The 115343-nt window shown below is 57.3% G+C and carries 92 protein-coding genes, 1 tRNA gene, 1 other RNA gene and 1 riboswitch (2 of these 95 running past the window's edge); of the genes, 61 read left to right on the forward strand and 33 right to left on the reverse strand.

Going from position 1 to position 115343, the window contains the following annotated elements:
* From HKD32_RS00255 to HKD32_RS00280, 6 genes are all read left to right on the forward strand, one after another.
* On the forward strand, window positions 1–298 hold the 3' end of the coding sequence (locus HKD32_RS00255; protein ID WP_194257314.1) for a PAS domain-containing protein. Its footprint begins 3335 nt before the window's first position; the window shows 298 of its 3633 coding nt (coding positions 3336–3633); its start codon lies off the left edge, out of view; it ends in the stop codon at window positions 296–298.
* 60 nt (window positions 299–358) lie between these two features.
* Window positions 359–1198, forward strand: coding sequence for an aldo/keto reductase (locus HKD32_RS00260; protein WP_061930289.1), 840 nt, complete (start codon window positions 359–361; stop codon window positions 1196–1198).
* A gap of 93 nt (window positions 1199–1291) precedes the next feature.
* On the forward strand, window positions 1292–1765 hold the full coding sequence (locus HKD32_RS00265; protein ID WP_010503848.1) for a flavin reductase family protein: 474 nt from the start codon (window positions 1292–1294) through the stop codon (window positions 1763–1765).
* Between the two features lie 409 nt (window positions 1766–2174).
* Window positions 2175–2447 carry a hypothetical protein gene (locus HKD32_RS00270; protein ID WP_061930285.1) on the forward strand — a complete coding sequence of 91 codons (273 nt, stop codon included), beginning with the start codon at window positions 2175–2177 and terminating at the stop codon, window positions 2445–2447.
* Entirely contained in the window at window positions 2444–2752 is a 309-nt protein-coding gene (locus HKD32_RS00275) for a hypothetical protein (RefSeq protein ID WP_234781749.1), read from the forward strand. The genes HKD32_RS00270 and HKD32_RS00275 overlap by 4 nt, the downstream gene beginning before the upstream one ends.
* The gene (locus HKD32_RS00280; protein WP_194257315.1) at window positions 2749–4290 is read left to right on the forward strand and encodes a PepSY-associated TM helix domain-containing protein; all 1542 of its coding nucleotides are present in this window, start codon (window positions 2749–2751) and stop codon (window positions 4288–4290) included. The genes HKD32_RS00275 and HKD32_RS00280 overlap by 4 nt, the downstream gene beginning before the upstream one ends.
* Here HKD32_RS00280 and HKD32_RS00285 read toward each other — a convergent pair.
* Together HKD32_RS00285 and queF are read right to left on the reverse strand one after the other, a co-directional pair.
* Window positions 4280–5095 (reverse strand): aminoglycoside N(3)-acetyltransferase, encoded by an 816-nt coding sequence (locus HKD32_RS00285; protein WP_061930282.1) that lies wholly within the window; start codon window positions 5093–5095, stop codon window positions 4280–4282. The two genes, HKD32_RS00280 and HKD32_RS00285, sit on opposite strands and share 11 nt — an antisense overlap.
* Window positions 5096–5098: 3 nt before the next feature.
* Window positions 5099–5587, reverse strand: coding sequence for a preQ(1) synthase (gene queF, locus HKD32_RS00290; RefSeq protein WP_061930279.1), 489 nt, complete (start codon window positions 5585–5587; stop codon window positions 5099–5101).
* A gap of 171 nt (window positions 5588–5758) precedes the next feature.
* On the opposite strand from queF, the gene typA reads away from it, so the two are divergent.
* Window positions 5759–7579, forward strand: a complete 1821-nt coding sequence (gene typA / locus HKD32_RS00295; protein WP_023944660.1) for a translational GTPase TypA — start codon at window positions 5759–5761, stop codon at window positions 7577–7579.
* A 270-nt stretch (window positions 7580–7849) separates the two neighbouring features.
* Entirely contained in the window at window positions 7850–8155 is a 306-nt protein-coding gene (locus tag HKD32_RS00300; protein ID WP_175266183.1) for a hypothetical protein, read from the forward strand.
* A 294-nt stretch (window positions 8156–8449) separates the two neighbouring features.
* Here HKD32_RS00300 and HKD32_RS00305 read toward each other — a convergent pair whose 3' ends face one another.
* Together HKD32_RS00305 and HKD32_RS00310 are read right to left on the reverse strand one after the other, a co-directional pair.
* A complete protein-coding gene (locus HKD32_RS00305; protein ID WP_061930277.1) occupies window positions 8450–9703 on the reverse strand; it encodes a D-amino acid dehydrogenase in 1254 nt (417 codons plus the stop codon).
* A gap of 96 nt (window positions 9704–9799) precedes the next feature.
* Window positions 9800–10822: an NAD(P)/FAD-dependent oxidoreductase gene (locus tag HKD32_RS00310; protein WP_194257316.1), complete on the reverse strand. Its 1023-nt coding sequence runs from the start codon at window positions 10820–10822 to the stop codon at window positions 9800–9802.
* Between the two features lie 46 nt (window positions 10823–10868).
* Between HKD32_RS00310 and HKD32_RS00315 the strand changes: the two genes are divergently transcribed.
* Complete coding sequence (locus HKD32_RS00315) at window positions 10869–11945, forward strand: glycosyltransferase family 4 protein (RefSeq protein ID WP_194257317.1); 1077 nt, start codon at window positions 10869–10871, stop codon at window positions 11943–11945.
* Here HKD32_RS00315 and HKD32_RS00320 read toward each other — a convergent pair.
* On the reverse strand, window positions 11942–17179 hold the full coding sequence (locus HKD32_RS00320) for a Hint domain-containing protein (protein ID WP_194257318.1): 5238 nt from the start codon (window positions 17177–17179) through the stop codon (window positions 11942–11944). The genes HKD32_RS00315 and HKD32_RS00320 overlap by 4 nt on opposite strands.
* 243 nt (window positions 17180–17422) lie before the next feature.
* Between HKD32_RS00320 and tsaE the strand changes: the two genes are divergently transcribed.
* From tsaE to HKD32_RS00350, 6 genes are all read left to right on the forward strand, one after another.
* On the forward strand, window positions 17423–17872 hold the full coding sequence (tsaE, locus tag HKD32_RS00325; RefSeq protein ID WP_194257319.1) for a tRNA (adenosine(37)-N6)-threonylcarbamoyltransferase complex ATPase subunit type 1 TsaE: 450 nt from the start codon (window positions 17423–17425) through the stop codon (window positions 17870–17872).
* Window positions 17869–20904, forward strand: coding sequence for a double-strand break repair protein AddB (gene addB, locus HKD32_RS00330; RefSeq protein ID WP_194257320.1), 3036 nt, complete (start codon window positions 17869–17871; stop codon window positions 20902–20904). Before tsaE ends, addB begins: the two co-directional genes overlap by 4 nt.
* Window positions 20901–24458 (forward strand): double-strand break repair helicase AddA, encoded by a 3558-nt coding sequence (addA, locus tag HKD32_RS00335; RefSeq protein ID WP_061930259.1) that lies wholly within the window; start codon window positions 20901–20903, stop codon window positions 24456–24458. Before addB ends, addA begins: the two co-directional genes overlap by 4 nt.
* Before the next feature lie 83 nt (window positions 24459–24541).
* Entirely contained in the window at window positions 24542–24868 is a 327-nt protein-coding gene (trxA, locus tag HKD32_RS00340) for a thioredoxin TrxA (protein WP_010503828.1), read from the forward strand.
* 86 nt (window positions 24869–24954) lie between these two features.
* Window positions 24955–26160: a ribonuclease D gene (gene rnd, locus HKD32_RS00345; RefSeq protein ID WP_061930257.1), complete on the forward strand. Its 1206-nt coding sequence runs from the start codon at window positions 24955–24957 to the stop codon at window positions 26158–26160.
* Window positions 26161–26293: 133 nt separating this feature from the next.
* Window positions 26294–26938 carry a GcrA family cell cycle regulator gene (locus HKD32_RS00350; RefSeq protein WP_194257321.1) on the forward strand — a complete coding sequence of 215 codons (645 nt, stop codon included), beginning with the start codon at window positions 26294–26296 and terminating at the stop codon, window positions 26936–26938.
* A 37-nt stretch (window positions 26939–26975) separates the two neighbouring features.
* Here the strand turns inward: HKD32_RS00350 and HKD32_RS00355 are convergent, their stop codons facing one another.
* From HKD32_RS00355 to HKD32_RS00380, 6 genes are all read right to left on the reverse strand, one after another.
* Complete coding sequence (locus HKD32_RS00355) at window positions 26976–27212, reverse strand: energy transducer TonB (RefSeq protein WP_061930251.1); 237 nt, start codon at window positions 27210–27212, stop codon at window positions 26976–26978.
* An 8-nt stretch (window positions 27213–27220) separates the two neighbouring features.
* Window positions 27221–27376 (reverse strand): hypothetical protein, encoded by a 156-nt coding sequence (locus tag HKD32_RS00360; protein ID WP_167347211.1) that lies wholly within the window; start codon window positions 27374–27376, stop codon window positions 27221–27223.
* Between the two features lie 171 nt (window positions 27377–27547).
* Window positions 27548–29179 (reverse strand): efflux transporter outer membrane subunit, encoded by a 1632-nt coding sequence (locus HKD32_RS00365; RefSeq protein WP_026017603.1) that lies wholly within the window; start codon window positions 29177–29179, stop codon window positions 27548–27550.
* Entirely contained in the window at window positions 29179–30357 is a 1179-nt protein-coding gene (locus tag HKD32_RS00370; RefSeq protein ID WP_010503820.1) for an efflux RND transporter periplasmic adaptor subunit, read from the reverse strand. Before HKD32_RS00370 ends, HKD32_RS00365 begins: the two co-directional genes overlap by 1 nt.
* Window positions 30357–33530, reverse strand: coding sequence for an efflux RND transporter permease subunit (locus HKD32_RS00375; RefSeq protein WP_023944673.1), 3174 nt, complete (start codon window positions 33528–33530; stop codon window positions 30357–30359). The genes HKD32_RS00370 and HKD32_RS00375 overlap by 1 nt, the downstream gene beginning before the upstream one ends.
* Before the next feature lie 300 nt (window positions 33531–33830).
* On the reverse strand, window positions 33831–34514 hold the full coding sequence (locus tag HKD32_RS00380; protein ID WP_023944674.1) for a bactofilin family protein: 684 nt from the start codon (window positions 34512–34514) through the stop codon (window positions 33831–33833).
* A gap of 293 nt (window positions 34515–34807) precedes the next feature.
* Between HKD32_RS00380 and HKD32_RS00385 the strand changes: the two genes are divergently transcribed.
* Window positions 34808–35788, forward strand: a complete 981-nt coding sequence (locus tag HKD32_RS00385) for an adenosine kinase (RefSeq protein ID WP_061930248.1) — start codon at window positions 34808–34810, stop codon at window positions 35786–35788.
* 52 nt (window positions 35789–35840) lie between these two features.
* Here HKD32_RS00385 and HKD32_RS00390 read toward each other — a convergent pair whose 3' ends face one another.
* The 5 genes from HKD32_RS00390 to HKD32_RS00410 form a co-directional block, all read right to left on the reverse strand.
* Complete coding sequence (locus HKD32_RS00390; RefSeq protein ID WP_061930245.1) at window positions 35841–36653, reverse strand: c-type cytochrome; 813 nt, start codon at window positions 36651–36653, stop codon at window positions 35841–35843.
* 100 nt (window positions 36654–36753) lie between these two features.
* The gene (hpnK, locus tag HKD32_RS00395; protein ID WP_061930242.1) at window positions 36754–37578 is read right to left on the reverse strand and encodes a hopanoid biosynthesis-associated protein HpnK; all 825 of its coding nucleotides are present in this window, start codon (window positions 37576–37578) and stop codon (window positions 36754–36756) included.
* Between the two features lie 97 nt (window positions 37579–37675).
* Window positions 37676–39100, reverse strand: a complete 1425-nt coding sequence (gene hpnJ, locus HKD32_RS00400) for a hopanoid biosynthesis associated radical SAM protein HpnJ (protein ID WP_048843446.1) — start codon at window positions 39098–39100, stop codon at window positions 37676–37678.
* Entirely contained in the window at window positions 39097–40311 is a 1215-nt protein-coding gene (gene hpnI / locus HKD32_RS00405) for a bacteriohopanetetrol glucosamine biosynthesis glycosyltransferase HpnI (protein WP_194257322.1), read from the reverse strand. The genes hpnJ and hpnI overlap by 4 nt, the downstream gene beginning before the upstream one ends.
* 58 nt (window positions 40312–40369) lie before the next feature.
* On the reverse strand, window positions 40370–41023 hold the full coding sequence (locus tag HKD32_RS00410) for an ABC transporter substrate-binding protein (RefSeq protein WP_194257323.1): 654 nt from the start codon (window positions 41021–41023) through the stop codon (window positions 40370–40372).
* A gap of 303 nt (window positions 41024–41326) precedes the next feature.
* On the opposite strand from HKD32_RS00410, the gene hpnH reads away from it, so the two are divergent.
* Entirely contained in the window at window positions 41327–42523 is a 1197-nt protein-coding gene (gene hpnH, locus HKD32_RS00415) for an adenosyl-hopene transferase HpnH (RefSeq protein WP_010503805.1), read from the forward strand.
* Window positions 42524–42666: 143 nt separating this feature from the next.
* On the forward strand, window positions 42667–43959 hold the full coding sequence (locus tag HKD32_RS00420; protein WP_023944681.1) for a hemolysin family protein: 1293 nt from the start codon (window positions 42667–42669) through the stop codon (window positions 43957–43959).
* Window positions 43960–43969: 10 nt separating this feature from the next.
* Here HKD32_RS00420 and HKD32_RS00425 read toward each other — a convergent pair whose 3' ends face one another.
* Genes HKD32_RS00425 through HKD32_RS00435 form a run of 3 tightly spaced genes read right to left on the reverse strand, consistent with a single transcriptional unit; the run spans window position 43970 to window position 45800 of the window.
* Entirely contained in the window at window positions 43970–44374 is a 405-nt protein-coding gene (locus HKD32_RS00425; protein ID WP_194257324.1) for a flagellar protein FlgN, read from the reverse strand.
* Window positions 44371–44670, reverse strand: a complete 300-nt coding sequence (locus tag HKD32_RS00430; protein ID WP_023944683.1) for a rod-binding protein — start codon at window positions 44668–44670, stop codon at window positions 44371–44373. The genes HKD32_RS00425 and HKD32_RS00430 overlap by 4 nt, the downstream gene beginning before the upstream one ends.
* Complete coding sequence (locus HKD32_RS00435; RefSeq protein WP_010503801.1) at window positions 44670–45800, reverse strand: flagellar basal body P-ring protein FlgI; 1131 nt, start codon at window positions 45798–45800, stop codon at window positions 44670–44672. Before HKD32_RS00435 ends, HKD32_RS00430 begins: the two co-directional genes overlap by 1 nt.
* A 230-nt stretch (window positions 45801–46030) precedes the next feature.
* Here HKD32_RS00435 and dksA point away from each other — a divergent pair, with 230 nt between their 5' ends.
* Window positions 46031–46444, forward strand: a complete 414-nt coding sequence (dksA, locus tag HKD32_RS00440) for an RNA polymerase-binding protein DksA (protein ID WP_026017597.1) — start codon at window positions 46031–46033, stop codon at window positions 46442–46444.
* 54 nt (window positions 46445–46498) lie between these two features.
* Window positions 46499–46573: transfer RNA gene (locus HKD32_RS00445), tRNA-Thr, on the forward strand.
* Between the two features lie 73 nt (window positions 46574–46646).
* Here HKD32_RS00445 and HKD32_RS00450 read toward each other — a convergent pair.
* Complete coding sequence (locus tag HKD32_RS00450) at window positions 46647–47300, reverse strand: TetR/AcrR family transcriptional regulator (protein ID WP_061930227.1); 654 nt, start codon at window positions 47298–47300, stop codon at window positions 46647–46649.
* 439 nt (window positions 47301–47739) lie between these two features.
* Between HKD32_RS00450 and HKD32_RS00455 the strand changes: the two genes are divergently transcribed.
* The 14 genes from HKD32_RS00455 to HKD32_RS00520 all read left to right on the forward strand — a co-directional run bounded on the left by HKD32_RS00455 (window position 47740) and on the right by HKD32_RS00520 (window position 64466).
* Entirely contained in the window at window positions 47740–49236 is a 1497-nt protein-coding gene (locus tag HKD32_RS00455; RefSeq protein ID WP_194257325.1) for an aldehyde dehydrogenase family protein, read from the forward strand.
* A gap of 1 nt (window position 49237) precedes the next feature.
* A complete protein-coding gene (locus tag HKD32_RS00460) occupies window positions 49238–50830 on the forward strand; it encodes a GMC family oxidoreductase (RefSeq protein ID WP_194257326.1) in 1593 nt (530 codons plus the stop codon).
* Window positions 50831–50917: 87 nt separating this feature from the next.
* The gene (locus tag HKD32_RS00465) at window positions 50918–52489 is read left to right on the forward strand and encodes an acyl CoA:acetate/3-ketoacid CoA transferase (RefSeq protein ID WP_061930219.1); all 1572 of its coding nucleotides are present in this window, start codon (window positions 50918–50920) and stop codon (window positions 52487–52489) included.
* Between the two features lie 44 nt (window positions 52490–52533).
* On the forward strand, window positions 52534–53793 hold the full coding sequence (locus HKD32_RS00470) for a glycerate kinase type-2 family protein (protein ID WP_061930216.1): 1260 nt from the start codon (window positions 52534–52536) through the stop codon (window positions 53791–53793).
* 160 nt (window positions 53794–53953) lie between these two features.
* Window positions 53954–55096: an acyl-CoA dehydrogenase family protein gene (locus HKD32_RS00475; RefSeq protein ID WP_061930213.1), complete on the forward strand. Its 1143-nt coding sequence runs from the start codon at window positions 53954–53956 to the stop codon at window positions 55094–55096.
* Window positions 55093–55860, forward strand: coding sequence for a 3-ketoacyl-ACP reductase (locus HKD32_RS00480; protein ID WP_061930210.1), 768 nt, complete (start codon window positions 55093–55095; stop codon window positions 55858–55860). The genes HKD32_RS00475 and HKD32_RS00480 overlap by 4 nt, the downstream gene beginning before the upstream one ends.
* A gap of 9 nt (window positions 55861–55869) precedes the next feature.
* On the forward strand, window positions 55870–57018 hold the full coding sequence (locus HKD32_RS00485) for a dihydrodipicolinate synthase family protein (RefSeq protein WP_194257327.1): 1149 nt from the start codon (window positions 55870–55872) through the stop codon (window positions 57016–57018).
* A 2-nt stretch (window positions 57019–57020) separates the two neighbouring features.
* Window positions 57021–57878 carry a sugar phosphate isomerase/epimerase family protein gene (locus tag HKD32_RS00490; RefSeq protein WP_194257328.1) on the forward strand — a complete coding sequence of 286 codons (858 nt, stop codon included), beginning with the start codon at window positions 57021–57023 and terminating at the stop codon, window positions 57876–57878.
* Window positions 57879–57894: 16 nt separating this feature from the next.
* Entirely contained in the window at window positions 57895–58656 is a 762-nt protein-coding gene (locus HKD32_RS00495) for an electron transfer flavoprotein subunit beta/FixA family protein (protein WP_061930202.1), read from the forward strand.
* On the forward strand, window positions 58656–59582 hold the full coding sequence (locus HKD32_RS00500; RefSeq protein ID WP_061930199.1) for an electron transfer flavoprotein subunit alpha/FixB family protein: 927 nt from the start codon (window positions 58656–58658) through the stop codon (window positions 59580–59582). Before HKD32_RS00495 ends, HKD32_RS00500 begins: the two co-directional genes overlap by 1 nt.
* Before the next feature lie 34 nt (window positions 59583–59616).
* Window positions 59617–61269 (forward strand): electron transfer flavoprotein-ubiquinone oxidoreductase, encoded by a 1653-nt coding sequence (locus HKD32_RS00505; RefSeq protein ID WP_061930196.1) that lies wholly within the window; start codon window positions 59617–59619, stop codon window positions 61267–61269.
* 124 nt (window positions 61270–61393) lie between these two features.
* Window positions 61394–62791, forward strand: a complete 1398-nt coding sequence (locus HKD32_RS00510) for a sugar porter family MFS transporter (RefSeq protein WP_062019069.1) — start codon at window positions 61394–61396, stop codon at window positions 62789–62791.
* Window positions 62792–62908: 117 nt separating this feature from the next.
* Window positions 62909–63928: a type I glyceraldehyde-3-phosphate dehydrogenase gene (gene gap / locus HKD32_RS00515; RefSeq protein ID WP_194257329.1), complete on the forward strand. Its 1020-nt coding sequence runs from the start codon at window positions 62909–62911 to the stop codon at window positions 63926–63928.
* Between the two features lie 73 nt (window positions 63929–64001).
* The gene (locus HKD32_RS00520) at window positions 64002–64466 is read left to right on the forward strand and encodes a DUF3465 domain-containing protein (RefSeq protein WP_194257330.1); all 465 of its coding nucleotides are present in this window, start codon (window positions 64002–64004) and stop codon (window positions 64464–64466) included.
* Between the two features lie 50 nt (window positions 64467–64516).
* On the opposite strand, the gene clpA is transcribed toward HKD32_RS00520, so the two are convergent.
* Together clpA and clpS are read right to left on the reverse strand one after the other, a co-directional pair.
* Window positions 64517–66826, reverse strand: coding sequence for an ATP-dependent Clp protease ATP-binding subunit ClpA (gene clpA, locus HKD32_RS00525; protein WP_194257331.1), 2310 nt, complete (start codon window positions 66824–66826; stop codon window positions 64517–64519).
* Between the two features lie 126 nt (window positions 66827–66952).
* On the reverse strand, window positions 66953–67381 hold the full coding sequence (gene clpS / locus HKD32_RS00530) for an ATP-dependent Clp protease adapter ClpS (protein WP_010503767.1): 429 nt from the start codon (window positions 67379–67381) through the stop codon (window positions 66953–66955).
* Window positions 67382–67629: 248 nt separating this feature from the next.
* Between clpS and HKD32_RS00535 the strand changes: the two genes are divergently transcribed.
* From HKD32_RS00535 to HKD32_RS00570, 8 genes are all read left to right on the forward strand, one after another.
* On the forward strand, window positions 67630–68685 hold the full coding sequence (locus HKD32_RS00535; protein WP_061932902.1) for a D-alanyl-D-alanine carboxypeptidase family protein: 1056 nt from the start codon (window positions 67630–67632) through the stop codon (window positions 68683–68685).
* Between the two features lie 86 nt (window positions 68686–68771).
* Window positions 68772–69575, forward strand: a complete 804-nt coding sequence (gene map / locus HKD32_RS00540) for a type I methionyl aminopeptidase (protein WP_061932900.1) — start codon at window positions 68772–68774, stop codon at window positions 69573–69575.
* The gene (gene ggt, locus HKD32_RS00545) at window positions 69572–71371 is read left to right on the forward strand and encodes a gamma-glutamyltransferase (RefSeq protein WP_061932898.1); all 1800 of its coding nucleotides are present in this window, start codon (window positions 69572–69574) and stop codon (window positions 71369–71371) included. The genes map and ggt overlap by 4 nt, the downstream gene beginning before the upstream one ends.
* Window positions 71372–71416: 45 nt before the next feature.
* An RNA gene (ffs, locus tag HKD32_RS00550) (signal recognition particle sRNA small type) lies at window positions 71417–71513 on the forward strand.
* A gap of 100 nt (window positions 71514–71613) precedes the next feature.
* On the forward strand, window positions 71614–73611 hold the full coding sequence (locus tag HKD32_RS00555) for a DNA polymerase III subunit gamma/tau (RefSeq protein WP_194257332.1): 1998 nt from the start codon (window positions 71614–71616) through the stop codon (window positions 73609–73611).
* Window positions 73608–73931 carry a YbaB/EbfC family nucleoid-associated protein gene (locus tag HKD32_RS00560; protein WP_010500689.1) on the forward strand — a complete coding sequence of 108 codons (324 nt, stop codon included), beginning with the start codon at window positions 73608–73610 and terminating at the stop codon, window positions 73929–73931. The genes HKD32_RS00555 and HKD32_RS00560 overlap by 4 nt, the downstream gene beginning before the upstream one ends.
* A gap of 28 nt (window positions 73932–73959) precedes the next feature.
* Window positions 73960–74553, forward strand: coding sequence for a recombination mediator RecR (gene recR, locus HKD32_RS00565; RefSeq protein WP_167347222.1), 594 nt, complete (start codon window positions 73960–73962; stop codon window positions 74551–74553).
* Window positions 74550–75293 carry an SDR family oxidoreductase gene (locus HKD32_RS00570; RefSeq protein ID WP_194257333.1) on the forward strand — a complete coding sequence of 248 codons (744 nt, stop codon included), beginning with the start codon at window positions 74550–74552 and terminating at the stop codon, window positions 75291–75293. The genes recR and HKD32_RS00570 overlap by 4 nt, the downstream gene beginning before the upstream one ends.
* 2 nt (window positions 75294–75295) lie before the next feature.
* Here HKD32_RS00570 and HKD32_RS00575 read toward each other — a convergent pair whose 3' ends face one another.
* Together HKD32_RS00575 and HKD32_RS00580 are read right to left on the reverse strand one after the other, a co-directional pair.
* Window positions 75296–75895 carry a chorismate--pyruvate lyase family protein gene (locus tag HKD32_RS00575; RefSeq protein ID WP_228118672.1) on the reverse strand — a complete coding sequence of 200 codons (600 nt, stop codon included), beginning with the start codon at window positions 75893–75895 and terminating at the stop codon, window positions 75296–75298.
* Window positions 75837–76169, reverse strand: a complete 333-nt coding sequence (locus HKD32_RS00580; protein ID WP_010500698.1) for an FYDLN acid domain-containing protein — start codon at window positions 76167–76169, stop codon at window positions 75837–75839. The genes HKD32_RS00575 and HKD32_RS00580 overlap by 59 nt, the downstream gene beginning before the upstream one ends.
* Before the next feature lie 150 nt (window positions 76170–76319).
* Here HKD32_RS00580 and aroA point away from each other — a divergent pair, with 150 nt between their 5' ends.
* The 8 genes from aroA to HKD32_RS15410 all read left to right on the forward strand — a co-directional run bounded on the left by aroA (window position 76320) and on the right by HKD32_RS15410 (window position 88788).
* Window positions 76320–77645, forward strand: a complete 1326-nt coding sequence (gene aroA, locus HKD32_RS00585) for a 3-phosphoshikimate 1-carboxyvinyltransferase (RefSeq protein ID WP_194257334.1) — start codon at window positions 76320–76322, stop codon at window positions 77643–77645.
* Window positions 77642–78280, forward strand: coding sequence for a (d)CMP kinase (cmk, locus tag HKD32_RS00590; RefSeq protein ID WP_194257335.1), 639 nt, complete (start codon window positions 77642–77644; stop codon window positions 78278–78280). Before aroA ends, cmk begins: the two co-directional genes overlap by 4 nt.
* 252 nt (window positions 78281–78532) lie before the next feature.
* The gene (gene rpsA, locus HKD32_RS00595) at window positions 78533–80242 is read left to right on the forward strand and encodes a 30S ribosomal protein S1 (RefSeq protein WP_010500704.1); all 1710 of its coding nucleotides are present in this window, start codon (window positions 78533–78535) and stop codon (window positions 80240–80242) included.
* Between the two features lie 235 nt (window positions 80243–80477).
* A complete protein-coding gene (locus HKD32_RS00600; protein WP_194257511.1) occupies window positions 80478–83828 on the forward strand; it encodes a glycosyltransferase in 3351 nt (1116 codons plus the stop codon).
* 19 nt (window positions 83829–83847) lie between these two features.
* A complete protein-coding gene (locus HKD32_RS00605) occupies window positions 83848–86829 on the forward strand; it encodes a glycosyltransferase (RefSeq protein ID WP_194257336.1) in 2982 nt (993 codons plus the stop codon).
* A 48-nt stretch (window positions 86830–86877) separates the two neighbouring features.
* Window positions 86878–87897, forward strand: coding sequence for a CgeB family protein (locus HKD32_RS00610; RefSeq protein WP_061932884.1), 1020 nt, complete (start codon window positions 86878–86880; stop codon window positions 87895–87897).
* A gap of 76 nt (window positions 87898–87973) precedes the next feature.
* Window positions 87974–88303: a hypothetical protein gene (locus HKD32_RS00615; RefSeq protein ID WP_061932882.1), complete on the forward strand. Its 330-nt coding sequence runs from the start codon at window positions 87974–87976 to the stop codon at window positions 88301–88303.
* A gap of 359 nt (window positions 88304–88662) precedes the next feature.
* Entirely contained in the window at window positions 88663–88788 is a 126-nt protein-coding gene (locus tag HKD32_RS15410) for a hypothetical protein (RefSeq protein WP_268761859.1), read from the forward strand.
* Between the two features lie 100 nt (window positions 88789–88888).
* Here HKD32_RS15410 and HKD32_RS00620 read toward each other — a convergent pair whose 3' ends face one another.
* Entirely contained in the window at window positions 88889–91588 is a 2700-nt protein-coding gene (locus HKD32_RS00620) for a M16 family metallopeptidase (RefSeq protein WP_061932878.1), read from the reverse strand.
* A 145-nt stretch (window positions 91589–91733) separates the two neighbouring features.
* On the opposite strand from HKD32_RS00620, the gene HKD32_RS00625 reads away from it, so the two are divergent.
* Window positions 91734–92267 carry a hypothetical protein gene (locus tag HKD32_RS00625; RefSeq protein WP_061932876.1) on the forward strand — a complete coding sequence of 178 codons (534 nt, stop codon included), beginning with the start codon at window positions 91734–91736 and terminating at the stop codon, window positions 92265–92267.
* 12 nt (window positions 92268–92279) lie between these two features.
* On the forward strand, window positions 92280–93308 hold the full coding sequence (locus HKD32_RS00630; RefSeq protein WP_061932932.1) for a glycosyltransferase: 1029 nt from the start codon (window positions 92280–92282) through the stop codon (window positions 93306–93308).
* A gap of 6 nt (window positions 93309–93314) precedes the next feature.
* On the opposite strand, the gene HKD32_RS00635 is transcribed toward HKD32_RS00630, so the two are convergent.
* Window positions 93315–93908, reverse strand: a complete 594-nt coding sequence (locus HKD32_RS00635) for a DUF4339 domain-containing protein (protein WP_061932874.1) — start codon at window positions 93906–93908, stop codon at window positions 93315–93317.
* Between the two features lie 113 nt (window positions 93909–94021).
* On the opposite strand from HKD32_RS00635, the gene HKD32_RS00640 reads away from it, so the two are divergent.
* The 3 genes from HKD32_RS00640 to HKD32_RS00650 all read left to right on the forward strand — a co-directional run bounded on the left by HKD32_RS00640 (window position 94022) and on the right by HKD32_RS00650 (window position 96703).
* Complete coding sequence (locus tag HKD32_RS00640; RefSeq protein ID WP_061932872.1) at window positions 94022–94429, forward strand: MliC family protein; 408 nt, start codon at window positions 94022–94024, stop codon at window positions 94427–94429.
* A 79-nt stretch (window positions 94430–94508) separates the two neighbouring features.
* Window positions 94509–95564 (forward strand): adenosine deaminase, encoded by a 1056-nt coding sequence (gene add, locus HKD32_RS00645; protein WP_194257337.1) that lies wholly within the window; start codon window positions 94509–94511, stop codon window positions 95562–95564.
* Window positions 95565–95776: 212 nt separating this feature from the next.
* Complete coding sequence (locus tag HKD32_RS00650) at window positions 95777–96703, forward strand: lysophospholipid acyltransferase family protein (RefSeq protein ID WP_061932868.1); 927 nt, start codon at window positions 95777–95779, stop codon at window positions 96701–96703.
* 38 nt (window positions 96704–96741) lie between these two features.
* On the opposite strand, the gene HKD32_RS00655 is transcribed toward HKD32_RS00650, so the two are convergent.
* From HKD32_RS00655 to HKD32_RS00665, 3 genes are all read right to left on the reverse strand, one after another.
* Window positions 96742–97920, reverse strand: coding sequence for a nucleoside hydrolase (locus HKD32_RS00655; protein WP_061932865.1), 1179 nt, complete (start codon window positions 97918–97920; stop codon window positions 96742–96744).
* A 139-nt stretch (window positions 97921–98059) separates the two neighbouring features.
* A complete protein-coding gene (locus HKD32_RS00660; protein WP_061932863.1) occupies window positions 98060–99151 on the reverse strand; it encodes a glycosyltransferase family 61 protein in 1092 nt (363 codons plus the stop codon).
* 83 nt (window positions 99152–99234) lie between these two features.
* The gene (locus HKD32_RS00665; protein WP_061932861.1) at window positions 99235–99711 is read right to left on the reverse strand and encodes an Lrp/AsnC family transcriptional regulator; all 477 of its coding nucleotides are present in this window, start codon (window positions 99709–99711) and stop codon (window positions 99235–99237) included.
* A gap of 143 nt (window positions 99712–99854) precedes the next feature.
* Here HKD32_RS00665 and HKD32_RS00670 point away from each other — a divergent pair, with 143 nt between their 5' ends.
* Window positions 99855–100871, forward strand: a complete 1017-nt coding sequence (locus tag HKD32_RS00670; RefSeq protein WP_061932859.1) for a 1-aminocyclopropane-1-carboxylate deaminase — start codon at window positions 99855–99857, stop codon at window positions 100869–100871.
* A 69-nt stretch (window positions 100872–100940) separates the two neighbouring features.
* On the opposite strand, the gene HKD32_RS00675 is transcribed toward HKD32_RS00670, so the two are convergent.
* The 3 genes from HKD32_RS00675 to HKD32_RS00685 are packed head-to-tail and all read right to left on the reverse strand — an operon-like array spanning window position 100941 to window position 105083.
* Entirely contained in the window at window positions 100941–103253 is a 2313-nt protein-coding gene (locus tag HKD32_RS00675) for a xanthine dehydrogenase family protein molybdopterin-binding subunit (RefSeq protein ID WP_194257338.1), read from the reverse strand.
* On the reverse strand, window positions 103246–103722 hold the full coding sequence (locus HKD32_RS00680; RefSeq protein WP_061932855.1) for a (2Fe-2S)-binding protein: 477 nt from the start codon (window positions 103720–103722) through the stop codon (window positions 103246–103248). The genes HKD32_RS00675 and HKD32_RS00680 overlap by 8 nt, the downstream gene beginning before the upstream one ends.
* A 26-nt stretch (window positions 103723–103748) precedes the next feature.
* Window positions 103749–105083 carry a c-type cytochrome gene (locus tag HKD32_RS00685; protein ID WP_061932853.1) on the reverse strand — a complete coding sequence of 445 codons (1335 nt, stop codon included), beginning with the start codon at window positions 105081–105083 and terminating at the stop codon, window positions 103749–103751.
* A gap of 427 nt (window positions 105084–105510) precedes the next feature.
* Between HKD32_RS00685 and HKD32_RS00690 the strand changes: the two genes are divergently transcribed.
* From HKD32_RS00690 to HKD32_RS00710, 5 genes are all read left to right on the forward strand, one after another.
* Window positions 105511–106533 carry a FecCD family ABC transporter permease gene (locus HKD32_RS00690; RefSeq protein WP_061932851.1) on the forward strand — a complete coding sequence of 341 codons (1023 nt, stop codon included), beginning with the start codon at window positions 105511–105513 and terminating at the stop codon, window positions 106531–106533.
* Window positions 106530–107312 (forward strand): ABC transporter ATP-binding protein, encoded by a 783-nt coding sequence (locus HKD32_RS00695; RefSeq protein WP_061932849.1) that lies wholly within the window; start codon window positions 106530–106532, stop codon window positions 107310–107312. The genes HKD32_RS00690 and HKD32_RS00695 overlap by 4 nt, the downstream gene beginning before the upstream one ends.
* Window positions 107309–108265, forward strand: a complete 957-nt coding sequence (locus tag HKD32_RS00700) for an ABC transporter substrate-binding protein (RefSeq protein ID WP_194257339.1) — start codon at window positions 107309–107311, stop codon at window positions 108263–108265. Before HKD32_RS00695 ends, HKD32_RS00700 begins: the two co-directional genes overlap by 4 nt.
* An 84-nt stretch (window positions 108266–108349) precedes the next feature.
* Window positions 108350–110497 carry a beta-N-acetylhexosaminidase gene (locus HKD32_RS00705; protein WP_194257340.1) on the forward strand — a complete coding sequence of 716 codons (2148 nt, stop codon included), beginning with the start codon at window positions 108350–108352 and terminating at the stop codon, window positions 110495–110497.
* 134 nt (window positions 110498–110631) lie between these two features.
* Window positions 110632–112701, forward strand: a complete 2070-nt coding sequence (locus tag HKD32_RS00710) for a M13 family metallopeptidase (protein ID WP_194257341.1) — start codon at window positions 110632–110634, stop codon at window positions 112699–112701.
* A gap of 43 nt (window positions 112702–112744) precedes the next feature.
* On the opposite strand, the gene metE is transcribed toward HKD32_RS00710, so the two are convergent.
* The gene (gene metE / locus HKD32_RS00715; RefSeq protein WP_194257342.1) at window positions 112745–115057 is read right to left on the reverse strand and encodes a 5-methyltetrahydropteroyltriglutamate--homocysteine S-methyltransferase; all 2313 of its coding nucleotides are present in this window, start codon (window positions 115055–115057) and stop codon (window positions 112745–112747) included.
* Between the two features lie 116 nt (window positions 115058–115173).
* Window positions 115174–115343: riboswitch (cobalamin riboswitch) on the reverse strand (it continues 34 nt past the right edge of the window).

Below are 115343 nucleotides of genomic sequence, written 5' to 3' on the forward strand. Positions count from 1 at the left end.
GAGGATTTTGACGGCTGAGGATGCAATTTCCGCGATGGAACTTGCGGACCGTCTTCCTGCTCTCCGTCCGGATGCGCTGATTACGGATATTGGCATGCCAGGTGGACTGAATGGTCGGCAGCTTGCGGCCAGAATGAGGGAGAAATTTCCGGGTCTGAAAGTTCTGTTCATTACCGGATACGCCGAGCAAAATATTCTGGATGAAGGGCTTTTGGAACCTGGGTGTGCGTTACTGGTCAAACCGTTCAGTACGGATGCGTTGCTTCGCAAGCTCCATCATCTGCTCGAACAGGTCTGAACCGGGGTCGACGAAAAGGCGTTTTGGTCAAAAGCACAGATACTCGGCAAGGAGTTTTTCATGATTGATCCGGTTGCTTACATGGATAATCAGACGCGTATTACCCTCAACGACGGATGCATTATTCCGCAGCTCGGTCTTGGGGTTTGGAAAACACCTCCTGAAGAGACGGCTCATGTTGTTCGTGAGGCGATAAAGCTTGGATATCACTCTGTTGATACAGCCCGGCTCTATCAGAATGAGGCGGGTGTTGGCGAAGGCCTTGCTGGTTCGCCGGATGTTTTTGTCACCACAAAAGTCTGGAATGACGAACAAGGGTATGACAGCACGATCCGTGCTTACGAGGAAAGTTGCCGCCTGCTAAAACGGCCAGTTCTCGATATGTATCTGATTCACTGGCCTATGCCGGAACAGGGACAGTACGTCGAGACCTGGAAAGCACTTGTTGACCTGCAGAAAGATGGACGCGTCAAATCCATTGGCGTATCGAATTTCGAACCTGAGCATCTGGAGCGGATCATGGATGCCACAGGTGTGGTGCCGGCGGTCAATCAGATTGAGCTTCATCCATTCTTTCAGCAGGAAAAGGTTCGGGCCTTTAACGAACAGCATAACATCCGCACGGAGGCATGGCGTCCGCTCGGGAAGGGGCAGCTTCTGGACAATGCGACCATTGGTGCGATTGCCCGTCACGTTGGGCGAACGCCGGCGCAGGTCATTATTCGCTGGCACTTGCAGAGCGGATTTATCGTGATTCCGAAATCGGCAAACCTGAAGCGTCTGGCTGAAAATCTGGATGTTTTCGATTTTTCTCTTGATGATGCTGATATGGCTGCCATTACGGCGCTGGATAGGGAAGACGGGCGTATGGGCGCCCATCCCATGACGGCACGCTTCTGAGACGGGATGTTTCCGCTGGGGTTCTGGTGAGGGTCGGAGTTCTCCTGTAAGGGTGCCGGGATCAAAGATTCCGACGATGGCAGGAGAGTTGTCATGACGACACTGAATGAGCAGGACTTTCGCCGGGCCATGTCCCATTTTGCAACAGGTGTCGCTGTTGTGACGGCCAAGGGAAGCGAAGGGGAGCAGGGTGCGACCATCAGCGCCCTGACGTCAGTTTCCCTTGACCCGCTGTTGCTTCTGATCTGCCTGCATCGTGGCAGCTCGACCTATAAGGCGATTGCCGAGGCTGGTCGTTTCGGCCTGAGCATCCTGAACAACAGCCACAAGGATGTGGCCATGCTTTTTGCCAGCCGCACGGCCGACAAATTCGGCTCCGATGTTGTGGTACGTGCGGAAGACGGTACGGCCTTCATTGAGGGCGCATTGGTGCAGATGCATTGTGAGCTTGTCGAGACGTTCCAGGGGGGGACGCATGCGCTCTTTATGGCGCGCCCTACCAGCATCACAGTCCGGGATGAAGCGCCGTTGCTGTATTTTCAGGGACAATTGGGAATCGAGGCGTAATCGTGCGCCTCGTTTAAGGGCTTTTTGCCTTTCGCTAGTGGCTTGAAAAAGTGAAGGGAATCAAAGGGGATTTCTTTTACTTTTTTGTTGAGAATAATTATCATTAATGTTATGTCGCAGCTCGATTTTCGGAGAAGCTGTGGTGCGGGTCAGATCGTATCTTATTTCCCGTAGAAAGGTGTTTCCGGGGCTGTCTTGTGAACTGGTTGATGTCAGACGCGTAGAGCGAGGCTGCCTGTCGAGGCTTTGGCATATTCCCCAAAGCCATGGGAAATCTGGTTTGTATTTTGGACAGACGGGTTGTCTGACAGCCCCATCAGTGGCCGTTCCGTTGCAGCCTGTCTGTGATCCGACCTTTGTGTCCGGAAATCGGGGCAGGTCGTTTCCTTCTGTTATGAGTCACTGACTCGTGGCGTTTGAATTGCTGTCTGTAGCCCTGACGGCCCTGGCGGCCGGACTGTTCTATCTGTCCGCGCCATCCCAGTGTTTGTTGCGCCACCCTCTTTCAGCGGGACAAGGAGTGTTGCCGGGAGGAGGATGTCTTCTTCTGGCTGTCGCGGTCATGGCTCAGGAACTGCATGTTCTGGCAGCATGTCTGGCCGTGGGGGCGCTTCTGATGCTGAGTAGTATGCTCGTGCCATTCCTGGTCGCGGTTTTCAGAACACAGGGGCGTCTCTTGTGAAGACTGACGTTCAGCAGAAGCCTTTGGACGGCTCAGGCTGGTTTGGAAAAGTGATGGCAGGGCTTGTTCTGGGGGCCGCACTGGCTTGCGGTTTGCTCGGGGTCCTGGGTCTGCTCTTTCACGCGGATGCCCAGTTTAAAACCGTCACATCGCAGCTTCTGCGCTGGTTTCCGGGGCCAGTCTGGGGGCTTCTGGTGGCGTTTTCATTCCTGTTCCGCTCCTCTCGGCAGGCATGGCTTGTTCTGGCTCTGCTGAACGGAAGCGTGTGGGCGCTGTTCTTTTTTTTGCATGGCCTCATGGCATGAAGATACGTGGCGATATCATCCGGCTTTACCGGAACGTCCATAGCTGGGCGGGCATCATGGCCGGCCTGTTTCTGTTCATTGCGTTCTATGCTGGTGGCATGACGATGTTTGAACTGCCGCTAGAAAACTGGGCATCCCAAACATCAAAACTTCCTGCTCCCGTTCCTGTCCAAAGCCTGTCTGAGCTGGTGCAGAAGGCGCAGGCTTCTGACCCGTCCATGGCGACTGCTTACACGCTGGTGCTGCATCCCGACGCTGCCAGCCCCTCCAGTCTCATGTGGACGACATCTTCTGAAAAGGAGCACGGTCCGGCACGGACCATTTATGCGGGACTTGCTTCGGATGGTCGCCTTGTTACCCGGACGCGCACGCCTTCCCAGGCTCTGTATTTTCTCAATATCCTCCATCAGCGTATTGGTCTGCCCCTGAACCGGGAATATGGACGGCTCGTCATGGGTATTGTGGCGCTTCTGTATGCAGTGGCCCTGGTGTCTGGCACGATTGTTCTGCTGCCCTCTCTGGTCCGTAATCTTTTCGCTCTGCGAATGACTGAGACTCTGCGTCGGGTCTGGCTCGATTTTCACACGCTTCTTGGGGTTTGCTCGCTCCCGTTTCATATCGTGATGGCAGCTTCCGCTGCGGGGTTTGCGTTTCAGCAGCCGATTATGGCGCTGGAAAAAACCCTGTTCCTTCCCGCTGCGGTTCATCAGTCGGCGAAAGGTCGTGTCCACTCCGATCATGGCTCACAGCTTCCGCTGGAGCCGACGGCCATTGTGGAGGCTTTTAACAGGCAGGCTCCGGATCTTGAGGCTGATGCGCTGGTTTATTCCAGCCGGGGAGGAAAACTTTCCCTAAGAGTTATGGTGCAGAGCAAGGCACAGATCGTGCGTCGGCCGGAGGGAGGATACGCAGATATGAATCCTTACACCGGTCGTCTGATCGCAACGGATTTTCTTCCCAACCATCAGACATCCGCATTCCAGGCCCTGACGTTGATTTACGCGCTGCATTTCGGGACTTACGGAGGGTGGCTGGTCCGCTGGACTTACGCTGTTCTGGGTTTTGGAGGTGCGTTTCTGTTTTATTCTGGAAACCAACTCTGGCTTTCAGCGCGTCGACGGCGAGAGCGTTCTGAAGGGCTGACTGCAGACAGTTTCGGAACACGGTGTCTGTCAGTGCTGACTGCGGGCTGCATGATCGGGTGTGTCAGCGGGATCTCTGCCGTGCTGGCCGCTACGCCTTTCCTTCCCGAAGGTGGCCATTACCAGACTGTGGAAGCTCTGTTTTATGCAGTGCTTCTGGTCTGTCTTCTGGTCGCGATGTGTTTGGGCGGTACGCGCAGTATCGGGTCGCTACTGTGTCTTGCAGGTCTTCTGACACTTCTGATCCCGATCACAGACATGGCGCGTTCCCTGACGTCTGGATCAGTGCTGCATCCGGGTCTGGAGAGTGTGACGCTGCTCTATGGTATTGCCCTGATGGTTCTTGCGCTTAAAAAGCGGCCGCGTCAGATCATGGGGGCCGCCCTTACGGTGTAAGAGCGCGTTCACGCCATGACTGTACGGCGATGCTGACAGCCTGATCGATTGGAAAGAGGCGAGCAGACGCGGCCCCGACATGGCCATGGCGCAGCATTGGGTGTCCGTCCAGTTTTGCGCCCAGAGCCGGGAAGCGGTCTACATCTGTGTGCGGCATCCGGAAACGGACCCATCTGCGTTCCCCCTCCACCAGAATGGCCGTTGCGTCCTCGAAAGTCGGTCCTTGTGGATCGGCCAGACGTTCTGCCAGATGAAGTGCCGTGCAGGTTTCCCAGCCTGTCCCGATCATCAGAACGGATGCGCCAACCTGTTTCAGGGCAGCGAGAGGGGATATGACGCCAAATGGATCTTCAAGGGGCTGGCTGGAGAGGATTTCTGCTGCAAGGGGGCCGTGAGCGCTGAAAGAAACCTGCGGATGCAGGCTCCGGCGTGTGCCCGGCCAGGTGCGGAACATTTCTGCCACAGTCCCCACGCCGCGTGTGGGCGTGAGGCGAGGATCGAACGCTGGCATGCTTGCCCGGATAGTGTCCCACCAGGTCTGAGGGACCGATGGCTCGCACCATCCGGCAGGGTCACTGAGTTCCGAGGATTGGGCTGGCATGACAATCGTGCCCTCCGGCCCTACAGCCTGAAATAGGGCTTCGATCACGGTTCTGGCCCCGCCACACACCCAGCCGATCCGGCTCATGGCGGTATGGACCAGAACAGTCATGCCGGGCTCAAGGCCCAGTCGTCTGAAATCGACCGTAAGGCGTGCCTGAGTGACAGGACCGCCCGACCGGGCAATGGCAGCCGCTTCTGTCATGCCTCAGCCGCGACCCCGGTAGCCCGGAACATCCTGGGACGGAATCCACACGCCTGCGGGTGGCTCGCCCGTCTGCCAGAACACGTCGATTGGGATGCCGCCACGTGGATACCAGTAGGCGCCAATCCGCAGCCACTCCGGATCAAGCAGTTCCACCAGACGCTCTGCGATGGCGACTGAGCAGTCTTCGTGGAACGCACCATGATTGCGGAAGCTGGTGAGGTACAGCTTGAGGGATTTGCTCTCCACGATCCATTTGCTCGGGATGTAGTCGATCACGATGTGTGCGAAGTCCGGCTGGCCTGTGACCGGGCAGAGAGACGTGAATTCCGGTGCCGTGAAACGAACAACATATTTGCGGCCCTGATGCGGGGAGGGGACGCGTTCCAGAACGGCTTCTTCAGGGCAGCTCGCAGCCGGCGTATTGCGGCCAAGCTGGCTCAGGGCATCGGTTCCCGGGGCGGATGGCCCGGTTGGTGTCGTGTTGGACATGATGGAGTCTACTCGCGAAAAGACAGTGTTTTCTGATGATTTGGACCAGCTTCCGTCCATGCTCAAGTCGTGATTTATGCGAAAAGACTGCGACAGAGTTTGCATATTCGCGGGATTCGGTGCAGAAGACGGCGCAAATTCTTATCTTCGATGCACCGTCTGGAAGACCACATGGAAATCCGTAACATCGCCATCATCGCGCACGTCGATCATGGCAAAACCACGCTGGTTGACGCGCTCCTCAAGCAGTCCGGCTCTTTCCGCGAGAACCAGCACGTTGCTGATCGCGCGATGGACAGCAATGACCTCGAACGCGAGCGTGGTATCACCATTCTCGCCAAGTGCACGTCCGTTGTCTGGAAAGAGACGCGCATCAACATCATCGACACCCCGGGCCATGCTGACTTCGGTGGCGAAGTCGAGCGTATCCTGAGCATGGTGGATGGCGCGATCATCCTCGTTGACGCCGCTGAAGGTGCGCTGCCGCAGACGAAGTTCGTTCTGGGCAAGGCTCTGGCCCGCGGTATCCGTCCGATCGTGGTCGTGAACAAGATCGACCGTAGCGATGCGCGTCCGGACGAAGTGCACGAAGAAATCTTCGATCTGTTTGCCTCCCTCGGCGCTGACGAGCACCAGCTCGACTTCCCGATGCTGTATGCTTCTGGCCGTCAGGGCTGGGCAGATCTGGAACTGGACGGACCGAAGAAGGACCTGTCCCCGCTGTTCGATCTGGTTCTGCGCCACGTCCCGACGCCAAACGTCGACAAGGATGCGCCTTTCGGCATGGTTGCCACCATTCTCGAGAGCGACAACTTCCTTGGCCGTATCCTGACGGGTCGTATCGACCAGGGTCGTGCGAAGGTGAACATGCCGGTGCGCGTGCTGCGTCCGGACGGAACGGTTGTTGAAACCGGTCGTCTGACGAAGCTGCTGTCCTTCCGTGGTCTGGACCGCGTGCCGGTTGAGGAAGCCGAAGCCGGTGACATCGTGGCCGTGGCCGGTCTGTCCGAAGCGACGATTCCTGACACGATTGCTGATCCGTCCATCAGCGAGCCGCTGCCGTCCCGCCCGGTTGATCCGCCGACCCTGTCCATGACCTTCCGTATCAACGATGGTCCGCTGGGTGGCCGTGAAGGCAAGAAGGTGACGTCCCGTCAGATCCGTGACCGTCTCTTCAAGGAAACCGAAGGCAACGTGGCCATTAAGGTTACGGAAAGCCCGGAAAGCGAAGCCTTTGAAGTTGCCGGCCGTGGCGAACTTCAGCTTGGCGTTCTGATTGAAACGATGCGTCGTGAAGGCTTCGAGCTGACGATCGGTCGTCCGCGCGTTCTGTTCCGCGAGAACCCGGAGACGGGCGAGCGTGAAGAGCCGTTCGAAGAAGTTCTGGTTGACGTGGACGAGCCGTATTCCGGCGTTGTCGTTGAGAAGATGTCCCTGCGTAAGGGCGTGATGCAGGACATGCGTCCGTCCGGTGGTGGCAAGGTTCGTCTGACGTTCCTGATCCCGTCCCGTGGTCTGATCGGTTATCATGGCGAGTTCCTGACCGACACGCGCGGCACGGGCCTCATGAACCGTCTGTTCGATGGTTATCACCCATATGTTGGCACGATCGAAGGTCGCCGTAACGGCTCCCTGATCTCTGCTGAAGATGGTCAGACGACGCAGTACGCCCTGTTCTCTCTGCAGGATCGTGGCACGATGTTCGTGGACGCTGGCGAGAAGATTTACACAGGCATGATCCTGGGTGAGCATTCCCGCGAGAACGATCTGGACATCAATGCTGTCCGTGAAAAGAAGCTGACCAACATGCGTGCCTCCGGCAAGGATGAAGCTCTGCTTCTGACGCCGCCGCGTCGCATGAGCCTTGAGCAGGCCATCGCCTACATTGAAGACGATGAACTGGTTGAAGTGACGCCGTCCGCCATTCGTATCCGTAAGCGTTACCTGGATCCGAACGAGCGTAAGCGTGCCTCCAAGAGCCGCGAAGCCTGATCTTTCTTTTCAGGAAAAGCATAAAGAGCGCGTATCGGGTTTCCGGTGCGCGTTTTTTTTGTTCGAGAGTCGTAGGAAAGAAGTCAGGAAGTCCTGATCGAGACTTTGGCGGAATTGAGGCGTCTTTACGAAGACAAGCCGCTATCACCCTGAAATTTCAAAAAGTTAATGCGCGACGAATACGTTGTCTGGTGCTAGTTTCGAAGCATGGCCACTTCGGTTTTTCTGATACGTGGTCCGTTTTTCAGTTTTCTGGAGCTTCGTTCTCAGATGCGCCTTTTCAACCGTTCCCTTATCGCTGCCGTTTCCGCTTTGGCCCTGACGGCTGCGCCGGCTTTCGCTGACCCTGCTGCTCCAGCAGAAACCACCACGGCCCCGACGGCTGCAGCTCCTGCTGCAGCGCCAGCCGCTCCGGAAGCTGCTGCTCCGGCTGCTCCTGCCGCCACGGATGCTGCAACGGCTACGGACACGACGAGCAAGAAGAAGCACCACCACAAGAAGAAGCATCACAAGAAGCACAAGAAGGCTGCTGCTGAGACGTCTGCTCCGACGGATGCTGAAGCACCGTCCAACTGATTTTCAGGATGAGCCCCACTTTGGTGGGGTGAGTGTGATGGAAACGGGGTCGGCTTTCGAGCTGGCCCCGTTTTTTTTTGTTTTTGGACTACAAGGCGACTGTTTTTCCGGCAGAACTCTGTGGCAGAGAGTGCATTGTCAGGGCGGAGGGTTTCGCATCAGGGTGTGCGAGCCGCTAAATAGCGATCTGCCTGACTGTCAGAGCTGCACTGCGGCTCAACGTTTGGACGCAGGTAATCCAAGAAAATTTCCTCCCGGCGAAGGCGTGAACGCCCCTGCCGAGAGACAGGAAACTTACAGATAACGGTCGAGAGACAGGTCCAGTGATGGGATCGCTGTCTGGCGGCCAGAAATCTGGTCTGCGATGATCTGTCCTGAACCTGCCGTCATCGTCCAGCCAAGAGTTCCGTGACCTGTGTTGAGCCACAGGTTGTCATAGCGCGGTGCTGGGCCAACGATGGGTGTGCCGTCGGGGGTGCAAGGGCGCAGGCCTGTCCAGTAGCGTGCAGCAGAGAGGTCGCCGCCGCCGTACATCTCGTTGAAGGACAGTTCCAGCGTTTCACGACGGTCCGGGCTAAGACGCAGGCTAAAGCCTGTCAGTTCAGCCGTGCCGCCAATGCGGATACGGTCCCCGAGGCGCGTGATGGCAACCTTGTAGGTTTCGTCATTGACCGTCGAAACCGGTGCACGGCTCTCGTCCGTAATCGGCATGGTGAGGGAGTAGCCCTTCACCGGATAGATCGGCAGACGCAACTCAAGCGGCTTCATCAGGCGAGGCGAGTAGCTTCCCAGTGCGAGAACATATGCGTCCGCCTTGAGGCGGCCTGCGCTCGTGCGGATGCTCAGAATGGAATCGCTGGTGGCCTCAATGGCTTCGATGTTCGTGCCAAGGCGGAATTTTACGCCTTTCTGCTCGGCCATGGCGGCGAGGCGGCGTGTGAAGAGATGGGCATCACCGGTCTGGTCGCCCGGAAGACGCAGGCCGCCGCGCAGGCGATGGCGGGCATGGGCCAGGCCTGGCTCATGAGAGATGATTTCATCGACGTTCAGAAGCTGATGGTCGATGCCGCTTTCGGCCAGAAGACGCATGTCTTCGGCTGCATGCTCGACTTGCGCGTCTGTCCGGAAAAGCTGAATCAGACCTTTCTGGTCGCCGTCATACGTAATGCCGGTTTCGTCGCGCAGGGCGTCGATCTTGTCGCGGGCATATTCCGCAATCCGGAGCATACGGCTCTTGTTGATATCGTAGGCTTTTTCCGAACAGTTCGCGAGCAGTTCGCCCATGAAGCGGAACATGGCGGTATCAAAGCGCGGGCGAATAACAAGCGGGCTATGCTTGCTCACCATCCATTTGGCAGCCTTGAACGGCAGACCCGGCATGGCCCACGGTGTTGAATATCCGGGGGAGACCTGACCAGCATTGGCGAAGGATGTTTCGAGTCCTACGCCAGGCTGCCGGTCAATGACTTCAACCTCATGGCCTTCCTGAGCGAGGTACCATGCGGTTGTGACGCCGATGACACCGGCGCCCATGACGATGATTTTCATGACAGTTCTGCTGCTTTCCGATTGGTAGAAAACCGTTTTTTCGATTTGGTACCGATCAGATCAGCACCAGCGGAAACGGTTGTCTACCCCCGGTTTTCAGCCCGGAACGCCCTTGCTGGTGGAATATTCGAAGTGCAGGGCTGTATCCGGATGAACTATGGCGTGGATGGCATGAACTGCCATCGCGCCTTCCGAAAATCCCTGAAGAATTAATTTAAGCTTGCCGGGATATGTGGCCACGTCGCCGATGGCGAAAATGCCCGGTGTGCTGCTCTCCAGTGTGGCTGGCGTGACAGGTACCGTGTTGCGGTGCGTATCCAGTCCCCAAAGAGCGATCGGGCCAAGATCGGTGGACAGACCATAGAACGGCAGGAGCGTATCGGTTTCCAGATGGCGGGAGTCGCCAGCGAGTGTGGTGACCTCAACGGCGGAAAGCTGCCCGTCTGTACCGTGCAGGGCATGAAGCTGGTAGGGGACGACCTTCTCGATGCGTCCGGCGGCAATCTGCTCTTCGATGCGGGACAGCGTTTCCGGCGCGCCGCGGAAGCGGTCACGGCGATGCAGAAGATAGATCTTCTCGGCCACTTCGGAGAGGGACAGAGCCCAGTCGAGCGCGGAATCGCCACCACCGGCGACAACGATTGTCTTGCCCGCGAAATCAGCACGCTTCTTGACGTAATACTGAACGGCACCCGTCTGCTCGTAGGCTTCCAGTCCATCCAGCGGCGGACGGTTCGGGCCGAACGCCCCCGCGCCGGCTGCGATGATGACAGCCTTGGCTTTTACCGTGTCGCCACGCGCTGTTGTCAGCGTGAAATCTCCACGATGGCCCGTCAGGGTTTCCACGCGGGAGCCGAGCAAACGCGGAACGTCGAACGGGGCAATCTGCTTGTCCAGAGCGTCGATCAGTGCGCCACCCTCAATGGAAGGGTGAGCCGGAATGTCGTAGATCGGCTTTTCCGGATAAAGGGCCGCACATTGGCCGCCAATGCTGTCGAGTGCGTCAATCAGAACGCAGCTCAGTTTGAGCATTCCGCATTCAAAAGCTGCGAAGAGGGCGGTTGGACCGGCGCCAACAATTGCGACGTCGGTGGAGAGGGTTTGAGGTGAAATCGTCATCTCTGTTTCTTAGGCGTTTTGAGTTGAATGGGGTAGACCATCCCGCATGCGGTGCGCCTTTGTCATCCAACATATTAATGCAACAGGCGGAACCGAGCGCTCTGCCTGTGCGGTGATGAACGGACTTGTTCAGCGGGATGTGACGGTTCATCTGCTGGAACTTGTGGGAAACGGCCCACCCGTTTTTCCGCTGGATGACAGAATTCCCGTAAAATCCCTGTTTGAAAAGCCGGTAAAAATTTTCAATTCCTGGCCCCGAATTGTTGAGAGACTGGTGGGCTATCTGAAGCGTAACCGCATCGACACACTGGTTGTCGTGGAAGCCACACATGCTCTGTATGGCGTAGCAGCAGCCCGTCTGGCCGGATGTCGCTGCATCGTCTGGGAGCACTTCAATTTCAACATTACGCTCGGGCGTCGCAAACGGGTCTGGGGGCGGCAGATCGCGGCCAGATGGGCTGATGATGTTGTTGTTCTGACGGCTCGGGACAGGGCACTTTGGCAGGCAGGACGGGCCGTTCGGGCGTCTCTGGTCGTCTTCCCCAACATGGCACCTCCTGTCTGGCGAACGCCTTATGATGAGACCTCCCGAACTGTTCTGACGGTAGGCCGACTGACACCACAGAAGGGGTACGACCTGTTGTTGGCGGCATGGGCGAAGGTGGAAGCAGATGCCCGCAGTGCAGGCTGGTCTCTGCTGATCCGTGGGGATGGCCCTGAGCGGGATTTTTTGCTTCAGGCCACTCAGGGATTGTCGCGCGTGACGCTGGCTCCGGCCACGCATCAGATTGAAGCGGAGTATCGGCGGGCTGGACTGTATGTTTGTTCTTCCCGCTATGAAGGGCTTCCCATGGTTCTGCTGGAAGCAGCGTCGGCCGGGCTACCGGTTGTGTCTTTCGATTGTGAAACCGGGCCGGCGGAGATCGTGGAAGACGGCATGAGTGGAGTTCTGGTTCAGCCGGGTGATCTTCACGCGTTGGCCGAAGCGCTTCTGTCTCTGATGGGGCAGACAGAAAAACGGCGGACCATGTCTGCCATGGCCCGCCGCAAAGCATTAGAGTTTCAGGAAGAGACAGTCATGGCCCGATGGATGGACCTGCTGTCTCCCCCGCGGGGTGTTTAGCCTGCCTCGCGAAGGGCAGCCTTCTGGTCCAGCGCGTTGTTCAGTGCTGCCATCACGGCCTTTTCGGAGAATATTGCCTGTGTGTAGGCCCGTCCCACGTTTGTAACGTCCGACAGGTCTTCGGCGGTGTGCAGCGCGACGATCTGGCGAGCCAGATCTTCTGCTGTCGTTTGTACGAGCGGCTGAAGGCTCTTCGGAAGGCTCAGGCCTTCGGCTGCAACGGGTGTCATGATGCAGGGAACACCTGCGGACAGGCTTTCCAGAACCTTACCCTTGATTCCTGCACCGAAACGCAGCGGTGCAACGCTCAGGCGTGCCTGACCGAGAACGCTACCCAGATCCTGCACATGCCCCAGAACGCGGACACGGTCACTGGCCAGTGCGTGGATGCTGTCCGGCATGTCTGCGCCTACGAGGGTGCAGGTGATGGTCGGGTCCATGGCCCAGACGGCTGGCATAATGTCCTGAACCAGCCAGCGGGCGGCATCACCGTTCGGAGCATGGGCGTAATTGCCGGCGAACAGCACGCCATTGCGGTTTGTGGTCTCGGAAGTGGCCTGCGACACAGCCCAGGGCACGATATGCACATTCGCCTGAGGCAGATCCTTGCGAAGCTGTGCGGCTTCGGTCTGGGAATGCGTCAGCACGGCATCGGCCTGAAGAGCGGCACGATATTCCGCGATCCGAACCTGATTGGCCTTGGCCATCAGTTCGGGCCGTCCCTGAATGGCGGCCTGACGGGCCAGACGCAGGAAGTGCAGATCCGCCACGCTATACAGCACGCGGGCCTTGCTTTGGTTGCGACGGACAAGCGCCATGTAGCGCGTGGCGACGTCTTCCCGGTGCAGATACACAACGTCGAAGCTGTCTTTCTGGCGGGAGAGTGCATCCTCGACGGATGCGAAGACCGGTGCGCCCTGAACAGTCACGGTCGGGAGCGTTTCCAGACGTGTGGTCAGGGTCATCTGGTCTGCCGCAATGAAGCAGACGTCGTATCCCAGACCTTCCAGTGCAGCCATGTGAGACAGAATGGCCTGCGATCCTGCATCCCGCTTTGCATCCGGACGCAGGCTGTCGATCACCAGAGCGCGTTTGCGCTGTGGTGCGCTGACAGTTTTCATGCCACGGCGACGGCGTGTGGCGTTGAGCGCCTGATCCGTCAGGCCGTTGATGGCCTGCGCCCGGGACTGGCGGAGTTTCTCGACCTGACCCAGCAGGAAGGACAGAACCTGATCGCCAGCCTGTTCGTCCGCGGCTGCTTCGACAGCGCGGGCGACGGTCTGCTCCATATCCGCGTCGAACATGCCGACGGCTTCCAGAACCTGCGGCGCGCCGAGGAGGGCGCCATCGCTTTCACGACGCACTTCCAGAACATGGCGTGTCAGGGGGGAGAGGCCACCTGGCAGGATGACATCAAACCCGCAGAGCAAAGGACGGCCCGTTTTTGCGACATCCGGGCGCCGACCATTGGCCAGAACGGAGGCCAGAACCACACCGTTATCCACGATCTGAAGCGTTACGGGGTCTTCAGAAGCCGTTGGGTTCGTGACCCAGCCGGAGATACGATTGCGGGTGGCGATGTCGATGCAGCCGTCCAGAGGTTCGACCGGAGCAGTTGCTACGATGGCCAGTGGGGCTTTCTGTTCCTTCTGGTCCATCATCCAGGGCGTGTTGCCGAGGGCAGCACCATCCGTGACGCGGCGGATTTCGAGGACATGACGCACCAGTGGCGATAATCCACCCGGAATGTCAAACCGGAAGCCACAGGCTGCGCCAACATCCGGGCGAGCCTTGTCCGCCAGGATTTCGCCCAGAACGACCCCGTTGTCGACAATCTGAAGACGGACAGGCTTCACGCTTCCCGAAACGCGTGCCCAGCCTTCGATACGGCTATGGGTTGCGACGTCCACATAGCCTTCCAGATCGTTCATTGCCGTGCGGGCGTCAGAAGACAGGGCGTTCAGACGGCTACGGATGGCGGCCAGCAGCGCGCCTTCCTCAACGCGCGGGGCGCAATACTGAGCCGGAACCGGCTCTGCATTCGGGTAGAGCACGCTGTAGTCGGCGGCGTTGTGGAACATGCCGCGCGAGCTGTCGTCCACGAAGGTTTCAGACTCTGCGCCGTTCGCGAAAATGACGTCGTGGCTTTCCAGTTCAATGTGGAAGTACGCGACTTCATCCATGCGCTCGGCCTGCACGATGCTGGTGCCGTTCACGAGCGACAGAGCCGGGATCAGCACGCCGTCCAGATACATGGCATGGAGCGGGGAGACGGACAGGTCCTGTTCAGGAAGGTCCCTGCCGAGCGATCTCTTACGGAAGGTGACTGGCAGGATATCGCGGTTGCCATTGGCGAACGTGCCGGAATAGCTGCGGTGGCCGATCCAGTGGATGGGGCGCAGGCCGTTCGAGCGCGTCTGGATCAGGTCACCAACTTCAAGCTGTTCGACCGGAATATCACCGCGTTCCGTGCGGATCAGTGTGCCGCGGCAGTAGCAGGGTGTGCCTTCTGCCAGAAGGAGCGTGCCGCCGGTGCTGTCAGATTGAAGCGTGAAGAAGTCGGCGGCGTAATCGCTGTCGAGGGCAATCGTATAAGTGTCGGTGCCGTTGGAGATTTCCAGCGTGGAGGGATCGGTCAGGGTTGCCGTCGCGCTGTTGGACCAGGCAAGTTCCGGGAGGTCCACTTTTGCGCCGCTGGCGAGGCGGATGTTCTGGGTCGTACTGCCGGCATAAAGCGCAAGCTGGCTTCCATCTCCAACGCTGATGTTCGAAGCCGTACTGCCGCTGTGGACGGCTGCGGTCTGGCTGTTTGTCAGAGCGACGTCAGACAGGGCAGCACCATTTGTGGCGCTGTAATCCGTCATTTCCAGCAGGGTCAGGGACGGATCATGATCGGATTCTGCGTCAAGCTGCCCCGTATTGATATGGAGCGTCTGAAACTGGCCTGCATTGGCAAATCCGTCCGTGCCGATCGTGTGATCGAGGGACTGGGCGTTGCCTTCATAGATGTAGGTGTAGCGGTTGCTCGCGTCTTCCTTGGTTTCCATGTCGGTCAGGCCGGCGTTGGCATAGACCTTGTTGGCGTCGCTCCACGCTACGTCGTTGAAGTCACCAAGGATACCGATCTTCGCTGTCGGATCGCTGGAAAGCTGGTTCTGAACGTAGTTGGTAATGTACTGGGCCTGAGCGATACGGTTGTTAACCGTGCTGGTCGTGCCGCCATGGTTCACGGGTGGTTGGGTCGCGCCGTAGAGTTCCGAGCTTCCGGCCTGTGAGGACAGGTGCACGTTGATGAGCGTGACGTCCTTGCCGTTGAACTCGAACGTTCCAACCAGTGGCAGACGGGTGTTTTTGAACGTTCCGCTCAGTTCTTCGCTGCCGATCGTGGTGACGGGTTCCTTCAGCGTGACGCGGTCTGCGTTGTAGAGGAACACGCTGCGGATGTTGCCGCCGGACACACCGCCCTGCGTACCGTTCGCCGGATCGACCTGTGCCCAGGAATAGGTTGGACCGCCTGCGTCGGCGATGGCCTTGACCAGAGCGGCAAGATTCTGTTCTGCGCTGACGGTGCCGTCATTCGTGGTGCCGCTGTCGTCCTGGATTTCCTGAATGGCCAGAACGTCAGGATTGTCGAGATTTTGCACGATGATCTTGGCGACCTGTGCCAGACGGTCCGCGTTGGCCGGATCAAGGGCGTTAAAATTCTCGATGTTGTAGTCACTGACGAGAAGGTTCTGCTCGTCTTTGTGGAAGCTCGTGACCGGCTTTTCCGTCTCGGTGTGAATAACCGTGACCTGTGTGGTTGGGATCAGTTCATAGACGCCATTGTAGTAGGTCAGGACGCCTGTGATGTCCCCGAGCTTGTCTCCGACTTCAGCGCTGATGGCCGAACCAGGTGTGACGCCGCTGTCATAGTAGATCTCGACGCGTTGGGTATTGATGCTGCTTTCGGTGCTCTGGAGTGCACCGGTTGGTGTCAGGAGGCCATTGCCGTTGTCTGGCACGACCCAGGTGGCGTTGGACGCTGTGGCACCGGTCGCTACGACATCATGCAGCGTGATGACCTGCCCGATGAGGCTACGGTAGAAGTCCAGAGCGTTGGTGTCAGGGTTGATGGTGGCTGTGCTCTTGTTGAGGTCAATCGCCTGTTCAAGATCGCCAAGATAGGAGGCCGCGGGAACGGTCAGACCGCCTTGGCCAATCACGGTTGGGGAAATTGCCGTGTAGGCTGCGCCTGTGTCTGTGTAGGAGACCAGATTGAGTTCCGGCAGTGTCAGGGATTTGCTCCATGATGTACCGGAATAATTCGTCACTGTGCCGGTGACGGAAACGGTCGTGCCAACAGTTGGCAATGTGGCATTCTTGCCGGCGTAAACAAACAGGCCGGTACTCCCGACGCTGCTTGTGTCTTTGCTGGACTGCTGGATCCAGAATCCGATGCTGCCGTTTGTATCAACGGCCGTCACGACGCCTGTGGTTGTGACGCTGCTGCCCGCGACGGGGCTGTAATAACCGTTTCCGTTGATCTGTTGGATGGTCAAAGCCGTGGGGGTCGTGGTGCCGGTATCGGTGCCTGATCCCGAGCCCGTATCGGACCCTGAACCAGATCCCGTGCCAGACCCAGAGGAGCCATCATCCGTGCCGGAAGAGCCGCCGCTGGTAGTTCCATCGTTTGCTGCGCCGGGAGTCACGAGAATGGTTCCGGCAGCAGCAGTGGTACCATATCCCGAAATTCCGGCCAGAGACGGGTCATCCGCGGTCCAGTCAGAGGCGCTGTTCGTGTCGGTACCATCTGGAATGCGTGAGGCGCCGGCAATGATCTTGCCAGTCAGGACTGGAGCGTTGGCATAAGTCAGATCGCCACTGCCCCCGTCCGATACAGCGATCGTATCACCGATTTCAGACCAGGGAGTGGATGTGAACGTGCCAGCATTGGCGGTATCAAGATCATCGCCAGCCTTGCCAGTGAAATTCTTGACCAGAAGGACAGTTTGCGTCCCGTTCTGTAAAGCATTCGTCTGATATGGGGTAACCCAATATCCAGAACTGTTGGTGGTTCCGAGCTGGAAAACATTGTCAATTTTGCCCGAAACCGAACCATCTCCGTCAACAACGATCAAAGACCATTCACTGTAATCTGTGTCAGGGTCGCCCTTTACTTCAATAAATTCGTTCGGATCTCCGGATGGGCTTGGGTTGAACATGAATTCATTAATGAGAAGAGTGGACGTCATAGACGGAATACCTTCTGAGGAATGGTCTTGTTCAGAATCGTTACTGAAAAGTTAAAATCTATTTCGATCTGTCTGTAATAAAGAGTCAACAATCGTTGTTTATTTTTCTCAAAGAATCACAAAACGTTCACTTTATTTCGTTTTGTGTCTATTTTTATGCTTGAGGAGAGCAAACTCCCGTTATTCGAAACCAGAACAACGAGATACTTGCTGGATAGTAGAGGGGGCGTCAGAGTAGGCGGCATGCAGATACGCCTTCCTGACCAGACGTCGACCGAACATCTTGCCGCCCAACTTGCAGCGCTTTGCACTCCTGGCGATTGCATTGCCCTGTCAGGCGGTCTTGGCGCTGGGAAAAGCACCTTCGCGCGGGCATTTCTGCGGGTGCTGGCCCATGACCCGCAGATGGAAGTTCCAAGCCCGAGTTTTGCGCTGGTTCAGCCTTATGACACGTCCGCCGGGCCGGTTTTCCACTATGATCTATGGCGACTGGATGGGCCGGATGCGCTGTATGAACTGGCTTGGGATGAAGCCTGCGAAGGCATCATGCTGGTGGAATGGCCAGAGCGTGCTGAAGATCTCCTGCCTGCGAATGCCCTGCATCTGACGCTGACTTCTGGCGCGACAGAAGACGAACGGTTTGCTGAGCTAACCGGCTGGCCGGACGAACGTCTGAGCGGGATTGCGCTATGACCGTTGTTACGATTGCCGGTACCGAACCGTTTCTGGATCGGGTCGCTCATGAATGGCTGAAGCAGGACCCTGCCGCTGGAACGGACGGCCCGGGGCTGCTGCTCGTGCCGAGCCGTCGAGCCGGACGTGCGTTGATGGAAGCGTTTCTGCGCGTGCTGGATGGCAAGGCATCCCTCCTGCCGCGCATCGTTGCGATCAATGACGTGGATGAAGAGGCGCTGGCGTCCATCGGGATTGATGTCTCGTTGCCTCCTGCCGTCGAGCCGCAGAGGCGGCTGACTGTTCTGTCCATGCTGATTCTGCAAACACCCATTGTCAGTGTCGGAGTGGACAAAACCAAAGGCATTGATCGGGCATGGCCTCTCGCCAAGGCTCTGGCGGACCTGATGGATGAGGCCGAGCGCAGTGGGGTCGATCTGGCGGCCAGTTTGCCAGAAGCCGTGGAAGAACGTTTTTCAGAACACTGGCAGCAGACGCTGAAATTTCTGGAAATCATCACGACGATTTGGCCGAAATGGCTGGAAGAAGAAGGTCTGTCGAACCCCGTTGCCCGTCAGGTTGCGCGTCTCAAAGCGCAGGCGGCAGCGTGGCAGCATGTTCCTCCCCACACGCCAGTTTGGGCGGTGGGGTTCGCAGATGGGTCCGCAGCGGTTTCAGATGTGCTGGCGGCGGTTGCGACGTTACCCGCCGGGCTGGTGATCCTTCCGGGGGTTGATCTGGACCTGCCTCAGGCAATGTGGGACGCGCTTCCTGCGTCACACCCACAGGCGGGTCTCAAGGAAATTCTTACGGATCTGGGGCTGACACGCGACGATCTGACGGATTGGGACGGGGGCAAGGATCGGGCCAGAGAGCGCCTGATGCGTGGCGTTATGCTGCCGGAACAGGGGATTACGGCCTGGGGGCGGGATCTGAACCCGCGTAATATTTCAGGCCTGTCTCTGCTGCCTGCACAGGATCAGCAGCAGGAAGCGCAGTCCATCGCGCTGATCCTCCGGAATGTGGTGTCCGTCCCCGGCCAGACCTGTGCGCTTGTGACGCCAGATCGTAGCTTGGCGCAGCGTGTCGGGACCGAGCTTTTGCGGTTCGGGATTCATGCTGATGACAGTGCCGGTGAGCCTCTGGCGCAGACGCCAGCCGCCGTGTTCCTGCGCCTGATTGCCACGGCAGCCGAGGCCCAGCTTTCTCCGGTGGCTCTGCTTTCCGTTCTGAAGCACCCTCTGGCGTCGCTGGGGCGCACACCGGGTCACTGTCACGCCTCGGCCCGTCGGCTGGAGCGTCTGTTGCTGCGTGGACCTGCTCCTGCACCCGGTATTGCAGGCCTTAAGGCGGCGCTTGAGGCCTATATTCAGAACCAGCGTGATCCGGATAATGGGGCCAGCGCGGATGCTCCTGATGAGCCGGAAAGTCCAGCCGCGTTCATCGCGCGGATTGAAGCGGCTTTCGAGCCTCTGCTTGGCCTGTCCGGTGCGGTTCCGCTTCCCGAATTGCTGGAAGCCCTGATCCGTACAGCAGAAGCCTTGGCGGCGACCGAAACAGAACTGACCGCAGAGCCCGAAGAAGAGCTACATCCGGGCGGGCGTCTCTGGATGGGGGATGATGGGGAGGCGCTATCCCGTCACTTGGCCGCTTTGATCCAGCATACCGGCATCCTGCCCCCGCAGAGGCTGGCACATCTGGATTCCTTCCTGAACACGTCCATGGCCGGGCAGATGCTGACGGGCCTGCGCGCGCATCGGGGCGGGGTGGAACTGGCGCATCCGCGTGTCACCATTCTCGGTGTGCTGGAAGCGCGTCTGTTGGCGTTCGATGTGGTTGTTCTGGGTGGATTGAACGAAACGGTCTGGCCACCTGCAACTGATCCGGGGCCGTGGCTGAGCCGCCCGATGCGGACCCGTGTTGGTCTGCCGTCTCCTGAGCGGCAGATCGGGATCAGCGCTCATGATTTCGTTTCAACGGCTTTGGCTGCTGGGGAGGTTGTGTTCTCCAGTTCCGCCCGGCGTGACGGTGCACCGGGCGTGCCCGCCCGCTGGATGGTGCGGATGGAGGCGTTTCTGGGGGGACGTGGGCAGAAATTGCCTGTGCATCCTGCGCTCGAATGGCAAAAGGCGATGGATCAGCCGCTGGATGGCGCGGAAACCGTGGCGCCGCCTGAGCCAAGGCCTCCTGTGGCACTTCGCCCACGGCGTCTGAGCATCACGGAGATCGAAACATGGATGCAGGATCCGTATGCCATTTATGCCAAGCATGTTCTGAAGCTGAAGGCGCTCAAGCCGCTTGAAGAAGGCGCAGAACACGCAGATTTCGGTATGATCGTGCATGAAGCCATGGATCGGGTTCTCAAAGAGTATCCGGATCGCTGGCCGCAGAACGTGGCCGCATCCCTGAAGCGCGCCTTCGCGGAAGAACTGGCCAAGGCCAATGTGCGACCTGCGCTGGTCAGTTGGTGGGGCCCAAGGCTGGAGCGTATTGCAGACTGGGTTGCCGTACAGGAGCGGACCCGTCGGGAACAGGAACATGCTATCGCGCGGCATATGGAAGTGTCTGCGTCGTTCAAGATCGAAGCTGCACGTGCACCGTTCGAACTGCGCGGTAGGGCAGACCGCATTGACGTTGATGAAGACGGCAAGGCGACGATCTTCGATTACAAGACCGGTTCTCCGCCTACCGGAAAAGCCGTGGAGGGTGGATGGTCCGTTCAGCTTGTTCTGGAAGGAGCATTGCTGGCCAAGGGCGCTTTCGAAGGCGTTCCGGCGGCTGAGACGAAACAGCTTCTGTACTGGCATCTGACAGGCGGGGATGATCCGGGGAAAGAAAGCGAAGTTCCAAGCCGGAAATCCAGCCTTGATGCGGCTGCCCTGATTGGTGAGGCCATGGAAAAACTACGCGGCCTCATTGATGAGTATGACCAGCCCGATCAACCCTATCGCTCCCAGCCTTGGGCCGGACATGTGCCGCGCTACACGGATTACGCCCAGTTGGCACGGGTGGATGAATGGCGCGCAGCCTATGCGGAAGGAGACGACGCATGAGCGAGACCCGCAACCGCGCTGACGTTATTGCTGAAGCCGATCGCACCCAGCTTGCTGCGTCTGACCCGATGGCGTCCGTTTTCGTGTCCGCGTCTGCCGGATCGGGCAAGACGAAACTGCTGATTGATCGCCTGCTCCGTCTGATGTTGCCCCTTGAAGTGGAAGCAGATGATGGGTCGATTGTGTTGGCAGAAGGGGCAAACCCATCCCGCATTCTGTGCTTGACCTACACCAAGGCCGCCGCCGCGGAGATGGCCAATCGTCTCCAGTCTCGGCTTGGCGAATGGGTATCGCTCCCGGATGAGCGTCTGGGTCAGGAACTTGAGAAACTGCGCGTCCCCAATACGGATGAGACGCGTCGTGCAGCCCGTGCGCTGTTCCTGAAGGTTCTGGACCTGCCGGGCGGCCTGCGGATCGAAACGATCCATGCGTTCTGTCAGTCTCTTCTACGTCGTTTCCCGCTGGAAGCCTCGGTCGATCCGCATTTCACCCTGATGGAAGATACGGATACGACGCTGGCTCTGCGTGAGGCGATGGAAGACGAACTCGCCAAGGCTCCGAAAATTGTGGCGGAAGTGGCGGGGACTATCGGGATCGACCGGTTCTTCCAGCGGATACGCGCTCTGAACATGGAAGAAAGCCGCGTCCGTCCGCTGCTGGACCGTTGGCAGATCCTGCCGGATGCTGTGCTGAGCGCCTATCGGAGCGCTCTGAAGGCAGGACAGGAGGTTGCGTCTGATCTGGAAGGGTTGATTTGTCAGCCTCGTAAGGAAGCGGAATTGCGGGCCGGACTTCAGGCGGCGCTCGGCGTTGTCACGTCCGCTGCAAAGCCGACTGTGGAGCAGATGCTTCTGTGGCTTGGGACACAGATTGAAGACCGTTCGGCACCCGTCTGGAGCAAATATCTGCTGACGGACAAGGGCACCGTGCGGCAGATGAACCGCATCATAAGCAAGAAAGCACAGGATGCCGTTCCTGAAATCGTGCCGCTGCTGGAAGAGGAAGGCCAGCGCCTGCTGGATCTGACCGAGAGCATCAAGCGCGCCGTGCTTCTTTCCCTGAATCGCGCGCTTCTGTCTCTTGCCGCACCGATGCTGTCGAACTTCCGCGAGGGCAAGGCCGCGCGTGGACTGGTGGACTACAACGACCTTATTCAGGAAACGCGGAACCTGCTGGAAGATCCGGGTGCGGCCTGGGTGCTCTACAAGCTGGATGGCGGGATAGACCATCTGCTGCTGGATGAGGTGCAGGACAATTCCGGCCTTCAGTGGGAAATTGCCGGGGCTCTGACGTCTGAGTTTTTCTCCGGTGAGGGCGCATGGGAACAGGGACCGAGACCCCGCACCGTGTTCGCGGTGGGCGACTACAAACAGTCCATTTACGGTTTCCAAGGTGCTGACCCCGAACAGTTTCATAGCTGGAGAGCCGAGTTTGCGCGTCGCGTTCAGAATGCGGGCCTGCCGTGGCGTGATCCGGATCTGAACGTCTCGTTCCGCTCCGTTACGCCCGTTCTGTCTTTCGTGGATGCGGTCTTTTCGCAGCCGAATGCGGCACATGGCCTGTTGGAGCAGGGGCAGGAGACACTGCTTCCCCATGTGTCTGCGCGTCCGGGGCAGGGGGGGCGCGTTGAACTCTGGCCGCTCGTTCCCGTGCTGGAAGGCGAGGACGACGATGAAGGTCTGACGCCCTGGCAGGCTCCGAAAGCCAATACCGGCCAGCGCAGTGCACCACAGCGTCTGGCTGAGGCTCTTGGCGGGTGGATTGAACAGCAGATTGGCCGTTCACCGCAACCGGGGCAGGCACCTTTGAAAGCGGGCGATGTTCTGATTCTCGTGCCGCGCCGTTCGTCCTTCCTGCGGTCTTTGATCCGGGCACTAAAATCGCGAAATGTGCCAGTGGCGACACTGGTGCGCGTCGGTTTGACGCAGCAAGTGGCCGTTCGCGATCTCATGACGCTCTGTGCGGCACTGCTTCTGCCACAGGACGACCTGACGCTGGCGGCAGTGCTGACCTCCCCACTCGGTGGGCTGAGTGATGACTCCCTGATGGCGCTGGCGACAAAAGACGGTCGCGCCCACGCCCTTGGCCCGAAAGGCCAGCCGCTCTGGACTGTCCTGCGGGAACGTCATCGGGAGCGTGCGGAGTGGCAGGCGGCATGGACCATGCTGTCCGCGCTTTATGCACGGGTGGATTATGCCACGCCGTACCGCCTGCTGGCCGAAGCCCTTGGCCCGCATGGCGGACGAACAAGACTGCTGCGGCGTCTCGGGCCGGAAGCGGCTGAACCGGTGGATGAACTGCTGACCGCTGCACTGCGCTACGAAGGGCTGCATCCTCCGTCGCTTCAGGGTTTTCTGCATTGGCTGGAAGCCAGTGAAATTACCAGCAAGCGCGAAGCAGAAAGCGAGACCGGGGCTGTCCGCGTCATGACTGTGCATGGATCGAAGGGATTGCAGGCTCGGCTGGTCGTGATGCCGGATACGCTGTCCCGTGCGCCAGCCAGTGGCGATTTTTTGTGGGAAGAAGCTGCCGGGTTGGAGCTTCCGATCTGGGTGCCGAAGAAAGATGCTGGCACGGAGGTCACGACCGCTTTGTCTGCCCGGGATGCGGAGAAGGCGCGGGCGGAAAACAACCGTCTGCTCTACGTGGCCCTGACGCGCGCCAGTGATTGGCTGGTGATCTGCGGAGCCTCTACGAAGCGTCAGCCGGACGACACAAGCTGGTATCGCCAGTGTCAGGCCGGGTTCGAAACGCTCGCCAATGCGCGATCTGAACCGCTGGGACTGGGGTGGGACGGAGACCGTCTGGTTCTGGAAGAAGAGCGGAGCGTGGCTCCTGCACCAGATGCCGCACCACGCGCTGCCACACCTGCGCTGGAACTCCCTGCCTGGCTGGGTCGTGCGCCTGACTGGCGCGCGGAAGTCGCACCCACAGAAGACGCTATGACGCGCCCTCTGGCCCCAAGTCGGCCCGATGGTGCGGAGTTCGGCGAAGTGCCTGCCGCCCGATCTCCATTGGAACTTCTTGCAGGGAGGCCAAAGCCTGTTCGGGAACAGGCCATGCGGCGCGGCACGATGATCCATCGCCTGCTTCAGCTTTTGCCGGAAACGCCTTCCGAAGATCGGCTGGCACTTGCAACCCGCTGGCTTTCCAGACCTGCACTTGGGCTGACAGAGAACGAGGTCGGGCGTTTGACGGATCAGGTCATGGGCGTCCTGCACCATCCAGAACTCGCACCCCTGTTTCAGGCAGGCAGCAGGGCCGAGCAGCCAATTTCGGGCATTAGTGATGGCCGCGTGGTTTTAGGGCAGGTGGACCGCTTGTGGATCGGGGGCGGAGAAATCTGGATCTGCGATTACAAAACGAACCGTACTCCACCGAGTCGCGTTGAGCGGACGCCGGTGGCCTATGTGCGGCAGATGGCGGCCTATCGGGCGGTTCTTCAGCAACTGCATCCCGATTTTGCCATTCACTGTTCGCTGGTCTGGACGGAGGGGCCCTCTGTGATGGTTCTTCCAGATGAGCTTCTGGATCGTGTACTGGAGGGGTCTTGATTTAACGGGCAGGCTCTTGCAGTCCTGACCAGAGAAGCCGATATCGGTTTACAGAAACACGTTTCATCACAAGGAACACGTCCATGAGCGCAAATACGGTTGCCGTTACGGATAGCAGCTTTGAAACAGACGTCCTAAAGTCTGACGGCCCGGTTTTGGTCGATTTCTGGGCAGAATGGTGCGGTCCGTGCAAAATGATTGCTCCGGCGCTCGAGGAAATCGGCGCTGAGTATCAGGGTCGCCTGAAGGTTGCGAAGGTCAACATCGACTCCAACCCGGAAGCCCCGACGCAGTACGGCGTCCGTAGCATCCCGACGCTGATCGTCTTCAAGGACGGTAAGCCGGTTGCACAGCAGATGGGTGCGATGCCAAAGAGCCAGCTCAAGGCTTGGATCGACAAGTCCATCTGATCTGACGGCTACTCGCTGTTCATTGTCCTTCATTCGAGGGCAGTGGGGGCGTGGTCAGAGGCGATTCCTTTGTGTAGGATCGGGCCATGCGCCCGAAAGCCTCTGATTTCCCGTCCCCCGTCATCGTGACCTCCAGCGAGGAGGTTGCACGGCTCTGCAACAAGTTGAAGCAGGAGCCGTTCGTTACCATCGATACGGAATTCGTTCGGGAAAAAACCTATTGGCCCGAACTGTGCCTCGTGCAGCTTGCTGGCGCAGAAGATGTTGCCGTTATTGATACGCTGGCGCCGGGCATTGATCTGGCTCCGCTGGGCGAACTTCTCGATGAGCCCGGATGCATCAAGGTGTTCCATGCCGCACGGCAGGACCTTGAAATCTTCCTTCATATTTTCAACCGGCTTCCGCAGTCCCTGTTTGATACGCAGGTTGCAGCGATGGTGGCCGGATTTGGCGATCAGGTTGGTTATGATAGTCTGGTGGGTGCCATCACGGGGCAGGCTATCGACAAGGCGCATCGTTTCAGTGACTGGTCAGCCCGTCCACTGACGAAGGCCCAGATTGCCTACGCCGCAGCGGATGTGACGCATCTTCGCACGGTGTATCTCGCACTTCGCAAGCAGCTTGAGGACGAAGGCCGTCTGCGCTGGGCCGATGCTGAACAGGCTGTTCTGACATCCGAAGAAACCTTCCGCCCTGATCCGAGACGCCTGTGGGAAAAGCTCAAGGCCCGCACGAATAACCGCAGGATGCTCGGTATTCTGCGTGAAATCGTAGCATGGCGTGAGCAGGAAGCGCAGAACGCCGATATTCCCCGTCAGCGCGTTATCCGGGATGAAAGTCTGCTCGAAATTGCGGCCATTAAACCGAACAGCATCGAGGGGCTGGCCCGCGTTCGGGGCGTGACCCGCGGTTTTGCGGAAGGCAAGATGGGGCAGGGACTTCTCGAGGCTGTCCGTATTGGTGAGATCCTTCCGGATGCAGATCTGCCTAAGCCTCCGTCCAAATCAGATCGTATCCGTCCGTCGGCTGCGCTCGTGGCGTTACTGCGTGTTCTTCAAACGGCCAAATGTGAGCAACATAAGGTTGCTCCGCGTCTTGTGGCCTCGTCTGACGATCTGGATCGGATTGCAGTCGGTGAGACAGAGGTCGAGGCGCTCAAGGGATGGCGCCGGGAAGTTTTCGGACTGGATGCGCAGGCGCTGGTCCGTGGTGAGATTGCACTGGCCGTTGTAAAAGGCTGTGTTGAACTTCAGCGGGTTGCCCCAGAAGGTGAGCCCGTCGAAGTAGAATAAGCGCCCTTCGACGTTTGGATGACTTTCTGGTAAGGAACGTCAGCCACACTATCCCGACCCTGTGATCGGGGTTGGGCAGGGTAACAGGATAGTGGGCCAGACAGGCCCGGATGCGGGACAGAGGAACCGGTATATGGACTGGACGGACGAGACGATCGCCAGACTTCGGGAGCTGTGGAGTCAGGGACTTTCGACCGCTGAAATCGGCCGCCAGCTTTCCATCACGAAGAATGCTGTTGTTGGCAAGGCCCATCGCCTTGGGCTGCCACCGCGCCCATCTCCGATCCGTAACCGCAAGGTGAAAGACGGAGAAACACCGTCCACGGAAACGCCACGCCGCAAGCCGCCGACCCGTAAGGCTCCTGCTCCAAAAGTTGAGGCTCCAGCCGATCTTTTTGTAGAGAAGGCTGAAGCCAAACCGGCTCCGGCCAAAGTGGAAGCTGCCAAGCCTGCTGCCACTCCCAAGCCGTCTCCGGCTATGGAAAGCATCATGGCTTCTCCGCCGCCGCGTCCCGCAGCCAAGGTTGAAGCGGCTGCCCGTCCTGCTCCCGTGGCCCCTGAGCCGCGCGTTGCACCGCCTGTGCGTCCGGCTCCGCCGCCACGTTTCACGGCGAGCATTGATCGTCCGGCCCGTCGCGGACCGTCGTGCTGCTGGCCGATCGGTGATCCGGGAACACCGGGGTTTCATTTTTGTGGAGCAACGCCGCTGCCTGGGAAACCCTACTGCGCGGAACATGCCGCCATTGCTTATGTGAAGATCCGGGATCGCCGGGACTAATACAGAAAAAGCCGCCTTCAGAGGCGGCTTTTTTGTTTCATTTCACACGAAAATTGATGTGCAGCGTATAATGGTCGTCCTTCACCGGATGACCATTCTGGAGTGCCGGATTGAAAATGGCATGTTCCACGAAAACAAGGGCAGTCTGGTTGAATTCCATGTAGCGCCCATCCGTAATGTGGCATCCATGTGCATGCCCGGTCGGATCGACCTGACATGCCAGTGAAACCCGGTCCTGAACCTGTCGCAGGAGCAGATTTTTTGGGTACTTCATTGCAGGCGTCAAAGCCCGATTGATTGAGGCCCGGCGGTTTGCACGACTATCGTTCTGGTGATGGAAATACCAAAAGCCGCCCAGTACTTGCGTGAGGCACACGCAAGCCAGTCCGCAAACAGTCCACGAAGATCTGTTCCAGCCTCGTCGTGAAGGACTGGCATCGTCTGGCAAAGGTTCAGGGGCGGGAAGCGGATGGTCCATCTGATCCTGCACGCTTGAGTGATCAGGAAAGTATGGGAGGCTGTTCTGGCCTCTGCAAAGAGTTTTCTGAAAAATTGGGCTGTCAGGTTATCTAAAAGGCCGGTTTCCTGATGAGAAACCGGCCTTTGTACTTAGTGCATCGAGTTTGAGAGGCTGCCCATGGGCAGGGCGGGCAACGTGTTGCCGTGACCCAGTCCGGGGGTATCAGGAGCAGAAGCGTTCAGGTTTTCAAACTGCTCCGGGTGCTGGGACGCATTAACGTCACCAACCGGTTTGGGGTGGTGCAGATTGTCGTATTGCAGGGGCTCCACAGAGAGCGTCTGATCCATCGTTGGAAGGTTGCGTGTTGACCATCCGCCACCAAGGCTGCGGATCAGGTCCACGTCCGCCGTGTAAAGACGGGTCGCGATTTCAACCTGATGAATCCGGCTCTCCAGCGTGTTTTCCTGGCTGAAAATGGCTTCCAGATAGGTGCCAACACCGCCCTGATAGAGCGTCATGGTCATGTTCTGGGTGTCCAGATTGGCTTTGACAGCCCGTTCCAGCGCCTCGTTTTCTTTTGAAAGACGCTCGGTGCGGGACAGGCCATCTTCCACTTCGCGGAAGGCTGACAGAACTTTCACACGATATTCGTCCCGCGTTTCCCGATACGCGGACCAGGTGCGCTGAAGCTCGGCTCGGCGCAAACCACCATCAAAAAGCGGCATGTCCAGACTTGCGCCATAGGTCCAAAGCGAGTTGGCCAGATTGGCAAGATCGAAGCCATTAGCCGCAAATCCACCGCCCACTTTGAGGGCGATATGCGGATAGAAAGCTGCGCGGGCGATCCCGATTTCCCGATTGGCCTGGGCCATTTCCCGTTCAGCCGACGCAATATCTGGGCGACGTTGCAGCAGCTCGGAAGGAACCGAGGACGGAATATGCGGCTGGATGAAGCTGAACGTCTGGACCTGCGGAATATGGAACGTGGAGGGTGACGCATTGGTCAGCACCGCGATGGCATGTTCCGTGACCTGACGGGCGGCCTGAATATCAAGCTGGGCAGCCTGTGTTGTGTAAAGCTGTGCCTGTGCACGCGCCAGATCCAGACGGGGGGCCGCCTGGTTCTGAACCTGATTTTCCGTAATGGTGACAGCGCGTTTGTAGAAGGAGATGGATTGCGCGTAGATCGCATCCTGTGCGTCATAGCCGCGCAGTTCAATATAATCGCGTGCCAGTTCGGCCTGTGTGCTCAGGCGCGCCATGGCAAAGTCTGCTGCGCGTTGCTGGGCAAACTGTTTCTGCGAGCGCACGCGGTTGCGGATGGACGACCAGAAATCCGGCTCCCAGGACAACAGGCCGCCGTATTCCTCTTCCGTCTGCGTCAGGGTTGCCCCATTCCGGAACAGACGATCGGCAGACTGTTTGTTGTCAGACGCACCTGCTTCCAGACTGGCATGAGGAAGAAGTTCCGAGCGCGCTGCGGCTACGAGAGCACGAGCCTGAATGAAGCGTTCGGCTGCAGCCTGAATGTCACCGTTATCCGCAGTGGCACGGTCTTCAAGCTCGTTCAGGAGTGGGTCCTGAAGCATTGTCCACCAGTTTTCCGGCAGGACAGTATCTGCTGGGGTGGCAAGCGCAAATGGTGCCTGCCCGTGCCAACTTGCCGGAACGACAAAGTTCGGAGCTTTGTAAGCTGGTGCCAGATCACAGGCGGACAGCCCCAATAAAGATAGGGCTGAACCGCAGGCGAGTGAGAGGCGGCGAAGGATAGGAGTCATCATCAGTCCTTTCCAAAGCCGGACTGGTTGTAGCCGCGCTGACCGTCCACGACATTGACCTTGTCACCTTCCAGCACATCGGCTGGCGGGTTGGAAATGATGCGGTCCGTCGGGGAAATACCGGTCTGGATCTCGGTGGACGTGTCTGCCATGCGACCGACCGTCACGTTCCGGTAATGCACGCGGTTGCTCTCATCCACGACAGCGACCTGCATGCCCTTTTCCTGGAAAACGAGCGCGCTTGTCGGGATTTCGTACAGATGGGCGTCTTCGTTGTGAGACTTCAGGGCAGCAGAGGCGAAGGTGCCGGGCCACAGGACTTCGTCCTTGTTCTCAAGCGTGAACTCGGCAACGGCTGTACGGGTGTTGGGGTCAAACCCACGTGACGTCGTCAGATACTTGGCTTCGAACGTGCGACCACGATACTGCGGGACGCTGATGGTTGCCGTCAGATCAGGTTGCAGAACATAGGAGAAGGTTTCCGGCACGGAGACGAACAGACGCAGCTTCTGAACATCTGCAACCGTGAACAGTTCGGATGCACCGCCGGTTGAGTTCAGTCCGCCGCCACCATTGTTGACGTAATCGCCGACGTTGATGTTACGTGCGGTCACAACGCCATCGAACGGAGCCACGATGGTCTTGAACTTCTCAAGAGCCTCGAAGTGATCGACGTTGCGCTGTGCGGCGTCCACTTCTGCATGCGCAGACTGTTCGTTCGCGTTGGAAACCGAGACGGACTGCCCTGAGACAGACTGGGACCGTCCCATGGCCCGCCAGCGTTCTGCCGTCACGGTGGCGAGGTGATATTTCGCCATCACAGAATCCAGATCGGCCTTGGCCTGCGCATACTGTGCATCAAGGGCCGGGGCATTGATCTCGGCCAGAGCGTCACCGGCTTTTACATGCGCGCCGTAGTCCTTGTACCACATCTTCACGTAGCCGGAGACCTGCGGATAGATCGGTGCCTGATACCAGGCGTCAATCGTGCCGGGCAGCGTCAGGGCGACCTTTTCCGGGGACTGTTTGGGAGTGATGACGGCAACGTTTGGGATCGCGCCGGCTTCGGTGTCAGCCTTCAGTTCCGTTGCTGCATGGGTTTTTTCAACAACGATGAAGCCCACGTAAAGCGCGAGAACGCAGCTTCCCGCAATGGCGAAGATTTTCGGAGAGCTGGCCATTAGACAGTTTCCTTCTGACGCGAGGAACGGTTGTGGAGGATGGCGTAAACGCAGGGGACAAAGAGGAGGGTCGAGATCGTCGCGACCAGCAGGCCGCCGATGACGGCTTTGCCAAGCGGTGCGTTCGTGGAGTTCGAAATCGCCATTGGGATCATGCCGACAATCATGGCGAGGGCCGTCATGAGCACCGGACGGATACGGCCAAAGCCGGCTTCCAGTGCTGCTTTGAGGGCATCACCATGGATTTCAAGGCGTTCACGGGCGAACGAAACCACGAGGATGGAGTTGGCGGTAGCTGTTCCCATGCACATGATGGCGCCGGTGAGGGCCGGAACCGACAGGCGTGTGCCGGTCAGGAACAGAGCCCAGGCAATGCCGCCCAGAGCACCCGGCAGGGCCGTGATGATGATGAACGGGTCAAGCCAGGACTGAAAGTTCACGACGATCAGCAGATAGATCAGCACCACGGAGATGCAGAGGCCGAAGACAAGCTGGGAATAGGCACCATGCATGGTGGTGGCCTGTCCGTGCACGTCGATTTCAGCCGAGCGCGGGACATTGTGTGCGTCGTCTGCCAGAACTTTCTTTACGCCATCCAGAACGGAGCCCATGTCCGTGCCTTCGACGTTCACATAAATGTCCATCTCGGACATTGAGTTGTAGTGAGAGACTTCGCCCGGTGTTCCAGCGGCCACCACGTCTGCGACAGCACCGAGAAGCTGTGGGTCGATGTTTTCGGGATTCCCTTCACCTTTATCCACAGGAATGGTCAGAAGATCGCTGAGATGCGTCATCTGGTCCTGTGACGTGTAGAGGTTCAGCGGGAATGTAACGTTGTCTTCCGGGTCGAGCCAGAACTGTGGATCAACAACGGCGGAGCCTGACAAGGTGTAAAGTTCGTTCTGGGCGATGTCCTGTTCCGTCACGCCGGTCGCCTGACCGAAGGTACGGTTGCCGTTCACCATCAGGGTTGGCGTGGACATGGTCTGCTGGATAGTTACATCCGCAGCACCCGGAACCTGACGGATCTTGCCGATGACGTGACGCGCATAGTCGTAGTTCTGCATGGCGTCCGGACCGGAAATCTGAATGTCGATCGGAGCGGAAGATCCGAAGTTCAGAATTTTCTGGGTCAGATCAGCAGGCTGGAAGGTGAAGACGGTGCCGGGGAAGCGCTGTGACAGATCCTTGCGGAGCAGCTTGCGATAATCCCAGACAGGCGAGGCTTCATTCTTCAGAGCAATCGTCAGGTCGCAGTCCTGCGTTCCGACGCTGGGTGTCGGCATGAAGGCCTGGTTATGCGGACCTTCTGGCAGGCCGCAATCCGAGATGATGCTTTCCACCTTGCCCGGCAGATCCTGATGGATGCGATCATCCACAAGAGCTGCAATACGGCCCGCAACTTCGATACGCGTGCCCAGAGGTGCACGCATGTGCATCTGAAGGGTCCCGGATTTGACTTCCGGGAAGAAGTCACGGCCCGCGAAGGCATAGAGTCCTGTTGAGGCGATGGAAATCAGCAGGAAGATGCCAACGAACGCGCCACGGCGGCCGATGCAGCGTTCCAGAAGCGTGCCATAGCCATCACGGAAGCGGTTGAAGCGGGCTTCAAAGCCAGCCTGGAAGCGCCCGAAGAAGCCTTTCGGTTCCGGGTGGCCGTGATCGGTTTCACCGTGCGCGCCATGATGAACCTGTCCGGCCAGAAGATACTTGGCCATGGTGGGCACAAGTGTACGGGACAGGATGAAGGACGCGATCATCGCGAAGATGATGGCTTCTGCCATCGGCATGAACAGGTAGCCCGACACGCCGTCCAGCTCGAAGAGCGGCAGCCAGACAATGCAGATGCAGGTTGTGGACACGAAGGTCGGGATGACGATCTGGTTGGCCGCGTCAATGATGGCGAGTTCCAGATCCTTCCCCATTTCAAGGTGGGTATCGATGTTCTCGATCATGACGGTGGCGTCATCCACGAGAATACCGACCGCCAGCGCGAGGCCGCCCAGCGTCATCACGTTGATGGACTGACCCGCCCAGCCAAGCCCGATGAGCGCGCACAGAATGGCCAGCGGAATGGACGTGGCGATGATGACGGTGGAGCGCCAGGAGCCAAGGAACAGCAGGACCACAATACCGGTCAGGAACGCGGCGGTGATCATTTCCTGCACGACGTCCTTGATCTGGTCTTTCACCATCACGGAGGCGTCTTCGAGGATCGAGACATGCACATCAGGCGGCAGGATTCTGCGCAGACGCGGGAGGAGCGCCTTGGTCGCGGCTACAACGTCCAGAGTGGAGGCCGTGCCACCTTTCTGGGTAATGACTTCCACGGCCTGACGGCCCTTCACCAGCACCAGGTTCGTCTGAGGATGGCCACCGCGATAGACGTCCGCAACGTCCCGCACATAGATGACTGCATTGCCAACCCGTTTGACCGGGATATTGGCGATGTCTTCCATGCTCTGCGGGGCGGCGTTGGTCTGCACCATCCAGTCGGTCGCGTCGATTTTCTGGTCACCGGCGGGTAGAACGATGTTCTGCTTGCGCAGGGCAGCCTGCACGTCCGCAGCAGCCAGATGATGAGCCCGGAGTTCCGCCTGGTTCATGGAAACCATGACAAAACTGTCCATGCCACCATTCGGGTGCGCCACGACGGCTCCCGGAACTGTTGCGAGCAGCGGGCGAACCGTAATCACGCCGAGTTTGAACAGATCCGATGGTGTCTGCTTGTCAGACGTGATCTGAAGCGCAATGACAGGCACCTGTGATGGGTTCAGAGCCATGATCATTGGCGCTGGTACCATCGGCGGAAGGCCAAGAAGCACCGTTTGGGAAATTGCTGTCACTTCTGCTTCGGCGTCCCCGATGGGCGTGCCGGGCTGGAAGTAGATGTCTACAATCGAACGACCATAATAGGAGTTGGACTCCATATGCTCGATGTTCTGGACTGTCGTCGTGACGGCCAGTTCGAAGTTGTAAGTAATACGACCAGCAAATTCCTGCGGCAGAAGACCTGGATAGGTCCAGACCGCTGCAACGACCGGAATCTTGATGTTGGGGAATACGTCCGTTGGCGTCCTGAGGATCGAGAGGATGCCAAGCATCACAATCAGAATCGACAGGACGACGAACGTTAAGGGTCGTCTTAGCGCGGTGACAACAATGGCATTCATTGGTTGGCGCGTCCTGATGCGGTTTAGGTAGATGCGCCGATATACACATTATGTTGTAGAACTGGATTTAAACTCCCATTTAATACAGAGATTTAATTAAATGCAGTTTTAATATGTTGTTTGCTGTTTAGAATTCTGTGTATTTTTTAATGAAGATATATTTATTAAAAACAATTTTATTATTTTTCAGAAAATTCTGTATCTGGTTTTTATTGGCTCGCGTGTCATGCACATAAAAAAGCCCGCCCCTCGTAATGAGGAACGGGCTTTTCAGAACCGTCAGATAAAAGCGGAGAAGGATTAGCCTTCAGCCTTTTCTTCTGCCACTTCCGGGGTCGTCTTTGCAGGCTCCGCGATCGGGAGACGCGGTGCGGCGCCATCCGTAATCATTTCGAGCTGGCCTGTGATCTGGCCACCGTCTTCAACCTGCAGGCGACGGCACTTTGCCTTACCAATCAGACGGCCGCTGCCACGGATTGTGAGGCTGCCATTGACGGTCAGGGTGCCGTCAATCGTGCCAGCCACTTCCGCATCTTCAACTTCAATTGCGCCGCGGAAAACGCCGCCCTGTGCAACAACGACTTCAGCCGCCTGGATCATGCTGGACTCGACAGTCCCTTCAACGACCAGACGCTCGGCATCCTGAACCGAACCCTGAACGCTGATGCCGCGGCCAACGACCAGCGTGCGACGCTCTGGGCCCGTCTGGCGCGGAGCGCCCGGTACACCTGCTGCACCCGGACGAGGTGCTGCGGCCGGCGTTGCGCCCGGCAGATTGTTCGGGGATGGCGGTGCCGGGAAAGGGGTACGACCCATGGAGGCGGGGTCCTTCTGCTGAGTGGGCTGGGGGCTGGCGGTTCCGGATCCGGACGCAGGAGTGGTCTGGCTGGAAGCATCCGGCCGGCTGGGAAAGATGGGCTGTCCGGCGAGCTGACTGGTCTCGGCAGGCTTTGCGTCTTCTTCCGGTTTGCGTCTTCTGAACAAGGAAACCCCGCTACGGATCTGGAAAAAACAATGACTCTGTCTCGGTCGCCCTCTGGCAGCCCTGCGAATGCAGACGCGATCAGGAGCGGCCTCTGACAAGGCTTACACGGTCACGCCCCGGACGGACAACCCGCGCTTTCAGCTAAATGTCATAATCTGACATGCACTCAACAGCAGAGGGGGTCATCCGGGGTGTTGGCGTGCCCTAAGAGGGCCCCTATGATCGTGTTGATTTCATGGCGCAGATGGCGTCCTGAACGATTTTCTGCCTTTTTGTGAACTCTGGAGCCTTGATGTCCGCCCCCACGCACGACCTTCTTTGCATCGGTAACGCCATTGTCGATGTTCTTGCTTCCGTTGATCCGACGGTTATTGCCGATCTCGGCGCCACTCCCGGCAGCATGACCCTGATTGACGCGGCAACGGCGCAGGCCATTGAAAACCGGATTGCTGTCGAGCGTGTGGCCGGTGGTGGTTCCGGCGCCAACACGGCTGTGGTTGCGGCACGCATGGGCGCAAAAGTGTCCTATCTTGGCAAGGTTGCTGAAGACCAGGCCGGAACGCATTTTGCGCAGGATATCCGCGATCAGGGCCTGACTTTTCCGTCCCAGCCGCTGGCTGCGTCTGAAGAGATTCCGACAGCGCGGTGCATTGTTCTCGTAACGCCCGACGGGCAGCGCACCATGTTCACCTATCTCGGAGCGTGCACGGAATTTACACCGGCAGACGTGCATGAAGACACGGTTGCGGATGCCGCCATCACCTACATGGAAGGCTATCTGTACGACAAGCCGCACGCGCAGGCTGCTTTCGAACATGCCGCTACGCTGGCACGAAAGGCTGGGCGTCAGGTTGCTCTGACTCTGTCAGACACGTTCTGTGTCGGTCGTCATCATGCGGCTTTCCGTGGTCTCGTCGCCGGTCATGTCGATATTCTCTTTGCCAACGAAGCCGAGCTTCTGGCGCTGTACGAAACGACGGATTTTGAAGACGCTCTTCGTCAGGTTACCGCAGAAACCCAGCTCGCTATCGTCACGCGGAGTGAAAAGGGTGCTGTCGTCATCAGCAAGGGCGAGCGTCACGATGTTCCGACGACGCCGGTCAAGGTTGTGGATACGACGGGTGCTGGTGACGCGTTTGCCGCGGGTTTCCTCGCAGGTCTGAGCAAGAAGCATGATCTTGTGACGTGTGCGAAGCTCGGCAATCAGGCGGCCGGCGCGATCATCACGCGTTTTGGCGCGCGCCCTCAGGAAGATTTTTCTCTTCGCGCCTGATGCAATACATGATCCGGGGGCGTGTTTCCCGGATCACCCTCTCGCAGAGGTCTCAGAGATGTTTCTGGGCTAAACCAGACTGGCCAACTTCCTGAAGATAGGCCCAGAGAGCGTCGAGCTCGGTTTCCGAAATTGCGCTCTCCGGGAAGGCTTCCATATGTTCGCTCGGCCATTTCCGAACCTGTTTCGGGTTGCGGACAATGGCTCGCAGTCCCTTGGGTGTAATATATTCCGTAACAGGGATCGGGCGGCCAAGGTCCGGCCCCATCGTGCCTTCGCCGACGCCCATCAACTGATGGCAGGGAAGGCAGTTTTCCGCGAAGACAACCTGTCCCTGTGCCGCGGCAGAACTGGTTCCGACAGGCAGTTCATTGCTGGATGAGGGGGAAATGGCCGCGAGTTGATCGACCCATTGTTCCTGCTTGATGATGCCGACGTCTTCTCCCGTCCAGACCAGCGCAAAAGGTCCTAGATCGTGTCCGTGCGGGTGGCGCTTTGGCCATTCCTTATCCTCGATAGCGATCCACGCCGTGACGTGATGCTTGCGGGCCTGCTCAAAGACGCTGCGGGGAATCTCCGCCGTAAAAAGGTCCGTGGCCTGAAAAGCCAGCGCATCCTCCTGATGAATCAGAGCGGAAAGTGGTATTGCGGGGACGGCTGGGCCGAGAGGCTGTTTGATGTGGGAAAGATCGAGTCTCCGGGTTTCCGGGCGGTGCAGAAGCTCTTCGACGCTGAACTTGTGAACGGTCTCCCCATCTTTGACGCTGAGAACGGAGGTAGGGTCAGCCCAGGCGGGCGATGCTATCAGGCCTGCAAGAACCAGAAGGTGCCTGAAAAGCTGTCGCCCGTTCATGTTTGATGTCACGCGTCAAAATCTCCCGCCCATTCAGAAGTTTATTTCTCCAGTATCATAATGATATCGCAACATGGCGGGTAAACAGCAAAAAAGGTCTCAGCCCGATGTCTTAAAGGTCCGACCAGCCGATCTGGCGGACGCTCTCCCGGGTGAAAGCATCCCGAACCCCGGAATCAAGAAGGGCTGCCAGTTCTCCTTCCTGATCGTAGGTGGGCATGAAGCGGTGCATCATGGCGTTCTGGGCCGTGGCCGGGTGAAAATAGATTTCACTGACACCGTCCGGCAATTTCGGGATCAGGGAGCGGATGCGGTCCGGCGTCATATGGCCAGACCAGCGTAGCCCGAAGCACCAGTCATTTGTCTTGAGACCCGCCTTGCGGATCTGATGACGAAGCACGCCGATCCACCGACGCAGGGCACGATCACTGAAGCTGTCTTTGGCACCCACTGGCTCAGGCGGCTCAAAAGGGGAGCGAACGGCTTTGAGGCCGTGACTGAGGCCTGACTCGATCAGGAAGCGTCCTACAATGGGGTGTAGATGCATATGCTTGTGGGCGTTCGCATGATCCAGCGGAAGGCCTGTCAGGGCAAAGACGCGGTACTGCGCTTCGATTTCACGGCGGATGGCGCTTCGGGCATGGGGACTGAAGAAATATTCGACGCCCAGTCGAAGCTGATCGCGGCCAAACCAGCCCTGCTCGTCCGTAATGGCCGGAAGGTCGAGTACGGATTTCCCTTCGATCGCGACAACATGCAGCCCTACCCGCAAATCGGGCATGGACTTTGCCCTACGGATCGCGTCAGCCGCGGCATCTCCGGCCACCATCAGGCTCGCCGTCGAAAGAACACCTTTGCGATGTGCGGCCTCGATGGCTTCGTTGACTTCCAGGCTCATGCCGAAATCATCGGCGGAAACAATGGCGCGACGGGTCATGATGACGTTCCGGAACAGGGGGGCAAAAGTCATGAAAAAAGGGGCATGGCCGTCAAGCCATGCCCCTTTCGAGAAAACGAGGCCGTCAGGGACGGTCTCAGGCTGCGTGACGGTCCTTGAGGAACTGGAAGAATTCCACACCCTCGCGCAGACGGCGCTTCATCATCTGCGGGCTGCGGATCATCTCGTTCAGGATGGAAGCGATCTTGGAACCGCGGAAATAGAACTTCCGGTAGAACTCCTCGACGCTTTCAAAGATTTCCGTGTGCGACAGGTGCGGGTAATGCAGGGGGGCGATCTGCACGCCGTTCTCGTCGATCAGCTCCGCGGCATCAACGTTCAGCCAGCCATTCTCGGTTGCCTGCTTGTGCAGTGCTGTGCCGGGATACGGAGCAGCCAGGGAAACCTGCAGCGTGTGTGGGTTGATTTCCTTGGCGAAGGCAATCGTTTCCTGAATGGTTTCCTTCGTCTCGCCCGGTAGACCAACGATGAACGTGCCGTGGATTTTGATACCCAGTTTGTGGCAGTTCTTCGTGAACTCCTTGGCGACTTCGACGCGCATGCCCTTCTTGATGTTGTGAAGGATCTGCTGGTTGCCACTCTCATAGCCTACGAGAAGCAGGCGCAGGCCGTTTTCCTTCATGACCTTCAAGGTCTCGTAAGGAACGTTCGCCTTGGCATTGCAGGACCAAGTGACGCCCAGCTTACCCATCTCGCGGGCAATGGCTTCTGCGCGGGGCAGGTCGTCGGTGAAGGTATCATCATCGAACATGAATTCCTGCACTTCCGGGAAGTACTGCTTGGCGAGACGGATCTCGGCAGCAACATGTTCCGGGCTGCGCGTGCGGTAGCGATGGCCCCCAACCGTCTGCGGCCACAGGCAGAACGTGCAGCGGGATTTGCAGCCACGACCCGTGTAGATGGAAATGTACGGGTGCTTCAGGTAGCCGATGAAGTAGTCGTTGATGTTCAGGTCACGCTTGTAGACTTCCGTCACGAACGGGAGGCTGTCCATGTCCTCGATCATCGCGCGGTCTTTGTTCGCGATGATCTCACCCTCGGCGTTGCGCCAGGTGATGCCGTCCACTTCTGCAAGTGGCTTGCCTTCAGCGATTTCCTTGATCGTGAAATCAAATTCGTTGCGGGCGACGAAGTCGATCGGCCCACCCTGCTTCATGCTTTCTTCCGGCTGAACGGCAACCTTGGCGCCGACCATGCCGATCATGATCTTCGGGTTGGCGTCCTTGATCATCTGCGCCACGCGGACGTCGGATGCGAAAGACGGCGTGGACGTGTGCATGATCACGAGGTCGCGGTTCTTCACGTCCTCAAGAATCGGGTCCATGCCCATCTTTGCCGGAGGAGCGTCAATCAGGCGGGAGCCGGGCACCAGAGCAGCAGGCTGGGCCAGCCATGTTGGAAACCAGAAAGATTTGATTTCACGCTTGGCCTGATAACGGGAGCCAGCACCACCATCGAAGCCGTCGAAGGAAGGAGGCTGGAGAAAAAGGGTTCTCATCATGATCGGACACTCCTGTGGGTGGTGGCGCCAGACTGAAACGCTGCGGCGCGCGCCGAAGATTTACGTTTTCTCCGGGCGATATGGACCGTTCTGCCGCGCCATGCAACGCGTGACCCTCTCGCGCTGCCAACCATGATGGCTGCGGAAAGCCAGTCACGAACAGCAAGAAAGGGAATTGCAGCGGGGAGAGGACACTCCGTCGCACGGTCAATAATTCGGCTTCCAAGGGCGCGAATGACCCATGTCAGCCCTAGCAGCAGCCAGGTCCACCATGTGTTAGGACGAAAGAGAACGGCTGTGACGGCCCAGAACAGCGGAAGCTGAATCGAGGACAGGCCATAGCCGACAGGTTCGACATTCTTGACGGTTCTACCCCAGCGTAGCTCGTGAGAGAGCAGTTCGCTCAGGGTGTGCTCGCCAACAGTCGTATGGGTGAGAGACGGAGCAATGGCGATAGTCTCGCCCCTTTGACGGACAAGCAGACCAAGCTCGGCATCGTCTGCCACGTGATCAACCAGTGCTTCAAGTCCGCCAATTTCGGTCAGGGTCTGGCGTGTCAGAGCCATGGTAGCGCCGAGACAGTCCTGACGACCCAGCAGGCGTGACATCATCACGCCGGGCAGGAAATTATGGTTGATCTGGCAGGCCCCGAGTTGCTGAACCAGTGTTCCAGCTGCCGTGCGTCCTGCATAAAGGGTTGTCACCAGACCTGTTTCTGGCTTCTCGAGACTCTCGACAACATGCTTCAGATAGGTCGGAGCACAATGAATGTCAGAGTCTGAAATGACCAGAACATCATGCTGTGCCTCAGCATACATATTGATGAGATTGCTGATTTTCCGGTTTGGACCGTGTTCCGCAGCATTGATGACGATGCTGACAGGGATCTGAGGGTAGACCTGACGCAGGTTTTCAACGACGGCAAGAGCTGTATCCGATGGATCATGAACACCGAACACGATCTGGAAAGCGGGATAATCCTGCTGAAAGACGCTTTCCAGCGCGTCTTTCAGTAAGGGCTCATTACCGTGTAAGGGCTTGAGAACCGTAACGGATGGCCACTGCCTGTCAGACAGGCGAACGGCCTCGTCTTCCTGACGTTCCCGATTACGAAAACGCGCAAGGAGTATCGCGCCTGTCAGGGCCTGTATGTTGCCAGCAATTGAAACAAGACCACAAAAGCCGGCGGCAATGGAGAGAGGAGAAGGCACGACGGTCTCTTATCTCCCCTTTGTATCAATAGGGAAGAGCAGTCCTGCCCGGTGGGGATCAGTCATGCAGGAACTGTGCTGTTTTCTGATCGAGCATATCTGCGAGTCCCTTGGCGCCCCCCTTTGACAGGGTGCCACCGAAGTCGGCGCGCTGGGCTGCAACCTGACTGATGTGGGCATCAAGCAGGATATCTGTGACACGCCAGCCGGAGGCACCGCTTGTCATAATGTAATCAATGGGTGTGCCATTGTCTGCGCTGGCACCAATCGTTGTATCTACAATCTGGCCACCTGTCGGGTTGGAGCGGGTTTGCGGCTTGATCACGAAAACCGCATTGCTGCCCGGTTTGAAAGACGATGCATATCGCGCGATTGTGAACTGACGGAAGGAACCCAGCAGGTGTGTGCGGTCATCCGGGCTCAGATTGTTGTATCGGATACCCACCGAACGACGCAGGATAGCTTCGAGATCAAAGGCCCGATCAATGGCCGGTGCAATCATTGTCGCACGCTGCTGAGCCGTCTTTCCCGTCGTCTGGGCGGATTTCAGCGCGTCATAAAGACCCTGGATTGGAGCAATGGCGGAAGCCGTATTCGGGGCTTCTGCCGCGGCAGTCTGAGCGTGTGCTGCTGTCACAGGGGGAACTGCCAGAAGGCAGGCCGTGAGAAGGGACAGAGTCGCTGTCTGAGCAAATCGGGAATTCATGGTCATGCTTTCGTCCTCTGAGACGTTTTGTGCAAGAGGTCATGCTCCTGCTGCACGGTAACAACCGCCAGATGCATAAATCGTTCTGTGATCGAATGGCCACATCACTACATAGAATTGCAACCAACGACATTGAGGCCCACATGACAATGAGGCTATAGCCAGTCAATCAAGAGTCCGACGCGCCCTTCCGGTGCCGGTTACCCCAGACCGACATTGCCAGGGCCTTCCGGGCCTCATTCAGATGTGTAAGGCCTCCGGCGTGCTGTCATGGCGCATTTTCCCGGAAGCCAAAACCAGAGGATTATAATGGCCGTTCCTTTGATGCAGGCTGTCCGAGTCGGGCGGTACGTTGTCAAGCAGCACCTCACGGGCCGCAAGCGATATCCGCTGGTCCTGATGCTCGAACCGCTGTTCCGCTGCAACCTCGCATGCGCGGGTTGTGGTAAGATCGACTACCCAGCACAGATCCTGAACCAGCGTATGAGCCTTCAGGAATGCCTGGATGCCGATACGGAAGCAGGTGCACCAGTCATTGCCGTTGCAGGTGGCGAACCCCTTCTGCACAAGGAAATGCCGCAGATCATCAAGGGTCTGATTGCGCGCAAGAAGTACGTCTATCTCTGCACAAATGGTCTTCTCCTTGAGAAGAAGCTCGACGATTACGAGCCTTCCCACTTCTTCTCCTGGGACGTGCATCTGGACGGCGACAAGCTGATGCATGACTCGTCCGTCTGTCAGGATGGCGTGTTTGAGAAGGCAACGGCAGCAATCCGGGCCGCCAAGGCTCGTGGCTTCCGCGTCTCCATCAACTGCACAGTGTTCGATGGCGCTGTTCCTGAGCGTCTGGCTGCATTCTTTGATGAAGTCATGGCGCTTGGCGTTGACGGCATCATGACCGCTCCGGGATATGCTTACGAGCGCGCTCCGGACCAGGCACACTTCCTCAACCGTCAGAAGACAAAGCAGCTTTTCCGTGACGTTTTCCGTCTGGGTAAGGGCAAGAAGTGGCGCTTTACGCAGTCGCCACTGTTCCTGAACTTCCTGGCTGGCAACGAGAACTACCACTGCACGCCATGGGGCAAACCACTCCGCACCGTGTTTGGCTGGCAGCGTCCGTGCTATCTGTTGGGTGAAGGCTATGCCAAGACCTTCAAGGAGCTGATGGACGATACCGAGTGGGATAAGTATGGCACTGGTGCATATGAGAAATGCGCTGACTGCATGGTTCACTCCGGCTACGAATCCACAGCCGTCATGGATGCCGTCCGTCGTCCCTGGCACATCGCCAAGGTCGCCCTGTTCGGACCTGAAACCGAAAAGCCGATGGTCCCGGAAATCTCGCTCGCCAATCAGCGTCCAGCCGAATACGGCTATGAGGCTCAGGTAGCGCAGCAGATGGAAAAGATCTCGACGGGTGGAAAGCCTGCCCGTGGGCCTCGTGTACGCGTCAACGGTCGTGCAGCGGCTAATTCTGTTCCAGCGGCTGCGGATGCCGCTGACTAAATCAGTTTTTTCTGATCAGGACAGACACAGAAACCGGCCTTCAGGGGCCGGTTTTTTTGTGTCCCGTTCATTAGTCGCATGAATATCATGGTGTCCGGCATCAGTCCTGACTATCATCACGGTCTCATTACTCTGGCCGGATCATGTTGACCCCCATTTTTGTTATTTGCCTGCTCATTCTCCTGAATGCTGTTTTTGCCATGGGAGAGCTGGCCCTTATTTCAGCCAAACGTCCAAGGCTGGAAGTTCTTGCAAAGCAGGGCGTACGCGGAGCCCCGGCAGCGTTAAGACTTGCGGATGATCCGCACGCTTTCCTTCCAACGGTCCAGATCGGCATGACGCTGGTCTCCATTCTGGAAGGAACATTCGGCGGCAGCCAGATCGAAGCCAATATCCGGGATTGGATTGCAACCGTCCCGACGCTTCATCCTTTTGCGGGTGAACTCTCGATCGTGTTGGTCGTCGCGACCATTACTTTTGCCATGCTGGTCTTTGGCGAACTCGTGCCCAAGCAGATTGCTCTTCAGCAACCTGAGCTGATCGCGTCCCGTCTGTCCTGGCTGCTTGTCGTGGTCGCTCGTGTGGCTCAGCCCGTTGTCTGGTTGCTGAGTGGGACGTCTTCGCTTGTTCTGCGTCTTTTGCGCGTCGGTCCATTGACCCGTGCGGCTGTGACGGAAGAAGAACTACGCGCCGTACTGGCAGAAGGCGCCCGTGCAGGCGTTCTGGAAACAGATGAGCAGGCCATGATCGAGCGTCTGCTCCGTTTGGCTGATCGTCCTGTTCGCGCCATCATGACGCCGCGTAATGAGCTGTTCTGGGTTGATCGTCATGCGGATCAGGAAACCCTGGTGCGTAAGCTCAGACAGTCTTCCTATGCCCGGATCGTGGTGTGCGAAGGGGATGTCGATCATCCTGTTGGCGTTATCCTTGCCAAGGACATCATGGACCGCCTGCTTCTGGGGATGTCTGTGTCCATTGAAGCCGCGTTGCGTGAACCACCGGTTATTCCGGACAGTCTGAGCGCACAGGATATGATCGAGCGCATGCGTGGTGTGAACCTCGGCATTACGTTCGTGCTGGATGAATATGGCTCGTTTGAAGGGATCGTTACGCCGTCAGACGTGTTCGAGGCAATCGTCGGCGAAGAAAAGGCGGAAGGTGGTTCTTCGGAACTTCAGGCTGCTGAAGGAAGCGATGAATATGTGTTTGACGGGTTCATGCCAGCAGATGAGTTACGGTCTCGCCTAGACCTGCCTGAGCTTCCAGGAGGGGGCAGTTATCACACGCTTGGCGGTGTGATTCTGGCCTTGCTGAGACGTGTTCCGGCCAAGGGGGACAAGGTAGCTTTCGAAGGATGGTTGTTCGAAGTCATGGATATGGAGCGCCGCCGTGTCGCAAAAGTTAAGGTCAGTCGCCAGGTGCTTGCAGAAAACTGACTTTTGCGCGTTAGGCGCGGCTGACGAAAAGTGACTGACGTTTCGAGGGGTTGTCGGCATAACTTCCCATGCTGCCGTAGCCCTGTGGAGATTCCGAAGGGAGAGGGTCGGTGAGCAGCTCGATCAGACGCTTCTGCGTTTTGATGGCGCGCTGAAGCAGATCCCCGTTCTGTTTGCTCAGGTTCAACATTGTTTCCAGAAGCGTGCGATGTTCGGGAAAAATGGCCGTTTCGGCAAACACGCACATATCCTGAGAGGAGGCGGCTTCAATAGCGTCTCCCAAAGCCGAGGCAGCACTTTGTTTGTCCGATGTCAGGAGTAGGGCTTCAGGAATACGGCCTTGGGACAGGCAGGCATTCTCCGCTTCCAGAATGGAGACGAGTTTTTCCATGGCCGAAATGATAAGCATGCTCATTTCTGTTCCTGCATAGCCAGCATCTGACGATTGATGGCATCCGTCAGGCCGATGCCGCCATTGTTTTCCATCTGTTTGGCGATCTGTTCCACCATCATGGGCCGAAACTGCTTTTCACCCGCTCCACCGCTGAACATGTTCTGACTGTCATCATCTGTCTGGAACATGGGTTGAAGCATTTGATTAATGGTCATGGATTCGAAGTCCTGAGCCGCTTTCATGGTCTTTGCAGTGTCAGGGGCGGTGTTGTGCAAGGCGTAACCCTGTGTGGACGTTGGGATAGATGAAACGGTCATCAACGCATCTCCAGTTCTGCCTGCAGGGCGCCATCAGCCTTGATAGCCTGCAGAATACTGATCATGTCACGTGGTCCTACTCCCAAGGCGTTTAGCCCTGAGACCAGTTCTCGGAGTGTCGCTCCGCCCTGCATGACGGCCAGATGATTGTTCTTGCCAGTGTCGACCTTCACGTTCGTTCGAGGCACCACGGCAGTCTGCCCATTGGAAAATGGTCCAGGTTGTGAAACCTGAGGGGTTTCCGTGATCTGAACGGTCAGGTTTCCCTGTGCCACGGCGACCGTACTGATGCGCACGTCTGCGCCCATGATGATGGTCCCGCTCGCCTCATCCACAATGACTTTCGCTGGATTGTCTGGCGTTACCAAAAGGTCTCCGATACGCGAAAGGGTCGAAACGGGGTCATGTGTGCTGAGATCCAGCAGGACGGTGCGCGGATCCTGGACAACAGCAATTGGCCCTAATGTACGATTGATAACGGCAGCTATTCTGCTTGCTGTTGTCAGATCAGGATTGCGTAAACTGAGATGCAGATTCTGCCGATGACTCAGATCGAAAGGGACTTCGCGTTCCACGACCGCACCATTGGCAATGTGACCACTGGTCGGCACATTGCGTGTGATGGATGCTGCGGCTCCACGGGCACTGAACGCATTGGTTGCCAGACTACCTTGAGCAACAGCGTACACTTCTCCATCTGCTGCCATGAGAGGCGTGACAAGAAGGGTGCCGCCCGTCAGAGACGAGGAGTCGCCTGCTGCGGATACTGTGACATCAATCCGGTTTCCGCCATGAGCAAAAGCTGGAAGGTCGGCAGTGACCATGACCGCCGCGACATCGTGAGTCTGAAGTTGGGTTTCCTGATCCCTGATGTTCACGCCCAGACGGTTGAGCATTGAAATCAAGGTTTCTCGTGTGAAAATTGAATTTGTAAGCCTGTCTCCGGTGCCGTTGAGGCCGACGACCAGCCCGTAGCCGATAAGCTGGTTGGTTCGTACGCCCTCCATGTCCGTGATGTCCTTGATACGAACGGTGGCCGCTAGCGTCATGCTGGGCATAAGCAAAGCAAAGGCACACAAAAGCGCAGTCAATCGCCGGGTACAGGAGAGAAGAAGGGAGAGAAAAGGCATGAAAGTTCAGTGAAATCCTGACGGGTAGAGCTGCCTCAAACAGCCTTCGGCCCTCAGAATGGCGCGGGATCGTAAAGAAACCCCTAACATGAGCGCAGAATTCTGCGCTTGGTGCGAAAGCTGAAAAGGATCTTCGGGGTTGGCGAAACGGCTTGCGGTGGCTATAAGCCGCGCGTTATCGCCTGCGGTTCTCGATCGGACGTTGGCGGACTAGCAGGGATTGGATGCGCATGATTACGCTGCCGCCGGATTATACCCCTTCCGACGAAGAAGAGTTCATGAACCCCCTTCAGGTGGAGTACTTCAGGCAGAAGCTTCTGCGCTGGCGTGCTGACCTGTTGAAGGAAGCTGACGGAACGCTCGCCAGCCTTTCAGAAGGTGGTATTCATGAATCCGATATTACCGACCGTGCCAGTGTTGAGACGGATCGTGCTTTTGAGCTGCGAACGCGTGACCGCGCCCGCAAGCTGATTTCCAAGATCAATATGGCCCTTCAGCGTGTTGAAGACGGGAGCTACGGGTTCTGTGAAGAAACAGGCGAGCCAATTGGCCTCAAGCGCCTGGAAGCCCGCCCGATTGCAACGCTTTCCATCGACGCCCAAGAACGTCATGAACGTATGGAAAAGGTGCATCGCGACGATTAAGGGGGTTGCACTGGGCGCGCTGAGAGGATACGAAGCGCGGCAAGGCAACGGAATGCTGCTGTAGCTCAGTGGTAGAGCACTCCCTTGGTAAGGGAGAGGTCGCGAGTTCAATCCTCGCCAGCAGCACCAGCTAAATCTCCCAATATAAATTATCTTGCCCTTAGAGTGATTTGGGCCAAGCAATATGACCCTTGATCGTTTATCACAGGCAGACGATGCGTAGGATCGTGTCGATATTGAAGCGGATGCGCTCTGCCTGTGCAGATTCGGACATCAGATCGCGTTCAAAAATAATAGAACCGGTATATTGGTTGGTGAAGTAGTAGTAGCTCACCGCTGCAATGGTGATGTTAAGCTGTACCGGGTCAATTCCGGAGCGAAAAATCCCTTCAGTGACGCCGCGTTTGAGAATGGTATCGACGAGTCCCACAAAACGACGACTGACGATCTTGACGGGTTCGGATGTCTTGAGATGACGGGCCTGAGCCAGATTTTCACTGTTTACCAATGAGATGAATTCTGGATTCTGGATGTAATAATTCCAGGTAAAGTGGACGAGTCTTTCAAGCGCTTCTCGTGGATCCAGACTGTCCAGTTCCAGCTTTTTTTCGGATTCTCGAATATCGAAATAGGCGTTTTCCAGAACTGTCTGGAAGAGCTTCTCCTTGCTTTCAAAGTAATGATAAATCATGCGTTTGTTGGCATTGGCCTCCAGTGCAATCGCATCGACACGCGCGCCTTCAAGGCCGTTGCGTGCAAATTCTTTTTTAGCGGCATCAAGAATACGGCCCTTGGTTGCTTCGGCATCCCGGATACGAGGGCGGGAGGGTTGTGGGTCGGAGGGCTGTGCACTCAACGGGGTGTCTCGCTTTTTCTGGAACGGACCGGAAGTTTTCCCGCTTTATGGCGAGAAATGACCAATCGTCAAAACATCACATAAAACATCACATTAAAAAGAGATTTTAATATCACTATAACGTGATTTATGAGATTTTCTGTTTTGCGCTACCAAAGTAACCAATCGGTGCAAAAGGGCATTTTCCGTCGAGGAAACGAGAAGGAGAAGTTTCTAAGGGTAAGATTGAGGGAACATTCCAAGCTGCGCTGCTTTCTTTTGAAGAGGCGTTCCGGAATGTCATCAGTCAATAGAATGCCCCTTTTGAAGCCGTTGGTGTGAATGGGGTCTGGTCAAAATCTTTAGCGATAAAGATTCAAGTGTCGACCCACTCTTCACGCAGGAAACAGAAACGGCGATGTGTCTGCACAGCCGCCAGAAAGACAGGGAGAAGCCGTCCATGAACAAGATGGCACAGAAACTGGCTCCATCCGGAGTTGCTCGTGACTTTGGGTTTTTCATCGATGGTGAGTGGCGCCACGGACGTGAGATGTTCGAGCGCAAGTCTCCCAGTCATGATGTTGTTGTCACGCGGATTGCTCGCTGCACGGAAGATGATCTGAATGATGCGGTAGCTGCCGCGCGGCGTGCATTTGAAAACGGAACATGGGCTGGTCTGGCAAGCTCGGAACGCAGTGCGATTCTGTTGAAAACGGCTGAGCTTCTCAAGCAGCGTCGCGATGATATCGCCTTCTGGGAAGTGTTGGAGAACGGCAAGCCGATTTCTCAGGCAAAGGCCGAGATCGACAACTGTATTTCCTGTTTCGAGATGGCTGCCGGTGCCGCGCGCCTTCTGCACGGCGACAGCTTCAACAATCTGGGCGAAAGCCTGTTCGGAATGGTTCTGCGCGAGCCGGTGGGGGTCGTTGGCCTCATCACGCCCTGGAACTTCCCGTTCATGATTCTGTGTGAGCGTGTGCCGTTCATTCTGGCGTCCGGTTGCACCGTCGTCGTGAAGCCAGCGGAAGTGACGAGTGCAACGACGCTGATGCTCGCCGATATTCTGACGGAAGCAGGCCTGCCAAAGGGCGTCTATAACGTCGTAACCGGCACGGGCAAAAGCGTTGGGCAGGCCCTAACGCAGCATCCAGATGTAGACATGCTGTCCTTCACCGGCTCCACGGGGGTTGGCCGGTCCTGCATTCATGCGTCGGCAGACAGCAACCTCAAGAAGCTTGGTCTGGAGCTTGGGGGCAAGAACCCGATCGTTGTCTTTGCGGACAGTGATCTGGAAGATGCTGCCGATGCGGTGGCCTTCGGGATCAGCTTCAACACCGGGCAGTGCTGCGTCTCGTCCAGCCGTCTGATCGTTGAAGAATCCGTGGCCGACAAGTTTGAGAAGCTTGTGGTTGCCAAGATGGAAAAGATCCGCGTGGGCGACCCGTTCGACCCGGAAACGCAGATTGGCGCCATTACGACGGATGCGCAGAACAAGACCATTCTTGATTACATCGAGAAGGGTAAGGCCGAAGGCGCGCGTGTTCTTTGTGGCGGTAACAAGGTCGATCTGGGCCGTGGGCAGTACATCGCGCCGACGCTCTTCACGAACGTAAAGCCGGATATGTCCATTGCGACGGACGAGATCTTTGGTCCGGTGCTGTCGGTCTTCCGGTTCAGCACACTTGAGGAAGCAATCTCTCTGGCCAATGACACGGTTTATGGTCTGGCGGCGTCTGTCTGGACGAAGGACATAAGCAAAGCCCTCAAGGTGACGCGCAAGGTTCAGGCTGGGCGTTTCTGGGTCAATACGATCATGGCTGGCGGCCCCGAGATGCCGCTGGGGGGTTTCAAGCAGTCCGGTTGGGGCCGTGAAGCGGGCATGTACGGGGTGGAAGAATACACCCAGATCAAATCCGTTCACGTCGATCTCGGTAAACGGACGCACTGGATCTCCTGATATGACTGGTTTCGATTACGTTATCGTTGGCGGCGGTTCGGCAGGATGTGTTCTTGCCGCCCGTCTCTCCCGAAACCCGGCGGTGCGCGTCTGCCTGATCGAAGCAGGCAAACGTGATACCAATCCACTCATTCACATGCCGGTTGGTTTTGCGAAAATGACGACAGGTCCCCTGACATGGGGGCTTGTCACCACGCCGCAGAAACATGCCAATAACCGCCAGATTCCGTATGTGCAGGCGCGTGTTCTGGGTGGTGGGTCCTCCATCAATGCCGAGGTCTTCACGCGCGGCCATCCCTCCGATTTCGATCGGTGGGAAGAGGAAGGTGCGGACGGCTGGGGATTCAAAAATATCCAGAAGTACTTCATTCGCTCTGAAGGAAATTCCATTCTTGCCGGATCATGGCACGGAACGGATGGTCCACTCGGCGTGTCGAACTTGGATTGCCCGAACCCCGTCAGCCGCGCCTTCGTGCAAAGCTGTCAGGAAATCGGGATTCCTTATAACCCGGACTTTAACGGTTCAGTTCAGCAGGGTGCTGGTATTTACCAGCTTACGGTTCGCAATAACCGTCGCTGCTCTACAGCCGTTGGCTATCTGCGCCCGGCTATGAAGCGGAAGAACCTGACGGTCATTACGGGCGCGATGGTCCTAAAGATTATCTTTGAAGGCAAGCGGGCTGTTGGCGTGCAGTATGTGGCCGACAAGCAGGTTCGTATTGCGCGGGCGGATCAGGAAGTGCTGGTTACGTCCGGTGCAATCGGAACGCCAAAGCTGATGATGTTGTCTGGTGTTGGCCCGGCTGCACATCTGAAAGAACACGGGATTCCGGTCGTTCATGATCTGCCGGGCGTGGGTCAGAACCTGCAAGATCACTTCGGTGTCGATATCGTCGCTGAACTGAAAGGTCATGACAGTTTTGACAAATACAACCAGTTCAAGTGGATGATGTGGGCTGGGCTGCAGTACTCGCTGTTTAATAGTGGCCCTGTGACGTCCAACGTCGTGGAAGGCGGAGCTTTCTGGTACGGCGATCCGGCTGCAAGTTGCCCTGATCTTCAGTTCCACTTCCTGGCGGGAGCTGGTGCGGAAGCGGGTGTGGCCTCTGTGCCGAAAGGAACGTCCGGCATCACGCTCAACAGCTATACGCTCCGCCCAAAAGCACGCGGATCTGTCACGTTACGCTCTTCCGATCCGCGGGAAGCACCGGTTGTGGACCCGAATTTTCTTGGGCATCCAGATGATTTGCGGACAACGGCAGAAGGCGTTCGCCTGAGCTACGAAATGTTCGGAAGTCATTCGCTCCAGAAATACATCAGCAAGGTTTGCCTGCCAGAAGGTGGTGGCCGCACGATCAAGGCTTATGAGGACTATGCCCGTCAGCAGGGGCGCACGTCCTACCATCCGACCTGCACCTGCAAGATGGGACGGGACGAAATGGCAGTGGTCGACCCACGACTGCATGTGCATGGCCTGGAAGGGCTTCGCATCTGTGACAGTTCGGTCATGCCCTCGTTGCTTGGGTCCAACACCAACGCGGCGACGGTCATGATTGGTGAGCGGGCTGCGGATTTCATTCTGGGGAATGCCTGAACACGATGTTTCAGGCATCTCCTCACAGAGAGCATATTTCAAACGACCATAAGTAACTAACAAGATGGTTATAGTGGATTAAGAGCAATGACCAAGACCAGAACCGCAGCAGAAGCCGTCAGTCTCATCAAGGACGGAGCCACCATCGCAATCAACGCCTCGTCCGGTCTTCTGTGCCCTGATGATGTTCTGAAGGCTCTCGGCGAGCGCTTTGAAAAAGAAGCCGCGCCAAAAAACCTGACGACAATCCATCCGATTGCAACGGGCGACATGTTCGGAACCAAGGGCGTGGATCATATCGCGCAGCCCGGCATGATCCGGAAGATCATTGGTGGGTCTTACCCGTCTGGTCCGAGCAATGCGGAGCCGCCGCTCATCTGGCAGCGCATTCTGGCCGAGGACGTTGCCGCCTATAATCTCCCGTCTGGCGTTATTTTCGACATGCTGCGGGAAGGCGCGGCCCTGCGCCCCGGCGTGTTGACGAAAGTAGGTCTCGATACGTTTGTGGACCCGAAGCGGGAAGGTGGTGCGATGAATGACTCTGCACGCGCCAATCCCATCGTGCGCCACATGGATTTCGAGGGCGAAGACTGGTTGTATTTCCCAGCACTCAAGCCAGACGTTGCCATCATTCGCGCTTCAACAGCGGACGAAAATGGCAACCTGACGTTCGAGCAGGAAGGTGCCACGCTGGGGGCCATGGAAATGGCTCTGGCGGCTCATAACAATGGTGGACTGGTCATCGCGCAGGTTCGCCGCGTGGCAGAACAGGGCACGCTGAAGCCGCATGACGTCAAAGTCCCGGGTATTCTTGTGGACGTTGTTGTGGAAGCCCCGGATCAGCTGCAGACGACTGCTACGCCTTATGATCCAGCGATTTCCGGCGAGATTTTCCGGCCTCTGTCGTCGTTCGCCATTCCGGATTTCAATCCGGGCAAGGTGATTGCGCGACGTGTGGCGCAGGAGTTGAAGGATGGCTGGGCGGTCAATATCGGCTTCGGTATTTCCGCCAATGTGCCGCGTATCCTGCTTGAAGAAGGCCTGCATGGCAGCGTGACATGGGTCATCGAACAAGGACCGGTTGGCGGCGTTCCGCTGCTGGATTTCAAGTTCGGCTGCGCCAGTAACGCCGAGGCCTTCGTCGCTTCTCCGCATCAGTTCAGCTACTTCCAGGCGGGCGGTTTTGACTGCTCCCTGCTGTCCTTCCTTGAGATTGGGGCTGATGGATCGGTCAACGTCAGCCGCCTTGCTGCCACGCCGCACCGTACGGCAGGGGCTGGCGGGTTCGTGGATATTACGGCACGGGCCAAGCGCATCATCTTCTCAGGCAATTTCAATGCTGGAGCCAAGATGCACATTGAGGACGGTCGGCTTGTGATTGATCGGGAAGGCAAGATTTCCAAGATCGTACCGGAGGTGGATCAGGTCAGCTTCTCAGGTCGCAGGGCAACCGAAACAGGGCAGGATGTCACCTATGTGACGGAACGCTGTGTTCTCAAGATTCTGAATGGCGAACTGACAGTCACGGAAATCGCTCCAGGCATCGATCTTCAGAAAGATGTGCTCGATCAGGCGTCTACTCCGCTGAAGGTTTCTCCTGAACTGAAGGAAATGGATGCCGTTCTGTTCAGGGATGCCGTGATGGGGCTTACGCTCTGAACACGCAGCGCCGTCTTTTCCGTGAGTGGAGTCTGAAAGAAGCCATGACAGTCGATGATCGCAGTTTCCTGACGGGTCTGTTCAACGCTGCTATTACGGCGGCCGACGCAGACCTCGTACTGGCTGCTAACCTGCCGGAGCGCCCGAAAGGCAAGACGGTCGTGGTTGGGGCCGGGAAGGGTGCAGCCCAGCTTGCCGCAGCTTTCGAGCGCGTGTGGGATGGCCCACTGGAAGGTGTTGTCGTCACCCGTTATGGCTACGGCTACCCTACAGAACAGATCCGCGTTCTGGAAGCTGCCCACCCGGTTCCGGATGAAGCCGGTCTGGCAGCAACGGCGGCTCTGTTTGAAGCTGTGAAGGGACTTGGACCGGACGATCTGGTTGTTGCCCTGATCTGCGGTGGCGGCTCTGCCTTACTGCCGTGCCCGCCAGAAGGGTTCACGCTGGAAGACGAGGTAGAACTCAGCCGGGTGCTTCTGTCATCTGGCGCGCCCATTTCGGTCATGAACACCATTCGCAAGCAGTTTTCGGGTATCAAGGGTGGCCGTCTGGCGGCTGCGGCAGCTCCCGCGAAGGTGGTGTCACTCGTGGTTTCGGATGTTCCGTTCGATGATCCGGCGCAGGTCGCGTCTGGTCCAACGGTTCCGGATACAAAAACGCGCGAAGATGCTCGCCACATGGCCAAAGCCTGGAAGCTGACTTTGCCTCCTAAGGTTCAGGTATGGCTCGATGGGGAACTTGGACAGGCACCCCGGCCGACAGATCCGGCGTTTGACGGAAATGAAGTCCGGATCGTGGCATCGGCGCATTTGTCTCTGGAGGCAGCTGCAGCGGCGTCGCGGAATCTTGGAATTCCAGCCGTTATCCTTTCCGATGCGATTGAGGGGGAGGCGCGGGACGTTGGCAAGGTTCACGCGGCGATTGCCCGTGAGGTCAGTATCCGCAATCAGCCTTTTCAGAAGCCGGTCGTCATCCTGTCGGGTGGCGAAACAACGGTGACCCTGCGCGGGCGTGGACGCGGCGGACGCAATACGGAGTTTCTCCTGTCCTTTGCGCTCGCGGCTGAAGGCCTGCCTGTTTCCGCGCTCGCAGCGGATACGGATGGCATTGACGGGTCTGAGGATAATGCCGGGGCCTTTGCAGATGGGGAAAGCATGGGGCGGCTACGGGAACGCGGGATTAACCCGTCTGTTCTGCTGGCTGAAAACGATGCCTATACTGCTTTTGAGGCTTTGGATGATCTGTTTGTTCCAGGCCCTACGGGGACAAACGTCAATGATTTTCGCGCTATTCTGCTGAGGTAGAAAAAGATGGCGAAGTAAAAACTGTTATTGAACGAGAACGAATTCATTCTGGTTATTATGACTATCAAGTTCTTTTGATTTCATAACGCAGAATGGCCTTGAAAACAGATCAGCTAACATACTAACTAACCAGTTAGTTACTAATTAAGGGAATCGGGTTATGTTTCTCAATGAAATTCAGGAGCAGGTTCGCGAGACCACACGGGCCTTCGTGGATGAAGTCATTCGCCCTGCTGCTGAGGCCCTCGACCGTGAAGAGCGTTTTCCGGCCGAAATCTATGAAGAGATGGGCCGTCTGGGCCTGTTCGGCATTGCTGTTCCGGAAGAGCTTGGCGGGCCTGGCTTCGATACCCTGACCTATGCCGTCGTGATGGAAGAACTGTCCCGCGGATATGCCAGCGTTGCCGATCAGTGCGGTCTGGTGGAACTGATCTCCACGCTTCTGGTGCGTCACGGCACGGATGAGCAAAAGGCTCTTCTGCCTGATATTCTCTCCATGAAGCGCAAGGTCGCCTACTGTATCACTGAGCCGGAAGCTGGCACGGATGTCTCTGGTATTCGCACGACTGCAGAACGTGACGGTGACGGCTGGGTCCTGAATGGCGGCAAGATCTGGATCCATAATGCTCCAGTCGCAGATCTCGGGTTCGTTCTGGCCCGCACCGACAAGGAAGCGGGCAACCGCGGCATGTCCATCTTCATCGTGGATCTGCATGCCGAAGGTGTTGAGCGCGGCCCGAAGGAACACAAGATGGGCCAGCGCGCCAGCCAGGTCGGCGCGCTTGATTTCACCAATGTGCGCCTTGGTTCCAACGCCCTTCTGGGCGAGATGAACCGTGGCTTTCACATGATGATGAGCGTGCTGGACAAGGGGCGCGTTGGTATTGCAGCGCTGGCCGTTGGTATTGCACAGGCTGGTCTTGAAGCCGCTGTGGATTATGCCGGAACCCGCAAGCAGTTCGGCAAGCATATCTCCGAGTTCCAGGGCGTTCAGTGGCTTCTGGCCGATATGGCCAAGGACATCGAAGCGGCCCGCCTGCTGGTCCATTCCGCTGCGGTGAAGATCGACAACGGGCAGGATGCCACACGTTCCTGTTCCATGGCGAAGTGTTTTGCCGGTGACATGGCGGTGGCTCGCACCGCCGATGCTGTGCAGGTCTTCGGCGGTTCCGGGTACATCCGTGGCTTCGAAGTTGAACGTCTGTATCGCGATGCCAAGATCACGCAGATCTACGAAGGCACCAACCAGATTCAGCGCATGATCATCGCGCGTGAACTGCTCAAGAAGGGCGCCCGTGCATGAAACAGGTTGCTCTCGTCACCGGCTCCTCACGCGGGATTGGCCTCGCCGCCGCTGAAGCGCTCGCTAAAGAGGGATTTTCTTTAGCGGTCAATGGACCGGTTGATGATGCAGAACTGCGTGCAGCCGTTGCCCGTCTGGAAGGGCTGGGCGCAAAGGTTGTGGCCGCCCCGTTCGACGTGTCCGACATCAGCGCCCATGAGGGTGTTCTGGCGCGGATCGAAGACGAACTCGGCCCACTGACAACACTGGTGAACAATGCGGGCGTCGGCGTTCTCCAGCGGGGTGACCTGCTGGAGGTGTCCGAAGCAAGCTGGGACCGCTGCCTGACAATCAATGCGAAGGCAGTGTTCTTTCTCTCGCAGGCTTTCGTAAAGCGTCTTCTGGGGCGGGAACGGTCAGCGGATGCGTTCCATTCGATCGTCAACGTCACATCGTCGAACGCGACGGCTGTGGCGGTGCAGCGGTCTGAATACTGCGCGTCAAAGGCTGCAGCGGCCATGGTGTCCAAGGCTCTGGCCGTGCGTCTCGGGATCGAGAATATCGCAGTCTATGACGTTCAGCCTGGTCTGATCGCTACAGAAATGACGGCTGCCGTGATCCAGCACTACCGCCAGCGCGCGGAAGAGGGGCTGACCCTTCTTCCCCGTGTTGGAGAGCCCTCGGACATGGGGCGCATCATTGCGGCCCTTGCCACCGGGAAACTGCCTTACACCACAGGCCAGGTCATTTCGGCGGATGCCGGAATGCTTGTGCCGCGCTTCTGAGAAACGGTTATGAAGATCATCCTGCCCGACGAAACCGGCCGGAAGATGGATTACCATCTGATCGGTACTCCTGTTCCTCGCAGTGTCCTTCCTGCCAATCCGGCCCGGATCGTCTACTCGGCGGCCCATGTCGTCGCTGATCCGTTTACGGATAATGCACCGTCCGGCCGCGCTACGATTGACTGGAAGAAGACGCTTGAGTTCCGTCGCTATCTCGTCGGCATGGGCCTTGGAATTGCGGAAGCGATGGATACGGCTCAGCGCGGCATGGGTCTGGACTGGCCCGGTGCGCTGGATCTGATCCGTCGCACCAAGGCCGAACTTCCGGATGCGATGGTCGTGAACGGCGCGGGGACAGACCATCTGGACCCGAAGGATGCACGCTCCGTTGATCAAGTTCTGGCGGCGTACCTGGAACAGGTCGAGGCGATCCAGAAGGTTGGCGCACGTGTCATTTTGATGGCCAGCCGAGCCCTCGTTCGCGTGGCGTCCAGTGCCGAGGACTATAAGCGGGTTTACCGCGAGGTGCTCTCTGCCTGTGATGAGCCTGTCGTTCTGCACTGGCTGGGCAAGGATTTCGATCCGGCTCTGGCTGGCTACTGGGGCACGGATGACTTCAATGAAGCCCTGGAAACAGTTCTGAGCATCATTGAAGAAAACGTCTCGAAGGTGGACGGCATCAAGATTTCCCTTCTCGACAAGGAGAAGGAAATCATCATGCGTCGTCGCCTGCCCAAGGGCGTGCGGATGTATACGGGGGATGATTTCAATTACCCCGAACTGATCGCCGGGGATGAGCAGGGCTACAGCCATGCGCTTCTGGGCATTTTTGATCCGATCGCGCCGCTGGCGGCTCGTGGTGTGAAACTGCTGGGTGAAGGCGATGTGAAAGGCTTTCACGCTGCGCTCGACCCGACCGTTCCGCTGGCTCGCGTGATCTTTCAGGCCCCCACGCAGTACTACAAGACGGGCGTGGTGTTCCTGGCCTGGCTGAACGGATTTCAGGATCACTTCATCATGCTGAATGGTGCGCAGTCCATGCGCTCCCTCCAGCATTTCACGGAGATCTTCCGTCTCGCTGATGGCTGCGGCCTGCTGCGGAATCCCGATCTGGCCGTGCACCGGATGAAGTCGCTTCTGGCGATATACGGGGCCTGACCATGCGGGACTTCCGTCACGATCATTCGGCTCTCGCCCTCAATACCGCAACGCTTGGCCATAATGTGCCGGGCGTTGGAGCAGGGTGGTCACCGGAACAGACGATCGACGCCTGTGCTGAACGTGGCATTGGCGGGATCGTGTTCTGGCGGCGGGAGATCGAAGAGAGGGCTGCGGAAATCGGAGATCGGGCGCGTCAGGCTGGAGTGAAGGTTGTCGGCCTGTGCCGGACGCCGTTTCTGGTCGGGCCGCTGGGCCTTCAGAGCGAAGAGGCGATTCTGTCGGATTTCCGTCGCTCCATCGACCAGACGGCCGCACTCGGGACCGATGTTCTGACCATCGTTGTCGGTGGTGTGGAAACCGGCACGAAAGGCGTGACGCGCAGTCTGGACATCGTGGCGGACCGCATGACGAAGGCCATTCCCTACGCTGAAGCCTGTGGCGTGAAACTGGCACTGGAGCCTCTGCATCCGGCTTATGCCGGAGACCGCTCCTGCCTCACGACCACCCGTGACGCCCTGGATCTCTGCGACCTTCTGGCGTCGGAGAGCGTGGGCGTTGCGATCGATATCTACCATGTGTGGTGGGACACGGACCTGCCACGCCAGCTCGCTCGTGCGGGAAACCGCATTCTGGGTTTTCACCTCTGTGACTGGCTTGTTCCCACAACCGACATCCTGCTTGACCGCGGGATGATGGGGGACGGCGTTGCAGACCTGCGGGGGATCCGCAGGGAGGTGGAAGCCGCCGGGTATTCCGGTTTCTGCGAGGTGGAAATCTTTTCCGCGAATAACTGGTGGAAGCGCCACCCGGCTGACGTGCTGGACACGATGGTCGAACGCTTCCGCACTGTCTGCTGATCCATCGGAGGGCATCATGAAGATCCTCGTCCCTGTCAAACGTGTCGTCGATTACAACGTCCGCATCCGCGTAAAGGGTGACGGATCTGGGGTCGAGCTTGCGAACGTCAAGATGTCGGTCAATCCGTTTGACGAAATCGCCATCGAAGAAGCTGTCCGTCTCAAGGAAAAAGGCATCGCCACGGAAGTGGTTGCTGTCTCCATCGGTGTGCCGCAGGCGAAAGAAACACTGCGCACTGTGCTCGCCATGGGCGCGGACCGCGCCATTTTTGTCGAAGCCACGACGGATGTGAACGTAGATATCGAGCCTCTCGCCGTCGCCAAACTGCTGGCGCAGGTGATTGAGGATGAGAAACCAAACCTCGTCATCGCGGGCAAGCAGGCCATCGATAACGATATGAACGCGACTGGTCAGATGCTCGCCGCCCTGCTGGGTTGGGGCCAGGCCACCTTCGCATCATCCGTCGAGATTGAGGGCGACAGTGCAACCGTCAGCCGTGAGGTTGATGGTGGCCTTCAGACCATCCGCGTAAAGCTGCCGGCCATCATCACGTCGGATCTGCGCCTGAACGAGCCGCGCTATGTCGCTCTGCCCAACATCATGAAGGCCAAGAAGAAGCCGCTCGAAGAACGCAAGGCGTCTGACCTTGGTGTGGATATTGCGCCGCGTCTGAAGGTCATCCGTACGGCTGAACCACCTCAGCGCCAGGCTGGTGTGAAGGTCAGTTCCGTTGATGAACTGGTTTCGAAACTCAAGACTGAAGCAGGAGTGATCTGATGTCTGTTCTGCTGCTTGCTGAAGTGGCCAATGGCCACCTCGTTACCGATACCGTTGCCAAGGCTCTGTCCGCCGTCAAGGCGCTGGGCGATGTGACGGTTCTCGTCGCTACCCAGAATGGAGCGGAGGCTGCCGCTGAAGCTGCAAAGCTCGATGGTGTGTCCAAAGTCCTGCTGGCGGATGATGCATCTCTGGCTCATGAACTGGCTGAACCTGTCGCTGCCCTCATCGTGTCTTTGGCATCCGGCTATAGCCATATCGCTGCGGGCTCGACGGCATTTTCCAAGAACGTTCTGCCACGCGTTGCGGCTTTGTTGGATGTCATGATCCTGTCAGACGTAACGGCCGTGAAGGATGCCGAGACGTTCGATCGTCCTGTCTATGCCGGCAATGCGATCCAGACGGTGCAGTCCTCCGATCCGGTGAAGGTTTTCACTATTCGTACGGCGGCCTTCTCGGCTGTTGGCGAAGGTGGGTCTGCCAGTGTGGAAACTGTGTCCGTTCCGGCTGATCCGGGGCTTTCGTCCTGGGTGGAAAACAAGGCAGTTGAGTCCGAACGTCCTGAGCTGACGGCTGCCAAGACCATTGTTTCAGGAGGGCGTGGCGTCGGATCGAAAGAGAACTTCGATACCATCGCCAAGCTTGCGGACAAGCTGAATGCCGCCATCGGTGCCAGCCGTGCTGCGGTGGATGCCGGATATGCGCCGAATGACTGGCAGGTCGGGCAGACGGGCAAGATCGTGGCGCCGGAGCTGTATATCGCAGTCGGTATTTCCGGAGCGATCCAGCATCTGGCCGGCATGAAGGATTCCCGGGTGATCGTCGCCATCAACAAGGACGAAGACGCCCCGATTTTCCAGGTCGCGGATTACGGGCTGGTGGGAGACCTCTTCACCATCCTTCCCGAACTGACGGCAAAACTCTGACAGGCCCCGGAGGCCTGCAGGGAGGAGAAAGACCATGACTACGATCGAACGGGAAAGCATGGACTATGACGTTGTCATCGTCGGCGCTGGCCCTGCCGGTCTCTCCGCGGCGATCCGGCTCAAACAGAATGAGCCGGACCTCTCCGTGGTCGTACTGGATAAAGGGTCTGAAGTTGGGGCGCATATCCTGTCAGGTGCGGTCATTGATCCGTGCGCGCTGGATGTGCTGCTTCCTGACTGGCGGACCATGGATGCACCCATTACCGTCCCGGTGAGGGAAGATAATTTCTTCCTGCTGACGGAAAAGAGCCAGATCCGCCTGCCGAACAGCATGATGCCAAAACTCATGGACAACCATGGGAATTACATCGTCTCGCTCGGGAATGTCTGTCGCTGGCTGGCACAGGTCGCAGAGGGCCTGGAGGTGGAAATTTTCCCCGGCATGGCAGCGAGCGAGATCGTTTATGACGAGCAGGGCCGCGTTGCGGGTGTCGTGGCTGGTGAGTTTGGCAAGAACCCGGATGGAACGCCGGGTGATGCCTATGAGTCGGGCATGGAGCTGCGCGGGAAGTACGTGTTCTTCGCGGAAGGTGCACGGGGTTCACTGGCCCGTCAGTTGATGGACCGGTTTGCTTTGTCCGAGGGCAAAGACCCGCAGAAATTCGGATTGGGCCTCAAGGAAATCTGGGAGATCGATCCCGCCAAACATCATGAAGGCACGGTCACGCACACCATGGGCTGGCCGCTGAACAGCAAAGCCGGTGGGGGGTCCTTCATCTACCATCTCGACAACAATCAGGTCTGCGTCGGGTTTGTGGTCCATCTTGGCTATGAAAACCCGTATCTGGACCCGTATCGCGAGTTTCAGGAATTCAAGCACCATCCGATGGTGGCTGAACTACTGAAGGGCGGAAAGCGTGTGGCCTACGGGGCTCGTGCGCTTTCAGAAGGCGGTTGGCAGTCCATCCCCAAGGTAACCTTCCCTGGCGGTGTTCTGCTGGGTTGTTCGGCCGGGTTGGTGAATGTCCCGCGCATCAAGGGCAGTCATAACGCCATTTTCTCCGGCATCGCGGCCGCCGATGCGGCGCGCTCCGCTCTGGCTGCGGGCAGGGCACAGGATGAACTGACGGCCTATGAAGATGAACTCCGCAACGGCCCTGTTGGCGCGGATCTCAAACCTGTTCGGAACGTCAAACCGCTGTGGGAGCGTTTCGGGTTGATCGGGGGTGTCGCGCTCGGTGGGCTTGATATGTGGATGACGAGTTTGGTCGGGTATTCCCCGTTCCGGACTCTGCATCATGGCAAATCCGATGCCGCAGCAACGGGTCTGGCTTCGCAGTTCAAGCGGATCGAGTATCGCAAACCAGATGGCGAACTGAGTTTCGACCGTACGACCAACGTGGCGTTTTCCTTCACGAACCATGAAGAACGCCAGCCGTGCCATCTGACACTGCGTGATCCATCCATCCCGATAGGGGTCAATCTGCCGCTCTATGACGAACCGGCCCAGCGATATTGCCCGGCGGGTGTCTATGAAGTGCTGCGCCCGGAAAATGAACAGCCACGCTTCCAGATCAACTTCCAGAACTGCGTGCACTGTAAAACGTGTGACATCAAAGACCCGAGTCAGAATATCGTCTGGACAACACCGCAGGGTGGGGATGGTCCGAACTATCCGAACATGTAAATTTTAAATAAAAGAGAATGAAAAACGTTCTCTTTTATTTGATTTTACCTGAGATAATAACTCTAGAACATGAACAGTTAAAGGTTGTTCCCATAACGGGAACCTGAAGAAGAGGAACAAGGCAATGAGTGGCATCGACCTTTCGGCATCGCCGCCAGTGTCCCTGAATGGTAAAAGTGTTCTGACCGCAATTCTGGCTGCGGTCGCGGGGCTGATGTTCGGCCTCGATCTCGGTGTGATTTCAGGCGCCCTGAAATTCATCGGTCAGGAATTCAACGTGACGGATTTCGGCAAGGAATGCATCGTTTCGGCCATGATGGTCGGGGCAGCGCTGGGCGCAGTTTCTGGCGGCCGGCTCTCTTTCCTCTTCGGCCGCAAACGCTTGCTGCTGTCTTCCGCTTTCCTGTTCGTTCTGGGTTCGCTGCTCTGTGCGCTGGCCACGTCCGTCACGTTTCTCATCATCGGACGGATGGTGCTTGGCGTGTCTGTTGGTATCGCCAGCTTTACCGCTCCACTTTACATCTCCGAGATCGCCCATCAGCACTACCGCGGGTCTCTGATCTCGGTTTACCAGCTCATGATCACGGTCGGGATTTTCGTAGCGTTCATCTCCGATGCGCTGCTGGCGTATTCCGGTTCCTGGCGCTGGATGCTCGGAATCGTTGCCATTCCCGGCGTCGTGTTTTTGCTGGGTGTGCTTCTGCTGCCGGACAGCCCGCGCTGGCTGGTTCTGCGTGGGCGCAAGGACGAGGCCTTCACGGTCCTGCATCAGCTCCGTGGCCATGAAGGGGAAGCACGCTCGGAAATTGCAGACATCGAAGAGCAGCTTGCCCAGATCGAAGGTGGCTACGGTCTCTTCAAGGCCAATGCCAACTTCCGCCGTTCCGTGTTTCTCGGGGTTCTGCTTCAGACCATGCAGCAGTTCACGGGGATCATCGTGGTCATGTACTACGCCCCGCGCATCTTCGAAGTCGCAGGTTTCGGCGATAACGCAGCCATGTGGGGTACGGCGATTGTCGGACTGGTCAACGTGCTCTCCACGTTCATCGCCATCGGCTTCGTGGACAAATGGGGCCGCCGTCCGATGCTCATTGCCGGCTTCATTATCATGACGATCGGCATGTTTACGGTTGGCACGCTTCTCTATTTCGGAACGGGTGACAGCGAACTGGCCCGCTATGGTGCTGTCGTGATGCTGCTGGCCTTCATCGTGGGCTTTGCGTTCTCTGCCGGACCGCTGGTGTGGATCCTGTGTTCGGAAGTGCAGCCCATCAAGGGCCGTGACTTCGGTATTGCCTGCTCGACCTTCACCAACTGGCTTACGAATATGATCGTCGGTCTGACGTTCCTGACGCTTCTGAACACGATCGGCAATGCTCAGACCTTCTGGATGTATGCCGCTTTCAATGCGTTCTTCATCTACCTGACTCTGAAATTCGTGCCTGAAACGCGTGGTGTCAGCCTCGAACAGATCGAGCGGAACCTCATGGCTGGCAAGCCGCTCAACCGGATCGGCCTGTGAACCCCGGCTCTGACACCCTTTCTGGCAAGACTGTCCCGGCGCTCTCACGCCTGCCGGGACAAACCGCCGCCGTGGACTCGTCCCGGCAGCGGTTTCCCCTGACGGAGACCCAAGACAATGACAGTAAAGATCGCCATTAACGGTTTCGGCCGTATTGGCAGGTTGGCCCTTCGCAGCATCGTTGAAACAGGACGGCAGGACGTCACGCCGGTCGGAATCAATGGGCCTGGATCAGTCGAAGACAAGGTGCATATGCTGATTTATGACAGCGTGCATGGCCGGATGCCGGGTGAGGTGCAGCTTGAGGGCGACATGCTCACAATCACCCATAACGGCAGAATTTACGGTCCTATCCGTGTTTCTTCCGAGCGTGATCCTTCAAAGGTGCCGTTCAAGGGCGTGGATGTGGCTCTTGAATGTTCAGGTCTTTTTACGACGAAGGAAAAAGCAGGGCTTCTTCTGGATGCCGGTGCACGCAAGGTTCTGATTTCCGCGCCGGGAACGGATGTTGATGCCACCATTGTATATGGTGTGAATAATGACATGCTGAAGCCAGAAATGACGGTCATTTCCAACGCCTCCTGCACGACCAACTGCCTTGCTCCGCTTGTAAAAGTGCTGGACGACAATTTCGGCATCGAATGCGGCTACATGGTCACGATCCATTCCTATACCGGAGACCAGCAGATCGTGGACCGTCGTCACCGTGACCTCAGACGTGCGCGCTCCGCCGCCCTGAACATGGTTCCCACCTCGACTGGGGCCGCCAAGGCCATCGGACTGGTGCTGCCCCATCTGAAAGGTCGGCTGGATGGAACCTCCATCCGTGTTCCAACGCCGAATGTCTCACTGGTGTCGCTCGACTTCCTGTCCCGCAATCCGCCTGAGACACCAAAGGATGTGAACCGCGTCATGCAGGAAGCGGCCAAGGGGGTTCTGAAAGGGGTGCTGGCTTATAGCGATGCGCCTCTGGTCAGCAGCGATTTCAACCACTCGCCCGCGTCGTCCAATTTCGATGCAACACAGACGGCGATCATGGAATGCGGACGGATGGTGCGCGTCTGTGCCTGGTATGACAACGAATGGGGTTTCTCGAACCGCATGATCGATACGTCCGTCCTTTTTGGAACGATGTGAATCAGCCGGCTATTTGTTTCAGAGTATGGAACGGAGCATAAAAGCACTTTCCTGAACGGAGGGTGCTTTTTCCATGATGTCCCGTCTGAAACTTCCGGCGCTAATGGCCTGCCTTGGCGCGCCACTCGCAGCGTCTGCCCAGAGCGTGGCCTCCATGCCAGCGACTTGCGACAACGCAAAATTCCTGAATGACCAGCAGACCTTCGAACAACGCGGCGCCACCCGGACAGATCTTCCCGAACATATCTGTGGGCGTGTCATCGCTGTGGCCCAGCGTGCGCAAAGAACACGCAGCGGCTGGCATGGTTACTTTTACGTCGATGTCGGGCAGGGCGTTTCTATCCGGATCGTCTCCGGGCTGGATGAGATGAGCGCCCCTCAGTGGCCGTGGGTCCAGAAGGGCGACAATGTTGAAGTGCAGGGCCGCTATTATTACGACAGCCTGCGCAAACAGGGCATCGACTGGACGCATCATGGCACAAGCCGCAAATGGCCCTGGGCCGGGTATGTGACCGTCAACGGACATCGCTACGAATAAAAAAAGCCCCGGAGAATGATCCTCCGGGGCTTTCCCCCTGACGAGACGACTTAGTTCGTCGCTTCGTCTTTTTTCTCGGCATCTTCGTTCTTGAGCTCCGAGCCTTCGATGATCTCGAAGTCCAGTGCGTCGTTTTTCAAACCGATCTTCACAGCGCCACCCTTTGCCAGCCGGCCGAAGAGCAGTTCTTCCGCCAGAGGCTTCTTGATGTGCTCCTGAATGACGCGGCCCAGAGGGCGTGCGCCATACAGGCGATCGTAACCCTTCTCGGCCAGCCATTCCTTGGCGGCAGAGGAGATTTCGATCGTGACGTGACGGTCGGCCAGCTGAGCTTCGAGCTGGAGAATGAACTTCTCCACCACGCGACCCACAGTCTCCGGCGTCAGATTGGCAAACGGAATGACCGCATCCAGACGGTTCCGGAACTCAGGGGTGAAGGTGCGCTTGATCGCCTCTTCATCCTCGCCCGAACGGCTAGTGCGACCAAAGCCGATGGCTTCCTTGGACAGATCCGCCGCACCGGCATTCGTGGTCATGATGAGGATCACATTGCGGAAATCGACGGTCTTGCCGTTGTGATCTGTCAGACGACCATGATCCATGACCTGAAGCAGGACGTTGTAAAGGTCCGGATGGGCCTTTTCGATTTCGTCCAGCAGCAGGACGGCATGGGGATGCTGGTCAATCGCATCCGTCAGCAGTCCACCCTGATCAAACCCGACATAGCCCGGAGGCGCACCGATCAGACGGGAGATCGAATGGCGCTCCATGTATTCGGACATGTCGAACCGGATCAGTTCAATGCCCAGAGACGAAGCAAGCTGCTTGGCCACTTCCGTTTTGCCGACACCTGTGGGGCCGGAGAACAGGTAGTTGCCGATCGGCTTTTCCATATCGCGCAGACCGGCGCGGGACAGCTTGATCGCGGCGGCAAGCGCATCAATCGCCTTGTCCTGACCGAACACCATGTTCCGCAGATCCCGCTCCAGATGGCGCAGGGTCTCCCGGTCATCTGCCGTGACAGCCTTAGGCGGAATACGCGCAATCTTGGCGATGGCGTCTTCCACGTCTTTCAGCGTGACGGTCTTGCGGCGCTTGTTCTCGGGAACCAGCATCCGGGCCGCGCCGACCTCATCAATCACGTCGATGGCCTTGTCCGGCAGCTTGCGGTCATGCACGTAACGGGCTGCCAGTTCGACGGCGCCACGCAGGGCCTCGTCGGTGTAGCGAACCTTATGGTGCTTCTCGTAGCTGCCCTTCAGGCCCCGCAGGATCTTGATGGCATCCTCAATGGATGGTTCCGGCACGTCGATCTTCTGGAAGCGTCGTACCAGAGCACGGTCCTTCTCGAAGTGCTGACGGAACTCCTTGTACGTCGTGGACCCGATGCAGCGCAGCGTGCCAGCCGCCAGAGCCGGTTTCAGAAGGTTGGACGCATCCATTGCCCCGCCCGACGTTGCACCCGCACCAATGACGGTGTGGATTTCGTCGATGAACAGGATTGCACCCGGCGTCTGGTCAAGTTCCGTCACAACGGCCTTGAGGCGTTCCTCAAAGTCACCGCGATAGCGCGTACCAGCCAGAAGCGAACCCATGTCGAGGGAGAAAATCGTGCTGTCCTGCAGGACTTCAGGTACGTCCTTCTCAACGATGCGCTTGGCCAGACCTTCTGCAATAGCCGTCTTGCCCACACCCGGATCACCCACATAAAGCGGGTTGTTCTTCGTGCGGCGGCAGAGGATCTGGATCGTGCGTTCGATTTCCTGATCGCGACCAATCAGCGGATCGATCCGTCCTTCACGGGCGCGATCGTTCAGATTGACGCAATAGGTCGCCAGTGCACCGTCCTTGGCCGTTTCCTTGCGCTCTTCGCGCTCGGACGTGTCCTTGGACGCAGTTGCAGGTTTGCGGCCCGCACCCCGGTCCGGAGCTTTGGCAATTCCATGAGAAATGAAGTTCACGGCGTCGAGTCGTGTCATGTCCTGCAATTGCAGGAAGTACACGGCATGGCTTTCACGCTCGGCAAAGAGCGCAACCAGCACGTTCGCGCCCGTGACTTCGTCGCGGCCTGTGCTCTGCACATGAATGGCCGCACGCTGGATCACGCGCTGGAAAGCCGCCGTTGGTTTGGGTTCTGTCGGGCGATCTGACGCTAGCCCCGCCAGATCCTTGTCCAGGAAATCGGTCAGGTCGGAGCGCAGCTTCTCAAGGTCGATTCCGCAGGCGCGGAAAACCGTCAGTGCGTCGGCATCTTCTGTCAGAGCCAGCAGCAGATGTTCGAGGGTGGCATATTCATGACGCCGATCCCCCGCGAATGTCAGGGCGCGGTGGAGCGTCTGTTCGAGCGTACGGGACAGCATAGGGTGGCGCTCCTCTCGACCTCTCGTGGAAGAGGTATCTTGTCGTGGTGCAACACGTAACGCCAGTCAGAAACGCAGGATCGAACAAGAAATTGTCCGGTGCCTGCATTCCTTAGGGCAGGAAAGTCAGTCTTTTTCGATCGTACACTGAAGCGGATGCTGGTTCTGGCGTGCCAGATCCATAACCTGAGCCACCTTGCTTTCCGCAACCTCGTAGGTAAAGACGCCGCAGACGCCGACCCCTCGCTGATGCACCTGCAACATGACGGCTGTCGCTTCTTCCCGGTTCATGGAGAAAAAGCGCTCCAGCACATGCACGACGAACTCCATTGGCGTGTAGTCGTCATTCAGCATCAGTACCTTGTACATGGACGGCTTGCGCGTCCGTGTCCGAGGACGAACGACAACGCTGAGTCCCAGATCTTCGTCATCGGGAAGGCGTGGCCCCGTAGGTTCTTTGGGGTCCGACGGTCCTGGCCCCATCACGGTCGATCCGTACATGGATTCGGCTTGCAGACTGGCGGTAGCGGGTGAAAGAAAATCGTAAGAAGACATGACTGGTATGATATGGGACGCTTCCCCCGACTTGAGAAGGGGGTAAGAAGCAGTACATTTCGTGAATATTGCCATGTTCCTGACATGATCTGGTCGGCTTTGCGTCATGCTTACGAAAAATTAAGCAAACTCCCGCAAACCCTGTGGACGGGCGCTTTTTGTTGCGCCTAATGTAATGGGATTACAGGCCGTTCCAAAGCGGTCTGACTGTCCCCGGCGATAATGTTCTGTTCAGAGGCTGCCATAGAATGCGTTCTCCTTTCCGCAAGGCCCTCCTGTTATGTGCACTGACGGCAGTAGGTATGGGGTCCGCCCGCGCGCAATATGCCGGGCATGTTTCCAGCTTCGTGATGGATGCCCGAACCGGAGCCGTCCTCTCGCAGTCCGATGCGGAGTTGCAGCGCTATCCGGCGTCTCTGACCAAGCTCATGACGCTGTATCTCACTTTCCGCGCCCTTGAAGCGCACCAGATTACGCTGGATCAGGAAGTTCCGGTCTCCATTCATGCTTCCATGCAGGCGCCTTCGAAGCTGGGGCTTGTACCGGGAACACGTCTGACGGTTGAGCAGGGCATTCTTGCTCTGGTTACGAAATCCGCCAATGACGCCGCCTGCGCTCTGGGTGAGTTTCTGGGCGGTGGTGACGAAGTGCGCTTCGCCCAGCTCATGACACAGCAGGCCCGCGCTCTGGGCATGACGAACACGACGTTCCGCAATGCGTCCGGTCTGCCAGATCCGGATCAGGTGACAACGGCGCATGATCTTGCCCTTCTGGCACAGCATCTGATCAATGATTTCCCGCAGTATTATCACTATTTCGGCGTACCTTCCTTCTACTTCCATCGTCATCTGGTGCCGAACCATGATCCGATGCTGAAGATCTATGCAGGCGCTGACGGGATGAAGACAGGCTACACGGATGCGGCTGGCCATAATCTCGTGACGTCCGCCATTCGTGGGAATGTCCGCCTGATTGGTGTGGTGCTGGGGTCGTCGTCCAATGGGCGCCGCTCTATGGAAATGGCGTCCATTCTGGATGATGCCTTCGCTTCTGAAGGTGTGGCACCGCAGCCGCTGATGCATCCGGTCGCACCACGGACGATGATGATTGCTTCTGCCCGTCATGGTGGTCGCTTCGCGCATAGCCGCACGCTGGTTGCATCCAATCGTCCGATGGAGGTGGCGGATGCCCCGACAGGGCCTCGCCGCTTCGGTCGTATTACCCGGCGGGGAGCATCGGTCCGTATGGTCAGTGCGCATCATGTCGCGACCCATCACAAGGCGGGTCGTCACCCGCGAGGCTGAAAAACTCGTCTCCCTGCCTTGCGGTCAAGGCAGGACAGTCGCATTTTGTCCCGACCTGTAGAAAGATTAAGGATCGGGCGGCAGACATGGGTGATAATTCGCGTGGGATTGTTCTTTACGACAGTGAAGACTTCAAACATCTGAGAAAAGTCGGGCAACTGGCTTCAGAAACGCTGGATATGATCACGGAGTATGTTCAGCCGGGTGTCACGACGGAAGAACTGAACCGGATTATTCATGAGTTTACCCTGGCTCATGGCGCGATCCCGGCTCCCCTGAACTACCATGGCTTCCCGAAAGCCTGCTGCATTTCCATCAACCATGTGGTCTGTCACGGTATTCCGGGGGACAAAAAGCTTTCCAACGGCGATATCGTCAATATCGATGTGACGTCCATTCTGGATGGCTGGTACGGCGACAATTCCCGCATGTACATCGTCGGAAAAGCCCCGAAGAAAGCCGAGAAGCTGGTTGAAGTGACCTATGAGTCCCTGATGCTGGGGATTGAGCAGGTCAAGCCGGGCAATACACTTGGCGATGTCGGCCATGCGATTCAGGTTCATGCTGAAAAGAACCGCTTCTCCATCGTGCGTGATTTCTGCGGGCATGGCATCGGGCGAGACTTTCACGCCGCTCCGAACGTCCTGCATTATGGAAAGCCGGGGCAGGGCGTGAAGCTGGTGCCGGGAATGGTCTTCACGATCGAACCGATGCTCAATATCGGCAAGCCCGAGGTCAAAGTACTGGATGATGGCTGGACAGCCGTTACGCGTGACCGCACACTCTCCGCTCAGTTTGAGCATATGGTTGGGGTGACGGAAGACGGCTGCGAAATCTTCACCCTCTCCCCGAAAGGTTACAACAAGCCCCCTTACGGAGCTGGCGCATGAAAAAAATCTTTGCCCTGATTGTTGCAGGTCTGACAGGGGGCACAGCGCTGGCTGCTCCCGCAACGACTACTCTGAGTTCTGCTCACGATCCGCTGGCTTTCGGTCCGGATCATATGTCTCCGGGCGTGCTGGCCTCAGGCAAGCACGGCATGGTGGTCTCAGCGCAGCATCTTGCATCGGAAGCCGGGGCGCAGATTCTTGCACAGGGCGGTAACGCCATCGATGCGGCTGTTGCCGTAGGTTATGCGCTGGCAGTTGTCTATCCGGCTGCGGGTAATATTGGCGGCGGCGGTTTCATGACCATTCGCCTGAAATCCGGTCAGACGGTTTTCGTGGATTTCCGCGAACATGCGCCGGGTGCCGCAACCGCCACAATGTATCAGGATGCTTCCGGCAAGGTTATTCCGGGTCTGTCCACGGAAGGCTGGAAAGCCGTTGCGGTTCCGGGGACGGTGGCTGGACTAGATACGATCCTGCAAAAATGGGGGCATCTGTCGCGTGAGAAGGTCATGGCGCCTGCTATTGCTCTGGCACGCGATGGCTTCATTCTGAATGAAGGGGACGTGCAGCTTCTGAACACGTCCACGAAGTATTTCCGTCAGGACCCGTATGCGCGTCCGATTTTTCTGCGTCCGGATGGGTCGTCTTTTGAACCGGGTGACCGACTGGTTCAGAAAAACCTCGCCAATTCGCTGGAACTGGTCGCCAAGAATGGGCCGAAGGCTTTCTATGACGGGCCGATTTCCGCTGAGATCGTACGCGCCAGTAAAGAAGGCGGTGGTCTTCTGGAAGCCGCTGACTTCACAAACTACCATATTCGTTTCATGGACCCGATCCGCTGCACCTATCGGGGCTACACGATCGATACAGCCCCTCCGCCCAGTGGTGGTGGTGTAGCGCTCTGCGAAATCCTGAACATTCTGTCTGGCTATGACATGCACGCGCTGGGCCTGCACACGGCGGCGTCTGCGCAGCGTGAAATTGAAGCCATGCGTCATGCCTATTCAGACCGGCGTGACCTTGGTGATCCGGCTTTCGTCAGAAATCCGATCGAACACCTGAACGATCCCGCTTACGCCGCGCAGGTGCGGGCTGGTATTCCGCTGGATCATGCGCTGCCTTCCAACACGCTGCGTGCAGGCGAAGCACTCCCGGTCAAGGCCGCAGAAGCCGCGCCGGATACGCAGGAAAAGCATGAGACGACCCAGTTCTCTGTTCTGGACAAAAGCGGTATGGCGGTTTCGGCCACTTATACCCTCAATGGCTGGTTCGGCTCGGGTGTGATGGGTGGCAACACCGGCATCTGGCTCAATGACGAAATGGATGATTTCTCGTCCAAGCCGGGTGCACCGAACATGTTCGGAATTGTTGGCTCCGAAGCCAATGCCATTGCTCCGGGCAAGACACCGCTGTCCTCCATGTCTCCGTCGATTGTCTCGAAGGACGGCAAGGTTATTATGGTGATTGGCAGCCCCGGTGGCTCCCGTATCCCGACGATTACGCTCTCCGCCATTCTGGGCGTGCTCGATTACGGCCTGGATATCCGACAGGCTGTGGATCTGCCTCGAATCCACGAACAGTGGGAGCCGTCTGCTGTAGAACTGGAGCCGGGTGCCCTGACGGATGATGTGATGAATGCGCTGAAATCCGAAGGATACGCGCTCTCCCTGCATCGCCCATGGGGTGTGGCTGAAGGCATTCTGGCAGATCGTCCGAGCCTGTCTGCTCACAAAACGGGCCTGATCTACGGTGCTGCTGATCCGCGTCATGCGGGTGGTGAAGCCGCGGGTGAATGATAGGGGGTTGTCAGACACCCCCATCTCCGTGTTAGGAGAGCGCCGGGAGGTCGGCTTTGGACGGATACCTTGCCAACCCGGTCAGGTCCGGAAGGAAGCAGCCGCAGTGAGTTTTATCCGGGTTAAATGTCCGGCCTCCTATCAAGTACAGCCTGCGGGCGCGGCAGATTTTCTGTTCTGCGCCCCGGCACAAGGCCGACAGAGAGCGGTCTTCACATCCCGCTCTGACGGTTTCCAGTTTCATGACTGACGATAACGACGATCTTCCCCTGCCGCCTGAAAACGGTGGTGGCTTTTTCGGTGATGCGCCTGCGGAGCCCGTTCCGGTTCCTGCGCTCCCGGAAAACAACACGCCCTATCGTGTTCTTGCCCGAAAATATCGGCCTCAGACTTTTGAAGATCTGATTGGTCAGGACTCGCTGGTCCGTATCCTGCGGCGCGCGTTCGAACTGAAGCGTGTGGCGCATGCCTTCATGCTGACGGGCGTGCGCGGTGTGGGTAAGACCACGACAGCCCGTATCATCGCACGTGCCCTGAATTGTGTTGGGCCTGACGGGAAGGGTGGTCCGACGGCTGAACCCTGTGGCGTTTGCGCGAACTGCACCGCCATTCTTGCGGATCGGCACCCGGACGTTCTGGAAATGGACGCGGCCTCCCGCACCGGCGTGGATGACGTGCGTGAGATCATTGAGGCCACGCGCTTCCGCCCGATGCAGGCGCGCATGAAAGTCTTCATCATCGATGAAGTGCACATGCTGTCCCGCAATGCGTTCAATGCGCTTCTGAAAACGCTTGAAGAACCACCGCCGCAGGTTACCTTCATTTTCGCGACGACAGAACTGCGGAAGGTGCCGGTCACGGTCCTGTCCCGCTGTCAGCGCTTTGATCTGCGCCGTGTGCCGCAATCTTTGCTGATCGAACATTTTGGCCGCATTGCGCAGAAGGAAGGCGCAAGCCTTTCTGACGACGCGCTGGCCCTGATTGCCCGCGCTGCTGATGGGTCTGTTCGTGACGGCCTTTCGTTGCTGGATCAGGCGATTGCCCAGGGTGCCAGCGATGCGGATGCTGTGTCAGACATGCTTGGGCTGGCGGATCGCGGATTGGTCTTTGACCTGCTCGAAGCTCTTATGGCTGGTAAAGCGGCAACGGCTCTGGACCTGACGGATCAGGCTTATGCAAGAGGCGCTGATCTGGGCGTTCTTTTGGCTGATCTGCTGGATCTTCTGCATCTCGTGTCCCGCCTCAAGGCTATGCCACCCCTGCGAGAAGGCCGGGATCTGCCGGAAGCGGAGCGGACGCGGGGTGGCATGCTTGCCGATCGTTTGTCCACGAGTGTTCTGGGGCGTGCGTGGCAAATCCTGCTCAAAGGCGTTGGGGAGGTTGAGGCCGCGCCTGACCGACGGCAGGCGGCGGAAATGGTTCTGGTCCGTTTGTGCCATGCCAGCCTGCTGCCGACGCCGGACCGTCTGATCCGCCAGTTGACGGAAGGCGGTGTCGACCTTTCGCTTCCGTCTGGTCCGTCTGGTCCGTCTGGTCCGTCTGGTCCGTCTGGTCCGTCTGGTGGTTCTACGAACGTCGGATCTTCAGCCGGCAGCGTAAATATTCAGGCTCATGCCTCGCAGCAGCTTTCCGCGTCTACGGATCAGGGCGGCCCGAGAGCGCATGTTCGTCTGGTTGCCAATGGTGGCGAGATCATTGAGCCGGGTTACGCGGAAGCAGAGTCCGAACCGGCCCCTGAGCCAGAGCCCCTGACGCCTCCGCGCACATGGCGCGAAATGGTGGCCCTGACATGGGACAAGGTTCCCCAGCTTCATGGAACGCTTCGCAATGCGGTGCATCTCGTGCGGTTCTCCCCGCCAGATGTTCAGATTCGCCTTGAAGATGCCCAGACCAAAGCCGACAGGCTTCTCCAAAGTTTTCTGGAAGAGCATTTTCCCGGTCAGTGGCGCATCAGCCTCTCAACTGCCGAGGGCGAACCAACGCTTGACGAGCAGGGAGCCGAGGTTGTGCAGCTCAATCGGGCTGCGGTTGAAGCTCATCCACTGGTCAAAGCCATTCTCGAAGCTTTCCCCGGTGCGAAAATTGGCGATGTGCAGGATCATTCTCTTGATGAATACGGTCTGCCACCCGAAATAACCGCACCATTGACGGAGGATTCTCCTCCCGACCTGGAATTCGCGCCTCTCGACGCCGATTTCCTTGATGAAGACGATCTACTGAAAGACCAGGAGCCGTTATGAAGAACCTTGCCGGACTGATGAAGCAGGCCAGCCAGATGCAGTCCAAGATGGAAGAAGCCCAGAAAAATCTGGCCAATCTGACGGTGGATGGCTCGGCGGGTGCAGGTCTCGTGACGCTTCAGCTTACGGGAAAGGGCGAAATGCGCAGCCTGAAAATCGATCCGAAGCTGGCTGATCCGAACGAAATGGAAATGCTTCAGGATCTGATCGTTGCTGCTTATACGGATGCCAAGAACAAGGCAGAAGCAGCCAGTTCTGCGGCCATGCGCGATGTGACAGGTGGTCTGGACCTGCCCCCTGGCCTGAAGCTGCCGTTCTGATCCTTTTTCCCGCGGACGTGACGCCATGATGATCAGCAATGACATCGAACAGCTGATTTCCATGCTGTCCCGTCTGCCGGGACTTGGTCCTCGGTCCGCGAGACGGGCTGCTCTCAGCCTGCTGCGCCAGCCAGAGGCGCGGATGTTGCCTCTGGCGCATCTTATGGAACGCGCCGCGACCAGTGTGAGAACCTGCACTCTGTGCGGGAATCTGGATACAGTCGATCCCTGCCATATCTGCACGGATGCTCACCGTGATCGCGGTCTGGTCTGCGTTGTCGAGACTGTTGGTGATCTCTGGGCACTTGAGCGGGCGGGGGTGCATCGGGGCGTTTATCAGGTGCTCGGTGGCACACTTTCTGCGCTCGCAGGGCTTGGTCCGGATGACCTGAATGTCGCGTCTTTGCTGGATCGTATTGCCGAAGGTGGCGTCAGGGAGGTCATTTTGGCCCTTGGCGCAACTGTTGAAGGCGCAACGACCGCGCACTGGTTGCAGGAAAAGCTGGCTCCCACAGGCGTGACGGTCAGCCGTGTCGGACATGGTGTCCCGATGGGGGGAGCGCTGGATGTGCTGGATGATGGCACACTCGCCGCAGCCCTGATCGCACGGCGCGCCTTATGATTTCTTCGCGCGTTCCCCGTACAGCGCTTGTGACGGGGGGAGCCAGACGCATTGGCCGTGCATTGGTCGAAATGCTGGTGGAGCAGGGCTTTATGGTCGCCATCCACTACCGTGAGAGCGAGGCAGATGCTCAGGAGCTTCTCGATCGGCTTGGCGGTCGCGGTTGTCTTCTGAAAGCGGATCTGGCCTGCGAAAAAGATGTCGATGCCCTTTTTACCAGAGCCACGGAAAAGCTGGGGCCGATTGGTGTTCTCATCAACAATGCTTCGGCCTTCACGCGGGACGAGATCGGGACGGCGACCAGGGAAAGCTGGGACCAGCATATTGAACCGAATCTGAGAGCGCCATTTATGCTGTCTCAGGCTATGGCACAGTCTCTGCCGGACGATGCGGAAGGACTGATTCTGAACATGCTGGACCAGCGTGTCTGGAACCTGACACCACATTTCGTCAGCTATACCGTGTCTAAAGCTGGTCTGTGGACCCTGACACAGACGCTGGCGCTCGCGCTGGCCCCCCGGATTCGCGTCAATGCGATTGGCCCCGGACCTGTTCTGCCGGCTGTAGGGCAGTCACAGGAGCATTTTGACCGAATGTGCGCCGGAACGCCCCTGAAGTGCGGTGCCTCGCCTGAAGAGATCGCTCAGGCCGCTCTGGCTCTGTTCTCGCTCCCGTCCGTGACCGGACAGATGCTGGCGATGGACGGCGGGCAGCACCTCAACTGGTCACCCGCCCGATAAGTTCAGGGCTGGGGCTTCAGAGCTGCGGGAAGATAATCTTCCACAACCAGAGAAATGGGTGCGTTGTCGGACGCACGCCGGAGTATGGCCCGGTTTTCCAGAACGATTCCCGACGATGCGTCCGGAAAATGCGATTCGAGTCGCTGTCTGTGGAAATGTGTCTCGGTCACAGCTTTCCCGAAAGGTGTGTCTGTCGTCTCGAGGATATGGTTCATTTCAGCCGTCAGACGTTCTGGCACATACCAGTTCCAGGCGTCTGACAGGGCCACATCGCCGCATAGAAGCTGGACGTGCCGCGTCCGCACCTGATCTGCCGTTTTGACGTCCAAAAGCAGAAGAACGTCCGGAGAAGGCTGTTCTCGGGCTGGAAGGCGCACCACCCGGATGGGAAGAGCGCAGTGTTCCTGAAGGACCGCCGTTGCGCTGGGATGATGGTCCAGCCGGTCTTTCAATGCACGAACGGCTGCGCCATCCGGGGACGAAACGTCCCCCGGACCGGCGCAGCCGCTCAATGCTGCTGCAAAGGAAAGAGCACGGACAACCTTAGTTGTCGTCGCGGTCGTCCTTGTCAGTCGTGACTTCGATGTCGTTTGAAAGATCATCGTCATCGTCCAGATCATCATCAGGTGCCATGACATCGTCATCGGCATCATCATCCGTGTCCAGATCGACGTCGACATCATCTTCGTTCTCGTCAGGCTGAGCCTTCGGATCCTTTTCTTCCGGCAGCGGGCCTTCGCTCCGCTTCAGACGGCCGATGTCGTTCGGCTGGGTGGTGCCACACTTGGGGCACACTGTAGGGACGCGGTTCAGGTCATAGAAGCGGGCGCCGCACTCAACGCACGTCCGTTTTAGACCGAGTTCGGGTTTTGCCATGTTATGCAAGCCTGCCAATGCCTCGGATAAGGAACGCGGCCATGCCAGCTTGTTTCCGTCATGTCAAACATGAAGTGTCTTAAAAACTGCATGAGCGCACCCTTTTGTAGGTGATTGACAGGCAGGAATGACCCTCGCATGAACAGGGGCATGCAAGCGCGACCTTTGACAGTTTCCGCGTCCCCGAAGGGACTTTCCGGCCGCACCCGTGTTCCGGGTGACAAATCCATCAGCCATCGTTCGCTGATGCTGGCCTCTCTCGCACATGGCCGTACGCATGTTTACGGTCTTCTGGAGGGCGAGGACGTTCTGCGGACTGCAGACGCCATGCGCGCTCTGGGTGCGACCATTACCCGCGATGGTGCCGTCTGGACGATTGACGGTCGGGGCGTCGGAGAACTGACCGAGCCAGCAGATGTGCTGGATATGGGAAATTCCGGAACGGCCGCGCGCCTCCTGTCCGGTATTCTGTCGTCCCATAAAATGAACAGTGTCATGACCGGGGATGCTTCCCTCCGCTCCCGTCCAATGCGTCGCGTCATGGATCCCCTGTCCAAAAACGGTTCCGAATTTCTGGCCCGTGAGGGTGGACGTCTTCCGATGGCCGTCCGCGGTGATGGTCAGGCCAAGCCGCTTGAATACCGTCTTCCGGTTGCTTCGGCGCAGGTGAAGTCTGCTGTTCTGCTGGCTGGTCTGAATGCCGTCGGCAAGACAGTTGTGGAAGAGCCGGTCGCCACTCGTGACCACACGGAAAACATGCTCCGTCATTTTGGTGTGGACGTTGATGTCTCCGTTCTCGATGCCGGTGGGCGTCGAATCGAGCTGACTGGTCCGGTGAAGTTGACGGCTCGTGACGTGACCGTGCCGGGCGATCCGTCTTCATCAGCCTTTCCGCTGGTGGCTGCACTGCTGGTTCCCGGTTCCGATCTGCTGATCGAGAACGTGGGCCTCAATCCGCTGCGGACAGGTCTATTCACAACGCTGCTCGAAATGGGTGCTGACCTGACGATTGAGAACGAGCGTGTTGAAGGTGGTGAGCCTGTCGGTGATCTGCGCGTTCGTCACAGTAAGCTCAAGGGTGTGGATGTGCCGCCCGAGCGTGCTCCTTCGATGATTGATGAATATCCCGTTCTGGCCGTGGCCTGCGCGTTTGCAGAAGGATCGTCCCGCCTGCGTGGTCTTGAAGAACTGCGCGTAAAGGAAAGCGACCGTCTGGCTGCCACGGTTTCGCTGCTGAACGTCAACGGTGCAGAAACAGAAGTCGTGGGTGATGACCTGATTGTTCAGGGCTTCAGGGGGCCGCTGGGTGGTGGCACCGTGACGACGCACATGGATCACCGTCTGGCCATGAGTGGCATCGTGTTCGGTCTTGCCGCGCAGAAGCCGGTTCATATCGACGATACGGCTTTCATCGAGACCAGTTTCCCCGGTTTTGTTGACCTGATGAACGGATTGGGTGCGGATATCCGGGCATGAGCCGTCCGCTCGTTATTGCCGTGGATGGGCCAGCCGCAGCCGGGAAGGGGACGCTGGCCAAGGCGCTCGCGGCCCGGCTTGGTCTGCCGTATCTGGATACCGGGTTGCTGTACCGCGCTGTCGCGCGTCGGATGGTGAATGCGGGTCTGGACCCGGCGGGAGATGCGTCTGTCCAGGCGCAGGCACTCCAGCCGGAAGATCTGGCCCGAACGGATCTCCGTGTTCCGGAAATCGACCGGGGGGCTTCTCTTGTGGCGGCCCAGCCTGCGGTGCGTGCAGCCCTGCTGGACCGGCAGCGTGTGTTTGCCGCACAGACTGGCGCTGTTGTGGACGGTCGGGATATCGGAACGGTCGTTTTTCCCGACGCAGACGTGAAGTTTTTCATCACGGCTTCTCCCAGAACACGCGCCCTGCGTCGCCACCATCAGGTTCATGGCGAGGCTCCTCTGGCCGAAGCCGACCTTGAGGCGGCTGTTGCCGAGATTGTCGCGCGAGACTCGCGGGATTCTTCGCGGGACACGGCACCTCTTGTACAGGCTGCGGATGCCGTGCTGATTGAGACGGACGACCTCTCCGCAGAACAAGTGCTTGAAAAAGCCTGCGAAGAAGTCGCACGCCGACAGGTGCGCTCCTGATTGCTCGCAGAGAGCGATCAAATACCCGTTTTTTTATTGACAGAGCGCCTGCTGAGGGTGTTTTTGCGGGCTAGCACTGTGTCCGTAATGGGCACGGTGTCGTCTGTCGCGCGTATTTGCGTGCAGGCTTAACCTAACGGACCCGTCCTGACCTCTGATGGCAGCGGGGAGTCGTCACGACAGATCCTGATCCGCGTGGCGCAGACGTGGATGATCGGTTTCAGGCCGAAAATCCGGGAATATTGTATTTACATGGCTTCAGCCAACCAGACCCCTGCCGAGCACGGCATGGAAGATTTTGCAGCCCTTCTCGAAGAGACGCTGGGCCGCGACACCGGTTTTGACGGCTCCGTCGTCACCGGTCGCGTGATCCGTCTGACAGACGAATTCGCTATCGTTGATGTCGGTCTCAAGAGCGAAGGCCGCGTTTCCCTTAAGGAATTCGGCCCGCCGGGTGTTGCTCCGGACGTAAAGCCGGGCGACGTTGTCGAGCTGTATGTCGAGCGTTACGAAGACCGTGACGGTTCCATCGTTCTGTCCCGCGAGAAGGCTCGCCGGGAAGAAGCATGGACCGCTCTGGAGCGTGCATTCGGCAACAACCAGCGCGTCAACGGCACGATCTATGGTCGCGTCAAGGGTGGCTTCACGGTTGATCTGGGCGGCGCAATGGCGTTCCTTCCGGGCAGCCAGGTTGACATCCGTCCGGTTCGTGACGTCGGCCCGCTGATGGGTCAGCCGCAGCCGTTCCAGATCCTGAAGATGGATCGCGCACGTGGCAACATTGTTGTGTCCCGTCGTGCCGTTCTTGAAGAGACCCGTGCAGAACAGCGTTCCGAGCTGATCCAGGGCCTGAAGGAAGGCATGATCCTTGACGGCGTCGTCAAGAACATCACCGACTACGGTGCGTTCGTTGACCTCGGCGGCGTTGACGGCCTTCTGCATGTCACGGACATCGCTTGGAAGCGCATCAACCACCCGTCCGAAGCTCTGCAGATCGGTCAGCCGGTTCGCGTGCAGGTCATCCGCTTCAACCCGGACACGCAGCGTATCTCCCTCGGCATGAAGCAGCTTGAAGCTGATCCGTGGGAAAATGTTGCACTCAAGTACCCGGCAAATGCCCGTTTCACGGGTCGCGTCACGAACATCACCGACTACGGTGCATTCGTCGAGCTGGAGCCGGGCGTCGAAGGTCTGGTGCACGTTTCCGAAATGTCCTGGACGAAGAAGAACGTCCATCCGGGCAAGATCGTCGCTACTTCCCAGGAAGTTGACGTCATGGTTCTGGACGTGGACAGCTCCAAGCGTCGTATTTCCCTTGGTCTCAAGCAGGTTCAGCGCAACCCTTGGGAGCAGTTCGAAGAAGAGCACAAGGTTGGCTCTGTCATCGAAGGCGAAATCCGCAACATCACCGAGTTCGGTCTGTTCATCGGCCTCTCTGCAGACATCGACGGCATGGTTCACATGTCCGACCTGTCTTGGGACGAAGCTGGCGAAGCAGCCATGGCGAACTACGAGAAGGGTCAGGTCGTCAAGGCCAAGGTCCTCGACGTGGATCCTGAGAAGGAGCGTATCTCCCTGGGCATCAAGCAGCTTCAGGAAGATCCGGCAGCCGACACGCTTGCTCGCGTTCAGAAGGGTGCAGTTGTCACCTGCGTCGTGACGGCAGTCCAGACGAACGGTATCGAAGTGAAGGTTGACGATCTTCTGACCGGCTTCATCCGTCGTGCGGAACTGGCTCGTGACAAGGCTGAGCAGCGCCCAGAGCGCTTTGCAGTCGGCGAAAAGGTTGATGCGAAGATCGTGTCCGTTGACCGTGCAGCCCGCAAGCTTGCCCTGACGATCCGTGGCCGTGAGGTCGAGGAAGACAAGGCCGCCATCAGCGAGTACGGTTCTTCTGACTCGGGCGCATCCCTGGGTGATATCCTTGGTGCGGCAATCCGTCGTCGCAGCACGGACGTCTAAGGTTGTAAAAATCTTACAGAATTATTCTGTGATGATTTTAAGAAAGAGCCGCGAAAGCGGCTCTTTTTTTATGCCTGTATTCCGAAAACGTCTTTTTTCTTGGGGGGTTTTGTTGCTGTAAACCTTCGGGTAAGTATTATCGTACCGTGATAGCGGCAGTCTTTTGCGGCCTATTGCCAAAATGGCTGATGGTTCGGTTCTGGATGGGAGTGGGTGTCAGGCACCCAGAAGATTGATGGCGGTTATTTACAATACGAATTATACCCACAATCCTAATTCCTATCTGACGCTGGCGGTCGAACGGGCCGCCAAATCATTGTTTGGAAAAGATCAGGTAGTTGTCGCTGACAACATGTCTTTGGCAGGTATTGCTGCTTCAGGCGAACATGATGTTTTGATCTGCCTGGATGCACAGCGCATCAATCTGGCTCTAATCCGCCGCGTTCGTCCGGCTTTCAAGACCCTGATCCTTTGGACGTTCGAAGATCCGTTCATGCGTGACTTCAATGTCGAGAATGCCGGTCTTTTCGACTACGTCTTTACGAATGATCCCTCCTGTGCCGAATATTATCACGGCAAAGGACATTACCTGCCGTTGGCCGCCAGTACGTCTATTCATGAGCGGAAAGTGCTGCCGGCTAATGAGTTGGAATATGATATTTTCTTTGCCGGTACGATGTGGCCGAATCGTGTGCAGACACTGCGCCGCGTTATCGCTGCTTTTCCTGATGCAAAGCTGAAGCTGGTTTGTCCCGGTAACGAATATCTTCCGCCACTTCCTGCTGACCTTGCAGCGCTCGCGATTCAGCGTCCCATCAGCCATGAAGCTTTCATTGATTTTGCAAATGTCAGTGCCGTCACTCTGACGATGTTCCGCGACTATGCAAGTCACGGTGATGTCAGCCAGGCGACGGCTCCAGGGCCGCGCTTCTTTGAACTTGGTCTTGCTGGAACTGCGCAGGTTGTTGAAGCGCCTGAGAGCATGGCCAGCGAGTATTTTGATACGGTTGAGGGTATCAGTCTTGCCCGTGATCCGGACAGCGTCGTGGATGCGATTGCCCGTATTCTGAGCAACAAGAGCACGCGTCGCAAAGCGGCCCTTGCTGCCCAGAAATCCGTTCTGGCGCACCATCTCTACGAGCATCGTCTCGAGAAAATGCGTGAAATTACGAGAGCAGACTTCGGTCGCCGCAAGGTATCGGATGTTGCGCCGGTGGAACGTCGTCGTCGTCTTCGCATCCTCATGTGCACGCACTCTACCATTCATGAGCAGGCATGGGGTGGAGTTGAAGTTTATCAGCAGGCTTTGTGTTCTCTGCTTGGGCGTGAGATCGAGTTTTTCTACTGGCTGCGTCGTGGCACATTCTGTCGTCTGACAACGGCGAGCGGCCAGGAATTGGAGCGTTTTGACGTGCCGGAGGTCGGCTGGCAGGACGCAATGTGTGATGGGCCGGAGGAAATGGCCTTTTCTAGCGTTATCAGTCAGTACAACATGGACATCGTGCACTTTCAGCACCTAGGCCATCACGCTCTGTCCCTGCCCATTATTGCCAAGGCGAATGGTGCAGGCGTTGTCTTCTCAGCACATGATTTCTGGTTGGTTTCTGCCCGCTATAACCTGCTGAACCATGAGCTGCGTTACGTAGAGGACGAGGTTCGTTCGGTTCTTGCGGCCGATATTACGCTGAAGGCTTCTGAAAATGTCGAGCATGGTGGGGAGCAGACGCGTCGTGCGTTTGTCGCCAAAATGCTGCGATCAGTGGATGCGATCATGTTCGGGACACAGCATTCCCGTGACCTGACGCATGAAATTTACCCGATCCTCGATGAGAAGATCAGCCTGATTACAGGTATTCCCAGCCCTGAAAATACAGTCCCTGTAAAGCCGAAGACGTATGAGCCGCTGGGTGAAAAGCCGCTCAATATTGCCATTGTCGGAAACTTCCTGCGGACAAAGGGAGCGGATACGATCCTGAGCCTGATCGAGATCGCGCATCCGGATCATTTTGTTTTCCACATCTTTGGCTATGTCCATCCGGAATATGAAGCGGTTCTGAATGCCAGCCGACGTTCTAATGTGAAGCTTTATGGCCGCTACGACATGGGCGATATTGAAGCCCTGAAGAAGGCGGATGTTGCCCTTAATCTTTCGATCTGGCCCGAAACCTATTGCATCTCTCTCTCTGAAGCTTGGCAGAACGGTCTAATCCCCATTGTGACGGATGTGGGAGCTCTGGGCGATCGCGTTGAAGACGGCGTCAATGGTTTCAAGGTTCCCATTAACCGTCCCAGCATGGTTCTTGAGCGCCTTGAACTGCTGAGGTCTTCCGAGCCGCTGCGCAAGACGATCATGGCCAATATCGGTCCGCACCTCTGGACACATGCCCGCGAATATGCGGATGGGCTCCTGGCTCTTTATCAGGATGTTGCTCCGCGTCGACCGATGGGTGTGTCCGATCTTCGCCTGGATGCAGGTCAGGTTCATCTTCTGCCGCATCCGTCATGGCGTCATCAGGCTCCTCCGCGTCATATTTTCGATCCGCCGACCACGCGCGACCTGTCGGTCGAGCTTCCGCTTCCAGTGTCTGACTGGTTCTCAATTCAGGGCGCGGAATGCTACATCGATGACATCTGCCATCATGTTTTTGCGACCAACGAAGACGAAGACTTCAAGGGCTCGAACGAATTCCACATTCGCGGCTGGTTCCTGATCCCGAGCGTGAGCACGGCAGGACGTATGCTGACAGTTCTGATCGGGGAAGATGCGGACAGCCCGCTGATTTTCCTTGAGTGTGAGCGGGAAATTCGTGGTGATATTGTCGAGATGTTCAATGGTGCTCCGCGTCGTTCGGGCTTCTCCGGGAAGGCTGCTCTGCGCGGCAAGTGGTGTGAAGGACGTTTCCGGGTCGGGCTGGTCAATGTCATCAACGGTCAGGCGGCCTTCCAGATGACGTCTATTCAGATTGAAGTCGACGGTGGCAAGATCGAAACGATCCAGCGATCGGCTCCTTCCAATGATGTTATCCTGGCGGACTTCAATCGTATTTCTCATAGCGACGGCTTGATGCGTGGCATCAAGTTGGCGGCATTCCAGAAGGGTAAGCTCCATCCCTACGGCAGTGGGTTGCTGGAGTGCTTTATCGACGAATTCACGGGTGTGGTTGGCGAGCCTGCAAATGCGGTTGAGTCTTACGAGACTATCGTTATTCGCGGCTGGGCTTTCCTGAAGAGTCTCTCCCGTGCCGGTCAGATGTATGTCGGGCTGGTGTGCCCCGAAAAAGACGATCTGGTTCTGTTCGGTATGGAGCGCGTTGCGCGTCAGGACGTCTCTAAAGTTCATCGGGATGCTCCGCTTTGCGCCGGTTTCTCTGGAGTCCTTCATCCGCTTCATGGTTATGCCCGTCCATTGGATGGTGTTTACCGTGTGGCTCTGATCAATGTGGCAGGTGATGTCTTCGGGACGCATCTGACCGATCTGGTTGTGACGTTCGATGGAGGTCGCATTGTCTCTACGGGTCGTGAAGGTCTGACGCTTGAGCAATCCGAACGGGTAGATGCCCTGCTGAATGAGAAAGCCATAGCCTGAAGCAGGAGCGTTATCCCTGATGTCTGATTCAGTCCCTGAGCAGCCCCTGTCTGCTCATCAGCCTCGTTGGCGGGCGTTTGATGAGCAGTGGTATCTGCTGCGTTATCCGGAAGTCAGGGACTGGATGCATGAAGAAGGACATCGGGATCTTTATGCGTTTTATCTGGAGACTGGCCAGCGTTACGGCCACTCTCCCAATCGCTATTTTGATGAAATCTGGTATCGGGAAGCCTATCCGGATGTGCGTCGTGACCTGATCCAGGAAAAGTGGCAGTCAGGATTTGAGCACTATTGTGCTGAAGGCTTTCGTCAAAACTCCCCGCACTGGCTGTTTGACGAAAGCGGTTATCTGCGTCGCTATCCTGAACTCACCCGTCGGTTTCTGGATGAGCAGGGCTTTGTAAATGGCTACGATCATTATCTCGAAGTTGGCGAGGCTCGTTACTATCGGGGGCATCCGTTTTTCGACGATGAATTGTGCCGCAGACTTGCTTTGCGTTTCCCCGACTATTTTGACAGTAGCATCGGGCTGTTCGCGTCCTGGCTGAGCCTTCCGTCCAGCATCGCGGATGCAGGCCGAGTGTCATGGTATTTTGATCCCGTCTGGTATCTGGACCGATATCCGGATGTGCGCCGTGAGATTGCTGATGGTCGTTATAGCAGCGCATTGCATCATTATCTAACGAATGAGACAGCGCGTCGTTTCGACCCGCAGGAACTGTTCTCTGAAGAGTATTATGCAGCGTCTCATCCGGACGTCGTGGCCTGTATTGATCTGGGGTCTTTCAGAAATGGCTATGAGCATTTCCTGCGCTTTGGCGCCCATGAAGGACGGGTTCCCAAAGAAGGTGTAGACCTGCTGGCGCATATGAATCGGCCTCAGGTGCGTAACGATGTCCGCAATCATGTTTATGATAGCGCCTTTGCCCATCTTGTTGCGGCGAGAACGGGCGATGTGCAGCGGGCAGCGTTGGCCGAGACGCCTGACATAGACGAAAATCATTCCCGGCAGGTTTTTGAACGGGAAGCTGAAGCGCTCTTGCCCGCTTTTGCCCGGCACCCGCTTGATTTCACGGTTACTGGCGTACCGGAAGTCAGTGTCATTGTGGTTGTTTACAATCGACTGGCTCTGACAATGCAGGCGCTGTCGTCACTGAGAGCCAATTATGCAGGTGCTATCCAGCTGATTGTTGTCGATTCAGGATCGCACGACCAGACGCGACGTCTGGGAGAACTGGTGCGCGGGGCCAAAATCCTGCGCTTCAGATATAATATCGGGTATCTTGAAGGGTGCAACGCGGCTTTGGCCGAGGTTGAGGCACCCTTCGTTCTGTATCTGAACAATGATCTGCGCCTGTATCCCTGCAGCATTGCCCATGCTCTGGAGCGGCTTCGGTTTGATGAAGGTGTCGGGGCGGTTGGGGCGAAACTGATCCGGACGAACATGCGGTTGCAGGAGGCGGGGTCTATCATCTGGCGTGATGGGTCCACCTATGGGTATCGGCGTGAGGCTAATCCCAATCTGCCGGAAGCCAATTTCGTCCGTGATGTGGATTATGTTTCTGCCGCATTCCTGATGATCCGTTCTTCCCTGCTGAGACGTCTGGGCGGATACGATCTGCGTTATCGGCCGGCTTATTTCGAAGATACGGATCTTTGTGTCCGGATTCTCAAGATGGGTCTCCGGATTGTTTATGACCCGAATGTGGTCGTGGAACATCTGGAGTATGGCAGTTCCGGTTCTGCCGGATCACAGACCCTGATGCACGCCAATCTGCGTATCTTTGCCAAAGCGCATCAGGATTTCCTGAGGCATCAACAGCCTGCTCATATCCGGAATGCCGTTCAGGCTCGCGAACGTCGATCGGACCGGAAGCATATTCTGTTTATTGAAGACAGATTGCCGCTTCGTCGTCTGGGATCTGGATATGTGCGCTCCAATGATGTTGTTCGGGAGATGGCTGCCCTCGGATATCAGGTGACGGTTTTTCCGATGCTGCCGAGGGATCAGAGTGAACTCGAGCTTTTCGGGGATTTTCCTGAGACGGTCGAACTGATCGCAGATCAGCATTTGTCCACATTTCCGGACTTCATTCAGGCGCGTGCCGGGTATTATGATCTTGTCTGGGTTGGGCGAACGCACAACATGGCGCGATTGCTCCCGATCATGAATGAAGCCAGCCGTTACCTTCCGACGGGTGGAGCCGTGCTCGATACGGAAGTGATCTCTACGCCAAGAACTTTGGAACGCATCAAGGTTCTGGATTTGCCACAACCCAAGGTGGGTTTTGATGAGATGCTGCGGCGTGAACTGGAGTGTGCTCATTACTGTCAGCAGATTGTCGCTGTGACGGAGCATGATGCGTCTCTGGTGCGTCGGGCAGGCTATGAGAATGTTTCGGTTCTGGGACATGAGATGCGTATTCGCCCTACGGCAGCGCCTTTTGAGACCAGAAGAGATATTCTGTTCCTTGGGGCGCTCCATGACGAAGGGGCTCCTAACCATGATAGTCTGGAATGGTTTGTCGGAGCGGTTTTGCCGTTTCTGGACGACGTGCTGCCGGAAGATGTTCGCTTCACAATCGCAGGATTCATTCATCCGTCTGTCGATGTGAGTGTCTTTGCAAGGCATCCGCGCGTGGATATTGTGGGGGCCGTAAACGATCTGGCACCGCTTTTCGATCGGCATCGTGTCTTTGTGGCGCCAACTCGGTTTGCCGGCGGATTGCCTTTCAAGGTGCAGGAGGCTGCGGCCTTTGGGGTTCCAATGGTGATTACGTCTCTTTTGGCTAGCCAGGTGGGATGGAAAGATGGCGAGGAGCTTCTTTCGGCTGCTGCTGATGATGCTGAAGGGTTTGCGTCTGGTGTGGCCCGTCTCTATCAGGACAGCGCACTCTGGGCGCGTTTGAGAGACGGGGCGCTGAAAGCGGTAGAACGGGATTGCGCTCCTGCACGATTCCGGCAGGATCTGTCTTCGATCCTGCAGGCCTGCATTGCGTAAAAGGGCCGGGTGGCCGGATCATGAGAGTGTAAGGAAACAGGTGAGGCTATGACCACAGAAGTGAAAGAACATGCCGCTGCAACAGAGCGGAACGTGTCTGGCCTGACCGGACGTGTTCTGGTGTGTAGTGGTGGCCGCTATGAGAGCCAGGCCAACGCGCAGATCCGTGAGTCTATCATGGACGGTTGGGCGGAGTGTTTTGGCGAAGAAAACGTAACGGCTGTCCATATTTCTGCCGCTGCGGCGTCCGTTAAAATCCTGAAGCCTACGATCGTGTTTGCTATCGGCTCTTACCTGCCAGAAAGCACCTATTTCGGCGAAGTGTGCCGGGAAGCCAAAAAGATCGGCGCCGTGACGGTTTTCTGGGCCACCGAAGACCCCTACGAACAGGATGCGAACTATCGCATCGCTGATGACTTTGACGTTGTGTTTTCCTGTGATCGCTGGGGACACAACTTCTATCAGCGTGACCGGGTGTTCCATCTGCCGCTCGCCGCAAGCCCGAAGCTGCACTACATGCCGATTGAGGAAAACGTCGAAAAAACGATCGACGTTCTGTTCTGTGGTGTGGCGTTCACCAGCCGTAAGGACATTGTGCGCAACCTTCTGCCGGTTCTCCGCAATCTGAATATCAAGATTGTTGGCCCGGGTTGGGGCGAGCTAGGTATTGGCTTCTCTGACGCACGTATTGAGAAGTCCCAGCTTGTAGAACTGTATCGTCGCTCGAAGATTGTTCTCAATCTTGGTCGTTCGCTGCATTTCGAGAACAAGCGTTTCGTGATTGCGCCTTCCACGCCGGGTCCGCGGACCTTTGAAGCGGCTCTCGCGGGTGCGTTTCAGGTATTCCACGAAGATACGCATGAAATCCGTCGCTATTTCAATGCGGATGAAATCCCTGTCTTTTCCAATCGGATCGACTTTGAAAATCTGATTGAAAAGTATCTGGGGGATGATGAAGCGCGTCTGGCCATGACCCGCAAGGCTCAGGCGCGGACAGAGGCCGAGCATCTTTACAGCCATCGCATCAAGCAGGCCTTGGCTGTGCTTCAGTCAGAGGGACTTCTCTGATCTCGGAAGTTGTTGAGAGGGTGATTATGGAAAGCCGGGCTTCTGTCCGGCTTTTTCTTTTTGAAGGTGTGTAGGGGTGCAAACTGTCTGGCTTACGGTTTTGTTGATTGTGGCGGCGTTTCTGGAAGTCGGAGGCGATGCTCTTGTGCGATCAGGGTTGCATACGGCTGGGCTGGGACGGTTAGGATACATTGCCGCCGGAGGAGCCGTGCTGCTGGCTTATGGTCTGACCGTCAATCTGCCTGACTGGGATTTCGGACGCCTGATGGGGGTGTATGTTGCGCTGTTCTTTGTGGCCGCCCAGATCGTCGCCTATTTTACCTTTGGCCAGACACTGACGCTTCCGATTTGTGTTGGGGGCACATTGATTGTTCTGGGTGGAGCCGTGATGACGGTTTGGCGTTAAGACATTTTCTTTGTTTCAGAACTGTTATTTGAAATGTATTGTTGTAAATTAGAATCATGACGTAATGTTTCTATAAAAATCCTGACTGATCTGAATGTCGTTGGGAGCTTTGCGTAGAAATATCACAGCATATATTTAAGAGGACTTCTTACAGCTTTACGGACAGGATCGTAAAAAAGAACAGCGATGTTATTATTGCATCTTGGAAATCGGTGAATGTTGACTGTACGACAAACCTTTATCAAGTCCTGCAGATCAAAAAACAGCCTCTTCGCGGGGCGGCGTGTCTCGCTGATTATTCTGTTTTTCCGCAATTTGTAGAGAACAACCCACGTTCTCGTTGCAATAAAACCAAAGTTATGGCGAAAGCTCTGCACTACCGTGCGAGCACTGATTATACAGGATTTGATCTCGTTCTTGTGGATGCTGGTGGCCCGACAGGAGAGGTACGCAATATGGCGTTCCGTATAAAAATCATCGAATGAATTTTTAAGACGTGGGTGCGGCTCAAGATCGAGTGGTGAAAAACAGCATTGAAATATCAAGGTTCAGTAAAGGTGCCGGGAAAGCCCGGCACCTTTATTTTTACTTAGGCTGAGGTCCCAGAACGATCTGGGCCAGATCATCCGGACGCACCCATTTGCTGAAAGCAGCCTGCACCTGAGCGGGTGTCATGTCGTAGATGGCCTTGGCGGCCTCGGCGGGCGAGTTCAGAGGAAGACCAAGATCGATCAGATCCAGATAGCTTCCGGCCAAGGCGCCGAAGCTGGCGCGCGCCATGGGTTGACGGCGGAGCAAAGAGGCTTTGGCCAGATCGAGGCTCTCCTGTGAGACCGGTTGTGTCCGCATGTCCTGCACATCCTTGATGGCCAGCACACGCGCTTTGCTGACCTTGTCCGGGTCCGCGCCGAAGCTGATGCCGAACGAACTACGGGTGCGGGAATAGCTGAAGCTGCTGCCGGCTCCATAGACGTATCCGGTGCGAACGCGCAGATCCTGCATTAGGCGTGAAGAGAAGCCATTCCCAAGGATTTCGTTGCCGACAGCCAGAGCGTGGCGATCCGGATCTGTGACGTTCATTCCAACCGTTTCGACCAGCTTCACGTCATCCTGAGAGCGTCCCGGATCAGAAACAACGGCCTGAGAGGCTTTGCTAAGTGGAATGGAAGGGAGATCCACAACCGGGGCTGGGCCCGTGGCTTTCCAGCCGCCAAAAGCTTTCTCGATCTGATCTTTGGCGTCTTCTGGCGTGATGTCACCGACGACGACAATTGTGGTCAGGTCCGGGCGGTAAGTGGCTGTGTAATAGGACTTCACATCGTCGAGCGTGATTTTGCTCAACGTAGCGGGCGTGGCTTCCCGGAGGGTGGGGTCATTGGCGGGGACAAGCGCGTGACGTGTGGCACGGCCAAAGCGGTAGGCCGGCGACTGAAGCTCGCCAGCGCGCGCCTGAATGGCCTCCATTTGGGTGACGTGAAATGCTTTTTCCGGGAAAGCAGGGGAGAGCTCATGCTCAGCCAGCAGGGAAAGACCCGCACTGAAATTCTGCGTCAACGTGCTGAGACTGAAATTGGGGCCAGCGTTCTCGTCTGCGGAAATTTCGTCCAGCGCACTGGCGAGAGCCAGCCGGTCATGATGCGTGCTGCCATAGAGGAACATGTCCGCCGTCAGTCCGGCGACCCCCTCTTTCCCGGCAGGCTGTTGCAGAGAGGGGTTCTGCCGGATTGAACCAACCAGTTCGATTGTGTGGCTGACATGTTCTGGCTGGACCAGAAGATGGAGACCATTCGGGAGCGTATAGGCCGTTGGGAGCGGGGCTGCTGCCGGGATGCTCAGGCGGGCAAGAGCTTCGGTGGCCCATCCCGGAAGAGAAACCTTCCCGGAAGGAGGGGTGTTGAAGGATTCCGCGCCGCCATATCCTTTGCCGCCAATCGCCTTGCCTTTTTCGCTAGGCGTCAGGGTTGCGCTGATGGCGTGTTGCGGGTCCAGCAGGGCTTTGGCGAGATCATCCACCTGCGCCTTGGTGACGTTGCGGAAGGCTGCAATCATGTCATCAGGGCTGTTCAGATGCTGAATGGCGACGGCCTGAGACCAGTTTTCGGCCAGTTCGGAAATACTGTTGGCGTTGAATTCCAGCGCTGCGATTTCTTTACGTCGTGCCGCCTCGATCAACTCTGCCGGAACGCCATTTTTGCGGAATCCTTCCATGAGAGACGCAAGAGTATGACGGAGTTCGTCAGGGTTCGCGCCTTTGGGGAAGCCGGCATAGGCCACGGCCAGACCCGCCTGTGCGTCCGGATCATACATGAAGCCTGCATCCAGTGCCTTGCCGTCCGGGACCAACCCAAAGAGGGCTCCTCGCTGGCTGGCGATGGCATCGGCCAGAAGAGTAACTGCGGCGTAGTTCGGATCACGCTGTCCCGGCATCCGCCAGGCCATGGTGACGAGCCCGATCGGTAGATCGGTATCCAGTGCAAGAGACTGTGCTTTGGCAGGCGTGGGAGTGACTGTCGGGCGTTCCGGGAGTTTGGCGGAAGGGATGTCGCCAAATGCAGCCTGAACCTTCTTCAGTGTTTCCTGTGCATCGACATCCCCGGTGATGACGAGAATGGCGTTGTTCGGAGCATACCAGCTTTCGTAAAACTGCTTGAGCAGGGGCGCTGTGGTGGCATCGAAGGACGGACGCGTTCCAAGAGCGTCATGCTCATAGGGGGTCCCTGCATACAGGGCGGCTCTGACCTGCGAGAGGTAGCGATAGATCGGGCTGGAAAGATCGCGCGAGACTTCCTGCTCGATGGCACCGCGCTCATGTGCCCATTCTTTTTCGGTGATGTTCAGGCCGCGCATCCGGCCCGCTTCGATCCGCAGAAGAACATCCAGATCAGCCGCCGGTGCCTTGAAATAATACTGCGTGACGTCAGACGTGGTGTCCGCATTGTCGTTGTTGCCAAGTTGAGCGCTGATGGTGGACAACTGATCGCGCGACAGGCTTTGCGATCCATTGAACATCATGTGTTCAAGGGCATGGGCCGTACCCGGAAAGCCTTTGGGCGCATTGACGGAGCCAACTTCGTAATTGAGCATTGTCTGAACAACGGGGGCCAGCGTGTCCCGCACGATCACGACCCGAAGGCCATTGGGCAGTGTCGCCCGTGTCACGGCTGCCGGTGCCGCGGTGCTGGCCTGTGGAACTGCGGGGGCGGCCTGTGCGGTCGCCAGCAGGGGCGGCGCCAGCATGGAGGCTGCAAGCAGTGTTAGACGGGTCAGGCGGGGAAAACCGGGCATAGGATGTTAACTTCCTGCGGGTAAAATGGTCTGCCAGACAGTAAATCGACTGTCGGGGATGCTGTCTACGGGAGCAGGATTGCCGAAGGATGAATAAAAAATCATGTGACGTGCTCAATCAGTCACCGCTAAGAATGGAAGTATTATGACGTCTTCCAATTTTATCGTTCGCTGTGATGACTGGCTGATTGATCGCGTGTTCCAGCCGATTGCAAACCGGCTGCCTGCTGGTCTGTCTGCTGTTCAGCTTGGACTGAGCTTCCAGCTTGGGTCGCTGATGCTGAATGGTGCTGCCCTGCTGCTGCCGATCGTGCTGTTCGGTGTCACGCTGGGTGGCCTGGTTGATACGGCGTTGATCTGGTTCATGAATCTGGCCTTCTTACTAGGGATGAAGAAGACGATCCCGCTGATCCGGCCTGGCATGATGAATCCGTTGCGACCCATGATGCTCAGTATGCGCATGATTGCGATTGCGTTTCTGATTTATCAGCTTTTCCGGGGGCTGGATGGGGTTGGTATCGGCTGGATTCTATCCCAGCTTATGACGCTGTCTCAGCTTACGTTCGTGATGGGGCTGTATTTTGTGTCTTGTCAGCCTCAGCCGCCCCGCCAGCGGATGTCTTCCCGCACTGGGCCAATCATTGAAGGCGTCTGGTCTACGGGTGGTCGAATCAACTGATTGGGAAAGACGGTGAAAATTCTTCACTGTCTTTCAACGCGGGAATTTGCCGGGACCGAGCGCCATGTCGCTGAACTGACGGCAATTCAGGCCCGTTCCCATGAGGTGACGCTGCTGCTGGAAAGCTGCACGACTGACTTCAGAACGGGCGGCGATATTACACCTCATATTGACCCGGCTGTTCGGGTTGTCCGGGCGGACTGGCGAGGATATCTGGGATGTCTGGCCAGACTGATGCAGGCTGGTTCTTTCGATGTTGTTCATACCCACCTGGGGCACGCATCCATTCGTGCCGGGGGTCTGAAAAAAGCCGGAATAGGCGGCAGGATGCCGGTCATTGGGACATTGCATAACGTCTATCGCGGGCGCAGTTATGGCGCGCATGATGGTTTGATCTGTATTGCGCGCTGGCAGCAGGACAGTTTGCCCAAGCGATGGGCCAACCGAAATGCGCTGATTTCGAACTGGACTGTTCCCTGCGCCAAGACTGAACAGGAAGGTCCAGCTCTTCGCAGGAAATTTCGGCGGCACCACGGAATTCCGCAGGACGCCTTTGTGATCTGTGCGATGGGGCGGCTGGTTCCGGAAAAGCGGTTTGATCTGTTGCTGCAGGCATGGAAGCAGGCTGGTCTTGCGGCGGAGGCTTATCTGGTTCTGATTGGTGATGGGCCTGAAAGGGCGTGTCTTGAACGGGGACATACCGTGCAGGATCGCGTTATTTTTGCGGGCTACCGGGGGGACGCACCGGCCGTATTTGCCGCATTTGATGGCTTCGTTCTGCCTTCAGGTCGCGAGCCATTCGGATTGGTTCTGCTGGAAGCCATGGCGGCCGGTTTGCCAGTTTGTGCTACGGCGGCTGGAGGCGTTTTGGATATTCTCGAGCATGATCCGGCTTCGCTCGTCACGCCGAATGATGTGGAGGCCTTGTCCGCTGGACTGAAGCGTCTCCGGCAGCAACCCAGACGGGTCTGGGATCTGTCCTCCTACGATCTGGCGGAGCAGGCTCGGAAGACAGAACAGTTTTACCAGCGGTTTCTCTGAGCAGACTTATAATTCGTAGTGGCGAGAGACGTAGCTGGAGACATTCCCGGGATGACGCACCATGTCCCAGCTTTCTGAGAATGACGGAACAAACTGGAACAGGAATACCAGCATAGACAGGAAGAACAGCAGCATTCCGCGTCCCACGAACCGGATGCGTCTCCAGAAATATAGGGGTGGGATCAGAATCCAGAATGGTGAGCCGGGGCGGAAGCCGGCGGCCATCAGGGCGCGACGGTCTGTCAGCATGGACGTAAAGATGATGGCAAAGCTGAGAATAACAGCGATGATCCCCGACTGCCGGTCAGGCATCCCGCCGACCCAAGCCAGTGCGTTGACGATCATGCTACTGACAAACGGCCCGAAAATACTGAGCCATGCCCAGCGATTGGAAACCCGGCTGGCGGGCAGTGCAGGGGGGACCCCAGCAGGCTGAGGGGGCCAGAAAGAACAGCTTCCCGCTGGTTGCCATTCCGCTCCGAAAGCTTCCGTCCAGCAGAGAGTGGAATGTTCGATCATTCCTGTTGTTGCCAGAGTGCGCATGTCCTCTTCGGAGACCGGGCCTTTGCGGCTACCGTGTTCTTCGTAAAACCAGCTCACAATCCATCCTTGCTCGGGAAAGGTGTCATCATCCTGGCAGGATGGGCGCTTAATCTGACTGAAAGATGCGTCTCAGGCAATGGCAGAGGCGTTACCCTCTCATGGAGGATCAAATGATGAAGAAATGTTCGATTAGTGTGTTGTCTGTTCTCTGCCTGGCCACTGGCCTGGCTCAGGCTGCTCCGACAGGCAGCCTGAAGATCCCTCTGCCTTCAGGAGTGAAGGTGGATCGTCAGATGGCAGTCTATACCTGTAGTGCGCAGGACGAAAACGCGAAAGACCTTCTGGCTGCGCTCCCTAAAAATCCTGTGACCGCACAGTATCTCAACGCCGGTGACATCAGTCTGGCTGTTCTGCAGATTCGTGGGCAGACACAGGTCTTTTCCAATGTCATTGCGGCGGATGGCGCAAAATATACGGCGGCTCAGTATGTCTGGTGGAGCAAAGGCGATGAGGTACTCTTCTCGAGTGCTATGGATGACAAGGCACTTGTGACCTGCCGCGCCACCACAAAACGGTAAAACCGTATCGGGATCGTTTCAATTTTCCAGCAGACATGCATGATGGTTTCCTGTCTTCGGTTGATGAGGAAAACGCGTCATGTCTGCTGTCTCTATGCAGGAGTTTTTGGAAAAGCTGCCCAAGGCTGAACTCCATGTTCATCTGGAAGGGACTTTGGAGGCTGATCTCAAGATCCAGCTGGCGGAACGCAACAACCACCCTTTGAAGTCCAGCACTGCGGAAGACATCCGGCAGGGCTATGTCTACCATGACCTGCCGTCTTTTCTTGCGTTGTATTATGAAGGGGTGGAGCTTCTCCAGACCGAGCAGGATTTTCATGATCTTTGCTATGCTTATCTGGCGAAAGTGGCGCAACAGAACGTGCTCTACACCGAGATGTTCTTTGACCCGCAACTGCATATTCGCCGTGGGCTGGATTTCGGGACTGTTATCCGCGGCTTCAATGCCGCGCAGGAAGACGCCGAACGCGATTTCGGTATCCGGTCCAGTCTCATCCTGTGTTTCATTCGGGAGATGAGTGCGGAATCCGCTGATGAGACCTTCACCCAAGCGCTCCCCTATCTGGAGCGGCCTGACCGTAGTCGTATCATTGGTGTGGGTTTGGACTCAGACGAGAAGGGCAATCCGCCTGCGAAGTTTGCGAAGACCTTTGCCCGTGCAAAAGCGATGGGGCTTCACTTGACCATGCATTGCGATCTCGATCAGGAGAACACGCATGAGCACATCCGGCAAGCGCTTCAGGACCTTGAGAGCGAACGTCTGGACCACGGGCTGAATGTGCTCGAAAAGCCCGAACTGATTACCATGGCACGCGAAAAAGGCGTGACGTTTACGATTTGCCCGTCCCCGAATGACGTCATCCGTCCCGGTCGGTCCCGTCAGGATATTCGGGATATGCTGGCGGCAGGTCTGAAAATTACCATCAATTCCGACGACCCTGGCTATATGCAAAGTGTGTATATGACGGAAAGCCTCGCCAAGGCGCAGGCCGCTGCTGATCTGACACCGGAAGAACTGATTCAGATCAGTAGAAATGCTTTTGAGGCTGCCTGGATCTCCGATGCAGAGCGCGAGACGTATCTGGCGGCTCTTCAGGATTTTGCGCAGACATACCGGGTTGTCGCTCCGGCCTGAGGAAGACGTTGATCCTTCCTGTGGCTTCAAGGTGTGGGGAGGCAGGAAGGATCTTTTAAAAGTAATTTCAGGAATAATTTCATATCCTTAAAAACAAATTATGTTTTTATATGTCTGTATTGTTTCTTGATAAGTATATTCCAGGTATATCCGTATTCTTTAGATACAAATCATAAATTGATTATCTCTTTTTCTGTGACGATGATCTGCCTATGGCCTTTATCGTCTCGGCTCTGCATCGCCTTTCCTATCACCTTCAATCCGCCGCGCTGGGGAGTGTGATCGGCATCCTGCGTGGTGTCGGTCCAAAGCGTGCGTCTGACGCCGGCGGCTGGCTAATGCGCAGGGTGGGAATGAAACTCTCCGCTACCCGTATCGCCGATCAGAACCTGCAACAGGCTCTTCCTGGTCTCGCCGCGGATGCACGACAGCAGATCATTCGGGATGTCTGGACCAATCTGGGGAGAAACGTCACGGAACTGCCTCATCTGGCGTCGTTTGCGCGCAGTGAGGTTGGACCGGGTTGGGAAATCGAGGGCGAAGAGCATATTGTTGCTCTTCAGGCTCAAGGAGCACAGGCTCTTTTCTTTTCCGGCCATCTGGGAAACTGGGAACTGATCCTGCCGATCGCGACCAGCCTGGGTATGCCGGTTGCTGGTTTTTATCGGGCTTCGTCCAATCTGGCTGTTGAAAGCGCGACGCAAAAAATGCGCCAGAAGGCCCTTGGTTCGACTGGTACGATGTTTCCCAAAGGCCCTAAGGGTGCCCGGCAGGCTCTGACCCATTTACAGAATGGCGGATCACTGGGTTTCCTGGTGGACCAGAAGATGAATGATGGGCTCGCCATCCCGTTTTTGGGGCGTGACGCGATGACGGCTCCGGCTGTGGCGCAACTGGCTCTGCGTTTTAACCTTCCAATCATTCCCGTGTACATTGTCCGTCTGGGAGAAGGGCGGTTCCGCATGGTGTGTGAAGCACCGTTACAGGCTGTGCGCACGGGTGATCGTCATGCGGATATCCGGTCTATTTGTGTTGCCATGAACGAGACGCTTGAGCGTTGGGTCCGGGAACGACCCGGAGCATGGCTCTGGCTGCATCGGCGGTGGCCGAAGGAGCCGGTAGCTCTTCCGGCCGTATGAAAAAAGCCCCGCTATGTTGTGCAGCGGGGCTTCGTCGCTCAGGGCAGAGGGCGACCGCTGACCGGGGCCTGCGGGCTGCCGATCAGATCAAGGATCTGCTTCTCAAGTTTCGGGACATTGACGCGTAAAACAACTTCGTTCTTGCGTTCACCCAGACCTGGTTCATAACCCGGCGTCCAGGAGACAACGTCTCCATAGCCCGGACCGAACTGGCTGTTCACATCGACGAACAGTTCCTGTTTCTCCGTAATGATGCTCGGGTCCAGCCAGACGGAAGCTGCGATCTCATCCCAGAGCGGGAAGCCGCTCAGATGCCACTTCATGACATGTCCGATGGGCGTTCCGGTTGCTTCCAGCTTCTTCAGAAATTCTGGCGTCAGTTCCGTATCCGTTGAAGGGTCGGCCGGAACCATCACGATGTGCTTCCACGGTGCGCGAAGAGCAGCGCTTGCGCTTTCCGGATCCAGACGGAAGTTGAACTCACGGCGGGGACTGTTCAGGAATTCACGCGCGAACTGATGCGCCACAACACCGGGCCGTGTCTGGCGCGGGTTCAGACCACCGCCCATGTAGACGAGTTCTTTCGCGAGCCCGGCGAATTCCGGATCGAGCGTCTGCGCCAATGCAATATTGGTCATTGGCCCCGTTGCGATGATGCTGACCTGCCCTGGATACTGATGAACCATACGGATCAGGAAATCAGCCGCACGCTCGTTTTCCGGCTTCTTGACCGGGTTGCCATAGGGCAGATCCGGCACAACGTCGGGGCCATGATAATAGGGCAGGGGTTGCTCGGTCTTCTCGACCCATTTCTTCATCCAGACGCCCTTCCAGATCAGCTTGCCATAAAGGGCTTCCCAGCGATCTGTGAGCTTTTCGGAGTTCAGGAACGGGTATGTCGCGCCGGGAACGACAGGGATGTCTGCCCTGCCTGCCACTTCCACACCACGAAGCGCATCATTCGTCGCTTCTTTCTGCCAGACGTCTCCCGTGACGGTCGTGATGCCAAGCACGCGCACGTTGGGCGCCTTGATGATCATCCACTGGGCAATACTAAAACCGTCATCATCAAAAATGACGAGACGCGGATCAGCCTTGGCCTGCGTTGCTCCGGCGAGAAAAGTGCCAACGGTCAGGCTGAGAGCCAGGGTTTTGCAAAACTGTTTGCGTATCTTTGTGAAACGTTCCGCTTTGCGGACGATTGAAAGGAGAGGCATGGGAGACTGTGTCCATGGCTGTTGGCAGAGAACCGCGAGACCATACCTCAATGAAAGGGTTTGCACATCGCGAAGCAGCCGTTCGCAGCTCTTTGGAATAATTATATTTCAGGACGGCGGATACGCGTTTTGCGAATGCTTACGGAATGAGAGCGTCAATTTTCTGGAGGAAAGCCTGAAGATCTTCTTCAGAACATCCAATCAGGAACTCGTTTTTTTCAGGGGTGGGCCACGCGCAGCCTTTGGTCACATAGACATTCTGATGGCCCATCAGATACCCGATGTTCAACTGAACGGCGTTCCAGAAGCCAAGACATCCGACGACAGTGCCAGGACCGGAAAACAGCGTGCTGTGCATGCCTGACCCATGTTCCCCGATAACCGCTGCTGCGTCGGAAAAAATTTCGATCTGCTCTTCAAGGGAGAGCTTTTCGGGGTGGATAATTTCATAGCCGCGTTCTGCCGCCATGGATTCAAAAGCTGCACGGTTGGGGAATGGCCGATTGCCATGTGAGAAGTCTGACCGGGACACCAAAATCTTTCGGGATTTCTTTTCAGTACCGATGTTCGGTTTCAGGGAATTGTAAAAATCCCTGACGAAACTGTGGAAGGAAAATTCTCCCGTGTAGCAATATGATGGAAGAATGGCCTCTCTGCACAGAACGATATCGGAGCCGGGATTATATCCGATGATAGTGTCTCTGTTGACACCGCACGCCAGAGCCAGAAAGCGGTAAATCCATTCGGGTGATGAATGCGGAAGAAGGATTTTCAGGTCCGCAAAATGCTCTCCCTTCACGGCTTTTACGACGCCGAACCGGGGTAGATAATCAATCAGCCAGTGCCCCCAGATCTCAAAAGAAATCCCATCGGCGACAATGACTGGCTCTTCGATAACGATCTTATTTTTGGAAGACTGTAAAAAATAGTCTTCTTCAGGCGGAATTGTGCGTTGATTGTCCTGCCCTGTGGCACAGTCATAGACCAGATGCGTGTTGATAATTGTACTGCCCGGGCGCGTCACAATAAGGTCTTTGACGGTATAAAAACCAACGGGGTTAAGATCTTTGGTCGGTCTTTTCCAATGGTACTCGTGAACCCACCCCCGATGATCCGTCAGTTCCCAGATTTTGAAAGGTCCAACGGATTTTTCGGCTGGTCTGCATTCCTGAAAGTCTGAAATCCCGCAATCGGCAGTTTTCGTTCCTTGGGACAGATCGGAAAATCTCATGACGTCAGGACCTTTGATTTTACTGTATCGCGAACAATAGAAGCCTTTCCGGATCTGTTCCAGACGTTGGAATGTTTTGAGCTTTAGAAAGCCAGCGGTGCGTTGTCTTTCACTTCCTTGATAACGAAAAACGTCCTGGCCTGACGAACACCGGGGAAAGCGATCAGCTTTTCGGCATGAAGGCGGTTGAAATCCGCCATGTCATCCACGCGGATTTTGAGAAGATAATCAAAATCGCCCGCTACCAGATGACAGTCCAGCACCATGGGCATGTTTTTCACGGCGGCTTCCAGCTCTGCAAAACTCTCTGGCGTGGAGCGGTCCAGCACAACGCCGACGAGCGCAATGGTGCCAAGCCCGACCTTCACCGGATCAATGTCCGCCCGAACGCCACGGATATAACCTTCCTGAAACAGTCGCTGCGTTCTGCGATGACAGGTCGCGGCACTGACATTCACACGCTCTGCGAGTTCGGCATTGGACATGCGACCGTTTCCCTGCAGAAGCTGAAGAATCCTGCGGTCAATGGCATCGAGATCAGAGGCGGAAGACTCTTTCATAAAGATCCTGAAAATTAATAATATCTTCGATAAAAATCGAGATTGATGAGTTTTCAGAAGAAAATATAGATCAAATTAGAAAGCACCTTCGGGATAAAATTCATTACGCCTCATGGCCTGTCATTCTTCCAAGGGCACAGACCATGAAGCTGGAAAAATTCGAGCGTTATCCCCTGACATTCGGCAAGACCGCCATTGAGCATCTGCCTCGGCTAAGTGAAGCGCTGGGTGGCAAGGTACAGATCTACGCCAAGCGTGAAGACTGTAATTCCGGCATGGCGCTGGGCGGGAACAAACTCCGCAAGCTGGAATATATCGTGCCGGACATTCTAGCCTCTGGCGCTGATACGCTAGTCTCCATCGGCGGTGTGCAGTCCAACCATACCCGCATGGTCGCAGCGACAGCCGCCAAGCTGGGCATGAAATGCGTCGTCGTGCAGGAGAAATGGGTACCGCATTACGACGCCGTTTATGACCGTGTCGGCAATATCCTCATGACGCGCCTCATGGGGGCTGAGTCCCGCATTGTTGAAGATGGTTTTGACATCGGTATCCGCCAGAGCTGGGAAGATGCCATTCAGTCCGTGAAGGATTCTGGCGGAAAGCCCTATGCCATTCCAGCCGGTGCGTCGGTTCATCAATATGGCGGCGTCGGTTACGCTGCTTTTGCGGAAGAAGTCGCGGAACAGGAAAAGGAACTCGGTTTTACGTTCGATTACATTATCGTCTGTGTCGTGACGGGGTCGACGCAGGCGGGAATGATCGTGGGGTTTGCGGCGCAGGACCGTGCAGATCGGGTCATTGGTATTGATGCTTCCGGAACGCCCGAGCAGACGCGCGAGCAGGTGCGGGAGATTGTGGATCGTACGGCGGATCTGGTGGAACTGGGTCGGACAGTGCGGGACGAGGAGATCGTGATCCTCGAAGACTACGCCTATCCCGCCTATGGCGTCCCCTCCGAAGAGACGAACGAAGCCATCAGGCTGGCTGCTCGCACAGAAGCCATGATGACCGACCCTGTTTATGAAGGGAAATCCATGCAGGGCCTGATTGATCTGACCAAGAAGGGGTATTTTCCAGATGGGTCAAAGGTTCTGTACGTTCATCTGGGCGGCGCACCGGCCCTGAACGGTTACAGCTATTATTACCGGAACGGCTGAGGCAGCCATAAAAAACGCCGCGTCCTGAGTGGGCGCGGCGTTTCTGTTTTCCGACGATAGGGCCGGGCTTTAGCTGTTGTGACCGTTCAGTTCACGCAGCACGTCCGCCGGACGCATCGGAAGGTGACGCAGGCGCACACCGACGGCATTGAACACGGCATTGCCGATGGCAGGGGCAACAACCGTCACACCCGGTTCACCAAGACCCGTAGGTTTCTCGGTGTTCTGAACGAACTCGATGTCCATCTCCGGCACGTCTGGAAGACGGACCGGCGTGTAGGTGTTGAGGTTGCTGTCCTTGATCGTGCCATTGACGATTTCGGTGCCTTCAAACAGAGCCATGCTCAGACCCCACAGAGCCGCACCCTCGGTCTGTGCCAGTGCGCCGCCCGGATCAACGATCGTGCCCGCATCCAGCACCAGCCAGAGCTTCTGGCAGGTAATCACGCCGGTCTTGCGATCAACGTGAACCTGAGCCGCACCAGCCGTCCAGGTCGGCATACCGCGTTCCTGACCAAAGCTGGTCGCGATGCCGATGGCCGTGTCTGCCGGAAGCTGCGTCTTGCCGTAGTTGATCTTCTCGGCGAGGCGCTGAAGAGCAGCAGCCTGACGCTTGGCCCCGCCGACGGCATTTGGCGCATCGCCCGCGTTACGGCCTGTGCCCGTGAACATGGACAGGCGGAACTCCAGCGGGTCCTGCTTGGTCTGATGAGCAACTTCATCAAGGAAGGACTCAAGCGCCCATGGCGTCCAGCCCGCAGATACGGAACGGAGCCAACCGGGACGGAAGGTCTTGTTGGCCAGGTCGTTCGTGATGGCGCGAACTCGGGTCGGGCCGGTTTCATACCAGTGGTCCGCGCCAGCAATGGCGAACTGATCGTAAGACTTACCGTCTTCGCCCTTTGCCATGAAAGCAGGGGCCATGATGAGCGTCGGCCAGCCTGCGGTCGCGGCATAGTCCATCGCCGTGATCTTCTTCTGGTCTGCGTCGAGGGCGACGCGGATCGTCTGAAGGGACGGGGAGCGGATGGAGTCAAACGCCATATCGTCAGAGCGCGTCAGGATCAGCTTGACGGGGGCGCCACCAATCTCTTTGGACGCCAGCGCCGCCGGGATCGAGTAGTCGCCATTCAGACGACGACCAAATCCGCCACCGAGCAGATAGGTCCGCATGACGATCTGCTCTTCCGGCACCTGAAGCGCCTTGGAAAGCTGCGGCAGAACAAGGGACTGCCACTGGTTGCCGGTATGGATTTCCCACATGCCGTCAACATGACGGGCCACGGCATTGACCGGCTCAAGCTGGTAATGCGCAACGGAGGCACAGGTATAGCTGCGTTCGAAGCTGTGTGCCGGATGGGCCAGAGCTTCATCCACGCCCTTGTCGTTGAAGACGCGCGCCCCTGTGTTCGGGTCTGCAATCAGCTTGCGGCCGTGTTCGATAATGTCTGCTTCCGAGACATTGATCGTCGGGCCGGGATTCCACTGAACCTTCAGAACGTCCGCAGCCTTGATGGCGGCCGGATAGGTCTTGGCCAGAGCCACAACCCAGCCCGGCACGATACCGGACGGATCATCCAGAACAACATAGCGAAGGAAGCCGGGGATTTTCTTGGCTTCGCTGTCATCGACTGACTGCACCTTAGCGGCATAACGCGTTGGCGGCATCTTGGGACGGCCATAGACCATCCCTTCGAGCTTCACGTCGATGCCGTAGATGGCCTTGCCCGTCGTCTTGTCTGGAATATCCAGAGCGGGAACCGGCTTGCTGATCAGGCGGCGCTCGCTGGCAGGCTTGAGTGGCAGCTTGGCCATCTCATCCGCCGTGAAGCTCCTCGTCGGCTTGGCTTTCGAGACGATCTCGCCGTAGGAAACGCTCTTGCCGCCAGCCGTGACAGTGCTGTTGCGGGCAACGCATTTGTCTGGCGTGGTGCCGAGCAGCTTTGCGCCTTCTTCCAGCATGATCGTGCGGGCAGCGGCGCCGGCCTGACGGAACGTGTCCCACGTATCCCAGACAGACCAGGAGCCGCCGGTCACGAACTTGCCAGCCCATTTCGGAGCGGTGTCCACTTCCGTGATCTTGATGTGATCCCAGTCGGCTTCCATTTCGTCCGCAATGATGCGGGCGAGGGCGGTTCCGACGTGCTGACCCATCTCGGCACGGACGACATTGACGTTGATGGAGCCGTCCGGCGCGATGGCGCACCACATGTTGGGCTCAAATGCGGCTTCTGGCGGCATGGCAGACGGATAGGTCTGGGACGCTTCGGCCTGGCGGGCGAAGCCGAACATCAGACCGGCCCCGGCGGCCGTCATTAGGAAGCTGCGGCGTGAAAGACGGGCTTTGTCCGACTTGCGGGCAATCTGCTCGATTTTAGCCATTGTTGGCGCCTCCCTGCTGTGCGGCAGCCGCTTCCTTAATGGCCTTGCGAATGCGGATATAGGTCATGCAGCGGCAAAGGCTGCCCCCCATGACACCGTCAATCTCGGCATCCGTTGGGTTGGGGTAGTCTTTCAGAAGGCTCGCAGCCTGCATGATCTGGCCGGACTGGCAGTAGCCGCATTGCGGCACCTGCTGGTCACGCCAGGCGACCTGCACGACGTGATTACCTTCCGGGTCGAGGCCTTCAATCGTTGTGATCGAAGCGCCTTCGATGGAAGACAGGGCCGTGATGCAGGAGCGCGTGGCACGCCCACCCACATGCACGGTGCAGGCACCGCATTCACCGATACCGCAACCGAACTTGGTGCCGGTCAGGTTCAGTTCGTCACGCAGGACCCACAGCAGGGGGGTGTCATCCGGTGCATCGACCGAAACGGGTTGTCCGTTGAGTTCAAATTTCGTCGTCATCTTCGTGTTTCCCTGTCCTGCCCGGATCAGTGCGAGGCGTTAACGGGCGGTGCGGACAGTGTGGCGCGGGCTTCCGCGGCCTTCTTTTCCAGATCCGTCCAGGGGGGGAGGGTGGTGCGGGTGCGGCGCAGATACGCGGCAATGCGGGCCATGTCATGGTCCGAAAGGGCCGTGTAGAAGCTTGGCATGGCGATGTTGTCCTGGCCTTCGGCAGCACCGATGCCATGCAACATCACCTGGAAGAGATTGTTTGGCTCATCCAGCCACAGCGCATTGTTCAGAGCCAGTTCCGGGCGACCGGAAACAGGCTTCGGGCCGGAATTGTAATGGCAGGCGCCACAGGCACCCTGATAGAGGCGGGCATCCGCATCGAGCGTCTGCGGACCGACCAGATCCTTGCCAGACATCTGCATGGCACGGGCAATCGCAGCTTCATCACCGTGAGCGCGCTGATCAGCTTTGGCGATGTCAGCATAATAATGAGCGATGGCGTGCACATCTTCTTCCGGAATTTTGGACAGGAAGCGATGCGGCACGGGAGACATCGGGCCAGCAGCAGAGCCATGCAGCGGGGCCACACCAAAGCGCAGATACTGGAAGAATTCATCTTCCGTCCAAACGACCGGCGTTGGGTTGTGGTCGTTCAGCGGCGGCGCAATCCAGCCATCAATGACGGCACCGTCATAGGCATGGCTCGTCTTTTCCGCACCGAGAAGGTTACGTGGCGTATGGCAGGCGCCGCAATGGGCATTGCCTTCAGCCAGATAGGCGCCGCGGTTCCACTGTGCATCATGCTTCGGGTCGTTCTGGTAGCGACCCGGCGTGAAGAACAGGAGCTTCCAGAAACCCTGACCGATCAGACGGATGTTGATCGGGAAGGGGACCGTGTTGTCACGCGGTTTCAGATGCACGGCCGGACGGGTCATCAGATACGCATACAGGTCCGAGACGTCCTGATCGTTGACCTTTGTGAAGTGGTCGAACGGGAAGGCCGGATAAAGCTGCGAGCCATCGCGGGCAATGCCCTTGTTCATGGCGCGCTTGAACGCTTCCAGGGACCAGTTACCAATGCCCCATTCCGGGTCAGGCGTGATGTTGGAGGAGAAGATGTCACCGAACGGGGTGGCCATCTTGAAATCACCAGCCAGTTCGGGGCCGGGCTTGCCATCCACGCGGGTGTGACACTCCGCGCAGTATCCGCCAGCCGCGACGATTTCGCCACGCTTGATGGCGTCTGCGGAAAAGGACGATGCGGAAGGGGGCGAGATGGGGGAAATTGCCGGATACCACGCATAAGCGAGGAACCCGAGACCGCCCACCGCACCGAGGCCCACAATACTGGCGGCTATCCGTTTGAGCATTCTTGTACTGTCCCGGCACTGTTTTCAGAACTGCCGTCCACGTTGTGACGGATGATTGCCCCTCAATATGGCACGCGTCACAGAAATGGAAGATTGAGATAACTCAAAATTCATCTGGATTGATGTTGTCATGCAGTTTTCATGGAGGAGGGGCTTCAATGTCACACATATTCAAAAATCTTTCAGTCAAATCCATGCAGGGATGCGTCAATATTCAGATTTATAAATAGGTATTTTATTGGTCCTATATGGTTCCATCACTGTTCTGGCACTCTGAAAAAACGATTCGTTCTGGATGAATATTCTGTCACCGAGTGCCAAAAAGAAGATATGTTTCAATTTTGGTTTAGAGTCCTGTCGCAGGGAGAAGAGGCCGGCCCAGTTTCCGATCCCCCCTGACAAGGGGTAGGATGGGGAGATATCTCGCGTGAAAGGGCGCCTCATTTCCATTCGTCCGGCCTTTATTCGCAGTCTTTCGATCGCAGTGCTTGTTCTGGCAGTCCTGTTGGGCTTGTGCTGGGGACGGTATCCCCTGTCTCCCACGCGGGTGGCGGTTGTTCTCGGCAGACTGCTGCATGTGTGTGGCGGGTCTGACCCGATTGCAGATGCTGTCATCTGGCAGGTACGCCTTCCGCGTGTTCTGGCCGGACTTCTGGTTGGGAGTGCTTTGTCCTGCGGTGGGGCGACGTTCCAGGCCGTTTTACGAAATCCGCTCGTCTCGCCGGATATTCTTGGTGTTTTGAGTGGATCGGCGTTTGGGGCTGCTCTGGTGATCGTAATGGGCGGTTCTCCTGTTCTGATTCAGCTTGGGGCATTCTGTGGTGGCCTGGCAGCGGTGAGTGCCGGTCTCTCCATTTCCCGCTTGTTGCCGCAAGGGGGGCTGCTGACTCTGTTAATGGGTGGCTTGATCGCCAATGCAGTCTTCACCGCTCTGCTGTCACTTGTGAAATATACGGCTGATCCGATGGACCAGTTGCCTGCTGTTGTGAACTGGCTTCTGGGCACGTTGTCCCAGACGGGCTGGAGGGAACTCTCCTGGCTGACAGTCCCGGTTCTTGCTCTGGTCACGGTCCTGATTCTTTTGTCTCCGTTGCTGGATGTTCTGTCTCTGGGGGATGACGAGGCTCGAAGTCTGGGTGTGTCCGTTCAGGTCATGCGCCCAATGATCATCCTGCTGGCAACGCTTGTCTGTGCCATGACGATTTCCATGGCGGGGATTATCGGCTGGGTTGGACTTCTGGTGCCGCATGTGGCGCGCATGCTTGCAGGCGCGGAGCATCGGAACATGATGCCGGTCTGTGCTTTGCTTGGCGCAACGGGAGTCATTCTGGCGGATACTGTCGCCCGTTCCCTAACATCCGGAGAAGTGCCGCTCGGGATCATGACTGAGCTTTTCGGTGCTCTGGCCTTTGTTCTGGTGCTGCGGCGCCTGCGGGGAGAGGGTGTATGACGGGCGCGTTTTTGTCCTGCAAAGCGATTACGCTGAAACGTCTCGGACGCCCGGCTGTGCTTGACGGAATTACGCTGACGTTTCGTCGTGGAGAACTGGTTGGACTGCTGGGCCTGAATGGCGCGGGGAAAAGTACGCTTCTGCGTATTCTGATGGGATTACTGAAGCCGACATCCGGTACGGTTCATCTGGAGGGGGAGCTGCTATCGTCTTTTCGTTCAACGGATGTGGCGCGGCGACTGGCGTATGTGCCGCAGGGCCATGCGGTGGTTTTTCCCTACACGGTGCGGCGGATGGTTGAGCTTGGACGTGTTCCGCATCACGGCATTGCCGGACGGTTGGGGCCAGACGATCAGCGGAAAGTCGATGCTGCGCTGGAGCGGCTGGGCCTATGTGCCTTGGCGGATCGACCGGTGACGGAGCTGTCTGGCGGAGAACGGCAGCGCGTTGTTCTGGCGCGGGCTTTGGCGCAGGAAGCCGTCGGGCTGCTGCTTGATGAGCCGATGACAGGTCTGGATTATGGTCATCAGGTCAGGTTGATGGGATTGCTGGCAGAGTTGGCGTCAGAGGGACATCTCGTTTTTCTGACATCGCATCGGCCGGAAGAGTTTTTTTCGTCCGGAAGTCGGGCGCTTGTTCTGGATCAGGGCCATATCGTTGCGGATGGTCCACCAGAGCAGATTGTGACGGCAGAACGGATGTCCCGCCTTTACGGTGTGCCGCTGGCGCAGATCGATCATGCCGGGAAACGGTTTTTCCACCATGAGGAGAATACATGATGACACTGTCTCGACTGTTCGGGGGGCTTCTGAGCCTCTCCCTCATGGCGACAACCGCTTACGCGGCCCCCCCGACACGGATTGTGGAAGGATGGTACGCGCATAATGCGACGCTCATCATGCTGGGGGCGCAGGATCATATCGTGGCAACCGTGGCCAAGCCCTCGATCATGCCCTGGATGTTTAAACTGGTGCCGTCCCTCTCAAAGGCCCAACCCCTGGAGCCCGGCAATCTGAACGGTGAAGAGCTGCTGCGTCTTGATCCAGATCTGGTGTTCGTGACGGCATCCGGGCATTCGGCTGATGCGCTTGCAAAGGTGGGGCTGCATGTCGTGTCTGAAGGGTTTGATCGTTTCGTCGGTCTTCTGGAATGTGTGGACGGAACGGCGACCCTGCTTCAGACGCCTCTGGCCACCAAGCGGGCGCAGGCTTATCGCGTTGCATTTCTGAAAGCAGTCTCGCAGGCTGCCACCAATCCGCAAGGCCCACGCGTTCTCCATATTGAATCGCTCAAACCGCTGCGTGTGGATGGCGATCAGAGCATTATCGACCAGTGGATCCGGTCTGCGGGAGGCCGGAATGCCGCTATGGGCGTTCATGGAAACAAGCAGCCGGTCTCTGTGGAGCAGATCCTGTCCTGGAATCCGGACATTATTATAGTTGGTGCCAATGCGGGTGATCCGGCGCAGCTTGCTAGTGATGGCGTGTGGTCCCAGCTTGCAGCCGTGAAGGCGGGGCGTGTCTATCGCAATCCGGCCGGAATTTTTCCGTGGGACCGGTATAGCCCTGAACTGCTTCTGCAGGTCGATTGGGCGCGGCAGATTGTTCAGACCGGCCATGTAGACGAGGTCGGCATGATTGCGAAAATGCAGGACTTTTACCGTCAGTTCTATGGCATCACGCTTCGTGCTGAAGATGCAAAACGGATGCTTGCAGCCCTGCCGCCGGAATGAAAACGGTAAAAAACACTCAAAAAGATTGCTGATTCGATCAGAATCGTTTCAGATATTGATTCGAAACTGCAAGGAAACTCTCGGATGACCCGGACCTCCTCTTTCCCTAACAGCTCTTTTTGGAAAAAAGCATGTCTGGGTGCTGTTCTCCTGGCTGGTACAGCCTTTGGCGGAATGGCGCAGGCGGCACCCGTGCTGATGCCGGTCCCTCAGACCGTTTCAGCGTCCAATGGCGTCAGCGCTCTTTCGGGAGGCGTTCGGATCGTCTGGGATACGCAGGCTTCTCCGCTTCTGCAACGCGCGGCAGCCCGCTTCACGACGCGTCTTGAGGCTCTCGCCGGGCCTGCGGGGCAGGGGAAGCCTTATGTGCTGCATATCAGCGCAGGGCATGATCCCGCCTATCTCACCACGTCGACCAAAGAGCATTATGCTCTGATCACGTCCGCGGATGGAGCGCATCTTGAGGCCGATGGCCCGGCGGGTGTCGTTTATGGACTGGCGACATTCCTTCAGCTTGTTCACAAGACGGCTGATGGCGCGGTCGTAGAGCGGTTGCATATTGATGATGCTCCCCGTTTTGCATGGCGTGGTTTGCTTCTGGATGTGTCCCGTCATTTTGCGTCGGTCGAAGCCGTCAAGCGCCAGCTTGATGCCATGGAGCTTCTGAAGCTCAATGTTCTGCACTGGCATCTGAATGACGGTACCGGCTTCCGCGTGGAGAGCCATGTTTTCCCGAAGCTGACCAGTGTTGGGTCTCACGGGCAGTATTATACGCAAGCTCAGATCCGGGACGTCGTGGCATATGCTGCGGATCGCGGGATCCGCATTGTTCCTGAGTTTGATGTTCCCGGTCACGCGCTGGCTGTTCTGCAAGCCTACCCGGAACTGGCGGCTCAGCCGCTGCCGGACGTCAACGCTGTGGGTGAGAACCTGAACAATCCGGCAATGGACCCGACCAATCCCAAGACGCTGAAATTCATCCGCGCGCTCTATGCGGAAATGGAGACGCTTTTCCCGGATCATTATTTCCATTCGGGCGGCGACGAAGTGCTCGGCACGCAATGGACGAATAATCCGAAGATCGCGGCCTACATGAAGGCGCACGGCTATGCGGATGCGCCGGCTCTTCAGGCCGCGTTCACGGCGCAGGTTGAGAAGATCCTGTCCAGCCAGGGGCGTGTCATGATGGGCTGGGATGAGGTCAGCGAAGCGCCGATCCCAAAGAATGTTGTTGTTGAGGGTTGGCGCGGCTCCAAATGGACGGGGTCTGCCACGCAGGCTGGTCATCCAGTTGTGGTGTCTTCAGGCTATTACCTGGATCTGCTGACGCCATCGCGCACGCATTATGCTGTCGATCCCTATGATACGAAGGCGAATGGTATTACGCCAGCAGAGGTGGAGGAGACGCATCCTCACATCACTCCGCTGATGGACGCTTTCCTCCAGGACCCGAACGCAGCTCCGCTGACCGATGAGCAGAAGAAGCTGGTTCTCGGTGCAGAAGGCGCCTTGTGGACGGAAATTGTTTCCGAAAACATGCTGGACGCCCGTCTGTGGCCTCGGACTGCTGCTCTGGCGGAGCGGTTCTGGTCTCCTGAGAGCGTGCGGGATGTGGATGATCTGGAGCGTCGTCTGCCTGTCATCATGGGGGAGCTTCAGGCAACCGGTCTACAAGCCACGCAGCATGAGAATGGTCTGAAAGAAGCGCTGGCTCCAGGGCATACTGGTCCGCTTTCCACTTTTCTGGAAACAGTTGTTCCGGTGCGGAACTATGCTCTGAACCGTCTGGCCTCCAAAAGTGGGGATGCCATGCTGTCGGCTCCGGTGGCGATTGCCGATCCGGATGCGTTTGAAGCCACGCGTTTCAACAACATGGTCAAGCGGTATCTGGCCGGTGAGAAAAGCCTGAAAGCCCCCTTGAAGGCGATGCTGACGGCATGGTCCTCTAATGACGAAGCTTTTTCCGCCATCGCCAAGGATGTGCCCGTCCTTGAGGAAGTGACGCCTGTGTCTCATACGGTTGCAGCGCTTTCCAATGCGGGACTGAATGTTCTGAACGGCGCTTCAGGAACAGCCTGGCGTCTGGATGCGCAGCATCTGATCGCGGCGCAGGATGAGTTCTTCCACAATTCGTCGAATCATATCCTGTCCTTGAAGCGTGAGCAGCCACCGGGTGGTCTGTTGATTGCCATTCTGCCGGGCATCAAAGCGCTCGTCGAAAGCAAGAACTAACAGTGTTGGTCATGCCCCGCTTTTCAAAGCGGGGCATAATTTTTGCGTCTTATTCGTTTCGACCGTAAACTTACAATGCAGGCCCGAGGGCAGACCAACATGGCCTGCCAGATTTTCATGATCGGGCCTGTTGTATGACTCAGAAGATATTTTCCCGTAAAGCAGTTCTGCTGCTGTCCGCTAGTCTCGGATTGGCAGCAGCGCCTTCCGTTGTTTCCGCAAAGCCGACTGTACCGCTGATCACATACGATCAGTATGGACTTGATCTCGCTGGGCGGAATACGAGCGTAAAGCCGGGGGACAGTTTCTTCGATTATGCAAACGGCAACTTCCTGAAGACGCTCGAAATCCCATCGGATATGAGCAGCTATGGCCCGTTCAACGCTCTGGCCGAAACCTCCCGTCAGCGCATCCAGTCCATTCTCAAGGATCTGTCCGCACATCCGGTCGATCAGCCGCAGACAATCAACGAGAAGCTCGGCACATATTATGCATCCTTCATGGATGAGAAGGCCGTTGAGGCTGTAGGGGCTAAGCCTCTTGATGCTGAAATTGCCACCATTCACCAGATCAAGGATCTGAAGACGTTTGCACAGTTCAGCGGTGCATCGGCGACGACATTTGGTTCATCCCCGTTCTCAGTGGATGTAGAGGTTGATGCGAAAGATCCAACGAAATATGCGCTCAGCATTGATCAGGCTGGTCTGGGCATGCCGGATCGGGACAACTACCTGAAGCCGGAATTCGCCTCCAAGAAAGCGGCTTATCAGGCATACGTCACGAAGCTTCTGACACTTGTTCACTGGGCTGACCCTGCGAAGTCTGCTGCGGATATCGTGGCGTTCGAGACGGAAATCGCCAAGGTTCACTGGGCGCGGACAGAACTGCGTGACCCGGACAAGACTTACAACCCGATGACCGTGGCCGCACTGGTCAAGAGCACGCCGTCTTTTGACTGGATGACATGGCTGCTTGCAGCCGGTGTGCCTGAGGCGGGCCTGGAACAGCGGACCGTCATTGTAGGGGAACCGTCCGCGATCAAGGCTGAAGCGGATCTGATCGCAAAGACTGATCTGAGCACGCTGCGGGCCTGGCAGGCTTTTCACACGGCTAGCAATGCTGCGTCCTTCCTGTCCGATCCGTTCGTGCAGGCGCGCTTTGCCTATGCAAAAGCCATGTCTGGCCAGCCTGCTCTGGCGGCGCGCTGGAAGCGGGGTGTGGACTTCACGAGTGGTGCCATGGAGATGGCGCTCGGCAAGATCTATGTGGATCGGTATTTCCCGGCTTCGGATCGCGCTGCCATGCAGATTCTGACGGGCAACCTGAAGGCAGCGTTCCACAATCGTCTCGAACACAACACATGGATGAGCGCGCAGACGCGTGAAGCCGCGTTGAAGAAGCTGGCCAGTTTTGAAATCCAGGTGGGTTACCCGAACGAATGGCGGGATTATTCCGATCTGGTTGTGAAGAAGGGTGATGTGTACGGCAATGCCGAGCGCGCTTTCGCTTTCGAGTGGCACTATCAGCTCAGTCATCTCGACAAGGTTGTTGACCGCAACGAGTGGTTGATGTCCCCCGCAACGGTGAATGCCTATAACAACCCGCGTTTTGTGGAGGTTGTGTTCCCGGCTGCAATCCTTCAGCCGCCATTCTTCAACCCGAAAGCTGATCCGGCTGTGAATTACGGGGCGATCGGTGGCGTCATCGGGCATGAAATGACCCATTCCTTTGACGACAAGGGCCGCAAATACGACGATAAGGGGCGTTTGCGGAACTGGTGGACAAAGGAGGATGAAGAGCGCTTCCAGAAGCTGGCGGACCGTTTTGGTGCACAGTACGACGCCTTCGAAGTGCAGCCCGGCGTGCATGTGAATGGCAAGCTCACGATGGGCGAAAATATTGCCGATCTTGGTGGCCTGACATTGGCGCTGGATGCTTATCATGCGTCCCTGAACGGCAAACCAGCTCCGGTCATTGATGGCCTGACGGGCGATCAGCGTGTGTTCATGGGGTGGGCACAGGTCTGGCGTGAGAAGCTGCGTTCGGATACCGAGAAGCAGCTTGTCGTTATCGATCCGCACTCCCCGCCGAAAGCCCGCGTGAACATTCCCATGCACAACGTTGATCTTTGGTACAAGGCCTGGAACGTGCAGCCGGGCGACAAGTTGTATCTGGCACCCGATCAGCGCGTCAAAATCTGGTAACGGCGTATGATGGGGTGGAGAGCCACCCCATCTACTCGCGGGTTTACGGACGCATATAACGGGCTGCCGCAACCATGTTGATGAGCGCAGCTTTCGTCTCCGGCCATTTGCGGGTTTTCAGTCCGCAATCCGGATTGACCCAGAGGGCATCCGGACTGATGGCTTTGCTGGCAGCCCGAAGCAGGTCCACCATTTCCTCAACAGACGGCACGCGTGGCGAATGAATATCGTAAACGCCTGGCCCGATTTCTGCGGGATAGCGATAGGCTGCGAACGCATCGAGCAGTTCCATGCGGGAACGGGCGGTTTCAATCGAAATCACATCCGCATCCATTGCGCCAATGGCAGCAATGATGTCGTTGAATTCCGAATAGCACATATGGGTGTGGATCTGCGTGGCATCCTGCACCCCCGAGGCTGAAATGCGGAAACTTTCCACGGCCCAGTCCAGATAGGATTGCCAGTCTGCACGACGAAGCGGCAGGCCTTCACGCAAGGCGGCTTCATCAATCTGGATAATGCCGCACCGGGCTTTTTCCAGATCACACACTTCATCCCTGATGGCGAAAGCGATCTGTCGGCAGGTTTCCGAACGCGGTTGATCGTCTCGTACGAAAGACCAGTTCAGGATTGTGACAGGCCCTGTCAGCATGCCTTTCACGGGGCGGTTGGTGAGGGATTGGGCATATTCCCACCATTCAACCGTCATGGCTTTTGGACGTGACACATCCCCGAAAATGATGGGTGGCCGGACATAGCGGGACCCGTAGGACTGAACCCAGGCATGTTTCGTGAACGCAAAGCCGGAAAGCTGCTCCCCGAAATATTGCACCATGTCATTGCGCTCAAACTCGCCATGCACCAGCACATCAAGATCAATATCTTCCTGCCAGCGGATGGTCCGAGCGGTTTCTTCCCGCAGGAAGACTTCGTAAGCCTCGGAAGAGAGCTCTCCCCGGGCATGATCGGCACGGGCTTTGCGGACTTCAGGTGTCTGGGGGAAGGACCCGATGGTCGTCGTCGGGTAAAGCGGCAGTCTGAGTTTGGACTGTTGCAACGGACGGCGCGCGGGGAAGGGGGAACGGCGCTGGGCGAGAGCTGGGTTGCGATCCGCAGAGCGTACCTGAACGGCAGGATCGTTGATTTTTGCAGAAGATCGGCGTGCCTGAAGAGCCGCAGCATTTTCGGCCAGAGTGGCCTGCACGACGTCTCGCCCTTCATTCAGGGCACGTGCCAGTGTGTGTAGCTCCTCGATTTTCTGAACGGCGAATGCGAGCCAGGATTTCACATCCACGTCCAGATCTGTCTCCCGTTCCAGATCAATTGGCGTGTGGAGAAGGGAGCAGGATGGCGCGAGGATGAGGTCACGCTGGCGGGCCAGCGGTTCAAGATTGTCCAGAAGTACGTTCAGATCGGCCTTCCAGATATTCCGTCCGTCCACCACGCCGAGAGACAGCAGCAGATCTGGTCGTGCTTTCTCAAGAATAGATGCAAGTTGTTCGGGAGCGCGGACTAGATCCACATGTAGACCGTGAACTGGCAGGCTTAGGGCGATGTCCTGATTGTCTCCGAGGGCACCGAAATACGTCGCGAGCATCAGTTTCAGGTCTGGAACAGCGGCTGTCAAAGTGTTGTAGGTCGTTTTGAAAGCTGCGGCAGCATGTCCCGGCAGATCCAGAACAAGGCACGGTTCGTCAATCTGAACCCAGTCCACCCCTTCTGTTCGCAGGGCCTTCAGAACCCGTTCATAAACGGGCAACAGGACAGGAAGCAGATCAAGACGATCAAACGCCGGGCCGTCACATTTTCCCAGAAGCAGGAAACTGACAGGACCGAGCAGAACAGGGCGTGTCTCAATCCCAAGCGCCTTGGCTTCCCGATATTCGTCCACCGCTTTTGTGGAGGCGAGGCGGAACGTCTGGTCTGCTGTAAATTGCGGGACAAGGTAATGGTAGTTCGTGTCAAACCACTTGGTCATTTCGGCGGCGGGAACGTCCTGAGGTGCGCCATGAGCATGACCGCAACTACACTCCTCGGATGCCGTCTGGGAGCCGCGCGCCATGGCGAAGTAGGTTCCCAGATCCACCTTGTCCCTCACATTGCCATAAATGGGGGGAACGGCGCCGACCATTGCGGATGTATCCAGCACATGATCGTAGAGTGAAAAATCGTTGGAGGGGATGATCTCTGCGCCGAGATCTTTCTGGCGCTGCCAGGCTGACGCCCGAAGGGACGCAGCAGTGGAAAGCAGATCATCGGCGGAAGAATGTCCCGGCCAGTACTGTTCAAGAGCGGTTTTCAGTTCACGGCGGGTGCCGATACGCGGAAAGCCCAGAGTTGCGACGCGGACAGTCATGAAAGCCTCGACAGGTTCGTGGCAGTGCGCTCGCAGGGCATGCAGGATCGTTCACGCCCCGAACAGGAAATGTGCGGCGTGGAGACATGCGTGACCCTTCCGGAACGCCCCGCCGGAGGATGTTATGTGCCGTGGCAGGTCTCCTGGCTTACGGGTCTTCGCGCTGATTCCGCCTTCCCGGACTTTCATCCAGTGGCCTGTGTGGAATCGGCACTCGCCGCTGACAGTTGCGGGGGCAGCGCCAGCTTTGCACCGGCTTCCCTCTTAGCCACACCAGATGCGCGAA

Origin of the sequence: Gluconobacter japonicus (assembly GCF_015244665.1) — a bacterium.
GTDB lineage: Bacteria > Pseudomonadota > Alphaproteobacteria > Acetobacterales > Acetobacteraceae > Gluconobacter > Gluconobacter japonicus.

Bases quoted from the DNA above. Each gene is read 5' to 3' on its own strand.
- HKD32_RS00260 (WP_061930289.1), top strand. From the start codon at position 359: ATGATTGATCCGGTTGCTTACATGGATAATCAGACGCGTATTACCCTC.
- HKD32_RS00265 (WP_010503848.1), top strand. From the start codon at position 1,292: ATGACGACACTGAATGAGCAGGACTTTCGCCGGGCCATGTCCCATTTT.
- HKD32_RS00280 (WP_194257315.1), top strand. From the start codon at position 2,749: ATGAAGATACGTGGCGATATCATCCGGCTTTACCGGAACGTCCATAGC.
- HKD32_RS00285 (WP_061930282.1), bottom strand. From the start codon at position 5,095: ATGACAGAAGCGGCTGCCATTGCCCGGTCGGGCGGTCCTGTCACTCAG.
- queF (WP_061930279.1), bottom strand. From the start codon at position 5,587: ATGTCCAACACGACACCAACCGGGCCATCCGCCCCGGGAACCGATGCC.
- typA (WP_023944660.1), top strand. From the start codon at position 5,759: ATGGAAATCCGTAACATCGCCATCATCGCGCACGTCGATCATGGCAAA.
- HKD32_RS00300 (WP_175266183.1), top strand. From the start codon at position 7,850: ATGCGCCTTTTCAACCGTTCCCTTATCGCTGCCGTTTCCGCTTTGGCC.
- HKD32_RS00305 (WP_061930277.1), bottom strand. From the start codon at position 9,703: ATGAAAATCATCGTCATGGGCGCCGGTGTCATCGGCGTCACAACCGCA.
- HKD32_RS00310 (WP_194257316.1), bottom strand. From the start codon at position 10,822: ATGACGATTTCACCTCAAACCCTCTCCACCGACGTCGCAATTGTTGGC.
- HKD32_RS00315 (WP_194257317.1), top strand. From the start codon at position 10,869: ATGCGGTGCGCCTTTGTCATCCAACATATTAATGCAACAGGCGGAACC.
- HKD32_RS00320 (WP_194257318.1), bottom strand. From the start codon at position 17,179: ATGACGTCCACTCTTCTCATTAATGAATTCATGTTCAACCCAAGCCCA.
- tsaE (WP_194257319.1), top strand. From the start codon at position 17,423: ATGCAGATACGCCTTCCTGACCAGACGTCGACCGAACATCTTGCCGCC.
- addB (WP_194257320.1), top strand. From the start codon at position 17,869: ATGACCGTTGTTACGATTGCCGGTACCGAACCGTTTCTGGATCGGGTC.
- addA (WP_061930259.1), top strand. From the start codon at position 20,901: ATGAGCGAGACCCGCAACCGCGCTGACGTTATTGCTGAAGCCGATCGC.
- trxA (WP_010503828.1), top strand. From the start codon at position 24,542: ATGAGCGCAAATACGGTTGCCGTTACGGATAGCAGCTTTGAAACAGAC.
- rnd (WP_061930257.1), top strand. From the start codon at position 24,955: ATGCGCCCGAAAGCCTCTGATTTCCCGTCCCCCGTCATCGTGACCTCC.
- HKD32_RS00350 (WP_194257321.1), top strand. From the start codon at position 26,294: ATGGACTGGACGGACGAGACGATCGCCAGACTTCGGGAGCTGTGGAGT.
- HKD32_RS00355 (WP_061930251.1), bottom strand. From the start codon at position 27,212: ATGAAGTACCCAAAAAATCTGCTCCTGCGACAGGTTCAGGACCGGGTT.
- HKD32_RS00360 (WP_167347211.1), bottom strand. From the start codon at position 27,376: ATGCCAGTCCTTCACGACGAGGCTGGAACAGATCTTCGTGGACTGTTT.
- HKD32_RS00365 (WP_026017603.1), bottom strand. From the start codon at position 29,179: ATGATGACTCCTATCCTTCGCCGCCTCTCACTCGCCTGCGGTTCAGCC.
- HKD32_RS00370 (WP_010503820.1), bottom strand. From the start codon at position 30,357: ATGGCCAGCTCTCCGAAAATCTTCGCCATTGCGGGAAGCTGCGTTCTC.
- HKD32_RS00375 (WP_023944673.1), bottom strand. From the start codon at position 33,530: ATGAATGCCATTGTTGTCACCGCGCTAAGACGACCCTTAACGTTCGTC.
- HKD32_RS00385 (WP_061930248.1), top strand. From the start codon at position 34,808: ATGTCCGCCCCCACGCACGACCTTCTTTGCATCGGTAACGCCATTGTC.
- hpnK (WP_061930242.1), bottom strand. From the start codon at position 37,578: ATGACCCGTCGCGCCATTGTTTCCGCCGATGATTTCGGCATGAGCCTG.
- hpnJ (WP_048843446.1), bottom strand. From the start codon at position 39,100: ATGATGAGAACCCTTTTTCTCCAGCCTCCTTCCTTCGACGGCTTCGAT.
- HKD32_RS00410 (WP_194257323.1), bottom strand. From the start codon at position 41,023: ATGACCATGAATTCCCGATTTGCTCAGACAGCGACTCTGTCCCTTCTC.
- hpnH (WP_010503805.1), top strand. From the start codon at position 41,327: ATGGCCGTTCCTTTGATGCAGGCTGTCCGAGTCGGGCGGTACGTTGTC.
- HKD32_RS00420 (WP_023944681.1), top strand. From the start codon at position 42,667: ATGTTGACCCCCATTTTTGTTATTTGCCTGCTCATTCTCCTGAATGCT.
- HKD32_RS00425 (WP_194257324.1), bottom strand. From the start codon at position 44,374: ATGAGCATGCTTATCATTTCGGCCATGGAAAAACTCGTCTCCATTCTG.
- HKD32_RS00430 (WP_023944683.1), bottom strand. From the start codon at position 44,670: ATGACCGTTTCATCTATCCCAACGTCCACACAGGGTTACGCCTTGCAC.
- HKD32_RS00435 (WP_010503801.1), bottom strand. From the start codon at position 45,800: ATGCCTTTTCTCTCCCTTCTTCTCTCCTGTACCCGGCGATTGACTGCG.
- dksA (WP_026017597.1), top strand. From the start codon at position 46,031: ATGATTACGCTGCCGCCGGATTATACCCCTTCCGACGAAGAAGAGTTC.
- HKD32_RS00455 (WP_194257325.1), top strand. From the start codon at position 47,740: ATGAACAAGATGGCACAGAAACTGGCTCCATCCGGAGTTGCTCGTGAC.
- HKD32_RS00460 (WP_194257326.1), top strand. From the start codon at position 49,238: ATGACTGGTTTCGATTACGTTATCGTTGGCGGCGGTTCGGCAGGATGT.
- HKD32_RS00465 (WP_061930219.1), top strand. From the start codon at position 50,918: ATGACCAAGACCAGAACCGCAGCAGAAGCCGTCAGTCTCATCAAGGAC.
- HKD32_RS00470 (WP_061930216.1), top strand. From the start codon at position 52,534: ATGACAGTCGATGATCGCAGTTTCCTGACGGGTCTGTTCAACGCTGCT.
- HKD32_RS00475 (WP_061930213.1), top strand. From the start codon at position 53,954: ATGTTTCTCAATGAAATTCAGGAGCAGGTTCGCGAGACCACACGGGCC.
- HKD32_RS00480 (WP_061930210.1), top strand. From the start codon at position 55,093: ATGAAACAGGTTGCTCTCGTCACCGGCTCCTCACGCGGGATTGGCCTC.
- HKD32_RS00485 (WP_194257327.1), top strand. From the start codon at position 55,870: ATGAAGATCATCCTGCCCGACGAAACCGGCCGGAAGATGGATTACCAT.
- HKD32_RS00490 (WP_194257328.1), top strand. From the start codon at position 57,021: ATGCGGGACTTCCGTCACGATCATTCGGCTCTCGCCCTCAATACCGCA.
- HKD32_RS00495 (WP_061930202.1), top strand. From the start codon at position 57,895: ATGAAGATCCTCGTCCCTGTCAAACGTGTCGTCGATTACAACGTCCGC.
- HKD32_RS00500 (WP_061930199.1), top strand. From the start codon at position 58,656: ATGTCTGTTCTGCTGCTTGCTGAAGTGGCCAATGGCCACCTCGTTACC.
- HKD32_RS00505 (WP_061930196.1), top strand. From the start codon at position 59,617: ATGACTACGATCGAACGGGAAAGCATGGACTATGACGTTGTCATCGTC.
- HKD32_RS00510 (WP_062019069.1), top strand. From the start codon at position 61,394: ATGAGTGGCATCGACCTTTCGGCATCGCCGCCAGTGTCCCTGAATGGT.
- gap (WP_194257329.1), top strand. From the start codon at position 62,909: ATGACAGTAAAGATCGCCATTAACGGTTTCGGCCGTATTGGCAGGTTG.
- HKD32_RS00520 (WP_194257330.1), top strand. From the start codon at position 64,002: ATGATGTCCCGTCTGAAACTTCCGGCGCTAATGGCCTGCCTTGGCGCG.
- clpA (WP_194257331.1), bottom strand. From the start codon at position 66,826: ATGCTGTCCCGTACGCTCGAACAGACGCTCCACCGCGCCCTGACATTC.
- clpS (WP_010503767.1), bottom strand. From the start codon at position 67,381: ATGTCTTCTTACGATTTTCTTTCACCCGCTACCGCCAGTCTGCAAGCC.
- HKD32_RS00535 (WP_061932902.1), top strand. From the start codon at position 67,630: ATGCGTTCTCCTTTCCGCAAGGCCCTCCTGTTATGTGCACTGACGGCA.
- map (WP_061932900.1), top strand. From the start codon at position 68,772: ATGGGTGATAATTCGCGTGGGATTGTTCTTTACGACAGTGAAGACTTC.
- ggt (WP_061932898.1), top strand. From the start codon at position 69,572: ATGAAAAAAATCTTTGCCCTGATTGTTGCAGGTCTGACAGGGGGCACA.
- HKD32_RS00555 (WP_194257332.1), top strand. From the start codon at position 71,614: ATGACTGACGATAACGACGATCTTCCCCTGCCGCCTGAAAACGGTGGT.
- HKD32_RS00560 (WP_010500689.1), top strand. From the start codon at position 73,608: ATGAAGAACCTTGCCGGACTGATGAAGCAGGCCAGCCAGATGCAGTCC.
- recR (WP_167347222.1), top strand. From the start codon at position 73,960: ATGATCAGCAATGACATCGAACAGCTGATTTCCATGCTGTCCCGTCTG.
- HKD32_RS00570 (WP_194257333.1), top strand. From the start codon at position 74,550: ATGATTTCTTCGCGCGTTCCCCGTACAGCGCTTGTGACGGGGGGAGCC.
- HKD32_RS00575 (WP_228118672.1), bottom strand. From the start codon at position 75,895: ATGATCTTTCAAACGACATCGAAGTCACGACTGACAAGGACGACCGCG.
- HKD32_RS00580 (WP_010500698.1), bottom strand. From the start codon at position 76,169: ATGGCAAAACCCGAACTCGGTCTAAAACGGACGTGCGTTGAGTGCGGC.
- aroA (WP_194257334.1), top strand. From the start codon at position 76,320: ATGCAAGCGCGACCTTTGACAGTTTCCGCGTCCCCGAAGGGACTTTCC.
- cmk (WP_194257335.1), top strand. From the start codon at position 77,642: ATGAGCCGTCCGCTCGTTATTGCCGTGGATGGGCCAGCCGCAGCCGGG.
- rpsA (WP_010500704.1), top strand. From the start codon at position 78,533: ATGGCTTCAGCCAACCAGACCCCTGCCGAGCACGGCATGGAAGATTTT.
- HKD32_RS00600 (WP_194257511.1), top strand. From the start codon at position 80,478: ATGGCGGTTATTTACAATACGAATTATACCCACAATCCTAATTCCTAT.
- HKD32_RS00605 (WP_194257336.1), top strand. From the start codon at position 83,848: ATGTCTGATTCAGTCCCTGAGCAGCCCCTGTCTGCTCATCAGCCTCGT.
- HKD32_RS00610 (WP_061932884.1), top strand. From the start codon at position 86,878: ATGACCACAGAAGTGAAAGAACATGCCGCTGCAACAGAGCGGAACGTG.
- HKD32_RS15410 (WP_268761859.1), top strand. From the start codon at position 88,663: ATGGCGAAAGCTCTGCACTACCGTGCGAGCACTGATTATACAGGATTT.
- HKD32_RS00620 (WP_061932878.1), bottom strand. From the start codon at position 91,588: ATGCCCGGTTTTCCCCGCCTGACCCGTCTAACACTGCTTGCAGCCTCC.
- HKD32_RS00625 (WP_061932876.1), top strand. From the start codon at position 91,734: ATGACGTCTTCCAATTTTATCGTTCGCTGTGATGACTGGCTGATTGAT.
- HKD32_RS00640 (WP_061932872.1), top strand. From the start codon at position 94,022: ATGATGAAGAAATGTTCGATTAGTGTGTTGTCTGTTCTCTGCCTGGCC.
- add (WP_194257337.1), top strand. From the start codon at position 94,509: ATGTCTGCTGTCTCTATGCAGGAGTTTTTGGAAAAGCTGCCCAAGGCT.
- HKD32_RS00650 (WP_061932868.1), top strand. From the start codon at position 95,777: ATGGCCTTTATCGTCTCGGCTCTGCATCGCCTTTCCTATCACCTTCAA.
- HKD32_RS00655 (WP_061932865.1), bottom strand. From the start codon at position 97,920: ATGCCTCTCCTTTCAATCGTCCGCAAAGCGGAACGTTTCACAAAGATA.
- HKD32_RS00660 (WP_061932863.1), bottom strand. From the start codon at position 99,151: ATGAGATTTTCCGATCTGTCCCAAGGAACGAAAACTGCCGATTGCGGG.
- HKD32_RS00665 (WP_061932861.1), bottom strand. From the start codon at position 99,711: ATGAAAGAGTCTTCCGCCTCTGATCTCGATGCCATTGACCGCAGGATT.
- HKD32_RS00670 (WP_061932859.1), top strand. From the start codon at position 99,855: ATGAAGCTGGAAAAATTCGAGCGTTATCCCCTGACATTCGGCAAGACC.
- HKD32_RS00675 (WP_194257338.1), bottom strand. From the start codon at position 103,253: ATGGCTAAAATCGAGCAGATTGCCCGCAAGTCGGACAAAGCCCGTCTT.
- HKD32_RS00680 (WP_061932855.1), bottom strand. From the start codon at position 103,722: ATGACGACGAAATTTGAACTCAACGGACAACCCGTTTCGGTCGATGCA.
- HKD32_RS00685 (WP_061932853.1), bottom strand. From the start codon at position 105,083: ATGCTCAAACGGATAGCCGCCAGTATTGTGGGCCTCGGTGCGGTGGGC.
- HKD32_RS00695 (WP_061932849.1), top strand. From the start codon at position 106,530: ATGACGGGCGCGTTTTTGTCCTGCAAAGCGATTACGCTGAAACGTCTC.
- HKD32_RS00700 (WP_194257339.1), top strand. From the start codon at position 107,309: ATGATGACACTGTCTCGACTGTTCGGGGGGCTTCTGAGCCTCTCCCTC.
- HKD32_RS00705 (WP_194257340.1), top strand. From the start codon at position 108,350: ATGACCCGGACCTCCTCTTTCCCTAACAGCTCTTTTTGGAAAAAAGCA.
- HKD32_RS00710 (WP_194257341.1), top strand. From the start codon at position 110,632: ATGACTCAGAAGATATTTTCCCGTAAAGCAGTTCTGCTGCTGTCCGCT.
- metE (WP_194257342.1), bottom strand. From the start codon at position 115,057: ATGACTGTCCGCGTCGCAACTCTGGGCTTTCCGCGTATCGGCACCCGC.